At 60.5% G+C, this 93918-nt stretch carries 75 protein-coding genes (1 of these 75 cut by a window edge); 41 read left to right on the top strand and 34 right to left on the bottom strand.

Translation table 11 applies throughout. The annotated features are described in order from the left end of the window. Positions 1-990, top strand: a 990-nt coding sequence (locus ACKVY0_RS10070) for an AccI family restriction endonuclease (RefSeq protein ID WP_409214686.1), incomplete at its 5' end; no start/stop codon positions are given. Here the strand turns inward: ACKVY0_RS10070 and ACKVY0_RS10065 are convergent. The 11 genes from ACKVY0_RS10065 to ACKVY0_RS10015 form a co-directional block, all read right to left on the bottom strand. After that, complete coding sequence (locus ACKVY0_RS10065) at positions 890-2635, bottom strand: class I SAM-dependent DNA methyltransferase (protein WP_409214685.1); 1746 nt, start codon at positions 2633-2635, stop codon at positions 890-892. The genes ACKVY0_RS10070 and ACKVY0_RS10065 overlap by 101 nt on opposite strands. Positions 2636-2711: 76 nt before the next feature. Beyond that, a complete protein-coding gene (locus ACKVY0_RS10060; RefSeq protein WP_409214684.1) occupies positions 2712-3992 on the bottom strand; it encodes a hypothetical protein in 1281 nt (426 codons plus the stop codon). A gap of 144 nt (positions 3993-4136) precedes the next feature. Continuing rightward, the gene (locus tag ACKVY0_RS10055; RefSeq protein ID WP_409214683.1) at positions 4137-5510 is read right to left on the bottom strand and encodes a DUF1552 domain-containing protein; all 1374 of its coding nucleotides are present in this window, start codon (positions 5508-5510) and stop codon (positions 4137-4139) included. Positions 5511-5554: 44 nt separating this feature from the next. Beyond that, positions 5555-6868 (bottom strand): DUF1552 domain-containing protein, encoded by a 1314-nt coding sequence (locus ACKVY0_RS10050; RefSeq protein ID WP_409214682.1) that lies wholly within the window; start codon positions 6866-6868, stop codon positions 5555-5557. Between the two features lie 7 nt (positions 6869-6875). Then, positions 6876-9485 carry a DUF1592 domain-containing protein gene (locus ACKVY0_RS10045; protein ID WP_409214681.1) on the bottom strand — a complete coding sequence of 870 codons (2610 nt, stop codon included), beginning with the start codon at positions 9483-9485 and terminating at the stop codon, positions 6876-6878. Between the two features lie 27 nt (positions 9486-9512). Next, positions 9513-11954: a DUF1592 domain-containing protein gene (locus ACKVY0_RS10040; RefSeq protein ID WP_409214680.1), complete on the bottom strand. Its 2442-nt coding sequence runs from the start codon at positions 11952-11954 to the stop codon at positions 9513-9515. A 206-nt stretch (positions 11955-12160) separates the two neighbouring features. Next, positions 12161-13315, bottom strand: a complete 1155-nt coding sequence (locus ACKVY0_RS10035; RefSeq protein WP_409214679.1) for a mandelate racemase/muconate lactonizing enzyme family protein — start codon at positions 13313-13315, stop codon at positions 12161-12163. Between the two features lie 92 nt (positions 13316-13407). Beyond that, positions 13408-14661 carry an MFS transporter gene (locus ACKVY0_RS10030; protein ID WP_409214678.1) on the bottom strand — a complete coding sequence of 418 codons (1254 nt, stop codon included), beginning with the start codon at positions 14659-14661 and terminating at the stop codon, positions 13408-13410. A 40-nt stretch (positions 14662-14701) separates the two neighbouring features. Then, on the bottom strand, positions 14702-15619 hold the full coding sequence (locus ACKVY0_RS10025; RefSeq protein WP_409214677.1) for a dihydrodipicolinate synthase family protein: 918 nt from the start codon (positions 15617-15619) through the stop codon (positions 14702-14704). A 120-nt stretch (positions 15620-15739) separates the two neighbouring features. Next, complete coding sequence (locus ACKVY0_RS10020) at positions 15740-16069, bottom strand: response regulator transcription factor (protein WP_409214676.1); 330 nt, start codon at positions 16067-16069, stop codon at positions 15740-15742. 50 nt (positions 16070-16119) lie between these two features. Next, positions 16120-17433 (bottom strand): DUF1552 domain-containing protein, encoded by a 1314-nt coding sequence (locus ACKVY0_RS10015; RefSeq protein ID WP_409214675.1) that lies wholly within the window; start codon positions 17431-17433, stop codon positions 16120-16122. A gap of 137 nt (positions 17434-17570) precedes the next feature. Here ACKVY0_RS10015 and tnpA point away from each other — a divergent pair, with 137 nt between their 5' ends. Further along, positions 17571-18017 carry an IS200/IS605 family transposase gene (gene tnpA, locus ACKVY0_RS10010; RefSeq protein ID WP_409214674.1) on the top strand — a complete coding sequence of 149 codons (447 nt, stop codon included), beginning with the start codon at positions 17571-17573 and terminating at the stop codon, positions 18015-18017. Between the two features lie 188 nt (positions 18018-18205). On the opposite strand, the gene ACKVY0_RS10005 is transcribed toward tnpA, so the two are convergent. The 6 genes from ACKVY0_RS10005 to ACKVY0_RS09980 form a co-directional block, all read right to left on the bottom strand. Then, entirely contained in the window at positions 18206-21658 is a 3453-nt protein-coding gene (locus tag ACKVY0_RS10005) for a DUF1592 domain-containing protein (RefSeq protein ID WP_409214673.1), read from the bottom strand. Then, positions 21655-22437, bottom strand: a complete 783-nt coding sequence (locus tag ACKVY0_RS10000; protein ID WP_409214672.1) for a GxxExxY protein — start codon at positions 22435-22437, stop codon at positions 21655-21657. Before ACKVY0_RS10000 ends, ACKVY0_RS10005 begins: the two co-directional genes overlap by 4 nt. 475 nt (positions 22438-22912) lie before the next feature. After that, positions 22913-24295 (bottom strand): DUF1501 domain-containing protein, encoded by a 1383-nt coding sequence (locus ACKVY0_RS09995; protein ID WP_409214671.1) that lies wholly within the window; start codon positions 24293-24295, stop codon positions 22913-22915. Between the two features lie 6 nt (positions 24296-24301). Further along, a complete protein-coding gene (locus ACKVY0_RS09990) occupies positions 24302-27571 on the bottom strand; it encodes a PSD1 and planctomycete cytochrome C domain-containing protein (RefSeq protein WP_409214670.1) in 3270 nt (1089 codons plus the stop codon). Between the two features lie 209 nt (positions 27572-27780). Then, entirely contained in the window at positions 27781-28599 is an 819-nt protein-coding gene (locus ACKVY0_RS09985) for an IclR family transcriptional regulator (protein WP_409214669.1), read from the bottom strand. Positions 28600-28681: 82 nt separating this feature from the next. Further along, positions 28682-30052, bottom strand: a complete 1371-nt coding sequence (locus ACKVY0_RS09980) for an alkaline phosphatase family protein (RefSeq protein ID WP_409214668.1) — start codon at positions 30050-30052, stop codon at positions 28682-28684. A 79-nt stretch (positions 30053-30131) separates the two neighbouring features. On the opposite strand from ACKVY0_RS09980, the gene ACKVY0_RS09975 reads away from it, so the two are divergent. The 4 genes from ACKVY0_RS09975 to ACKVY0_RS09960 all read left to right on the top strand — a co-directional run bounded on the left by ACKVY0_RS09975 (position 30132) and on the right by ACKVY0_RS09960 (position 36157). Next, positions 30132-30890 carry a glycerophosphodiester phosphodiesterase gene (locus tag ACKVY0_RS09975; RefSeq protein ID WP_409214667.1) on the top strand — a complete coding sequence of 253 codons (759 nt, stop codon included), beginning with the start codon at positions 30132-30134 and terminating at the stop codon, positions 30888-30890. Positions 30891-30925: 35 nt separating this feature from the next. Further along, entirely contained in the window at positions 30926-32824 is a 1899-nt protein-coding gene (locus ACKVY0_RS09970; RefSeq protein WP_409214666.1) for an ABC-F family ATP-binding cassette domain-containing protein, read from the top strand. A gap of 229 nt (positions 32825-33053) precedes the next feature. After that, positions 33054-34556: a PDZ domain-containing protein gene (locus tag ACKVY0_RS09965; RefSeq protein WP_409214665.1), complete on the top strand. Its 1503-nt coding sequence runs from the start codon at positions 33054-33056 to the stop codon at positions 34554-34556. Positions 34557-34597: 41 nt separating this feature from the next. Then, a complete protein-coding gene (locus ACKVY0_RS09960) occupies positions 34598-36157 on the top strand; it encodes a PDZ domain-containing protein (RefSeq protein ID WP_409214664.1) in 1560 nt (519 codons plus the stop codon). 12 nt (positions 36158-36169) lie between these two features. Here ACKVY0_RS09960 and ACKVY0_RS09955 read toward each other — a convergent pair whose 3' ends face one another. The 3 genes from ACKVY0_RS09955 to ACKVY0_RS09945 form a co-directional block, all read right to left on the bottom strand. Beyond that, positions 36170-37972 (bottom strand): hypothetical protein, encoded by a 1803-nt coding sequence (locus ACKVY0_RS09955; RefSeq protein ID WP_409214663.1) that lies wholly within the window; start codon positions 37970-37972, stop codon positions 36170-36172. 39 nt (positions 37973-38011) lie between these two features. After that, complete coding sequence (locus ACKVY0_RS09950; RefSeq protein ID WP_409214662.1) at positions 38012-38692, bottom strand: YceH family protein; 681 nt, start codon at positions 38690-38692, stop codon at positions 38012-38014. A gap of 237 nt (positions 38693-38929) precedes the next feature. Further along, positions 38930-39625 (bottom strand): pseudouridine synthase, encoded by a 696-nt coding sequence (locus ACKVY0_RS09945; RefSeq protein WP_409214661.1) that lies wholly within the window; start codon positions 39623-39625, stop codon positions 38930-38932. A gap of 61 nt (positions 39626-39686) precedes the next feature. On the opposite strand from ACKVY0_RS09945, the gene ACKVY0_RS09940 reads away from it, so the two are divergent. Beyond that, on the top strand, positions 39687-40634 hold the full coding sequence (locus ACKVY0_RS09940; RefSeq protein ID WP_409214660.1) for a prenyltransferase/squalene oxidase repeat-containing protein: 948 nt from the start codon (positions 39687-39689) through the stop codon (positions 40632-40634). A gap of 40 nt (positions 40635-40674) precedes the next feature. Then, complete coding sequence (locus ACKVY0_RS09935; protein ID WP_409214659.1) at positions 40675-41406, top strand: AAA family ATPase; 732 nt, start codon at positions 40675-40677, stop codon at positions 41404-41406. Between the two features lie 9 nt (positions 41407-41415). On the opposite strand, the gene ACKVY0_RS09930 is transcribed toward ACKVY0_RS09935, so the two are convergent. Genes ACKVY0_RS09930 through ACKVY0_RS09920 form a run of 3 tightly spaced genes read right to left on the bottom strand, consistent with a single transcriptional unit; the run spans position 41416 to position 46972 of the window. Further along, positions 41416-42867 carry a DUF1501 domain-containing protein gene (locus tag ACKVY0_RS09930; protein ID WP_409214658.1) on the bottom strand — a complete coding sequence of 484 codons (1452 nt, stop codon included), beginning with the start codon at positions 42865-42867 and terminating at the stop codon, positions 41416-41418. Positions 42868-42920: 53 nt separating this feature from the next. Next, entirely contained in the window at positions 42921-43430 is a 510-nt protein-coding gene (locus ACKVY0_RS09925) for an ORF6N domain-containing protein (RefSeq protein WP_409214657.1), read from the bottom strand. A gap of 14 nt (positions 43431-43444) precedes the next feature. Then, a complete protein-coding gene (locus ACKVY0_RS09920) occupies positions 43445-46972 on the bottom strand; it encodes a DUF1553 domain-containing protein (RefSeq protein ID WP_409214656.1) in 3528 nt (1175 codons plus the stop codon). 107 nt (positions 46973-47079) lie between these two features. On the opposite strand from ACKVY0_RS09920, the gene ACKVY0_RS09915 reads away from it, so the two are divergent. From ACKVY0_RS09915 to ACKVY0_RS09870, 10 genes are read left to right on the top strand one after another with little or no spacing between them, the layout of a single operon-like run. After that, positions 47080-48045: an acyl-CoA desaturase gene (locus tag ACKVY0_RS09915; RefSeq protein WP_409214655.1), complete on the top strand. Its 966-nt coding sequence runs from the start codon at positions 47080-47082 to the stop codon at positions 48043-48045. 10 nt (positions 48046-48055) lie between these two features. Then, a complete protein-coding gene (locus ACKVY0_RS09910) occupies positions 48056-49333 on the top strand; it encodes an NAD(P)/FAD-dependent oxidoreductase (RefSeq protein ID WP_409214654.1) in 1278 nt (425 codons plus the stop codon). Next, on the top strand, positions 49333-50130 hold the full coding sequence (locus tag ACKVY0_RS09905) for a DUF1365 domain-containing protein (RefSeq protein WP_409214653.1): 798 nt from the start codon (positions 49333-49335) through the stop codon (positions 50128-50130). The genes ACKVY0_RS09910 and ACKVY0_RS09905 overlap by 1 nt, the downstream gene beginning before the upstream one ends. After that, positions 50127-51407, top strand: coding sequence for a class I SAM-dependent methyltransferase (locus ACKVY0_RS09900; protein WP_409214652.1), 1281 nt, complete (start codon positions 50127-50129; stop codon positions 51405-51407). The genes ACKVY0_RS09905 and ACKVY0_RS09900 overlap by 4 nt, the downstream gene beginning before the upstream one ends. Positions 51408-51412: 5 nt before the next feature. Then, positions 51413-51745, top strand: a complete 333-nt coding sequence (locus tag ACKVY0_RS09895; RefSeq protein WP_409214651.1) for a DUF1475 family protein — start codon at positions 51413-51415, stop codon at positions 51743-51745. Next, positions 51742-52242, top strand: a complete 501-nt coding sequence (locus tag ACKVY0_RS09890) for a DUF2062 domain-containing protein (RefSeq protein WP_409214650.1) — start codon at positions 51742-51744, stop codon at positions 52240-52242. Before ACKVY0_RS09895 ends, ACKVY0_RS09890 begins: the two co-directional genes overlap by 4 nt. After that, positions 52232-53023: a DUF1295 domain-containing protein gene (locus ACKVY0_RS09885; protein ID WP_409214649.1), complete on the top strand. Its 792-nt coding sequence runs from the start codon at positions 52232-52234 to the stop codon at positions 53021-53023. The genes ACKVY0_RS09890 and ACKVY0_RS09885 overlap by 11 nt, the downstream gene beginning before the upstream one ends. A 37-nt stretch (positions 53024-53060) precedes the next feature. Continuing rightward, positions 53061-54098 carry an SAM-dependent methyltransferase gene (locus ACKVY0_RS09880; protein ID WP_409214648.1) on the top strand — a complete coding sequence of 346 codons (1038 nt, stop codon included), beginning with the start codon at positions 53061-53063 and terminating at the stop codon, positions 54096-54098. Then, on the top strand, positions 54095-54844 hold the full coding sequence (locus tag ACKVY0_RS09875; protein WP_409214647.1) for a hypothetical protein: 750 nt from the start codon (positions 54095-54097) through the stop codon (positions 54842-54844). The genes ACKVY0_RS09880 and ACKVY0_RS09875 overlap by 4 nt, the downstream gene beginning before the upstream one ends. 37 nt (positions 54845-54881) lie before the next feature. Further along, positions 54882-55577 (top strand): cupin domain-containing protein, encoded by a 696-nt coding sequence (locus ACKVY0_RS09870; protein ID WP_409214646.1) that lies wholly within the window; start codon positions 54882-54884, stop codon positions 55575-55577. A 22-nt stretch (positions 55578-55599) separates the two neighbouring features. Here ACKVY0_RS09870 and ACKVY0_RS09865 read toward each other — a convergent pair whose 3' ends face one another. Together ACKVY0_RS09865 and ACKVY0_RS09860 are read right to left on the bottom strand one after the other, a co-directional pair. After that, positions 55600-56181, bottom strand: coding sequence for an RNA polymerase sigma factor (locus ACKVY0_RS09865; protein ID WP_409214645.1), 582 nt, complete (start codon positions 56179-56181; stop codon positions 55600-55602). 333 nt (positions 56182-56514) lie between these two features. Then, positions 56515-57180, bottom strand: coding sequence for a Uma2 family endonuclease (locus ACKVY0_RS09860; protein WP_409214644.1), 666 nt, complete (start codon positions 57178-57180; stop codon positions 56515-56517). Positions 57181-57275: 95 nt separating this feature from the next. On the opposite strand from ACKVY0_RS09860, the gene alaS reads away from it, so the two are divergent. From alaS to ACKVY0_RS09845, 3 genes are all read left to right on the top strand, one after another. After that, positions 57276-60047 carry an alanine--tRNA ligase gene (gene alaS, locus ACKVY0_RS09855; RefSeq protein ID WP_409214687.1) on the top strand — a complete coding sequence of 924 codons (2772 nt, stop codon included), beginning with the start codon at positions 57276-57278 and terminating at the stop codon, positions 60045-60047. 188 nt (positions 60048-60235) lie between these two features. After that, a complete protein-coding gene (locus ACKVY0_RS09850; protein WP_409214643.1) occupies positions 60236-60820 on the top strand; it encodes an REP-associated tyrosine transposase in 585 nt (194 codons plus the stop codon). 166 nt (positions 60821-60986) lie between these two features. Beyond that, positions 60987-61562, top strand: coding sequence for a YdeI/OmpD-associated family protein (locus ACKVY0_RS09845; RefSeq protein WP_409214642.1), 576 nt, complete (start codon positions 60987-60989; stop codon positions 61560-61562). Here the strand turns inward: ACKVY0_RS09845 and ACKVY0_RS09840 are convergent. Together ACKVY0_RS09840 and hpt are read right to left on the bottom strand one after the other, a co-directional pair. After that, complete coding sequence (locus ACKVY0_RS09840; protein ID WP_409214641.1) at positions 61559-61804, bottom strand: MoaD/ThiS family protein; 246 nt, start codon at positions 61802-61804, stop codon at positions 61559-61561. The genes ACKVY0_RS09845 and ACKVY0_RS09840 overlap by 4 nt on opposite strands. Next, positions 61801-62358 carry a hypoxanthine phosphoribosyltransferase gene (gene hpt / locus ACKVY0_RS09835; RefSeq protein ID WP_409214640.1) on the bottom strand — a complete coding sequence of 186 codons (558 nt, stop codon included), beginning with the start codon at positions 62356-62358 and terminating at the stop codon, positions 61801-61803. Before hpt ends, ACKVY0_RS09840 begins: the two co-directional genes overlap by 4 nt. 33 nt (positions 62359-62391) lie before the next feature. Here hpt and pdxH point away from each other — a divergent pair, with 33 nt between their 5' ends. The 11 genes from pdxH to murC all read left to right on the top strand — a co-directional run bounded on the left by pdxH (position 62392) and on the right by murC (position 70680). Then, the gene (pdxH, locus tag ACKVY0_RS09830; protein WP_409214639.1) at positions 62392-63045 is read left to right on the top strand and encodes a pyridoxamine 5'-phosphate oxidase; all 654 of its coding nucleotides are present in this window, start codon (positions 62392-62394) and stop codon (positions 63043-63045) included. Positions 63046-63228: 183 nt separating this feature from the next. Continuing rightward, positions 63229-63750: a GbsR/MarR family transcriptional regulator gene (locus ACKVY0_RS09825; protein WP_409214638.1), complete on the top strand. Its 522-nt coding sequence runs from the start codon at positions 63229-63231 to the stop codon at positions 63748-63750. A 63-nt stretch (positions 63751-63813) separates the two neighbouring features. Next, on the top strand, positions 63814-64734 hold the full coding sequence (locus ACKVY0_RS09820) for an acyl-CoA desaturase (protein ID WP_409214637.1): 921 nt from the start codon (positions 63814-63816) through the stop codon (positions 64732-64734). Further along, positions 64731-65528 (top strand): MBOAT family protein, encoded by a 798-nt coding sequence (locus ACKVY0_RS09815; protein WP_409214636.1) that lies wholly within the window; start codon positions 64731-64733, stop codon positions 65526-65528. The genes ACKVY0_RS09820 and ACKVY0_RS09815 overlap by 4 nt, the downstream gene beginning before the upstream one ends. Beyond that, positions 65525-65947 (top strand): hypothetical protein, encoded by a 423-nt coding sequence (locus ACKVY0_RS09810; protein WP_409214635.1) that lies wholly within the window; start codon positions 65525-65527, stop codon positions 65945-65947. Before ACKVY0_RS09815 ends, ACKVY0_RS09810 begins: the two co-directional genes overlap by 4 nt. A 36-nt stretch (positions 65948-65983) precedes the next feature. Further along, positions 65984-66400, top strand: coding sequence for a hypothetical protein (locus tag ACKVY0_RS09805; RefSeq protein ID WP_409214634.1), 417 nt, complete (start codon positions 65984-65986; stop codon positions 66398-66400). Between the two features lie 95 nt (positions 66401-66495). Continuing rightward, positions 66496-66855 (top strand): hypothetical protein, encoded by a 360-nt coding sequence (locus tag ACKVY0_RS09800; protein WP_409214633.1) that lies wholly within the window; start codon positions 66496-66498, stop codon positions 66853-66855. Further along, positions 66852-67295, top strand: a complete 444-nt coding sequence (locus ACKVY0_RS09795; RefSeq protein ID WP_409214632.1) for a thiol-disulfide oxidoreductase DCC family protein — start codon at positions 66852-66854, stop codon at positions 67293-67295. The genes ACKVY0_RS09800 and ACKVY0_RS09795 overlap by 4 nt, the downstream gene beginning before the upstream one ends. 393 nt (positions 67296-67688) lie before the next feature. Then, the gene (locus ACKVY0_RS09790; protein ID WP_409214631.1) at positions 67689-67955 is read left to right on the top strand and encodes a hypothetical protein; all 267 of its coding nucleotides are present in this window, start codon (positions 67689-67691) and stop codon (positions 67953-67955) included. Further along, positions 67952-68353, top strand: coding sequence for an HNH endonuclease (locus ACKVY0_RS09785; protein ID WP_409214630.1), 402 nt, complete (start codon positions 67952-67954; stop codon positions 68351-68353). The genes ACKVY0_RS09790 and ACKVY0_RS09785 overlap by 4 nt, the downstream gene beginning before the upstream one ends. Before the next feature lie 17 nt (positions 68354-68370). Beyond that, positions 68371-70680, top strand: coding sequence for a UDP-N-acetylmuramate--L-alanine ligase (gene murC / locus ACKVY0_RS09780; RefSeq protein WP_409214629.1), 2310 nt, complete (start codon positions 68371-68373; stop codon positions 70678-70680). Positions 70681-70838: 158 nt separating this feature from the next. On the opposite strand, the gene ACKVY0_RS09775 is transcribed toward murC, so the two are convergent. Next, the gene (locus ACKVY0_RS09775) at positions 70839-71540 is read right to left on the bottom strand and encodes a transposase (RefSeq protein WP_409214628.1); all 702 of its coding nucleotides are present in this window, start codon (positions 71538-71540) and stop codon (positions 70839-70841) included. A gap of 224 nt (positions 71541-71764) precedes the next feature. On the opposite strand from ACKVY0_RS09775, the gene ACKVY0_RS09770 reads away from it, so the two are divergent. From ACKVY0_RS09770 to ACKVY0_RS09755, 4 genes are all read left to right on the top strand, one after another. Further along, positions 71765-73681: an O-antigen ligase family protein gene (locus ACKVY0_RS09770; protein ID WP_409214627.1), complete on the top strand. Its 1917-nt coding sequence runs from the start codon at positions 71765-71767 to the stop codon at positions 73679-73681. Between the two features lie 47 nt (positions 73682-73728). Beyond that, positions 73729-74325, top strand: a complete 597-nt coding sequence (leuD, locus tag ACKVY0_RS09765; RefSeq protein WP_409214626.1) for a 3-isopropylmalate dehydratase small subunit — start codon at positions 73729-73731, stop codon at positions 74323-74325. A gap of 27 nt (positions 74326-74352) precedes the next feature. After that, positions 74353-76107, top strand: a complete 1755-nt coding sequence (locus tag ACKVY0_RS09760) for a putative manganese-dependent inorganic diphosphatase (RefSeq protein WP_409214625.1) — start codon at positions 74353-74355, stop codon at positions 76105-76107. A gap of 255 nt (positions 76108-76362) precedes the next feature. Next, entirely contained in the window at positions 76363-76755 is a 393-nt protein-coding gene (locus ACKVY0_RS09755; RefSeq protein WP_409214624.1) for an endonuclease domain-containing protein, read from the top strand. 258 nt (positions 76756-77013) lie between these two features. Here ACKVY0_RS09755 and ACKVY0_RS09750 read toward each other — a convergent pair whose 3' ends face one another. The 4 genes from ACKVY0_RS09750 to ACKVY0_RS09735 form a co-directional block, all read right to left on the bottom strand. After that, on the bottom strand, positions 77014-77685 hold the full coding sequence (locus ACKVY0_RS09750) for an esterase/lipase family protein (protein WP_409214623.1): 672 nt from the start codon (positions 77683-77685) through the stop codon (positions 77014-77016). Between the two features lie 3 nt (positions 77686-77688). Further along, positions 77689-78267, bottom strand: coding sequence for a hypothetical protein (locus tag ACKVY0_RS09745; protein WP_409214622.1), 579 nt, complete (start codon positions 78265-78267; stop codon positions 77689-77691). Between the two features lie 2 nt (positions 78268-78269). Continuing rightward, a complete protein-coding gene (locus ACKVY0_RS09740; protein ID WP_409214621.1) occupies positions 78270-78467 on the bottom strand; it encodes a hypothetical protein in 198 nt (65 codons plus the stop codon). Positions 78468-78830: 363 nt separating this feature from the next. Continuing rightward, positions 78831-83933, bottom strand: coding sequence for a DUF1549 domain-containing protein (locus tag ACKVY0_RS09735; protein WP_409214620.1), 5103 nt, complete (start codon positions 83931-83933; stop codon positions 78831-78833). 162 nt (positions 83934-84095) lie between these two features. On the opposite strand from ACKVY0_RS09735, the gene ACKVY0_RS09730 reads away from it, so the two are divergent. Beyond that, positions 84096-85574 (top strand): Wadjet anti-phage system protein JetA family protein, encoded by a 1479-nt coding sequence (locus ACKVY0_RS09730; protein ID WP_409214619.1) that lies wholly within the window; start codon positions 84096-84098, stop codon positions 85572-85574. Between the two features lie 45 nt (positions 85575-85619). Here the strand turns inward: ACKVY0_RS09730 and mads4 are convergent, their stop codons facing one another. Then, on the bottom strand, positions 85620-86267 hold the full coding sequence (gene mads4, locus ACKVY0_RS09725; RefSeq protein ID WP_409214618.1) for a methylation-associated defense system protein MAD4: 648 nt from the start codon (positions 86265-86267) through the stop codon (positions 85620-85622). Between the two features lie 2 nt (positions 86268-86269). Beyond that, the gene (gene mads3 / locus ACKVY0_RS09720; RefSeq protein ID WP_409214617.1) at positions 86270-87544 is read right to left on the bottom strand and encodes a methylation-associated defense system AAA family ATPase MAD3; all 1275 of its coding nucleotides are present in this window, start codon (positions 87542-87544) and stop codon (positions 86270-86272) included. Positions 87545-87662: 118 nt separating this feature from the next. On the opposite strand from mads3, the gene ACKVY0_RS09715 reads away from it, so the two are divergent. From ACKVY0_RS09715 to ACKVY0_RS09700, 4 genes are all read left to right on the top strand, one after another. After that, positions 87663-88316, top strand: a complete 654-nt coding sequence (locus ACKVY0_RS09715) for a DUF4194 domain-containing protein (protein WP_409214616.1) — start codon at positions 87663-87665, stop codon at positions 88314-88316. Next, a complete protein-coding gene (locus ACKVY0_RS09710; protein ID WP_409214615.1) occupies positions 88313-91651 on the top strand; it encodes an SbcC/MukB-like Walker B domain-containing protein in 3339 nt (1112 codons plus the stop codon). Before ACKVY0_RS09715 ends, ACKVY0_RS09710 begins: the two co-directional genes overlap by 4 nt. 210 nt (positions 91652-91861) lie before the next feature. Further along, positions 91862-93085 (top strand): Wadjet anti-phage system protein JetD domain-containing protein, encoded by a 1224-nt coding sequence (locus ACKVY0_RS09705; protein WP_409214614.1) that lies wholly within the window; start codon positions 91862-91864, stop codon positions 93083-93085. A 33-nt stretch (positions 93086-93118) separates the two neighbouring features. Beyond that, a protein-coding gene (locus ACKVY0_RS09700) for an NYN domain-containing protein (RefSeq protein ID WP_409214613.1) crosses the window boundary here: on the top strand, positions 93119-93918 show its 5' portion. Its footprint extends 16 nt past the window's final position; 800 of the gene's 816 nt are visible here — the first part of the coding sequence; its start codon is at positions 93119-93121; the stop codon falls past the right edge of the window.

Below are 93918 nucleotides of genomic sequence, written 5' to 3'. Positions count from 1 at the left end.
TCGAGCGCATCGAGCGTCGCCACGAGAAACGTCGTCGTGCGGCAGCCAACGCCCTCAAACGCCAACGCAAACGGGAAAAAGTTGCTCCGGCGAAGGCTTCAACCTCCTAACAAAGCAGAACTAACTGGAGTCATCGCGACGCTGGAACGTAAAGGCATCGAAGCACGGCATTTGGAGTTTGGCGGTGAAGGCAAGCTGCCTGCGAAGAAGATCACGGTGCCAACGGATGCGCGTTCGGAGTTCCTGGCGAATCGAGCGATGGGTGATTGGGCGGAGCACAGCCTGTCTCTCGCGCTTCGTCCTGTGTTCTCGGATTTGAAGGTCGTGCAGTATGGCAATACGGACCGAATCGCCGCAGGTCATCCTGACTTCAAGGCAAGGTATCTGGCCGGCATCGAAGAAACACGACGCTTCGGCAAGCGGCCCGACTTGCTGATCTTGCCAAGCCATGTTGTCGCGCCAGACGACATTTCAGAGCTAAGCCATGCCGACAGTGACGCCTTCGTGAATCAAGCTCTTACTTCCATCGAAGTGCGTTCCAGCAAGTTCGAGGCGCTGACCTACATGCGAGTGCGTCAGCAGCAGCGTGAGGCTGGAAACAAGACGGCTCGTGAGACGCCGAGTTTCACCGTGAAGGTGGAAGACCTCATTATCGTGTATCGCTGGTTGGAACGTTACGGCGTGGTGCAGAGCTACTGTCAGGTGTTCTTCGATTCGATCTTCGCCATCAACTTCCTCGACATTTTCTCCATCATCGCCAGCGGCACCGGTTTCACCATCGAGACACCTGCCAAGAGCCAGGAGAAGGCAACGATCATGATCCCGATCACGAGCGGTGCCAAGATCGGCACAGCCACGGAAATGCCTCGATTCGAGGCCGAGCACCGCGTCACTGAGCTGGGACGGCACGACGCTTTCGTGGTGCCGTGCGGCGGAGGTTTTTCGCTGGACGCGGAAGCGGCCCGGCGGGTGCTTCTGCCTGCTGTTTAGGTTCGGCGGCATTGATGACGGGCAAGGCCAGCATCTCTGCAACCATGCGGTCCATGATTCGGCGACGTTCGTCATCTGGCACTGACTCAAGCTCAATCAGGCGGGCGGTGAGCTGCTTTGCCTGCTCCGTCGTTTGCGCGGGTAACGTCGGGCAAGGCATAGCTTCCACATCCTTCGGCTCAAGCTTGTTCAAGCCATCGCCATAGAAGCGGTTTACTTGCGAGAAGGCAATGCGGCCCCATGAGCTGTTCAAGAACAAGGCCACCAACGGCGCGAGGCTGGTCTGGCCGTTACGAGCATACAATCCATGAAAGCAAGTGAGGTTCTTCGCGCCCGAGGTGTTGAGGATAAACTTCACCGTCTCACGAGAAAAGACCGCCACCCACACATCAGCGACGGCACGGTTCTCAGGCTGATACCAAACAGGACGATGGCTTGGCAGATGCCGCTCATGAATCCCCAGCGCCTGACCCGCGCGAAGATAGGATTCGAGTTCGGCCCCATTCGTTCGCGGACTGAGCAGGTAGCAGCGCCGATCCGAGTCCGCCAGTTGGGTCAGCTTGTGACGAGTGAAGACCATGCCATCGGCATCGGTCGCCTTTGTGACGCAAGGCTCGATGTGCTCCTGCGTCAGCCGATGCTCGTGCAGAAGCGATTCGCTAAGGCAGAAGAAGTCGTTGGCTCCCGTCGCGATGCCTCGCCGACACTGAAAGTAATCGCCAATCTTCTGGGTCAGATGATGAACGTCTTTCGATGGCTCGTTCTCCAGCAAGGCGTTCAGCCACTTCTCGCGTGGAACGAAGGTGCGCAGATCGTGAATGGCCCGAGTGGATGCCGTCACTGGTTGTCCAAGCAGCTCGCCAACGAAATCCACAGCCGCTTCAAGCGACGATGCCTTGATCGCCTTTATCGGGCGATTATTCGTGTCGCCCCGGTCCAGAAAAATGATCGAGCTGGTCGTCAACGCATCGGCGAACAAGTTCAACTCCGGTGCAAAGACGATCACACCCGCAGGACGCATCGCGTTGAGCAGTCGCTCTTTGATCTCCTCTCCGAAGTTCGCGTTCATGAACTCCGCTGGGAGCAGCACAGCGGCACGTCCACCGGGAGCTAGGTCGTCCCAAATCTTGAGCAGAAAGATCGCATACAAGTTCGTCAGCCGATCCAGTGGCACACCAAATCGCTCATCAAAGTAGCGCCACTCAGCATCCGAGTATTCAAGCCGCTGCGACTTCACATACGGCGGATTGGCAATGATGCCCGTGAACTGACCCGACTCGGCGAACAGGTAATCCCCAAGAATCAGCTTCGTGCCATGCGGTGCCGTGCGTTTTGCCTGCTGAAACGTGTCCTCATCCCGCTCCACGGCGACCATCTTGACGCCGTCACAAATGTCAGCACAAGCATGGAGCAAGTTTCCCAGCCCCGCCGCCGGATCGAGCACGATTTCCGGCTTGGCGGACATCACCCACCGGGCCATGAGCGATGCTACGGCAGGCGGCGTCGGCACTTGGCCCAATCGCTTCGTCTCCCGCTGCCAGCGTTCGCTCGAAGCCACTTCGCGAGCAGATCCGGCAGCATACTCGACCCGTCCTGGGTCGAGATACAGCGAGAGAAATGTCTGGCCTTCTTCGAGCTTCATCATGAATTAGCTACACGGAGTTAAACTACGAGTCAAGGGGCTGCGCGTTCCCTTGTTCCATGTCGATGCTTGATATAGATCAGTAGTTCGGAAAGATGGCCGGTGTCGGGAAGCGCTCGTCGATGTTGGAGGCGCCGTTGCCGAGATACTCTTCGCGTGGCAGGTGGACATCCGGCCAGCTATTCGGGCGGACTTTGACGATGCGCGTGGGGCGCATGCCTTCGGTGATGAGGTCGGTTTCAAATCGGATCTGGATGCCGCTGCTGCCAAGCGGGGCATTACCGGGCAACTGCGTGACGTCGAGGAGCTTCCCGCGTGCGGCCATCTGCGTGGGACCGGCGGTGCCGCCTTCGGTGTGCTTCAGGGTGTTCTCGACGCCATTCATCAATGCGGCGGTGCCCTTGCTGAACTCGGCGTAGAGCGACGCGTCCATGCCGCCGAAGAGCGTGGCGGTCACGGCGGCGCGGCCGAACTTGCCATACTCGACGGCATCAATCCATGCGGGCATCCAACGGCCTCGGATGAAGGCTTTGTGCAGCTCGGTTTGTTGCATCGCGGCGTTTTGCATCGCGGCGTCGTCCAGCCAGATGTCGGAGATGTGGAAGCGGGTGAACACACCGCCCAGCGTGGGCTTCCAGGTGATGCCGAGTTGGACGGACTGACCGCCGAGAGCCTTTTTCCCTTCGGTGGGCCAGATGCCATCGGCGATCAGGTGCTCGATGCGGAGGCATTTGCGGCCACGCCAGACGCGGGTGGCGGCGTCAAAGGAGAGTGTTTCCTCGCTGGTCTTGCCTTCGGTGCCATTTTTCGATTCGCGGCTGGCGATGAGAGTGCCTTCATGGTTTTTGATCTCCAGTTCCTTGAGCTTCCACACGTGTCCTTCGCGCAGACAGTGGCTGGGCTCGTCTTCGAGGAGGAGCACATGGTTCTCGGCGGGGAAGATGCCGATGCCACGGCGGTGGTTCGCGTCTTTGTCCTTGTTGTTGATCGGCAGCACCGGCACGGCGGAAGTCTTCGGGTCCGGTGGCAAAAAGGCGCGCACGTGCAGCATGGTGCCGAGTGGAATGTCGCGCAGATCCGCCGGTGCGCCGTGATACCGGACCATGCCGTAGGGCAGCATGGCGAAAGGATGCGGATCGTTCATGCGAAACACGCCCATGCCTTCCACACGGATGCTGCCACGGCGGTTGGCGTGATCCACGAAGACGAGTTCACCACGGTAGGCGTGTGCTTTGTCCAACGGCGGGAACTTTCCCGCTTCGGGACGAAAAACATTCTCTTCGGCGTGTGCGGAAGCTACGAGCAATGAAAGTCCCAGGCACAACGCCACGAGCCAGATGGTGCTTTGGTCTCGGGTCATCGGAGTAGTGGAATCATCATTTTCGACAAGAGAATGGGGACAGGGGAATGAATCGAGAGGGGCTGGTAAAAGATGGGGGGTAAAAGATTCAGAAAGCTGTCTTCATCTTTTACCTGAAATCTTTTACCAACTCCTGTCTCCGGGTCAGATCGCGATGACTTTGTTGTTATCGCCAAATTGGCCGGTTTCAACGCCCATGCGCTGGGCCATGAGGAGGAGGAGGTTGCTCATGTGGGCGTCGGAGTTCACGGGGCGGCTGCAGACTTGGTAGTGGGCGGTGGTGAGGGCACCGTCGGGGCCGAAGGTGTAGCCTTGGAAGTCTTTGGCGGATTTGTTGAAGTCGAGGTGCGTGCCGTGCTTCAGGCCGAGGTCGGAGCCGCCGGCGAGCACGAGCGGGAGGTTGGCGTTGCCGTGGCTGTGGCCGTAGGACATGCCGCTGCCGAAGAGAGCCATCGTGGAGCCGAGGAGAGGCTTGCCGCTGAGGTCTTTGGTTTCGGAGAGGCGGGTGATAAAGTAGCCGAACTGCTCGATGGCGAAGGTATCGTAGTTCGTGAGCTTTTCCATGTAGCCCGCGTCGCCGCCGTGATGGCTGAGCTGATGACGCGACTCAGTGATGCCGATTTCGGGGATGGAGATGGCATCGCCTTCGCCGCCGAGGCTGAAGGTGGCCACACGGGTCACATCTGTCTGAAAGGCGAGCACCATGAGGTCATAGACGCTGCGGAAATAATCGCCCGCCTTGGTGGCGGCGATGTCGCGGTTCGTGCGGTTGCGGTCGGCCTCGGAGATGGAGGGCAACGGTGTGTCGAGCCAGGCATCGGCCCGCCGCGTGCGGATCTCGGCTTCGCGGACGGAGGTGAGGTATTGCTCCATGCGTCCTTTGTCCTCGGAGCCCATCTTTTTCTCGAGCTGACGCACTTCGGCGAGGTTCGCATCGAGCACGCTGCCTTTGCGGCGCAAGGCCCGTCGCTGGACCATTTTGCCGCCTTTTGGTTCCTCAAAGAGGGAGGCGAAGATTTCACTGCAGCGACGCATCGCAGGCAACCGCACGCCGTCGGCGGTCCACGCGAGCGAATCCTGCGTGATGGCGACCTCCATTGAGGGGTAACGCGTGTGCAGCGCCGTGATCTCGGCCATCTTTTGGTCCACAGAGATGGTGTTGTGATCTGAAGGCCCGAGCTTGCCGCCGGTGAGCCAGACGCTGATGCAATTGTGATGATGACTGAGTGCTCCCGGATGATGCAGACCGCTGATGGGCGTGATGACATCGCGATGCTTCTCCAGTGGCTTCAATGACCGCGAGAACTGATAGTCTTTGCCCTCCTTGGTGATTTGGTAGTTCAGCGAATGCACGCCATTGGCCAAATAGATGAAAGCGCTGCGCTTCGGCGCTGCCGTGGCGCTTTCTGCGGCCCGCAGTGGCACCATGCACTCGAGCATCGGCAATGAGATGAAGCTGCCGAGTGCCTTGAGGGCGTGGCGGCGATTGAGGAGCCAGGATTGGGTTTGGATGTTCATGAGTGTTCTTGGTTCTTTGTTCTTGGTTTGTGAGTGATCGTCAACTACGCGAGCCCCTCAAGGGGCCCCGTGGCGGTGCTGAATCGCTCAATCTCCACACCGCTTTTTTGCAGCATGGAGGTGTAGAGATTGCAGAGCGGCTGCTGGTTCTGACCCATGAGGGGAATCTTTTTCTCGGGGTTGATCTTCTTCCCATCAGTCGCATTGAGTTCCAGCTTCACTTCATCGAGATAGGGTTGGTTGAAGGCGAGGTGCTGGCCGTGGCGGAAGCCGCCGCCGGCTAGGATGGCAGGCAGGTTGTAGGTCCAGTGGGTGTTTCCATCGCGCAGGTTGCTGGTCATCATGACCATGGTGGAGTCGAGCAGGGTGGTGGCACCTTCTTTGGCGCTCTTCAGCTTCCCAAGCAGGCCGCTAAAGGCCTGGATGAGTTCCACCTCGACTTGGCGGCACGCAGCGAGCTTTTTCGGCTCTTTGCCGTGGTGGGAGAGGTCGTGATGCATGCCGAAGGTCATGAGGCTCACAGCGCGGGTCGAGTCGGTAACCAGTGCGAGGTGGATCATGTCGATCATGAGCTGGAACTTCGCCTTTTGCTGCTGGTTGTCGCCGATGTCTTTGGGCTCGCTGCCGATGGCCTTGGGCTTGGGGCGATTCACCCACTCACGGGCCATCTGGAGCTGGCGTTCCACGTCGCGGACGGATTCAAAGTATTCCTCGACGCGTTGGCGGTCGGCACTGCTGATCTGGCGATTGAGCCTCTTGGCGCGATCACCCACGAAATCGAGCATGCTGCGACCTTCATCAATGCGGCGCATCTCGGCATCCATCTCGGCGGGAGTGGCAGCGAGGAAGAGCTTCTTGAAGACTGCCGAGGGCCGGTCGATGGCGGGAATGGTAACACCATTGGCAGTGACGGAGAGCGAACCGCCTTGCGTGGTCAGGGCGAAGCTCTCGTAGCGGGTCTCCCCGCGAAACTTGGCAGCAAAGGCTTGATCCACCGAGATGGTGTTTTTCAAATTATACGAGTAATCGGGATAAGGCGCGCCAGTGAGCATGACAGCCTCCGCCTTGTGTCCGCCACCGCCAGTGTTGGGATGGCTCAGGCCGCTGATCACCGTGAAGTCATCGCGTAAGGCCGCAAGCTGCGTGAGGTGCGCAGGCAGCGTGTAATCGCGGCCAGTGGTGGTGGGCACGAAGGCCGTGGGATCGAAACCGAAGGGAACGCCGATGCACACCATGCGGCGGGGCGTAGCGGCCGGAGCAGCCGCGAGACGGCCCGCTGGCAGCATGGACTCGAGCATCGGCAAACCAAGGGCGATGCCGGAGTTTCGCAGGAAGAGGCGGCGTGAGATCGGTTTCATACAATGCTTATTTCTGGGTGAAAAGTTCGCTCTGCACGACTTCGTGAATCAGCGTGCGCAGGCCAAAGCCGGACGCCTTGGTTTTTTTCAATATGGCATCGATGACGAGTTCATCGCCAGCCTCCGTGTGCACGCCTGTGGCAAAGGTGGCGAGTTTGCGGACGAAGTTGCGCGCGAGGAGTTCGGGCCGCGTGGCGAGCGCCGCCTTGTAGGCGCGGACATCGGCGACTTCGATCCCGCCGGGCAACTGGCTCCGCGTGTCCACCGTGGCGCCTTTGAGGTATTTGACCTGTCCATAGTGGGCACCGAAGAAGGCCTTCAGATCTTTGAGCTTCTCACCCGTCTCGGTGGTGCGGTAGTAGTCGCGATAGCGCCCGATGGGATCAAAGGCCTCGAGCACGAAACCAGGTGGATCGATCTTCTGATGGCAACCAGCGCAGGTCTTCACCGACTGGTGCTTGGCTAGTTGCTCGCGGACGGTGGTCGCACCCCGCGTGTCGGGCTCGATGGATCCGACATTCGGCGGCGGAGGCGGGGCAGGCGTGCCCACGATCCTCTCTAGCAGCCACACGCCGCGCAGCACGGGCGAAGTGTTCGCGCCATTGGCCGTGACCTTCAGAATACTCGCCTGCGTGAGCAATCCACCGCGCACACTGTCAGCGGGCAAAGTGATGCGCCGCAGGGCAGCGCCTTTTACCGGAGGCAATTCGTAGTGCTCAGCCAGACGTTGATTGAGGTATGCGTAGGGCGCCGAAACAAGCATCGTCGCGCCGAGATCACGCTCCACGAGATTGCGGAAATAGGTGCGTGTTTCCCCGACCAGCGAGTCATGCAGAAACACATCTTGCCGACCGTCTCCGATGCTTTCAAAATACTCGGGAAAAAGATCGCGGTCCGGCGTGGTGGCGTCGATCTCGCGCAGGTTGAGCCATTGAGCGAGAAAGTCAGTAACGAAGGCCTCGAAGCGCGGCGAGGCGATCAAGCGGGCCGCCTCTTTGCGCAGCACTTCGTGTTTGGTCAGCTCACCCTTGTCCGCCAGCTTGCGCAGGCCAACGTCAGGAGCGGAACGCCACAGGAAATAAGAGAGGCGTGCGGCCAGCTCGTGGCTATTCAATTTCGGCCCCTGTTCGACGAGGAAGAGAAATTCCGGTGAGCAAAGCACGGCACGGTGCGCGGCATTGAGCGCGACCTCGAGGCATTCGCCTTTGGCGAGTCGGTCACGAGTCATCGCTTGGTAAAGCTCAACCTCCTCGGCCTTCGCAGGTCGGCGGAACGCGCGGCTGATGAACCGGTTGAGCACTTCACGGATGGCGGGCTCTACTTTGTCCGCCGATAACCGGACGGTGACGGTGTCCTTGAGCTGCCGATAAGCGCGCACAGGACGGAGTATCGAATCCGGCACCCGCGCCGTTTTTGCGACTTCTGCGGCGGGAGCCAGCTCCGTATCGTCGCCATAGAGCAGCTTGTGCCCTGGTGTCGGCCAGCTTTCGATCAGCGGACCCGTGATCTCCAAGGGCTTCACCACGATGGCTGGCCCCACCGTGGCAATGGGCGGATTGGGATTGTTGAGGAAATGCCAGCCTTTGGGCATCTTCTCCTGCTTGTCCGGTGCATAGACGCTGTAACCGGCGTCAATGCGCACCTTGGCCATGCGATAGGGCGCGATGATGAGGGTCTCCCCACGATCGAAGGAACGCGTCAGCTCGACCACGCTCTGCTGGCGATGCTTCGCGTCGAAGTGGCCGAGCAACTCGCGTCGCTTGCCACCCGAAGCGAGCCATACGCTGTAAATGAGATCCCCGCCGCCCGTTGTGCCGAGCGCCTCGGTGGTGATGCGAATGCGAAACGTGCCTGGTGTGTCGCGCGTCACCGCCTCGAACTGCCGCAACGCCACAGGCACCTCGATGTGCGTGTCGAGGAAGAAGTGCAGATCCTCGCCGTGCAGATTGCACTGCAGCCGGTTGTGAGCGTAGGCGGACCAAGGCTTCTCCGCCTCGTGGTCAAAGGCAAACCGATGCGTTTTGGTCTCTGGCTTAGCCTGGCGGACGCTAGCCGCTTCGAGCGCGCGATCCGCCGCTGCCATGTATTGCTGAATGTGGACCGGCGAGATGCTCAGCGCTGCCGTTTGATTGCTAAAACCATCGCGCAGGTCATCCTCGGGCAGGAGATCCCGCAGTGGCGTGTCGATGCCGAGCAGATCTCTGACGGTGTTCTCGTATTCGAGCCGATTGAGACGGCGCACACGCACCCGGCCGGTTTCACCGTGTTTGGCCAGAGCTTCTTTGTGAAAGGCGCTTTTCAGCGCCCCGAGCGCCACGAGGATATCCTCCTCTGCGGGGCGCTCTTTTTTGGGCGGAGGCATCTCGCCGCTTTCCACCCGCGCGAGCACCCGACTCCATGCCGTATGACTCGCCGACTCCGTGAGATTATTGCCCAACAAATCCGCCCTGAAATCGCCTTTCATCGTGGTCTCGTCATGGCAGTCCGCGCAGTGCTTTTCGATGAAGGAAAGCGGCAGCACGGCGCTGATGGCTGAGTTTGCAGAGAGTTCAGCGCGCACCAAAGTTCCTTTGAGCAAAAGGAAGGCGAAAGCGAGATGACGAAATTGAACGCTCATGGAATGAGGATGCCTAGCGGGGTCTTGTCAGCGCTTGCGGATGAGGTCGGAAAGGGTCACAGCGCGGACAATGTCCTTGATCCGGTAATCGCTCTTCTTTGCTTCGGCCTGGATGGCTTTGAGGTCGTCCTGGTCGTCAAAGGCGAGGGCGCGGCGGAGGGCGTAGGTGCAGAGGTGCTCGATGAAGGCTCGGGCGACCTTGTCGCGGTCTTCGAGCAGTAGGCGCTTGAACTCAGTGGCGTCTTTGAAGGCGCGGCCGTCGGGCATCAGGCCGGAGGGATCGATGACGGGGTCGCTGCCGACTCCTGCGGGCACTTTCTCGTGGGTGCGCCATTGGCCAACGGCATCGTAGTTATCCCAGGCGAGGCCCAGTGGGTCGATTTTGGCATGGCAGGCGGCGCAGTTGGCGTCGTTGCGGTGGGCTTCGATCTTTTGGCGCAGAGTTGCTTTGGGGCTCTGCGGCGTTGGGGGCTCAATGGCAGGGACGTTGGCAGGAGGCGGCGGTGGTGTTTTGCCGAGAACGACCTCGCTGAGCCACACGCCGCGATGCACGGGGCGATGGCGCGTGCCGTCGGAAGTGAGGCCGAGCACCGCGCCCATCGTCAGCAGACCGCCGCGACGATCTTCGGGCTTCAACGACACACGCTGGAAGCCGCTCGCCTTCGGCTCCGGCAGTCCGTAGAAATCGCAGAGCCGCGCATTGGCCATGGTCCAGTTGGAATCGATGAAACCATCTAAGGACAGATTCTTCGCGAAGAGTTCGCGGAAATACTCAATGACCTCGGAGCGCATGCTCTCCTCCAGCCAGGCGTCGTAAGTCGGGTAGAGCTTTTTGTCTGGCGGGAACATGCCCACGCGGTGCAGTTGCAACCACTGCCGAGCAAAATCATCAATGAAGCGGCTGGTTTTGCTGTCGGCCAGCATCCGGTCCACTTCTTTCTTGAGGCCATCACCATTCAGCAGGCCGCTTTTGGCCGCGGTGGAGAGGCCGTCGTCGGGCATCGAGCTCCAGAGAAAATACGACAATCGCGAGGCAATTTCCGAATCGGTGAGCCGTTCGCGAGCCACGGGGTCGCCCTCGACGAGGTAGATGAAATGCCTGGAGGTCATCACACCCTGCAAAGCGACACGGTAAGCATCAGCCATCTTCTCGCCCGCCTCGCGCTCGGTGCGGTAGGATTGCAAATACTGCTCCAGCTCTTCTTTTTTCACCGACCGACGCCAGGCGCGATCGGCGAAGCGTTGCAAATGCTCCGCCACCACCTCGGGCGTGGCATCATCCGGCGGCACCAAGCCCACGCGCCGTGATTTTTCCGCCTCCGACACCAGCGGGCCTTCCCATTCGATCCAATCAAGCAGCACCGTGGAGAAAAGGCCGTTCCCCTTGTCATCGAACATCTGCGGCGCGTTTGGATTTAAGAGCAGAGTCTCGCTGCTATGCGTGAAAAGATAAGCACCCCCGCCGAGCGCACCGCGGAAGGCCGCGCCTTGTCTGCGGTCCACCACATCGGTCGCCACCACGCAAAAATCCAGCGCCGCCGGCATTTCGAGAAATACCTCGAACTCATAGACCTGCGGCTTGTCCTCCGGTGCCGTGAGATCAAACTCGATGAGCCCATCCACTGTCTCCTCACCGGTCCGCTTGCCGATGCTCAGGTGCGCCGCCTGACCGCCGATCGGCCGGATGCCGCTGGCCTGAATGCGGACTTTGTAAAGCCCACTGTGCTCCGGCCCCGTCTTGCCAAACCAGCCGGACGAAAGCGCGGTCTGGAGATGACCAGGAAAAAGGAGTTGGCGCAGCGGTCGCTTGATGCCGAATCGATCCAACGCCACCTGCTGGGTCTTCCCGCCGCCGTAACGCATTTCGGCAGCCGTCTTGCGCACCTTTCGTGCCTCACCCGCTGTCGTGGGGAAAGCACGGTCCAGCACCAGCTCCGCCGCGCGATAGTAACGATCCACATGCGACGGCGAAAGCGACAGCTCCGAGCCGATGCGCTCAAATCCATGCCACAGCGTGTCCTCATTCAGCTCCCCCGGCTTAGCAGGGTCATAGCGAACGCCGAGCAGATCATAGACCGTGTTTTGATACTCTTTTCTGCTGAGCCGATAATGCGCCACCGCCGGCCGCGCCGCCATCCGCGCCGCCCGGCCTTCTTTGATGCGTGAATCGAGACTCGTGACAAACGTGGCGATTTCCTCCTGCGTCGGCTTCTTCTCCTTCTTCGGCGGCATCTCGCCCGAGTTCACCTGCTCCATCATCTCCGCCCAATGATGCGTGTCAGCGCCCAGCTTGAAATCTCGCGAGAGTTGGTCGATGCGCACATCTCCCTTTTGCTTCTCCGGCCCGTGGCAGCGAATGCAGTGTTTCTCAAGAAAAGCATCAAAAGGTTCCGCAGCGAAGCCAGCACTGGCAAAGGCAAGGCCAACGGTGAGCGCGGCGACGAATGAGGATCGAAAGCAAAAAGTCATGGTGGGGTCAGATGCATACGCCTTGGAGGCGACATACTTAGCAGCTCGCTTCGCCCGAAAACTGGGGGGCTTCACGCTTTCGCGGGACAGGCTGCTAGCAGGAAGGCAGATGCGGTAAAACCGGCGTCGGACAGATGGTCTTTACGGCTTCAATGACCGGGAGGCACGGAAATGGCGTGGCAAGGAAGTTTCAAGCCCTGCGAGATTCATGTTAGCCCGCTGATGCTGGCAAAGCGCTCATTCCACTCGATGCCGAGGCCTGGGGCTTCAGGGACGTGGTAGTCGGGCCCTTGGCGGAGGAGTGGAGCACGGAGAAAGGTGTTGGCGGTGTCGAGGACGTGCGGATTGAACTCGCACAGGGCACAGTTTTCCGCGGCGGCGGCGAAATGCAGCGCGGCGGCGATTTGCGGACCCATGGCGATGCTCAGATGTGGAATAATCTGGCCCGTGAAGGCCTTGGCGATGCGCAGGGAGCCGGTGATGCCACTGCGACCAAGATCGGGCTGCAGGATCTTGGCAATGCCGAGGAAGGGCTGCAGCTCGTGCAGGGTGCGGTAGCTCTCGCCGAGCGCGATGGGCGTGCGGATGGCGGCGGCGAGTGCGGCGTGGGCTTCGATTTCCTCTGGATAGAGCGGACACTCGAGCCAGCGGGCGTTACGCGCATCGAGGTCGCGGGCCATGCCGACGGCCTTGTCGGGCGGCAGATGCCAGAGGGCATCGACGGCGAAACTCATCGTGCTCGGCAAGGCGTCGGCGATGGCGAGGAGGTCGCTCCAATCGCTCTCGTAGTAGAGCTTCACGAGGCTGATGCCCTCATCGGCATAGCGTGCGGCGAAGGCGGCGCGTTCCTGCGGCGTGCTGCCCGTGGTGCCGCTGAGGTAGGCAGGGATGCGTGACTTCGGGGAATCAGACAGGAGCGCGCACACGGGTTTGCCGGCCATTTTGCCCGCGAGGTCCCACAGGGCGATGTCTATCCCGCTCATGGCGTCGAGCATGAAGCCGCCCGTCTGGCCGCGCACGCGCATCGTGGCATACATGCGTTCCCATAGCTCCGTGATGCGCTCTGGCCTGCCATCGAAGTCTTCTCCCTCCAAAGCCGGACGCAGCAGGTGCGTGACGATGCTGCACGCGACCTCGGGCGCGAGGGGTGCCTGCGCCTCGCCCCAGCCGACGAGGCCGTTTTCCAGCTCGATGCGCACCAGTGCCGTCTCAAAGTCCACCGAGTAGAGCACCGGATACGCCGTGGACCATCGATAACCACCGCTGCCCGCGAGCAAAGTCGGCGAACCCGCCGTGCCTCGCGAACTGGCGATATCGCGCGGAAGCCGGACGGGAATGGCATGGAGAGAGCGGATGCGCATGGGCGGGGCGGGGCTGGGTGGAGAAATGGAGTGGTGGAGTGGTGGAGTATTGAATGAACGGCGTTCCAACACTCCAACACTCCAATACTTCATCACTCCACACTCGCTACCGGATGCCGCACGAAGCGGCGGGTGATGAGATACGAAATGGGATGGAGCAGGCCCATGATGATGAAGATGGCACCATAGCCGAACGCATGCACGACATGGCCGGTCATCCAGATGAAGAGCGTGCCACCCAGGCCGGTGCCGAAGGCGAGCAGGCCGGACACGGAGCCGATGAGCGGTTTGGGGAAAATATCGTTCGTGAGCGTGTTCTGGTTCGTCTTCCACGCCATGTGCGCAAAGGTCACGAGGCAGATCAGCGCGATCGTCATCGAGCGCGAGGGCACATGATGAATGGCGAGCGACACCGGCATAATGAGCGCGCAGGGTAGCATCACGCTCAAACGCGAGGCCAGCACCGGTTTGCCCCGCGCGATGAGTCTGCCGCTCATCCAGCCGCCGAACAGCGCGCCGAAGTCCGCCGCCAGATAGGGGATCCACGCCAGCATGCCCATTTCCAGCATCGTGAAGCCGCGCTGCTCCACGAGATACTTCGGCAGCCAGAAGAGATAAAACCACCACACCGGGTCGGACAGGAAGCGCGAGGCCATCAGCCCCCACATTTCAGAATGACGTGCGAGTTGTCGCCATGACGCTCGATTACCTGGAGCCGATGTCACCACGTCCGTGAGTACCAGGGCGCGTTCCTGCTCCGTGATCCGCGGATGTTGATCCGGCGGGTGATAGACCAGCAGCCATAACACGGCCCAACCCAGTCCCAACGCTCCCGTGATCACAAAGGCTGGCTGCCAGCCGTAGCGTGCATTGACCCACGTGATGAGCGGCGGCGTGAGAATCGCGCCGATCGCCGCGCCGCCCTGGATGATGCCATGCACCAACGCACGTTCCTTGGCAGGATACCACTCGCTCACCACGCGAAAGGCCGCCATGAAGTTGCCGGACTCCCCCAGCCCCAGAAAGAAGCGCAGCAGGCCCAGCGACCACACGCCCACGGCCAGCGCATGCGACATGTTCGCCAACGACCACCACACGACGAAAACAAACAACGCCAGCCTCGCCCCCCAGCGGTCCACGAGGAACCCCGAGCCGACATACATCAGCGTGTAAGCTGCAAGGAAGGCGGTGAGGATGTTCGAGTACTCCACGTCCGAGATGCCCAGCTCCTTCGTCAGCACCGGCGCGAGCACCGACAGCGTCTGACGGTCCACGTAGTTGATGACAGTGGAGAAGAACAACAGCGTGGCGATCCACCAGCGGAGATGCGGAATGCGAGTGGTCATCGTCGTTGACGTGCTGGAGTGACCAGTGATGCAGTGGACCTCATGACTCCACGACTCCATGGCGCCAACATCCCATCTGCTTCAGGAGGTCATCGAGCATCGTGTCCACATCGCGCACGGTGAAGGCATCCATCTCCGGCAGCGGGGCGCGGACATGGGTGGTGTTGCCGAGGCCGCGCCGGGCGAGGACGTGCTTGGTCAGTTTCATGCGATAAAGCGCCTGGGACACGAGCAACGGCAGGCTCAGGCCGTAGAGCCGGCGGGACTCCGCGTGATCTCCACCGGCAAAGGCACGCCACAGCGCGACATGCAGGTCCGTAAGCTCCACCGCAGGCATCGCGCCACAAGCTCCGCGCTCCAGCTCGTCGATGATGTAGCGTGCCCCGCCGCCGCCGAAGACACCCTTCACATGCGGAATGTCCGCGGCACGGATGGCGGTGATGGCTGGTCCTGACGGCAGCGTCTCTTCTTTGACATAGGTGATGGCCGGAATCGCCGTTGCGATCTCGATGATGGCCGCCGCGCCCAGGCTCGCTCCCGTGGGCACCGGTGCATTTTGCAGAATGATTTCCGCGCCAGTCAAGCCGTCGGCGATCTCGGCAAAAAAGGCCCGGTGAGCCGCGAGATCGTTTCCGAGGCCTTGCGGTGCCATGATCATCAAATGCCGGATGCCGTGCCGCATCGCGATGGTGCCCGCCGCGATGACTTCCGCCGCCGTCGCCGCGCTCGCTCCGCCCACCAGAGGCACGCGACCCGCCACCTCCTCCGCGGTCAGCGCCAGCAGCGTCTCACGTTCCGGCAGCGTGAGATGACTGTATTCACTGGCCACGCCGGGAAACACCACGCCATGCGCACCCGCATCCAGCGCAAAGCGGATCACCCGCCGCTGCGCCTCCAGATCAGGCTGGTTCGTGGTCGTGAAAAGCGTGGGGATGACGGGGAAGATGCCGGAGAGCATGAGGAAAGGCCGGGGTTGAGGTGTCGATGAACGTCGGTGTGCATTTGTCGCCAGCCGGACGACTTGCGCAAGAACGCCATCACCTCACGCAGATGTTGATCCACAAAGTCGCCGACTGGCTCACACCAGCCCTTCCTTCAACGCCTTCGCCACCGCGCCGGTGCGCGTGTTCACCTCCAGCTTCTCGTAGATGCGGCGGAGATAGGTATCGACGGTGTGGATGCTCAGCGTGAGCCGGTCGGCGATTTCCTTCTTGATGAGTCCGGTGGTCATGAGCTGGAGGATTTCTTTCTCGCGGTCGCTGAGGCCGTAATCGCTCTGTTTCGGCGCGAATTTGGAAAACATGTCGAGCACGCGTCGGGCGATGCGCGAGGTCATGGGGGAACCGCCAGCCAGCGCAGCGGTGGTGGAGAACAAGGCGAAGATGAGCAGCCAGCGATTCAAACGCACCAAACATTCCTCTGATGAGGTGAACTGCAACCCAGGTGAAGACGTGACGATCAGCCGCGAGAATCAAATCCTGTCAGCGTCCCCGTGCTCGATCCAAACGTGTCCGTCTCCGCGCCGAGGTGCTGGAGCATGGTGACGAAGAGATTGCATAGCGGCTTGTTATGCAGGGTGTCGAAGGCGAGGTGCTGGCCGTGTTTGAATCCCCCGCCCGCGAGGAGGACGGGGAGGTTGGTGCAGTTGTGGACGTTCGCATCGCCGAGGTTGCTGCCGTAGAGGACCATCGTTTGGTCAAGCAGGCGCTTGGAGTCGGCAGTGGGTGTGGCGGCTAGTGCAGTGATGAGATCGCGCAGGTGCCGCATTTGTTGAAGGTCCACCTTTTCGAGCTCGGCGAGCTTCTCTTTAGACTGGCCGTGGTGGCTGAGATTGTGATAGCCGTCGCGGGTGCGGTGCTGTGCATCGATCTCAAAGACGGGCGTGGCGAACCCGTCCACCATGAGGGTGATGATGCGCGTGCTGTCGGACTCGAAGGCCAGGCGGGCCATGTCGAGCATGAGCTGGATCTTGGGGAAGAACTTGGCCTTGTCGGCAATGTCGTTGGGCTCGGCGGACTTGGTTTGCGGTTTGGGTTTTTGTTCCCACTCGCCGGAGATGGCGAGTCGCTGCTCCAGTTCGCGCACGGAGGTCAAATACTGATCGAGACGGCTTTTGTCGTTGTTGCCGAGGTTACGTTGGAAGCTGCTGATGTCATCGCGCACGGCGTCGAGGATGCTGCCGCGATCTTGGAGGCGTTTGAGCGAGGCGGCAGTCTGTTTGGCATCGCCTTGGATGAACATTTTGCGAAACAAGGCCGCTGGGCTGTCTTCGGCGGGCAGCAGCACGCCGTCGCGTGTCCAGGAGAGGCTGCGGTTGGCCTTGTCGATGTTCACGCCGAGGTTCAGCGTGGGAAAGCGCGTCTGCTGTCCCAGTGACTCCGCAGCGAACTGGTCGAGCGAGATGCTGTTGCGGAAGCCGCTGCGTGTGGGATCGCGTGCGGCGGTGAGGAAGCAGTTCTCCGTGCTGTGGCCGCCTGTGACGGCTGGATGCGAGAGACCGCTGAAGATGGTGAAGTCGTTTCGGAATGCCGCGAGTTCCTTCAAATAGGGCGAGAGCGTGTAATCCGTGCCTTTGTCCTTCGGGAAGAAATGCTGGGGTAGCACCCCGAGGTTGTTGGAGATGAGCAGCATGCGCTTTGGTGGCGTCTGTGATGCCGCAGCACGGGAGAAGACCGGTGTCATGCACTCGAGCATCGGAAGTCCGAGCGTGACGCCGATGCCACGGAGGAAACGACGACGCGGAAGGTGGGTGGCGATGGGTGGGGAGTTCATGAAAAGAGATTGGAAGATTGCCTCGATGATGCCGAAGGCATCGTAGCGATTAGCCGGTGGTTGAGCGAAGCGAAACCACCGGATAGAATGGCGAAACACCGCGCATCCCGGAGGGATGCCAGCAACCACGCTTCGCCATGCCATCGACCTTTCTCGCTCTGCATTACCACATCGTGTTCTCCACGAAGGACCGCGTCCCACTGATAGACGCTTCCTGGCGTGAACGGCTTCATGAATACCTCGGCGGCACAGTCGGCGGACTTGGCGGGTTTGTTCAAGGTGTCGGCGGGGTGGCTGACCATGTGCATCTGCTTGTGGGATTGAAAGCCACGCATTGTCTGTCGGATTTCATGAGAGAGCTGAAGAAGGCTTCGTCCGTGTGGGTGCTTGAGGAGATCAAGCTGCGGGAGTTTGCGTGGCAGGAAGGATATGGCGCGTTCACGGTAAGCCCGACAGCACGACCTCAAGTGCAGAAATACATCGCAAACCAAGCGGAGCATCATCGCGTGAAGACGTTTCGTGAGGAGTTGGTGGAGTTTTTGAAGAAGGCGGGCGTGAAATACGAGGATCGGTATCTGGACTGAGGCGCGGTATGGCTGGCATCCCTCCGGGATGCGGGACTTTTCGGCGCGGTGATCCGGTGGTGTCGTCGCTACGCTCCTCAACCACCGGCTAATGGCTTTGATGCCTTCGGCATCGGATCGGAGGTTCCGGGGTATATGGCAGAGCTTCCAGCGAATGACATCTGCGGCTTGAAGCAGTGACAAGGCGATCATTTGTCATTACCTCCATTGAAAATGCGACTTTGCACGAGTGCGTGAATCAGGTCCTTCACACGAAACCCATCCGCTGCGCACGCATCGAGCATCGACTCGATTTCTTCGCGGTCGGCGAAGCCGACGGGCGTGCCGGTGGCGTGGAGGGTGAGGTGTTCGAGGAGGTTTTTGGCGAGTTGGCGAGGGTTGGCGGCGAGGAGGCGTTTGAGTTCGTGGATGTCGTGGAAGGTTTCGCCGGTGGGGAGCTTGCTGGAGGCATCGACGGGCTGGCCGACGAAGTAGGTGTAGGGATGTCCGGCGGGATCGATGCCGGTGATCTTCTCGCCGCGTTCCATGCCGCGATAGCGATCCCGCCATGCGCCCATGACATCGAAGTTCTCCATCGCGAAGCCGACGGGATCAAACTTGGCGTGGCATGCGGCGCAGGTTTTGGATTCGGTATGTTTGGCGAGCAGGGCGCGGATGGTGGTGGCACCACGGATGTCCGGCTCCACGGCGGGCACGCTTTTGGGCGGCGGTGGCGGCGGCTGGCCGAGGAGTTTTTCCATGATCCACACGCCGCGCAACACAGGTGAGGTGGTGGTGCCATTGGCGGTGTGTTTCATCAGCGCGGCTTGCGTGATGAGTCCGCCATACGGGCTGCCCTTTGGCAAAGTCACGCGCTGCATGGCTGAGCCGCTGACGCGGGGCAGATCGTAGTGCGCGGCGAGGCGATCATTCACAAAAGTGAAGTCGGCGGCGATGACGGTGCTCGCGGGAAGGTTCTCGCGAATCATGGCGCGGAGGAAGGACTGCGTCTCGTGGGCCATCGAATCGACGAGGTAGTCGTCTTTGCGATACTCGGGATACAAACGCTCGTCCGGGATGTCGCGGCGCAGTTTGCGCAGGTCGAGCCATTCTTCGGCAAAGGTGCGCACGAACTGCTCGAAGCGCGGATCGGCGATTAGGCGCTCGGTTTGCGCACGCAACAGGGCTTTGTCATGCAAACGGCCCTTTAGCGCGAGTTGGGCCAGTTCGTCATCAGGGCGCGAGTTCCAGAGAAAATGCGAGAGACAGCTCGCGATGGCAAAGTGGGCATCGGGAGCGTCTTTTCGCGGCTCGGTGAGATAAAGGCAGTGTGAGGAGCAAAGCAGCGCCTGATAGCCCGCGAGCATCGCATCGGCAAAAGGGGCTCCAGAGGTGATTTTGGCCTGAATGAGCGTCAAAAAGGGTTGGTGGTCCTTCTCGCTCATCGGACGCAAAGCGGCCATCGCGGCGCATCGGCGGAAGAGCTTTTCAGCATCGGCGGCACTGCCTTTCGCGGCATTCACCTCACCAAACAAGACATGATGCGAGGGCGGCGGCCATTGTGCATCGATGATGGGGCCGGTGACTTCGAGCCACTGGATCGCGACGCCGCGATGGCCCTCCGGCGGCATCGGCGGGTAATCATAGAAGAAGCCGCCATCGGTGCGGATGAAGGGCACGGGTAAGCCGAGCGGACTGTATTCAAAGGTCTCGCCTGCTTTGAGGTGGATCGTCGTTTCGAAATCACGCGCCTCAGGTTGCAAATCCATCCAGCCGCCGGTCTCACGGACATCGCCGGAGACATCGGGGCCGGAAGGCTGCCGCGCACGAAAACTCATCGCCACGGGTTCATGCGCGGGCACGAGGCGGAAGTCACGCACCTGTCGCACGGCTCGTCCGCGAAAACGCACGCGATACGCACCTTTTTGTTTGGCTCGAAAACCAGGCGGATAGCCAAAATACGGCCAAGTGGCGGAACGAAAGAGCGCCATCTCCAAGCTGGGATCGCGGCGCTGCTCAGGCGTCATCGCTTTCAGCTCCGCCGTTGTGATGGGCACCATGCGATAGTCCCGCGCGAAGAACATCGCCTCGCGTTCACCGAAGGTATTCAGACCTGGGAAAAGCTCCGTGCCGGTGAAGCGCTGCGTCACGGGTGCTGCGGGTGGTTTTGGGCCTGCCATCGCCGTGCGCAGAGCGGTCTCGGTGGCTTCGAGATAGGCATCGAGCTGAACATGCGACATATCCAGCAGTGCTGAGACCTTGGTGAAACCATGCGCGTCGCGGTCCTCGGGCAGTTTGTCCCGAATGTCGAGATGGGGCAGCTTCAGCAGCGCACGCAGGTTGTTTTCAAACTCCACACGAGTGAGGCGCCGCACCGGACCGCGACCGTTTTTCGTCGTCTCTTCCTTTGCTGCGGCGAGTAGGCTCGCGCTGAGTTGTGAGACGACGGCTTTGCGTTCCTCCACGCTGACTTTGGACTTCTCCGGCGGCGGCATCTCGCCTTTCTCGATAAGGTCAAACACTCGCGTCCAGCGACCTCGTTTGTCGGCATGACTGAGGTCAAAGGTCAGCGCGGTGATGTCGAAGTCGCCCTTCGCGACGCTGTCGTCATGGCAGTCGATGCAATGCTTGTCGATGAAGCTGTGGATCGGGCTCGCGGAGGCTGATTTTGGAGTGGGTGATTCAAAGATGTGAACATTTGTGATGTGCAGTTCTTCGATGCCGCTTTTTTTGTCGATGGTGCCGTCGATTTGATCCACCAACTGATCTCTCGTGAGCTTCCAAACGACTTTTCCGGCCTTGTCGATCTCCGCGAGCAAATCGCGGCCCTCGTCGGCTTTCTGCATGTGATAATCCCCGCAGGCCATGAGCACGTTGCCATTGGCTAGGCGTGACATGCCAAGCGTGTAGCGGCATTGCAGGCCGAGGTCTTCTTTCGTCCAGCAGCCGAGCTTTTGGCCTGCTGCATCCACATGCAGCAACTGGCATCCCGTCGATGTGGCGACCCACAACGAGCCATCTGCATCCTGCAAGGTGGCGAAGGCTTTCTTCACGGTGGGCGATGGCTTCAGCAGCGGATCGAGCGGAATGGTCTGCAACACACGGCCCGTGCCTGTTTCGACTTTCAGCACCGTTTTGCGACCGTATTGGCCGACCCAGAAGGCGTTCTCGCCGGATACCTCGCGGATCATGCGATAGCGAAAGTGCAACGGGTCATCTTTGAGATCCGGCAGTGGCGTCGCGCTCATCACCTTGCCGCTTTGATCGACGATGCGGATCTGATTCACGCCGCTGTCCATGAGCGCGAACTTCTTGCCGCCTTCGAGCACAGCCACGCTGTTCGCTTCCGCACCTTTGGGGCCTGCGACGGCCTTGTGCTCCATGACGAGCTTCTTCGCCGCATCAAACACCGCCAAGCCGCCACGATGTGCATACGCGATGCCACCGTCCGGTAGTCGAGCCGCATCGTAAATGCCACCGTGGCCGGGATGCTTCAGCACGGAGACGACTTTGCCAGTGCGGTCGATCTCGATGACCTGATTGTCCGCCGCGAGCAGATAGCGCTCTTCGGCATGGAGTTCGCAAGCGGCGAATGCGAGAAGAAGAACTCCCACAGATTCGGGGAGCCACAGATTCTTTTTCTGAAGGACAGGTGGGGTCATAGATGGCGGTTGGCGGGGACTTGGATGATTCGGACATCGACGCAGCGGCGGCCAAAATGGGCTGCAATGCCCCATGGGAGGCCAAGTCTGCGCAAGTTGGATTGGAGCACGGCTCGATCCGCTGTGGAGATGCCGTCGCCAAGTGCGGTGATGGAAACGGGACAGACGTTTTCGACGAGAATGCAACGGAGAGCGGCGCTGCATTGATTCAAAATGGCGACTTCTGGTGACAGGAGAAATGACAAGCTCTCGGCTTGTAACGCGGCCACGAAGATACCCTGCCATGTGGTCTCTCGATAGCCGAGTCCGATGTCGGCATGCATCCGGTTGAGTATTTCGATCAGGTGACGTGCGAGTTCTTGGTGCGGCAGACGTGGTGGAATTGGAACCGTGGGAAAGTCAGCCTCGACGGGATCAAAACGCACACGGACCGGGGCCAGACTCGCTTTGCCAAAGTCCATCAGTAGTCCGACGGGGATTTGCCAAGATTTGAGATAGGCGAAGAGTTGGGTGAAATGCGATGGCGCAAGCTCTCCGCGCAAGGCTTTGAGTTCAGGGATGAGCTTGCCAGGAAACACGAGGTCAGGCTCAAAGGTATCGGCAAGGTAGCCTCGATAGATCAGATCAAAGCGCGGTTTCGAGAGATGCTCGATCCCATCCGCACGAAGTAGGCCGACGAGGTGTTGATGATAGAACTCCTCCACCAATCCAGGCCCCAAGGCGGAATGCGTCTGCATCGCCTTGCCAATGATGAGATGGCTAAATGGGTCTTTAGACATGGTTAGAAGTTGGGTGCGTGTGAGGGATTCCCACAGATTCGGGATTCCGCAGATTGGTCAAAAACAGAAATCTGTGAAGCCCTGAATCTGTGGGAAATCATCAAGCTCACGCCAGGACCACCTCGCCGGTGTTCAGTTGGAGGTGAGGGATTCCCACAGATTCGGGATTCCGCAGATTGATCAGAAACAGAAATCTGTGGAGCCCTGAATCTGTGGGAAATCATTAAGCTCACGCCAGGACCACCTCGCCTGTGTTTAGTTGGAGGTGAGAAACTCCCACAGATTCGGGATTCCGCAGATTGATCAGAAACAGAAATCTGTGGAGCCCTGAACCTGTGGGAAATCATCAAGCTCACGCCAGGACCAACTCGCCGGTGTTCAGTTGGAGGTGAGGGATTCCCACAGATTCGGGATTCCACAGATTGATCAGAAACAGAAATCTGTGGAGCCCTGAATCTGTGGGAAAACTTCAAGCTCACGCCAAGATCTCCTTCACGAGTTTGCCATGCACGTCGGTGAGGCGGAAATCACGGCCGGAGTAGCGGTAGGTGAGGCGCTCGTGGTCGATGCCGAGGAGGTGCAGGACGGTGGCGTGGATGTCGTGAATATCGACGGCTCCTTCGACGGGGAAGTAGCCGAAGTCGTCGAGCTGACCGTGGCTGGTGCCGGGACGCAGACCAGCGCCAGCCATCCAGATGGTGAAGCCCCAGGGATGATGGTCGCGGCCGGGTTTGCTGCCGCCGCCTTCGGTGTTGGGCGTGCGGCCAAACTCGGTGGCGAAGACGACGAGTGTGTCTTCCAGCAGGCCGCGGCCTTTCAAGTCCTTCAACAGCCCGGCGATGGGCCGGTCGATGGCGCGGGCGTTTTGGGCGTGCTTTTCCTTCAAATCGCCGTGTTGGTCCCAGCCGTTGCTGACGATCTCGATGAAGCGAACACCCCGCTCGAGCAACCGCCGGGCGACGAGGCATTGCCGGCCAAACTCATCGGTTTCCTTGCGCTCGGTGCCCACGCCGTAGAGCGCGAGGGTGGCGGCGGTCTCCTTGGTGAGATCGGTCGCCTCGGGCACGGCGTCCTGCATGACGTAGGCTTTTTCGTGGTTGGCGATGGCGGCCTCGATGATCTGATTTTGTGCGGAGGATTTCAGAAAGTCGCGGTCGAGCTGCCCCACCGCCCGCATTTTGTTTTGCTGGAGCGATTTGATCTTCTCCGCCATCACGAGATCCGACAGAGGCCGGGCTGGGTCCTGGAAAAAAGGCGAGCCTTGATGGACCGGCGGCAGGAATCCATTGGTGCGATACATGCGCTTCCGTGAGCCCATGACGACGAAGCCGGGCAGGTTCTGATTTTCCGAACCGAGGCCGTAGTGCGCCCACGAGCCAACGCTGGGGAAGCCCTGCAAAAGCGAGCCTCCGTGCAACATGCCGATGGCGCTCTCGTGGTCGGGCGACGGCCCGTGCACGCCATGGAGAAAGGTGAGATCGTCCACGCAGGAGCCGATGTTTGGAAAGAGATCGCTGACCATCTTTCCGCACTCGCCGTAGCGCTGAAAGGCGAAGGGACTGCCGAGGATGGCATTGGTGGTGCGCCCCGTAATGTCCTCTTTTTTGCCAGCAATCTGCAGCGGCTTCCCGTGATCCTGATTGAGGCGCGGTTTGTGATCAAAGCTGTCGAGATGCGAGAGGCCACCGTCGAGGAAGAACCAGACGACGCGTTTCGCTTTCGGTGCGAGGTGAGGTGTGGTGAGCTGCACTTGCGAGCCGAAGGAGCGGTCTGCCAAGAGCGACTGCAAAGCGAGCCAGCCAAAGCCCGAGGCGCTGGTTTGCAGGAAAGATCGGCGGCTAGGTGGTGAAGGCTGCATGGCGGATCAAGGGATGTAGAGGAACTCTTTGGCGTTGATGAGGACGTGGCAAAGGTCCGCCCAGAGCCGCTGGTCCGAGCCACGTGCGGCGGGTGGGAGAGCGTAGGCCTCGGCCTGGTCGTCAATGAACTCGACGAGCGACTGCACCTCCTGCGCGGAGGGCTGGCGACCAAGCGCCTTGGCAAAGAGATGCTCGATGCGCTGCTCGGTCGAGTATCCTTTGCGGAGCTTCATATCTTTCGCGGCCCAGGCGGTGGCTTGCTCGTGGACCAGAGCGCTGTTCAGCATGAGCAGCGACTGCCCGGGCACGCTGCTGGTCTCACGGTCGCCCTGGGTGCGGGATGGCTCCGGTGCGTCAAACATGAGCATCATGTGATCAAGCGCCTCGCGTCGGATGTATTGGTAAACCCCACGCCTCAGCTTCGGATGGGCCGCCGCAGCGCTCTCGCTCTGGTTCGCTGGCCCGGTGTAGCCAAACATCGTTTGATCCAGCGTGCCGGAGACCGCGAGAATGGAATCGCGCACCGCCTCGGCCCGCAGGCGTTGCACCGGCATGTGCGAGAGGAGTCGATTCGCAGGGTCCACTTGCTGTGCCTTGGCGGAGGCGATGCTTTGCGCCTGGAATGACCGGCTCGTGACGAGATGACGGATCAAGGCTTTCACCGACCAATCGTGCTCGACGAGATAGGTGGCGAGGTAATCGAGCAACTCGGGATGGCTGGGCTTCTCGCCCATGACGCCGAAATTGTCCACGGTGGCCACGAGCCCTTGGCCAAAGACCCAGCGCCACACGCGGTTCGCCATGACGCGGGCGGTGAGCGGATTTTGCGGCGAGGTGAGGTCGTGGGCGAGCTCCAACCGAGCCTGCGATCCCGTGGTGTAACCTTCCGCACCGTGGATGACTTCGAGGAAACGTCGCGGAGCCTTTTCACCTGGCGAATCCGGCGAGCCGCGACGATGCACGGGCGAATCAAAACCTGTCCCCTCCGCCACGATGGCCGAGGCACGCTGGAACCGTGGCACTGCGGATTCGTGCGCTCGATACTGCTCCGCGATCTGTTGCACGTCGCCGGGCAGTTGTTCCAATTGATTGCGCAAAGCACCGTGTTCCAGCAGCCAATTCAGCAACTCCACATCGTCGGCGTTCGCCGCATCGTGGCCCCAGCGATCCAGCGCGGCATCACATTCCTTGCGCCAGTGAGCCGCGAGAGTTTCTGCGTTCCATGGCGCACTCGCAGGCGCGAGGCGAAGGGTCAGTCGCAGGTCATTCTCGGGCACTCCTGGAGTCTGGTGCTCCACGATCTGATCGACACCGAACCACGAGCGACCAGTCGCGTCTTTCACGACCAACTCGTAAGGTTTGTTGCCCTCATCGGAACGGCGGAAATGGGCCGCATCATCCTTGGTCAGGACTTCCAAATACGAGCGACGTCCCTGCCAGCTAGCCTGATGCCCGACCGGCACCGTCACCCAAGTGGGAAAGCGTGAATCAAAGTGCCGCACTTTGTTCGCGTGAGCGATGTTCTCCATCTGCTGGAAGTTGTTTTGAATCAGTCGCACATGCGCCGACGAACCACCCGCGACTCGCAGACTGACGAACTGCGTGCCGAGCGTAAAATCCGCCGAACGTGCGATGGCTCCATGCTTAGGAGTCAACCGATCTGAGATGAGGCCCGGAGACACGAAGCGATCGACCAACTCCTTGCCCTCCGGCATCAGCGTGAAATCGCTGCCGCCGCTCCAGACTGCGCTCGGCTGCACACCCGAAAGGAACCAGCCAGCATCGCTCTCGCGAAAATCCGCCGTGGTCTTGAACTTGTTCCGGTTCCGCTCCTCGCGGGCAGCGGACTCACGCCGCTGCTCGTGGAGCCATGACGCGGCTGCTTTTTCCAAAGGCTGACCCGCAGGCGTTTGGCTGATGCTTGTGAAAAAATGCCCCGGGTCAGCGCGATCCACTTTCTCCCGCAGCAACACGCGGCCCCAAAAGGTCGTCTTGTCTGGCTTGTTGCCAGGCCCGGCTTGCAGCCATGTTTGCAACGCGTCGCTCTGAGTTTGCAGATCCTCCCTCCACAGCGTGAGCAGGCTGCCTTTCATCTGCTGCTTGGCGGATTGCATCGCCGCGACTCCGTTGTCCTTCACCTCCGAGGCATCAATGATCACCTGGCTCTGCCGCGAGCTGGCCAGCGTCCCAAAGAGCGCATAGTAATCCGCCGTGGAGATCGCATCGAATTTGTGATCGTGGCATCGTGCGCAGGAAACGGTGAGGCCCTGAAAAGCCTTCGACAACGTATCGATCTGGTTTTCCACAATCTGCGCCTCCTCCAGCGCCACGTCCGAGGCCGTTGAGGAAACCTCCATCAGTCGCAGGAAGCCCGTGCCGAGCGGTGCCTCATTGATGTGCAAAGCGGCGTTGAGACGCGGCTGAAGCAGGTCGCCCGCCACATGCTCCTGCACGAAACGGTCATACGGCACGTCCGCATTGAAGGCGCGGATCACATAGTCGCGATAACGCCAGGCCTGCGGGATCGGGTAATCGCGCACATAGCCGCCGGTCTCGCCAAAGCGCATCAAGTCCAGCCAATACGCGGCCCAGTGCTCGCCGAACTGCGGGCTCTGGAGAAGGCGGTCGATGAGAGCTTCGGTCGTAGATGGGGAGACAATCGGATGGGGAGACGATGAGAGATTCCCAGCAAAAGACTCCATCTCCTCCTCGGTCGGCGGCAGGCCTACGAGAGCGAACTTCAGCCTGCGCAACAAGGCGGCCGGCGCTGCTGGAGCTGCGGGTTCCAGGCCTTTCTCCTGCATCTTCGCCATGAGAAAGCTGTCCATCGGGTGAGCCGCCAGCTTCGGCACCGCTGGCGTTTTCACCGGCTGCCAGGCCCAGTGAGAACGACGTTTCGTCAATTTGGCTTGCCATTCTTCGGTAGCAGCAGCTTGCGCGCTCGGCGGATTCTCCGACAACCCTGGCATGCCCATGCGCACCCAGCGGGTGAAATCTGCGATCACTCCGTCGGGCAGTTTGTCGGCTCTCTTCGGCATTTTCATTTCCTCTTCCTCATGGCGGATGACTTGCAGCAACAGGCTCTTGTCGGGCGCGCTAGCGTCCACGAGCGCACCATTCTCGCCGCCCTTTTTAAAACCGCCGCGATAGTCCAGCCGCAGGCCGCCCTTGGTCTTCTCAGCACTGTGGCATTCGTAGCAGTGCATCACCAGCACCGGCCGGATGCGCGATTCAAAAAACGCCGCGCCATCCGGCTCCGCTGCGGAGACAGCCACTGAAACAAAGCCAGCTAGCAGCGAACAACGGAGCAAACTCGCAAGCCAGCGACACTGAGCGGAGACGGGTGGATAATGCGAGTTCATTGAGGGATTCCCACAGATTCGGGATTCCGCAGATTGGTCAGAAACAGAAATCTGTGGAGTCCCGAATCTGTGGGAAATCATCAAGCAGGGACCCGGAGCGGACATGGATGGATGATGCGAGTTCATGCTTTGGCTTGTGCGGGGTTGAGTGCGGCCGTGGCCATCGTGCCCGCTTTTTTTACGACCGGTGCGAGCTTGGCGAGCCGCTCCTCCGAAAGCCGCTGGCTCGGTCCCGAGATCCACAGGCTAGCGATGGCGTTTCCATCCGCTCCCAAGATCGGAGCACCGAGACAATGATGTCCCTCCAAGTGCTCGCCCACATCCACGGCCCAGCCTTGCTGCTGCACCTGGTCGAGGCACTTGAGGAAATCTTTGCGGCTCGAGATCGTCTGCGGCTGAAAGCGCTCGAACTTCATACCCGCCATCACTTCGTCCCGCTCCGCCTCCGGCATGAAGGCCAGCATCACCTTGCCCGGACCACTCGTGTGCAGCGGAAACCGCGTGCCACGCTCCACATAAAACTTGATCAAAGCTCGCCCGATCACTCGCTCCAGCACGATGCCCTCATGCCCGCTGATGATGCCGAGATGCGCCGCCTCTCCCGTCTGCTCGCTAAGCCAACGCATCGCAGGCAGGGCAGCCTCCGCCAGCGGCACATCATCCACCACCGGCTGACACAGCGCCAGCATCTGCGCGCCGATATTGAATCGCTTCTCAGCATCCCGCACCACATACCCGTGCCCCACCAGCGACTGCGTGACGCGATACACAAAGTTCACCGACAAGCCGACCTTCGCCGCGATCTCCGAAAGCGTGAGTCCGCCCGAGGCGGCACCAAGACAGCGCAGCACGGCGAGAGCGCGGTCCAGGCTCGGCGTACTAAATCCAGAGTCGCGGACAGGGGCGGCGATTTTTTTGCGTGCTCGAGGAACGGTGGCCATGTGTTTCTATATATGAATGCTGGTGCAGATATAGAAACGCAGAAAATTAGAGAGGCTTGCACGAAGAAGCCCCCGTCCTGAATCACTTCACGGGCACCAGAATCTCTTCCAGCACGCGGCCATCCTGCTGCGGCAGCTTGAGGTCCATGAGCTTCGCGATGGTGGGAGCCACATCGAGATTGGCCATGCGCTCAAGGACGATGCCTTGCTTGATGCCGCGACCGCTGGCGATGAAGATGCCGTCGAGATCGGGGTCGCCGTTGAAGAAGCCGTGCGTGCCGCCGTAGTTCGTGGTGGGCGCGGTCACGGCATCGCCTGCGGCGGCGTTGTTGAAGGCGTGACCGTCCTTGGCGTAGAGCACGAGATCGCCCATGCCTTGGTTTTCCTCGGGCGTCGGCATGCCGAGCGTGTGACCGTCCTTGCCGTCGATGACACGGTCCACGCCTTCGGTCTGCTCGAACATCGCCTTGAGTTTCGGCAGCAGCTCGGCCTTGCGGGCGGGATCGTTCACATAGACGAAGGCCATGCCGCCCTGGGTCATGCAGAAGGCGTCGCATTTGTTAATCGTGGGGCCAAGGGCGGTGGCGAGGCCAGCCTTTTTGAGGACGACGTTCGGATACACATAGGTTGAGACTTTTTTGAAGCCGTGGTCGGTGGCGATGATGAAGGTGGTGCGGTCACGCAGGCCGCTTTCGTCCACCGCTTGGATCAAATCGCCGACGAGCTTGTCCGCGTAAGCCAGCGCGGTGTGGCTGGCCATCGTGCCAGGGCCATAGGTGTGATGCGTGGCGTCGGTGTTGAGCGTGTGAAACATCAGCAGGTTCGGCTTGTGCGTCTTGAAGATGTGAATGGCGGCCTTGGTCCACATGTTGTCGAGAAAAGTCACGCTCTTGCGCTGCGGACCCATCTGCATCCACTCGATGTGCTCCGGCGTGATCGTGCCGGCGGCGATCATTTCCTTCACGACCGGGCTTTCGGCCTCCGGCAGCTCCGCAAAGCTCCAGGTGATGGTGCCAGGACGCGTGACGGCCACCCAGTCGGACTCCGCCGTGGTCAGGCCGTTTTGGTGGGCGATGTCATACAGCGTGGGCACATGCACCAGCTTCGATTTGTCCACCCATGGCTCGATCTTCGCGGGTTTGTTGCCGTCCTGGCGCACCAGCAGGCCATTAAAGAGCACGCCGTGCTTGCGTGGCTCCACGCCGGTGACAAGCGTGGTGTGATTGATCCAGGTGATCGACGGATTGCTCACCGTCATCGCCTTCGTGCTCGCGCCTTCGGCGGCCAGCTTGCGCAGGTTCGGCACTTGCAGCGACGGATCATTCCACATCCAGGCGGGGAAGCCGTCGAGGCTGATCAGGATGACGTGGCGGTCCTTGTTGCCTGACTTTGAACAAGAGGTCAACCCGTGGACAATGACGATGCCGAGAAGAACGAGGGCGCAGAATTTCATTTGGGGCGAAGGGTTACGAGTGCTTGCCTCGTTTGCTTTCTCTCTCATGCAGCGCCTCGTTTTTTTCCTTCTCACCGCCATGTCTGCCGACGCCGTCGAAATCATCGCGCATCGCGGTTTTTCCGCCCGTGCGCCCGAAAACACGCTCGCGGCCTTTGAACTCGGCTGGCAGCATCAAACCGATGCCTGCGAACTGGACGTGTATCTCACCGCCGATGGCAAAACGGCTGTCATTCATGACAAGGACACAAAACGCACCTCCGGTGTGAAGCTGGACGTCGCAAAGTCGAAACAGGCGGAACTAACCGCGCTCGATTCCGGTTCGTGGAAGGGCAAAGAGTGGGCGAAGGAGAAAATTCCGACGCTGGAGCAGGCGCTCGCGACTTTGCCGAAGGGGAAGAAGCGTTTCTTCATCGAAGTGAAGTGTGGCGCGGAGATCGTGCCGGAGCTGAAGCGCATTCTGGAGCCTATGAAAGATCGTGCGGGGCAGTTGGCGATCATCGCTTTCAACCGTGCGGCGGCGGCTGAATCAAAGAAAGCGATGCCGTGGGTGAAAGTTTACCGTCTCGCCGCCGGCAAGACGAAGGACAAGAAGCCCACGAACCTGACCCAGCTCATCGCCGACACGAAGGCTGACAAACTCGACGGCCTCGACCTGGGTAGCACCGATTTTCCATGGGATGAAGCGATGGTGAAGCAAATCCGCGATGCTGGCTTCAGCCTCTACGTCTGGACGGTCAACAAACCGGCCGATGCACAGCGTTTTGCGAAGCTCGGTGTCGATGGCATTACGACGGATGATCCGGTGATGCTGCGCGAAGCTTTGGCAAAGCCTTGATCTCGGACGCATCGTGTGGTCAGTGCGCGCCCCACATGTCACCCATCACTCCTGCCGTCGTTTCCGCCAAAGACCTGCGCCTTCAATTCGGCCTGCAGCAGGTCTTCAATGATGCGACGATGAGCATCCATGAGGGCGAGAAGCTCGGGCTGGTGGGCCGTAACGGCTCGGGCAAGACGAGCCTGATGCGCATCCTCGTTGGCACGGAGAAGCCGGACAGCGGCACGATCTCACGGCGCAACGGCATCATCGTCAGCCACCTCGCGCAGGAGTTCACGCTCGATGATGACGCGAGCGTGATCGACAATGTGCGCGCTGGAGCCTCCGTGCTGCTCGATATGGTCGCACGTTACGAATCCGGCGACTACAAAGGCGATCAGGAGGCCGAGCTGCTGCATCAGATCCAGCTTCACGACGGCTGGGGCGTCGAAACCCGCATCAGCACCGCGATGAATGAACTCGGCGTGCCTGCGCCGGACCGTCTCGTCAAAGGTCTCTCCGGTGGTGAGAAGCGCCGTGTCGCTTTGGCGCGTGCGCTGGTGTCGCAGCCCGATTTGCTGCTGCTTGATGAGCCGACGAACCATCTGGATGCCGAATCCATCGAGTGGCTGGAGGTGTTCCTGCGCGATTTCAGCGGCGCGGTGCTGTTCGTCACGCATGACCGCTACTTCCTCGACCGCGTGGCCACGCGCATCATCGAGATCGACGACAGCCGCATCTACAGCCATCCCGGCAACTACAGCGCGTTCTTGGAGAGCAAGGCCATCCGCGAAGGTGTGGAGGCGAACTCCGAACGCCGCCGTCAGAGTTTCCTGCGGCATGAGCTGGAGTTCGTGCGTGCAGGAGTCAGAGGCCGGGGCACGAAACAGCAGTCCAGGCTGGATGAATTCGACCGCGTCTCCGCCATCGCGGCTCCCGAGGCCGAGCTGGTGATGGATTTGATCATCCCACCGGCCCCGCCGCTGGCGAACACCGTGGTCGATGCCAAAGACATCGGCGCCCACATCAACGACCGCTGGTTGTTCAGCCATCTCGACCTCAGCTTCGAGCCCGCCACCTGCACCGGCATCATTGGCCGCAACGGACTCGGCAAAACCACGCTGCTGCGCATGCTGATGGGCCAGCAGCAGCCGAACGAAGGCAAGGTTGTCATCGGCAAGCGCACCATCTTCAATTACGTCGATCAGCAGCGCCTGCTGCTCAATCCCGAGAACAGCGTCATGGAAGAAGTGGCGGGGCCGATGTCGGAGTTTGTGCAGTTCGGCCCGGAGAAGATGCATGTGCGCACCTATCTGCGGCGCTTCCTGTTCACCGATGATCGTGTGACCATGCGCGTGAAGGAACTCAGCGGCGGCGAGCAAAGCCGCGTGCTGCTGGCGAAAATCCTGCGCCGGGGCGGCAACTTCCTCATTCTCGACGAACCGACGAACGATCTCGATCTCGCCACGATGCGCGTGCTCGAAGAAGCCATCATGGCCTTCAAAGGCTGCGCCCTCGTCGTCAGCCACGATCGCTACTTCCTCGACCGCGTTTGCACGCGCCTCATCGCCTTCGAAGGCCATGGCCGCATCCACGAATGCGCCGGGAACTACAGCTACTACCAGGAAAAACGCGCCGCGCGCGCCGCCGCCGAACTGGCTCACGTCAACGCCGCCGTGAAGAAAGAAAAAGCCGCCGCCGCCAGCGCTCCGAAGACACGCAAGATGTCGCAGAAGGAGCAGCGCGAGCTGGCCGACTGCGAAGCCGCCATCGCCACCCTCGAAAGCGAAATCGCCGCGATGGAGGCCGAGTTGAGCAACCCCGAGCTGTTTGTGAAGCTCGGCTCCGGCACGAATGACTTCATCGCCAAACTCGACGCGAAGAAGCATGAGCTGGAAGGCAAGTTCACGCGTTGGGCCGCGCTGGAGGAGATCCGGGTGACGTGTGCGGGGTGAGTTTTGGGTCTGCGGATCGGCATTGAAGGCCAACGGCCTGTTGTCATGCAGCCCAGGCTTGTGCGCCCGCCTGCATCGCTGTGCGAAGCACTGCGGGCAGGAGGCGCTACCCTGGGTCTCGTGACAAATACCGCTTCGCGGATGGGCGCTCCGTCCGGCATTATTTTATCACTGTGCTTGTGTTTCTTGCAACAGGCCGCGTATGTTTGTGGCTTCGACCGTCACCTGCATGAACATCCGACCGCTTCTGCCTCTCCTCGTCCTCGCACTGCTTCCTTCAGTCGCCAGCGCCCAACCCGCGCCGGCACCGCCGCCGGCGAATCAGGCCATCGACGTTGCCTCTGGGGCTTGGGAAGGCATCGTGAACATTGATGTGTCGGTGTTGGTCCCTGATTATCGCGAACCGTGGAATGCGGGGCAGCCCAGCGGTGGCAGCGGCACGGGGTTTCTGATCGGCAAGAATCGCTTTTTGACGAATGCGCACGTCGTCAGCAATGCCACGCGCATTTTGATCCGCACCACGAACGATCCTGAGCCGCATCCGGCAAAGATCATCCACATCGCGCATGATTGTGACCTGGCGATCATTGAGGCGGAGGACGGCAAGCACTTTGAAAAGCTTAAGCCGCTCGACTTCGGCGGCATCCCGCAGCTCAACACGGAAGTGATCGCGATTGGCTATCCCATCGGCGGGGATCGCATCTCGGTGACCCGCGGCGTCGTCTCGCGCATCGATTTCCGGCCTTACAGCCACACCAGCGTCGATTCGCATCTCGCGATCCAGGTCGATGCGGCGATTAATCCCGGCAACTCCGGCGGTCCGGTGTTGCAGGAAGGCAAAGTCGTCGGCGTGGCCTTCCAAGGGTTCAGCGGTCGCGTGGCGCAGAATGTGGGCTACATGATTCCGATACCGGTGATCAAACGCTTCCTCAAGGATGTCGAAGATGGCCGCTACGATCACTATGTGGATCTCGCCGCGAGCGATTTCCCCATCGAAAACCCAGCGCAGGCCAAGGCGCTCGGCACCAACGGCGACGGCGTGGGCGTGATGGTGGCCGATGTCGAGCCTGCGGGCAGCGTGGGTGAGCTGTTGAAGATTGGCGATGTCATTTTGAGCATTGATGACAACCCCGTGATGAACAACGGACTCGTCCGTTTCGAAGGCGAGCTGATGGACATGAATGAGATCGTCGAACGCAAGTTCGCCGGCGACACGATCAAGCTGAACTACATGCGCGACGGCAAGAAACTGGAGGCCACGGTGACATTGAAACGCTTCGATCCGTATGTCCGTCTCGGCGCGCAGTACAATCAGCGTCCGCGTTACATCGTGCATGCCGGACTCGTGTTTCAGCCACTGGACCGCAACCTGATGGACGCGCACCAGATGCGTGACGACACCGTGAACTACGTCTTCGACAACTTCCTCACCGACAAGCTCTACGTCGAGCGCCCCGAACCTGTCGTGCTCACCAGCGTGTTGCCGGATGAGGTAAACACTTGGCTGAGTCCGTATGCACACAGCATCGTCGATGAAATCAATGGCGTGAAGATCAAGTCGCTCAAAGACGTGAAGACGGCGCTGGAGAAGAAGGACAAGCCGTTCATCGAAATCCGCCTGCTGGAGAAAAATCGACCGCTGGTGCTGAAGCGCGAACTCACCGAGGCCGCGCATGCGCGCATCATGCAGACCTACAACATCCTGGGAGACTCCTATCTCGGCGATGAATAGCCGCATGAGCATTCCTTGAAACCTTTCGCCTCGACGACCCCATGAAATTCATTCCGTTTTCTCTCCTCGTTCTTAGCGCGGCTGCATTGCAAGCGCAGACTTCCACGCCCGAGCCCGCACCTGCGGCACCCAAAAAGAAACGTGCGCCGGTCGTGCTCGAAAGTGGCTCCCCCGCGCAAACCGTTGTGCAAAACAGCTCGCTGGTGAAGGTGAACGCCACCTCGCAGTCGTACAACCTGCATCTGCCATGGCAGAAGGAGTCGCCTTCGGGCCGCCGTGGCCTTGGCGTGGTGCTGGCGAGCAACCGCGTGCTCGTCACCGGCCAGATGGCGGCGGATGCGACTTACATTGAGCTGGAGCTGCCGGAGAGCGGCCAGAAAATTCCCGCCAAGGTCGTCGCCGTCGATTATGAGGCGAATCTCGCGCTGCTGGAGTCGCCGGCTTCGGACAAGCAGAAGGCATTCTTTGCCGGACTCAAGCCGATGGCGGTCGATGCCAGCGGCCGCATCGGTGATGCGGTTTCCATTCTGCAAACCGGCCGCGTGGGCGAACTGATCGAAAGCCCGCTGCGCATCGGCAAGGTGCTCACCCGCCGCTACAACGTCGAAGGCTCCGGCTTCCTCGTGTATGAAGCGAACGGCATCATCCGCAGCGAGGCGAACAGCTTCACGCTCCCGGTGGTGAAGGGCAGCAAACTCGCCGGTCTGCTGCTGAGCTATGACTCGAAAAATCAGGTCACCACCATTCTGCCGGCACCCATTATTGAGCACTTCCTCACAGACGTGGCCGACGGCAAGTACGAAGGCTTCCCCGGCCTCGGCATGGAACTGCAGGCCACGCAGGACGAGCAGTTCCGCGACTACCTCGGCCTCAAGCCTAATGCCCCCGGTGTTCTCATCACCACCGTCATGAAGGGCGGCAGCGCGGAAAAAGCTGGCATGAAAAAGGGCGACATCCTTGTCGCCATCAACGGCTTCACCATCGACTCGCGTGGCGACTACAAAGATCCGCAGTTCGGTGCCCTCAGCTCCAGCCATCTCGTGCGCGGACGTGCATATGTCGGCGACAAGGTCGAGATCAAAGTCATTCGCGACGGCAAGGATGTTACGCTCAACGGCCAGCTTGCACGTCGCAACCCCGCTGACTATCTCGTGCTGCCGTACCAGTTCGACAAAGGCCCGCGTTACGTTCTCATGGGCGGACTGCTGTTCCAGGAGCTGTCACGCCCGTATCTCGATGCGTTTGGCGAAGAGCAGCGCGGCGGTGCCATCCTGCGTCTCACCCGCATCGCCACCCATCCCGACAAATATGAAGAAGAAGGCCGCAAGAAGCTGGTCTTCCTCAGCATGGTGCTGCCAACGCCGAGTGCGCAGGGCTACGACAAACTGGGCGGCCAGGTGGTCAACAAAGTGAACGGGAAAGCGATCAATGATCTCAATGATCTGGCCGAAGCCTTCAAGAGCGCCAAGGACACCTGGCACGTCATCGAACTCGGTGAGTTCCCGCACATCCTCTATCTCGACACCTTCAGCGCGGAGCGCGACAACCTGCGCCTGCTCGACGGCGCGTACCGCATAGGCAGCCTGAAGCGGCTGGAGTAGCATGCCAGTGGGCTACTTCAGCAGTGGCGCCAGTGCTTTGCCCTCTTTTTCATCCAGACTCTTGTTTTCGAGCGCCGCAGCCAGCGCGGCGCGAGCTTCATCGTTTTTCCCGCACAACGCGTGGAAGAGGATGCGGTTTTTGGCCAGCAATTCGCGGTCGCTCTTGCTCAGAGCACCGATCTGCTCCTGGAGCAGCGGTGCCATCTTGTCGAAGAGCGCCGCGGCCTTCTTCTGCGCGGACTTGGACTGGCTTTCGCGCAGCCAGGTGGCCGCGCGCTGGTTGAGGAGCAGCACGTCATCCGGCTTTTCCTTCAGACAAGCGTCGAGATAGCGGTGCGCGGCGGGCCAGTCATGCAGGCTGGCAGACGCAGCCGCGCACATGCGGCGAGTGTCGAAATTCGGCAGCATGGCGAGCTGAATTTGCAGAATGGCGCTGCTGGCGGCCAGATCCGGCTCCGGCTTCATCATGCACATGGCCAGCAGGGTGCCGTGAGCGCGGAAACGTAAAGGATCGAGACGAATGGCACGCAGCAGCAAGTCCAGGTGCTGCGGCGGGCGGCCCGCCATCATCCGCGTGAATTCCGCCGCCACCACCGCCTCGGCGGCGCGGGCGGCGGGGACGCTGTCGTCCGCGGCCGCGCGTGCCACGAGGGCGGCGAGCGTTTGCTCCAGCAGTTCCTGCCGCTCCGGCGCGGCCTGCTGACCCGCCATCATCAGCCGGGAGACCTCACCGAGCATCGTGATGATGAAAATCGTCCCCATGGCCTCAGGATCATCCCGTGTCAGCGCTAGCGCCGTGCGCAGCCGCCGCGTGTCCTCAAACGTCGTGGCGAGCCACGGCAGGAGCAGCGCGCTCTGCCGCGCTTGAAACACCTCGTAGCGGTCCTCCGGCCCACGTTTGGCCGCCAGGGCGATCTTGTCGGCCTGGCGGCGCAGACCGGCCAGCAGGCTGAGTGTTTTGAGATAAACCGTCAAATCTCCACGCTGTTCCGCCAGCGCGAGCAGCGGCTCCGCCTCGCGCCGCAGCTCGTCCTGCAGTTTCTCAAACGCCAGCCGCTCGTCCTCCGCCAGCGGCCGGTCAAACAGCGCCCGCTCCACGTCCTCCGGCTCCGGTTCCGCCAGCGCGATGTCACGCCGCAACACTGCGGCGGCGAAGGCCAGCTCCACGCGGTGGTCCAGCAACGTGTGCGCTGCCAGCGGCTGCCGCGCATCCAGCCGCAGCGCGGTTTGTAGCGCCGCTAGTTTGTCAGCGCCCCAGTCCAGCGCCAAGGCCAGCAGCGCGTGCGCCGCTGCATTTTTCGGCTCGCGCGCGATGAGCGCCCGCGCCGCGCCCAGCGCCCTCTCACCGCAAATTTTCTTCTGGTCCGTCCATTTTAAATACCTCGCAGCCTCCTGCATCTCCAGCCAGCGCCACACTTCCCCGGCATCTCTCGCGGTAGCGGCCTCGAGCTCACGGTAGCGCTGCATGCAACCGGCGGTGCTGGTGTCGGAAACCGGGCCGCGAATGCCATCGTTGGTGCATTTGGCGAACAGGACATCCGCATTCATCAGGTGCATCGCCTTGGCGAGACGCCGCCCACGGTCGCCCTCGTCCGGCTGCGGTGGCGTCGTCAGCGCCAGGGCCTCGGACACGCGTTCCACCAGGCCGTCGGCCTCGGCGTGTGTACCCTTGAATTTTTCCTCGATCTTCGGCGCAGTTTCGCGGATCAGCGCATGAATGTCCGCCGGCTTCAGCGGAAACATCTCTTCTGCCGTCTGCGCCAGGCACAACGTCCCGCCGCACAGCAGCCACGCACATGAAAAGAATTGCCTCATGCCGCGATCATGTGCATTCGCGTTCGTTTTGGCAATGCCTCACTTCACCGCGCCGATCAGCGTCTGCAATCGTGATACCTGCGCCTTCAGCAGCGTGATTTCCGCCTCCATCTTTGCCCGCCAGTCGGCTTCAGATGATTCTTCGACTGGAGAAGCAGGTGCGCTGAGCGTTGCCGCAGTGGCACCCGCCACTTCACCACTGAGCAGATGCATAAACTGCGCCACCCGCTGCCCTGGCCCTGCCGGAATGCACTGCACGAGCGGGCCCTCGTTGTAGCCGATCAATTCGGCCAGCGTGCTCTCCACACTCGCCATGTCCGGGAAGGCTTGCAGCCGTTCCGTGCGCTGCCGCAGCTCACCACCGGTCTGTGGGCCACGCAGCAGCAGCATGCAGAGCAGCGCCAAGTGCGGACGTTCCAAGCCGGGCAGTTTCCCCTTCAGATTGTGCCGATACTTCTGCGCACGACCGCCCACAATGGTCACTTCAAACACATAGCCGTGCGATTTCATGGACTCCAACGCGCGCAGCACCGTGCGCTCGTCGTAGCGCACGATGGGATCACGGTTTGTCGTCTGATTGCACGCGGTCACCAGCGCATTCAGCGTCATCGGGTAGTAATCTGGCAGCGTGATCTCCTTTTCGACCAGGCAGCCCAAGATGCGCGCCTCCTCGGCGCTGAGCGTGAACAGGATGGCGGGGGTGGCGGATTCGGCGGACATGCGTGGCCTGATGATGCCGTGCTTCCAAGGCCGGTGCAACCTTCTCTGCATAGAGCACCGGAGCCCTGCATCGAACTCCCCGCCCATGAAAATGAAACTACAGCAGTCGCCGTTTGTTCCCGCACATCGTGTGACGTCTATGCCTCCCCCGCGTCTATGGGCCGTTCTGCCAGCACCATCGATGGGCAGGCCAGGGTGAGAAACAGCAGCAGCGGTTTCATGGCTGCGTGGACACACTCACCGTGGTTCTTGTTCCAACGAAATCATCCGCCACTCGCCCTCCGCGAGATCAACGAGTTCATACGGGCCAAAGCGTTCGCGATGCAGCTTCTCCACCTGCCAGCCCTGGCTGGCAAACATGCGCCGCACCTGATGGTAGCGGCCTTCAGTGATCGTGAGACGGGCCGTTCTGGCGGAAACAATCTCCAGCTTGGCCGGCAGACACGGTTTGTCTTCACTGCGCAGCATCAGATCGCCCTTGGCAAAGATGTCGATGAGGCCGGGATCGAGATCATGATCGACTTTGGCCACATAGACCTTCTCCACATCCGATTTCGGCGAGGTGTAGCGATGCACCAGGCTGCCGAGGTCCGTGACGAGCAGCAGGCCGCTGGTGTCTTTGTCGAGACGGCCGACGCTGGTCACGGCGGGATTGCGATCGAGCCAGTGCGATGGCAGCAGCTCGTAAATCGTCTGGCCTTCGTCTGCGCTGTGCGTGCAGGCATAACCCACCGGCTTGTGCAGCATGGCGAGCAGCCCTTCCGGTGCTTCAAGCGGCTGGTCATCGACCGTGATGAGCGCTGAATCGACGCGTTGATCCGACCGCTTCACCACCACGCCACCCAACTTCACGCGGCCTTCTTTGACGAACGCCATCGCCTCACGACGTGAGCAGTAGCCGAGGGAGGAAAGCAGTTGGTCGAGGCGGCGCATGGCATGCAGTGCCATCGGCGCTGCAAAGCGCAAGCGAGTCAGGACGTTTATGTCAGCGATCATGAAAACACGCCTCCTCCTGTGCCTGCTGGCAGCCTTCACGGCGGTCAGAGCCGAGGATGTGGCCTTGGAGGTCGTGAAACGCAGCCTGCCGTTCGTAAAAGAGAAGGGGCTGGCGTGGATTGAGGGCCGCCAGTGCGCGAGCTGTCATCAGATTCCTTCCATGCTCTGGAGCCTGAACCTCGCCGCACGTCATGGTCTGGAGGTGAATCGGAGCGAAAACGCGGAACGCAGCACTTGGGCCGCAGACTGGCGGCATTGGAATCAAAGCGGTGCCAAGGATGGTGTGGAAAAGGTCTCCGCCGGCAACATCGACACGATGGTGTTCTTGCTACTGGGCCGCGATGCCACTGCGGATGCGAGTCAGACCTGGATCGCGGGTTTTCGCGAGCAATTGCTCAAGAATCAGCAACCCGACGGCTCCTGGAAGCCCGGCGGCCAGCTTCCGCTGGCGAAACGACCCGTGCGCGAGATGAGCGAGGTCACGACGATGTGGACGCTGCTCGCACTGAAATCGTCTGCGGCCGAGGCGCTGCCACCCGAGGTGCAGAAACGTGCCGAGGCATTCCTCGCCACCGCGCAGCCGGGCAAGAGCACCGAATGGCATGCGGTGCGGCTTCTACTGCAACTGGACGAAGCCTCTCACCGCGATGAGTTGCTCAAACTCCAGCATCCTGATGGCAGTTGGGGCTGGCTGGTGAGCGATCCGGGCGATGCGCTCGGCACCGGCTTCGCCATGTATGCGCTGGCACGCAGCAGTGTGCCCTCTACGCATGAGGCGATGCGGCGTGCCGTCAGCTTTTTAAAGACGACGCAAAAGCCCGACGGCTCCTGGGCCGTGCCAAGCACGCGTGCTCGTGACAAAAACAAAGTCATCGCCACCTCCACCTACTGGGGCACGGCATGGGCGACGATTGGCCTGCTGGAGACTCTCGCAGCAGCGAAGTAGTGTTTGCGGCACTAGCCGGCTGCGCCATGCTCGTGGCGTCATGCCATCCACGATCTGCATCATCGGCGGCTGCAACGGTGCCGGGAAATCCACCCTGGCACGTGAGCTACTGCCGCGCATGGGCATTGAGCGCTTCCTGAACGCGGATTTGATCGCGAAGGGCCTCTCGCCGGTGAATCCATCGCTGGCGGCCTTTTCCGCAGGGCGGCGGTTAATTGAGGAAGCGCGTAGTTTGATCGCGGCGGGCACGAGTTTCGCCATCGAATCGACTTTGAGCGGCAAAACATATGTGAAGATGCTGCGGGAGGCGAAGGAGCGCGGCTACCGCTTTGTGCTGCACTATGTGATGATCGACTCCGCCTCGCAGGCGGTGGAGCGCGTGAGGCTGCGCGTGATGACGGGCGGCCACCATGTGCCGGAGGACGATGTGCGGCGGCGCTTTGAGCGCAGCGTGCGGCACTTTTTGCACGACTACCTGCCGCTTGCGGATGAATGGGGCTTGTGGGAGAATGCCGTGCCGCCAGCGGTCAAGATTGCCGACGAAACAACGCACACGATTCAACGAATCCACGATATGATCACGTCCACCAAGCTCCAGGAAGTGCCGCAGACGCCGAACACCGCGATGTCGGAGATGGTGCTCGAAGCCAGCCGCGTGGCGACGGCGAAGATGCTCGACCTTTATGCGCGCATGGGCATCAAGGTAACGCCGCAGATGACACTGGCACCGGATTCGCCAGAACCGGCGTTCAAGCCCTTCGGGCTGTGGTGAGCGGCGGCATCACGCCAGCAAATCCTTCACCACATGGCCGTGGATGTCGGTGAGACGATAATCGCGGCCTTGGAAGCGATACGTTAAGCGTTCGTGGTCGAAACCAAGCAGGTGCATCACCGTGGCCTGGAAGTCGTGCACATGAACTTTGTTCTCGGCGACGCTGAAACCCAGCTCGTCCGTGCTGCCGTAGTCGAATCCGGCCTTCACGCCGCCACCGGCCATAAAGAGCGTGTAGCAGTCCGGGTAGTGATCGCGGCCCAGCACCTTGCTCGCCGCCGTGCGGCCTTCGCGGAAGGGCGTGCGGCCAAATTCGCCGCCCCAGATCACTAGCGTGTCCTCCAGCAGGCCGCGTTGCTTGAGATCTTTGATGAGAGCGGCCACCGGCTTGTCGGTGGCGGCCATTTTCTTCGTGAGGCCGTCCTCGATGCCGTTGTCGGGACCGGTGCCGTGGAAATCCCAGCCCCAGTCGAACAGATTCACGAAACGCACGCCTTTTTCGATCAAGCGTCGCGCGAGCAGGCAGTTGTTGGCGAAACTGGCCTCGCCGGGCTTCGCGCCGTAGGCTTCGATGACGTGCTGTGGCTCCTTGGAGATGTCCATGACCTCGGGCACGCTCGTTTGCATGCGGAAGGCCAGCTCATACTGCGCGATGCGCGTGACCGTCTCAGGATGGCCAAACTCCGCGACCTGCTGCTGATTGAGCGCCTGCAAAGTATCGAGCGTCTTGCGGCGCAGATCGCGACTCATGCCCGCCGGATCACTCACGAACAACACGGGATCGCCCTTGCTGCGGCACTGCACACCTTGATACACGCTCGGGATAAAGCCGCTGCCCCAACAGCCCTGACCACCGCTCGGCTGCGTGCCGCTGGAGATGAGGCTGACGAAACCGGGCAGATCCTGATTTTCCGTGCCGAGGCCATAGGTGGCCCACGAACCCATCGACGGCCGTCCCTGCCGCGCATGACCGGTGAACAGCATCAACTCCGCTGGCGCATGATTGAACTGATCCGTGTTCATCGAGCGGATCATGCACATCTCATCCGCGATGGTGTGGAAGTTCGGGCACGCGTCGCTCATCCACAGGCCGCCCTTGCCATGCCGTGCGAAGGTGCGCGGCGTCCCCATCAGCTTCGGCACGCCGGTCGTGAAAGCGAAACGCCGACCCTTGAGGATCGAGTCCGGGCAGTCCTGCCCGCTGCGCTTCACCAGCTCCGGCTTGTAATCAAACAAATCGAGATGCGGCGGCGCACCTGACATGTGCAGGTAGATCACGCGCTTCGCCTTCGCCGCGTGATGCCCATGCTTCGGGATCATCGGATTCGCTGACTGCGGCATGGCCGCCGATTCCTGCTGCATCGCATGCATCGCGATGGCACCGAGGCTGAACTGGCCGGTCGCACCGATAAATTGGCGGCGCGTGGTGAGTTGGAGTTGATCGTGGAGGATGGGGTTCATGGGGAAGTGAGGCTTATGATATCACAGATTGTGATACCAAGTTTGGCGGGTGTTCAGGGGTGAAATCCGATTTGTTTGTGGGGCGTTGGCGGCGGCGGAGCCAGAAGGGGCATCAGCTTCTTGTAGATATCGCGAAGCGAAGCGTCGTGGATTAGCAGCGTGTTGTCGATCTCGGCCAAACGCTTGAGGATCATGGCATTCGCGGCGATTTGCTCGCGGATTTCAATGAACGCACGGATGACATAAACGCTCATGGAGATGGCCCGGTCACTGTTGAGCACCGAAGCGGCCATGAGGGCACCGTGTTCGGTAAAAACCCAGGGGAGCTTGCGCTTGCCCCCATGCCCCAAACTTGAAGTCACAAATTGTGACTTCAAGATGAGCCACTCTTCGCCACTGAGCTGAAATGCAAAACCCTCCGGAAACCGCCTCAGATTACGTTTGATCGCCTGATTGAAGACCTTGGTTTCAACTCCATACAGCGCGGCCAAATCAGAATCCAACACCACACGCTGGCCGCGCACGATGTGGATGGAGACGGGGATGGATTTCGGGGCTGCCATGGTTTCAGGTTAAATCACCTCCGCATCAAAAACTCATCCAAATTCATCACCACATTCGCCACGGCGGTCCAGGCGGCGAGTTCGGCGACATCCGCGCTTTTCTCCACGGGCCCGAGCGGCTCGGTGGCCATCTTCAAGGCGGCAGTAGCGTCTTTTTGATACACCGAAAGGGTCTCGGCATGCAGTTGGGTCAATGCGGTCACCTCATGCGCCGTCGGCTCGCGGCTGAGGCAGAGTTTGAAGAGGTGGGAGAGGCGTTCAGCCGTCGTCTTCGCTTCGCGAACGAGACGGCGGGCCATGGCTTGATGCGTTTCGATGAAGACGGGGTCGTTCAACGTCACGAATGCCTGCAACGGCGTGTTCGTGCGACCTCGGCGGATCATGCAGACCTCGCGATTGCCAGCGTCGAAGGTAGTGAAGCTGGCGTAGGGGCTGTTGCGCCGCACTTCGGTGTAGAGGCTACGGCGGTGCTTGTCGTCGCCTTCGCTGACGGTCCAGTCATTGCTGCGGCCAAAGGCGGTGCTGAGGCCGATGCTCGGGGTTACGGGACGCACGGGCACTCCATACATCTTTTCCGAAAGCAGACCGCTCACGGCGAGCGCTTGATCACGCAGCAGCTCGCCGGTAGCACGGAAGCGCGGGCCGCGGGCGAGGAGGCGGTTGTCGGGGTCGAGTTCGGTCAATAAGTGCTCAGTGCTCAGTGCCGAGTGCTCAGTTTTGTTCTTCGGTGCCACCGCAGCGCCACTGAGCACTGAGGACTGAGCACTGAGCACTTGAACCTTGCGATTGGCACTGCTCTGCCGATAAGCCTGACTCGTGAGCATGAGCTTGAGCATGTGCTTGATGTCCCAACCGCTGTCCATGAGTTCGGCGGCGAGCCAGTCGAGCAATTCGGGGTGAAACGGCAGATCGCCCTGGCTGCCGAATTCCTCGCTGCTGCGCACGATGCCGGTGCCGAAGATGCTTTCCCACAAACGGTTCACCGTCACGCGGGCGGTGAGCGGGTTGTCGCGGCTGACGAGCCATTGCGCCATGGTGAGGCGATTGCGCGGGGCGTTAGCTGGCAGCGGATTGAAAACAGCGGGCGTAGCCTCGCTGACTTCGGCATCAAGGGCCTGCCAGTTGCCGCGAAGCTGGATTTTCGTCACACGGCGCTGTTTGGCGTCGAGATCACGCATGATCGGCACCGTCACCGGTTTAATAGCGGCGAGTTCTTTGTTCGCAGCGGCGAGACGTGCGCGCTCGGCGGCGGATTCTTTGGCGACGTTGCGCACATAGTAATCGGTGACGGCCTTTTGCTGCTCCGGCGTGCGTTTGGCCTGCGCGAGCGCGGCGATGATGTTCTGCGGCACCTTCGTGACCTGCTGCACGCGGGCATCACCAGTGAAACCGAGGCGGAAGCTGCCGAGCGTGTGCTGCTTGTGCTCGCTGTTTTGTGCGATGGTCACACGCAGCGTCGATCCCGGCGGCACCACGACGGGCGATGGCGCGAGCAGCGTGAGCGTGTGCGGCTTGTCGGTGGCTCCACCGACGCCCCAGCCTTGGTTGGCCTTGTCCTTCGGCTTCAACACCGACGCAGCGGTAAATCCAGCCTGCTCATAGTCCGCAATCGCGGTGGTGAAGCTCACGGGCACCGGTCCAGCGACGGCGAAGATCTGGTCTTTGTCCGGTCCGGGTGTGCTTTCGCTCTTCCACACGATCTGGCGTTTGTCATCGAGCAGCACGACATGGAAGCCATCGAGACGCTTGCCCACGTTGCCGTCGGTGCGGTTCCAGACGACGACGCGATCAATCGGCTGCGCAGTTTTGAGATCGACTTCCCACCACGGATCGTTGTCGGTGCCGGCCGTGTGCGCGACGCTGAGCTTGGCGTAAATGCCATCCGTGTTGCCGTCGATGGCGCGTTTCGCCACAGCATCGGTGTACTGGCTGCTCTGCTTCGCCACGCCCTTCGGCGCGATGTTTTCCGCAGCGCTGAACACCTGCACTTCGGCAAGCTGGAGCGTCTTCTTCTCGCCGGGCAGCTCGATGCGGACAAAGCGGGCGCTCGGCGCGGCCTTGGCGGCGGGCGGCACGACTTCGGCTTTGAGATCGGTGATGACGAAGTTGCCGAAACCGGCGGCGGGGATCGTTTCGAGACGCAGGGCGCTGAGTTTGTCGGCCGTGGCGGGGACTTCGACGGTGTAAGTGTCTTTGTCGCTGTTCTTTGGAATCGTCACGGCGCCGTCAGCAGCAATGGCGGCGGTTTGTTTCGTCTGCGTGGTCACTTGGACCGGCTTCGGCGTCTGCCAGCCAAGATCGCGGGCAAATCCGGCGTCCCAGGTCGCAAGTCCGGCGAGCCATGCGGCCTCGGGCTTTGTGAATTTCTTCTCCAGTGCAGCGAGTTCGATCTTCAGGCGCTCGCGCTGCTGTTTCAGCTCTGGCGTGTCGAAGCTGTGCAGCGGCACTTCGTCTTTCTTGTCGGAGTCGGCACTCTGATTGAGGAAGGCGTAGAACTGGAAGTATTCGTTGATCGTGATGGGATCAAACTTGTGCGTGTGGCATTGCGCGCAGGCCATCGTGGTGCCCATCCAGACGGCGAAGGTCGTGTTCACGCGGTCGATGACGGCGGCGTTGCGGAATTCCTCGTCATCGGTGCCGCCTTCGTTTTGCGTCATCGTGTTGCGATGAAACGCGGTGGCGATGAGTTGGTCGTCGGTGGGATTGGGCAGCAGGTCACCGGCGTTTTGCTCGATGGTGAACTGATCGAACGGCATGTTCGAGTTCAACGCGCGGATGACCCAGTCGCGGTAGGCCCAGATCTCACGCGGCTGGTCGCTGGGATAGCCGGAACTGTCGGCGTAGCGGGCGAGATCGAGCCACTGGCGGGCCCAGTGCTCGCCGTAGCTTTGCTTGGAGAGATAATGATCGACCAAAGAGGGGTAAGTGCTCAGTGCGGAGTGCTCAGTGCTCAGTTTGGGGAGGAAGCGTTGGAGTTCTTCGAGCGTCGGGGGCAGGCCGGTGAGATCGAGGGCGACGCGGCGGATGAGCGTGGCGGCATCGGCTTCGGGAGAAAATTTGAGTCCTTCTTTGGCGAGACGTTGCGCTAGAAAAGCATCCACGGGGTTCACCTTGCCCGACTGAGCACTAAGCACTGAGAACTGAGCACTTGGCACCGCCGGCCTCACCACCTTCTCATAGCTCCAGTGCTTCCCCCACTTCGCTCCTTGCTTGATCCACTCTTTCAATAAAGCGACCTGCGCGGCGGAGATCGTCTTGTGCTGCTTCGGCGGCGGCATGACCTCGTCAGGATCCTGGCTCACGATGCGCTCAATCAAGGCGCTCTTGTCGGGGTTTCCGGGCACGACGGCGGTGACGCCGTCGTTGCTCTTCTTGGAACTCGTTTCGTCATCCAGCCGCAGACCGGCCTCGCGCTTTTTTTCATCGGGACCGTGACAGAAGAAGCAGTTCTCCGAGAGGATCGGGCGGATCTGCTTGGAGAAGTCAATGGGCTCCGCGAGCGCGGAGGAAACCAGGGCAAATAGGATGAGGGGGCGGATCACAATGAATGGAACGCTCCTCAAGGGCCAATTTTGACTGCTGATGGAATTTTTGAATCCAGATCAAAGGGACAAACGCAGTAGTCCGCGTGAATGAACCCAAGACTCCATTGACCCCTCAAAATTCAAGCCTGCTGCGGCAGTTTTGGCTGCTGTTGCAGCAGTGGGTGGACTCGGATTATCATCCAGAAGGCGCTGAGGCGGTGCGCGCCCAGGAGGACCGGGTGGACTGGAAACGCTGCGTGCCTTTCATTGTGCTGCATTTCGGCTGCTTCGCCGTGCTCTGGGTCGGGGTGAGCTGGGTGGCGGTGGTCGCGGCGGCACTGCTGTATGCAGTGCGGATGTTTGCCATCACGGCCTTCTATCATCGCTACCTTTCGCATCGGAGTTACCGCACCTCGCGCCTGGTGCAGTTTCTGTTTGCCGTGCTGGGGAACTCCTCCTGCCAGCGGGGGCCGTTGTGGTGGGCCTCGGTGCATCGACATCATCACCAGCACTCGGACGAAGAGGTGGACGCGCATTCGCCGAGCGTGCATGGCTTTTGGTGGTCGCACATCGGCTGGATCACCAGCACAAAGAATTTTCCCACGGACTACAGCCGTGTGCGTGACCTGCAAAAATTCCCCGAACTGGTCTTCCTCAACCGCCACGATCAAATCGTCCCCGTGGTTTATGGAGTGCTGCTCTGGCTCTTCGGCTGGCTGCTGGAGCGATATGCGCCCGGCCTCGGCACCAATGGCGCGCAGATGTTTGTCTGGGGTTTCTTCATCAGCACCGTGGTGCTCCTGCACGCGACGTTCTGCATCAACTCGCTGGCGCATGTCTTCGGCTCGAAGCGCTTTAAAACGGCCGATGACAGCCGCAACAACCTGCTGCTCGCCCTGCTGACACTCGGTGAAGGCTGGCACAACAATCACCACCGCTATGCTTCCGCCGCACGGCAGGGATTCTTCTGGTGGGAAATCGATGTATCTTATTACCTGCTGAAGATGCTGTCCTGGACCGGTCTGATCTGGGATCTCCGCAAGGTGCCACAAAGCGTCTATGACGAGGCGCGTGCTTTGAAACAATCCTAGCCGCGCCTGCATGAACCGCCCACGTCTTGCCATCATTGGAACCGGAGTCGCAGGGCTCGGCTGCGCGCACTTCCTGCATCAGCGATTTGACCTCACGATCTTCGAGCAGAACGATTACGCCGGCGGCCACACGAACACGGTCAATGTCACGGAAGCGGGACGCGAGCTGCCGGTCGATACCGGTTTCATGGTCTTCAATCATGTGACCTACCCGCTGCTCACACGTCTCTTCAAGGAGTTGGACGTGGAGACGAAGGCCACGTCGATGTCCTTCAGCGTGTCGCATCTCGAGAGCGGCATCGAATACAATGGTACCTCACTCGGTCATCTCTTCGGGCAGCGACGCAATTTGCTGAGGCCGCGCTTCTGGAAGTTCCTGGCGCGCATCAATCGTTTCAATGCGGAAGCTGTCGCGGCGCTCGACGAGCCACGCTTTGAGCGCATGACCTTGGGCGAATACGTCATCGCCCGCGATTACGGGGAGGATTTCCTCAATCTCTACATCGTCCCGATGTCTTCCGCCGTCTGGTCCACACCGCCGGAGCTCATGCTGTCCTTTCCAGCGCTCACGCTGATCCGTTTCTGGCACAACCACGGCTTCCTCGGCCTGCACACGCAGCATCCGTGGCGCACGGTGACGAATGGCGCGAAGTCGTATGTGAAAAAACTCACCGCTCCCTTCAAGGACCGCATTCGACTCGGTTCGCCGGTGGTTCGTGTCGAACGCAGGGACGAAGGTGTGAAGGTGTTCCCGCGCGAAGGCGAGGCAGCAACTTTCGACAAGGTGATCTTCGCCAGTCATGCCGACCAGACCTTGCGCATGATCGCCAATCCCACGGATCTGGAGCGTGCGCTGCTCGGTTGTTTCCACTACCAGCCGAACATGGCCACGCTGCACACAGATGAGAGCTTCATGCCGAAAACGAAGCGCTGCTGGGCCTCATGGAACTACCGCATCAGGCCCACAGCCGGCGGCGGCATCGAGCCGAGCACGCATTACTGGATGAACAGTCTGCAAGGCGTCTCCGACACGACGAACTACTTTGTCTCCATCAACGCCGCCGATGAAATCGCCGAGGACAAGGTGATCAAACGCATCGCCTACGAGCATCCGCTCTTCGACATGGCCGCCATTGATGCGCAGAAGCGTCTTCCCGATCTGAACCGCCTCTCGACCGATCAAACGACTTACTTCTGCGGCAGCTACTTCCGCAACGGCTTCCATGAAGACGCCTTCGGCTCCGCAGTGGCCTTGTGCCGCGATCTGCTTGGAAAGGAGCCGTGGTGATGCCTGAATCGTCCCACATCTACGAATGCACGGTGATGCACCAGCGCCTGCGGCCAAAGCGGCACGGTTTTTCGTATCGTGTGTTCTATCTGTGGCTCGATCTCGATGACATCGCGTCACTCGACGCCGATCTGGCCTTGTTCAGCCGGAACCGCTTCAATCTGTTTTCCTTCAATGACCGCGACCATCTCGGCAGTGAGCACAGCGATGTGAAAGCCGGGGTGCTTCAAGTCTTCTCGCAACACGCTGTGGACATCTCGCGCATCGCTTCGATCAAGATGCTCGCCTTCCCGCGTGTGCTTGGCTACGTCTTCAATCCCGTCACATTTTTTTACGCTTACGCGGTTGATGGATCGCCAGTCTGCGCTCTGGCGCAGGTCACGAACACGTTCGGTGAACAAAAATTATACCTGATGCCCGAAGCGGGCACAGACGGCTTCACGCTCGTCACGCCGAAGTTGTTCTACGTCTCGCCATTTTCGGCGCTGGATCTCCAGTTCGACTTCCACCTGCGTCTGCCAGGAGAAAAACTTCACATCACCGTCAATGATGCTGATGCGGAGGGCCAAGTTCTCGTCACAGCGCTTACCGGAACGCGACGTTCGCTCACGGATGCCGCCTTGCTCGCCTGCGCGGTGAAATATCCGCTGCTGACGCTGCGGGTGATTTTTCTCATTCATTGGCATGCCTTCCTGCTCTGGTTCAAGCGCGTGCCGTGGTTCAGCAAAAGCGCGAACCGCGAGCTTCAGCAAGACGTGCTGCGTCCACATCACTCCATCGCTTCCGCCAAATCATGAACTCGACCCTCACCTTCGACCACAGCCCCGCCGATTCACAGGCCGTAGCCGCGAAAGCCGGCTTCTATGAATGGCTCGTGCTGCAAAGCTTCAAGCCCTTCGTGCATGGCGGCATGAAGATGACTTATCCCGATGGTCGTGTGCGTGTCTTCGGCGCGCCGGGAGCGGAGATCACGGCGGAAATGCGCATCCTCAGCATGGATTTTTTCAAACGTAGTGCGCTGTTCGGCAACGTCGGCTTTGGCGAGGCCTATGTGGATGGCGACTGGGAAACGGACAGCATCGCGGATGTCATCGCGTGGTTCATTCTCAACCTCTCGAAGACACAGGGCTCCAAATCCTCCTCGGGCAAAGTGGCGTTCGTGAATCTGCTGAACTTCGTCAATCGCGTGCAGCATCTGCTGCGGCCTAACAGTGTGACCACCAGCCGGCGCAACATCGCGGAGCACTACGATCTCGGGAATGACTTCTACTCGCTCTGGCTGGACGAGACGATGACCTACTCGGCCGCACGCTTCGAATATGCAGGACAGCCGCTGGCTGAAGCGCAGAGTTCCAAATACGAAGCGCTCTGTCAGAAGCTCCAGCTCAAACCGGGCGATCATGTGCTCGAAATTGGTTGCGGCTGGGGCGGATTCTCCTGCCACGCGGCCAAGCATCATGGCGTGCGCGTCACCGCCGTCACCATTTCGCAGGAGCAGCACAAGTTTGCCACCGAGCGTGTGGCGCGTGAAGGTTTGTCTGACCGGATCGAGATTCGCCTTCAAGATTATCGCCACATCACGGGCCAGTTCGACAAGATCGCCTCCATCGAGATGCTGGAGGCCGTCGGTGACAAGTTCCTGGAGACGTACTTTGCGAAATGCGCTGAAGTCTTGAAACCCAAAGGTCTGCTGGCCTTCCAGATGATCACGGTAGCTGACTGCCAGCACAAAGACCTGCGCCAAGGCGTGGACTGGATTCAGAAGCACATCTTCCCCGGCTCGCTGCTGCTCAGCATCGGCCGGGTGAACGAAGCGATCAATCGCACGAGCGATCTCTTCATGCACGGCCTGGAGGATCTTGGCGCGTCGTATGCCAAAACGCTGCGCCTGTGGTTCGAGCGCTTCAACGCGAAACTGGCGGAGGTGAAGGCGCAGGGCTTTGACGAACGCTTCGTCCGCAAATGGAACTTCTATCTGCAATACTGTGAAGCCGCCTTTGCCATGCGGAACATCAGCGTCGTGCAGGCGGTGTACACCAGGCCGAACAACATCAAGCTGCACCAAGCCTTCTAAATCTCATGATCTGGTTGCTGCGTTGCTTTTTTATCGTCGTTCTGGTGTCGATGCTCGGCGTCACGAGTTGGGCGTCGATGCAGTGTGCGTTGTGGGACACGCCGCGTGCGGTGGCGACGCATCCGTGGTTCATCGCGACGTTGTTCGACACCTACTGGGCCTTTTTGACCTTCTATTGCTGGGTCGCTTACAAGGAGCGTTCCTGGATCGCAAAGTTCGCGTGGCTTATCGCCATCCTGCTGCTCGGCAACATTGCGATGGCGGTTTACATGCTTATTCAACTCTTCCGCGTGCCCGCGAATGCACGCATCGAGGACATCCTGCTGCGCCAAGCATGAGCGAGACCGTCCGGCGTGAATCTTTGTGGCGGCGCTGGGTGGTGAACCCGGTGATCGCCCAGCTCACGCAAGGCATCGCGCCCGGCAAAATCGCGCAGGCCATCGCCTTCGGTGTCACGATTGGTGTGTTTCCGCTGCTCGGCACGCCGACGCTGCTGTCTCTCGCCATCGGCATTCCCATGAAACTCAACCAGCCGGTGCTGCAGGTGTTTCGAGAGCTAAGTTACCCGCTTCAACTCGCCACCGTGCTGCTTTTCATGCGCGGAGGCGAATCCTTGTTTGGCGCGGAGCATGTGCCGCTTTCCATTCCCATGCTCATGGAGCGCTTCTTCGCAAACCCGGGCCAGTTCCTGGCCGATTTCGGCATGATCGGCCTCTATGCCGTGGTGGTGTGGCTTCTCATCGCGCCGTTGCTGCTTGGCACGATCTATTTCATCAGCCGTCCGATCATCGAACATCTCTCCCAACGTCTCAACCGCTCACGTCATGCCACCTGACTTTTGGTTCTTGCTCGGCGTCGGCACGCTCATCGCGTTCGTGCTGTTTGCGCTCACCTGGCTGTTCAGCTTGAAGCTGGACAACTTCAGCTTCGTCGATGTGACGTGGTCCAATGCGCTGGCGTTCCTAGCTCCCGTTTATGCCTGGCTGGGAGGTGGATTCACGCAGCGCAAAGTCATCGCGGTGACGATGGCGCTGCTGTGGAGCCTGCGGCTGGGCACTTATCTGTTCTTCCGCGTCAAACGGCATCATCCGCACGAGGACGTGCGCTACGAGGTGCTGAGGCAGAACTGGAAAGCCCGGCTCGCCCGCAACTTCTTCTTTTTCTTCCAGGCGCAGGCCGTGCTCATTGTGCTGCTGTCCGTTCCTGTGCTGCTCGCGTGCTTGAATCCCGCGCCACAGCTCGGAATCATCGAGTGGATCGGTTTCGCGGTGTGGCTCGTCGGCATCGGCGGCGAGGCGCTGAGCGATGCGCAGATGCAGCGTTTCAAAGCGGACCCAGCCAGCAAGGGCAAGGTCTGCCAAGTCGGTCTCTGGCGCTATTCCCGGCATCCGAACTACTTCTTCGAGTCTGTCGTGTGGTGGGGCTTCTGGCTCTTTGCCTGTGGCTCACCGTGGGGCTGGGTCACGCTTTATGCGCCTGCGTCGATTCTCTACTTCCTGCTGCGCGTCACCGGCATTCCGCTCACGGAAGAGTGCGCGGTGAAGTCGAAAGGCGACGCCTACCGCGAGTATCAGCGCACCACGAGCGCCTTTGTGCCGTGGTTGCCGAAAAGCTGAATCCAACTGCGCCGCCCGGTCGAATCACTCCCCGAAAATGAGCACCATCAACGCCATCCTCGCCAAGAACATCCTTCCCGATGCCATGATCCGCATCGGCATCCGCCAGCGGCTGGCCGAGACGTTGCGGGAGCACAAGCTGCCCACCGTCGCTGCCCAGCGCTTCGCCTTGATGCGCTACGTGCAGGATTTGAAGCTGATGCCCGTCGCCATCGCGACGGATGAAGCCAACGAGCAGCACTACGAGGTGCCCACACGCTTCTACCAGCTCGTGCTGGGGAAGCATTTAAAGTACAGCAGCGGCTTCTGGGCTGACGAAAAGACCACCTTCGATGAATCCGAGGCCGCGATGCTCGATCTGACCTGCGAACGTGCCGAATTGCAGGACGGGCAGCGCATTCTCGAACTCGGCTGCGGCTGGGGCTCGCTCTCGCTGTGGATGGCGGCACGATACCCGAACGCACAGATCACCAGCGTCTCGAATTCGCGCACGCAGAAGCAGTTCATCGACGCCGAAGCGGTCAAACGCGGTCTGAAGAACCTCACTGTCATCACGGCGAACATGATTCACTTCGAGGGAGTGGGAGCCGGTGTTTTCGACCGCTGCGTTTCGGTGGAGATGTTTGAGCACATGAAGAACTACCAGGAGCTGCTGCGCCGTGTGAGCACTTGGCTGAAGCCGCAGGGCAAGCTCTTCGTGCACATCTTCACGCATCGCGAATACGCCTACCACTACGAGGTGCGCAGCGATGACGACTGGATGGCGAAGTACTTCTTCACTGGCGGCCAGATGCCCAGCGACGACCTGCTGCTCTACTTCCAGGACGATTTGAAGATCGAGGACCACTGGTGCGTCAGCGGCCAGCATTACTCGCGCACCAGCGAGGCGTGGCTGGCGAACATGGACGCGCACAAGGCCGAAATTTTGCCGCTGTTTGCCGAAACCTACGGCGCAGATCAAGTCACCAAGTGGTGGGTGTGGTGGCGGCTGTTCTTCCTTGCCTGTGCCGAACTGTGGGGCTATCGCGGCGGTGAGGAGTGGATCGTTTCGCACTATCGCTTCGTGAAGCCATGAAACCCCTCTTGTTCATCGCACTCATCTTCGCCGCCTTCGGCCATGCGTTCGGCAACTTCACCGAGCTGGTGGAGCAGGGCGATGCGTATGACGTGAAGTATCAGCCGGACGCGGCGCTTCAATATTATCTGCCTGCTGAGCAGCTCGATCCGAACAACGCGGCGCTGCTGGTGAAGATCGCGCGTCAGTATGTTTTCCGCATGAATGATCTGCCATCGAAGGAGCAGAAGCTCGCCTCGGGTCGCACGGCACTGGCCTATGCGGAGCGCGCTGTGAAGGCTGCGCCGAAGGAATGTGACCCGCATCTTTCTGTGGCGATCTGCTGGGGCAAACTCACGCCGTTCATGGGCAACCGGGAGAACGTGGAGGCCTCAAGCAAGATCAAGATGGCCGCGGAGACTGCGGTGAAATTGAACCCGCGCAACGACTACGCCTGGCACCTGCTCGGACGCTGGCATCAAGAGCTGGCGGACATTGGCGGGGTCACTCGTGCGCTGGCTTACGTTGCCTACGGCGGTCTGCCCGCCGCATCGAATGACGCGGCGATCAGGTGTTTTGAGAAGGCCATCGCGCTGCGGCCTGACAGGCTCATTCATCACATCGAACTCGGCCGCACCTGCGCCGCAATGGGGCGCAAGGACGAGGCGCTGAAACATTTGCAGCGAGGTCTTGCCATGCCGAACACCGAGAAAGACGACCCCGAGACGAAACTGCGTGGAAAGGCCGCGTTGAAGAAGCTTGACTGATGGATCGCAACGCCAGTCTTTCCATCCCCATCAGACAATGAGCCAAGAAACAACATCGACATCCGAAGACATCCTCGATGATCTGGCTCTCCGGCACGCGCTTGGGACTCTCGAGGGCACGGAGCGCGCGGAGTTTGAGACGTGCATGAACTGTCCGCACAGTCGCGCCGGAAAACTGGCGACGGCGTACACCGAGCTTGTCGGCGCCGTGACCCTCGCGGCTTTGCCTGCGGGCGAACCGCCTCCGCCCGAGGTGAAGGAGCGTGTCGTGGCGAGCATTCGCACACGCGAGGCCGCGAAGGCTGCCACACACGCTGTGCCGCCGCACGTCACCGCCCTGCTCATGGCGGGCGATGATCTGCCGTGGATGTCCACTCCTTACCGGGGCGTGCGCATTCGCGAGCTGTCCACCGATTCACCGGACTACTCCATCATCATGCTCTCATGCGATCCAGGCGCGATCTTTCCGCCGCACCATCACGCAGGCTCGGAAGATGTTTACATCATGTCCGGCGAGGCCGTCATGGACGGACGCGTGCTGCGTGCCGGGGACTTCTTGCACGCGAATGCCGGCTCGCATCATCCTGACATGATGATCTCACAATCCGGCTGTCAGGCAATGATCATCACCTCAAGCAAGAACTACTCGCCGCGCGCTGCGCGTGCTTACAGCGTGGCTCATCGCGTGGTCAGCCGCATCGGACGTGCGCTCGGAGTCGGGGCAGGGAAGTGAGAATGGCAAAAGATTGAGCCATTCATGAGGCACCGCGACTCATCGCCTCGCGCAGCCGCAACAGTCCGCGGCGGATGCTGGTTTTCACCGTGCCCAGCGGCAGACCGAGCGCTTCTGCAATGCCGTGATGCGTGATCCCTTTCAGAAAGGCCAGCTCGATGTGCTTGCGCTGCTCGTCCGGCAGGGAAAGCAGCGCCCTGCGCACGAGAGACGCGCGGTCTTGTTCATCGGCGGCGATGTCTGCGCTCGGACCGGAGTCGCCGGACCACAAGTCGGATTCATCGGTGGCTTGCTCGGCCTGCCGCGCCCGACGGCCACGCGCACGCAGGCGGTCGATGGCTTTGTTGCGGAAGATCATCACCGCCCAGGAGAATGCTTTGCCTTTCGTGGCATCGTAGTTCGACGATTTGTCCCAGAGATTGATGAATCCATCCTGCAGCACGTCCTCGGCCTCGTGCGTGTCACCGAGCATTTGGCGCATCAGATTGAAGAGCGGCGCGGCAAAGCGATCATACAGCTCTGAGAACGCGCGCTCGTCTCTGCCGGCCACCTTTTGAAGGAGGACCTCGTCGGTTTCGCTATTGGTCTCGGCATCTGAATCCATGAAAGTGCGGATACACGGCCACAACCTGCAACATATCACAAGCGGCAGTTCCCAGACAGCTACGACAAGCGGGAGCAAAAGAGTCGGCGCAAGCATGGGGATTGGTGCGTTATCCATCGCTGGTCGGCCTCGCGTTTCTTTTCATCCGGGCCGTGGCAGAAATAGCAGTTCTCCGACAAAATCGGGCGGATTTCCTTGGAGAAGCTGATCGGGCGTGCCGAAGGCTCCGCGAAGGCGGTCACGGTGAGGGCGAAAAAGAGCGAGGGGCGGATCACGTAGCTTCATGCATTCGCCGCCGCCTATTTTTGGCTCGTGGCGGCATTCTCCATCGCACTAGCGGCGTTTGCTGGAGCGCTTGGTGGCGAGCAGCAGCTTCAGGCAGTCGCTGACTTTAGGCAGCTTGGCCGGATTCAGCCATTCGCGTTTCACCCAGAAGCCAGGGATGCTGGTGGAGTCGATGCGCTCGGATTTTTCGGCGAATTCCTCCAGCATGTCGCCGCTGCGGCGGAAGAAATGGTGGTCGAGCTTCTGCGGATCGAGAATCCAGTATTCCTGCACGTCATGCAGCTCGTAGGCGGCGAATTTTCGCCCGGTATCGTTCTTCGCCGTGGCGGGTGACAGCGCCTCCACCACAAAGGTGGGTGCAAACGGCGCATGCGTCTCCGGCAGCCGTGCCGCCTGCGATTTCGTGAAATAGGCGAGGTCGGGCAGGAAGGTCTCGCGGATGCTGAGGCGCACCGCCACGGTTTCGCGGTGGAGTTCGCCAAGGTCTTCTTCCTCGATGTAGTTCCTGAGCAAGCAGTCGAGGAAGTTGATCAGTCGGGCGTGATTAAGACTTACTGGCGAGTGCATGGTGATTTCTCCATTGATGAGATCAGCGTGGACTCCGGGCTCGAGCCAATCAAGAAAAGCCTCGGCGGTAATCATCTTCGCGGCAGGCGACCGCCCAGCGCGGGGGCGTGCGAGGCGTGGCTTCGGGCGTTCGAGGATCGCTGGCATGACGTGATTCTAGGCCACCTCCGCAGCGCCCGCAACGCACGCCTTTACCTTTCCTGAACACCCGCTACCATCCGCGCTCCCTTTCCCCAGCCATGATGACCAGCGCCCAGATCCGCCAATCCTTCCTCGACTTCTTCAAATCGAAGGACCACACCATCGTCCCCAGTGACAACGTCGGCTACACCAGCCGCGATGGCGCGCGTATCTTCACCAATGCCGGCATGAACCAGTTCGTGCCCATCTTCCTCGGCGAGCGCAGCGCGGATGTGGATACCTGGCCCGGTGTGCTGCACAAAGGCCTGCCCACTCGTGCTGCCGACACCCAGAAGTGCATCCGCGCCGGCGGCAAGCACAACGACCTCGAAGACGTGGGCCTCGATACCTATCACCACACGTTGTTCGAGATGCTGGGCAATTGGAGCTTCGGCGACTACTTCAAGAAGGAAGCCATCTCCTGGGCCTGGGAACTCATCATCGAAAAATGGAAGTTCCCGCCCACCCGCGTCTTCGCCACCATCTATCAACCCGGTACCGGTGATCCCGCTGATCGCGACCAGGAAGCCTACGATCTTTGGGCCGAGAAGTTCCGCAGCATCGGCCTCGATCCCGACATCCACATCGTCAACGGCAACAAGAAGGACAACTTCTGGATGATGGGCGACACCGGCCCCTGCGGCCCCTGCACCGAGATCCACATCGACCTCACGCCCGGCGCACCGAACCTCGACGAAGACCGCCAGCGCGCTGGTGCTCTGCTCGTCAACGGCAGCGACGCCAGTTGCATCGAGATCTGGAACAACGTCTTCATCCAATACAACGCCAACCCCGACGGCAGCTTCGTCCCGCTGCCCGCGCAGCACGTCGACACCGGCATGGGCTTCGAGCGCGTGTGCTCCATCATCCAGGGCACGAAGAACTTCACCGACTTCGAGAATGCCAAGATCAGCAACTACGACACCGATGTCTTCAAGCCCATCTTCGATGAGCTGACGAAGATGTGCGGCAAGCACTACCAGAGCACGCTGCCCAAGGCCAACGCCCAAGGCCACGTCGTGCCCGTGACCGAGCAGGAGAAGATCGACGTCGCCTTCCGCGTCATCGCCGACCACCTGCGCACGCTCAGCTTCGCCATCGCCGACGGCATCCAGCCCGGTAACTCCGACCGCAACTACACCCTCCGCCGCATCCTCCGCCGTGCCGTGAAGTATGGCCGCACGCTCGAGTTCAAAGAGCCCTTCTTCTACAAGCTCGTCGATGTCCTCGCCCAGCACATGGGCGATGTGTTCCCCGAACTGCGCACCAAGAAGGAGCAGGTCAAAGCCGTGCTGAAGCTGGAGGAGGAGGCGTTCAATCGGACGCTGGATAAGGGTGTCGCGCTCTTCGAAGCCGAGGTCTCCAATAGGTCCCATACGTCGGATAGGTCCTATAAGTTGAGTGGCGAATTCGCGTTTCAACTCTACGACACCTTCGGCTTCCCGCTCGACCTCACCGAACTCATGGCCCGTGAACGCGGCCTCACCGTGGACACCGCAGGTTTCGAGACGCTGATGGAAGAGCAGAAGCAGCGCGCTCGCGAGGCTGGCAAGAAGAACAAGCAAGTCGTCTCTGTCAGCGAGATCGAAACCAAGGCACCGACCCAGTTCATCGGCTACGACACACTCGAAGCCGATGTGCGCGTGCTCGAAGTCGTCTCGATGAAGGACAAGAATGCCGTCGTCCTCGATGTCTCCACCTGCTACGCCGAGATGGGCGGCCAGGTCGGCGATGCGGGTCAGCTCATCCTCGGCGCGAACACCTTCCCGATCAGCGCCACCACCAAGGTCGGCAACACCTGGCTGCACTTCCTCGAAGGCGAAGAAACTCCCGCCGTCGATGCCACCGTGAAGCTCGTCGTTGATGCCCCGCGTCGTCACGCCATCGAGCGTCATCACACCGTCACGCACATTTTGCACTGGGCGCTGCATGAAGTCGTCAGCAAGGACGCCACGCAGAAAGGCTCCAGCGTCACGCCGGACAAACTCACCTTCGACTTCAACAGCGCCGCGCTCACCCCGCAGCAACTCAGCGACATTGAGCGCCTCGTGAACGAGCGCATCGTCGCCAATGACCCAGTTTCGTGGAGCGAAGTGCCCTACGTCGAAGCCAAGGCCAACAACGGCATCATGGCCCTCTTTGGCGAGAAGTATGGCGACCTCGTCCGCGTCGTGCAAATCGGCGGTCAGCGTCACAAGCTCGATGGTTGGAGCATGGAACTCTGCGGCGGCACCCACACGCGCGGCACCGGTGAAATCGGCCTCTTCCGCCTCGTCGGCGAAAGCGCCGTCGCCGCTGGCGTGCGCCGTATCGAAGCCATCGCCGGCCTCGAAGCCTATAACGCCGCCCGTGCGGATGCCGATTTGATCAAGCTGCTCTGCGGCAAGGTCAGCGCGCAAGGCGCGCACGACATCGAGAAGAAACTCGAAGCCTTGCTCGCTCAGCAGAAAGAACTGGAGAGGAACCTCAAAGCCGCACAACAACGCGAAGCCTCGGGCAAAGCCAAGGAACTCCTCTCCACCGCCGAAAACAACACCATCATCGCCAACCTCGGTGACGTGGATGCCGACTACGCCGTGGCCGTGAGCGATGCCTTGAAAGGCAGCTTCAACGGCATCGTCGTCCTCGCCACCACCGGCGGCGGCAACGTCGCGCTGATCGCCAGCGTCTCCAAGGATCACCAAGCCAAGGTCCAAGCCGGGAAGATCATCCAAACCATCGCCCCCATCGTCGGCGGAAAAGGCGGCGGGAAGCCTGACTTCGCGAGAGGCGGCGGCAAGGACGTGAGCAAGGTTGATGCAGCTCTCGCGGAAGCGCGGAAGATGCTCGCATGACGGAGCGCGAGTATGTCGAAGACTACTCGCCTCTTTTTGCACCTAGCGTGACCGATCCGCCACGCCACATTCGAGTCGTCGTTTTTTCGGCCTTCGCACGCGGCAGGAGAGTCAGGCGAGTAGAATACTCGCGCTCCATCGCTCAACGCGCTTGACCAGTGGGTTTGCTTTTTGGTATTCGGAGTGCCATGGCGATCTCCAACAAGCACTCGGGCTGGTCAGATCGGGGCTACTTGCCGCACTATGACAAGCCGGGTCTGGTGCAGGCGGTGACTTTCCGTCTCGCGGATTCGTTGCCAAAGGAGAAGCGCTCCGAGTGGGAGCACCTGCTCCAAATCACGGATGACGGTGAACGCATCCGTCAGATCGAGGATTACCTCGATCGTGGCGCAGGCTCTTGCGTCCTGCGTCAGCCTAAATGCGCTGAGATCGTGCAAAACGCGCTGCTGCACTTCGATGCCGAGCGTTATCGCCTTTTCGCGTGGTGCGTAATGCCCAATCACGTCCATGTCTTGTTTGAAACGTTCGGCGGCCATCCCATTGGCAAGGTGATTCACTCGTGGAAGACTTTCACCGCTCGCGAGATCAACAAACTCAACGGCCAATTCGGCCAGCTTTGGCAGGACGACTTCTTCGACACCTTCATGCGCGATGACGAACACCAAGCCGCCGAAGTGACCTACATCGAACGCAATCCTGTGAACGCTGGCTTGGTTTCCAAAACGACCGAATGGCCTTGGTCGAGCGCCACACGGAGCGCGAGTATGGCGTAGCCTACTCGCCACATGAAATGCCCAGCGCGGACGAGTGCCACGCATCATGCTGATGGAGATAGACGTGCGCTTCTTGGACTTCGGACGTGACAGGAAAGTGAGGCGAGTAGAATACTCGCGCTCCCGCTCCATGGATTGCTCCCGCCCCAAATCTCACGACCCTGATATGTGGCTCGATCTCGCGCCGGAGGCCTCACGGGGGATGGCGGAGCAGTTTCGCACTTGGATTCACCGCTGGGAACCGGATCTGACGGAGTCGATCAAATGGAACATCCTGTGCTTCAGCGGGCGCAAGCTGGTGTGCGGCCTGAGCGCGTGCAAAAAGCACCTCGGCATCACCTTTTTTCGCGGCACGGAGCTGCGGGACATCACCAAGCTCTTCAACCGAGGCGAGGGCAACACGAGCATCCTGTCCTTCCAAGTCAGATCGCTGAAGGAATTCGATGCGAAGGCATTTCAGCGGCTGCTGCACGCGGCGGTGGCGTTGGATGCCGATGGAACGGTGAAACCACCGCCACCGAAGCAGCGTGAGCAGTGGCCGATGCCGGTGGTGCTGGCGAAAGCCCTCAAGAAGAACAAGGCGGCAGCAGGAGGCTTCGCGGCTTTCAAACCGACGTATCAGCGCGAGTACCTTGTGTGGATCAGCACGGCGAAACAGCCGGAAACGCTGGCGAAGCGGCTGGAGGAAACGTTGCGTGCTCTGGCAGCGGGCAAGAAGTGGGCGCAGCGTAAGGAAGCTTAGCCGCCCTGCACCGGCGGCATGATCGCGACTTCGCCTCCATCATGGAGCACCGCGTCGCGCTTCACGTAGGTTTGATCGAGGGCGAGGAGCAGGCTGTTTTGCCAGTCTCGCAGCTTGGGCCAGCGGGATTCGATCTGAGTGAGAAGATCGGCCATCGTGCTGCCTGCGGGGAGTTCGAGCACGATTTCATCGCTGCCGGTGATGTCGCGCAGGACGGAGAAGAAGAGCACGCGCAGCTTCATGACGGCTTGTTCGGGTTCAAGATGCCGATGCAGGGCAGATTGCGGAAGCGGCCCATGTAATCCATGCCGTAGCCGACGACGAACTCGTCGTCGATCTCGAAGCCGGCGTCATCGAGCGGCACATCGCGCAAGCGTTGGCGGCGTTTGCTGAGCAGGACGCAGGTGCGTAGCGAAGCGGGCTGCTGCGCAAGGATGCGTTCGGAGATCACGCTGAGCGTGAGGCCGGTGTCGAGGATGTCATCGAGCAGCAGCACGTCTTGACCGCGCAGATCGACGCCTGCTGGCCAGTTCACTTTCACTTCGCCGGTCGTGGCAGTGCCGCCCTGGTAGCTGCTGGCGCTGAGCGTGTGCATGCGCACAGGGATCTCGAGCTGGCGCAGCAGATCGGCGACGAAGAACAACGCGCCGTCCATCAAAGCCACAACCGTCACGACTTTGCCTGCTAGCTCTACATTCAAACGAGCGGCCATCGCCTGCACGCGGGTGTGAATTTCCTCCGGTGAAAGCAGGATGCGTTCAAGATCGTGGATGACTCCGGTGACAGATGAGGACATGACAAAAGGGCGGTGCGCGCTTTCCTAGTGCCGATGAGCGACACTGACAAACCGAACTTGCCTGACTTGCGCGTGAGCTACGACCTCGGCGAACTGGATGAACACAGCGCCCCGGCTGATCCGGTGGCATTGTTCACGCTTTGGATCAATGACGCTCTCGCGCACAAGCTGCCGGAGCCGAATGCGATGAGCCTGGCCACGAACGGTCTCGACGGCACGCCGACTGTACGCACCGTGCTGCTCAAAGGCATCGACGAGCGCGGTTTCCACTTCTACACGAACTACGAGAGCCGAAAGGGCAAGGAGATCGCCGCCAATGCGCGTGCCGCCGCCTGCTTCCTGTGGACGGATCGGCATCATCAGGTCTGCGTGAAGGGAGCGATTTCGAAGCTGGATCATGCCGATGCAGAGAAATATTTCGCCAGTCGGCCCTACGGACATCAAATCGGCGCCTGGGTGTCGGATCAAAGCGTCGTGATCCCCGGCCGCGAGTGGCTGGAGCAGCGCGATGCCGAGTTGAAGGCGAAGTATCCCGAAGGCCAGGTGCCCTGCCCGCCGCACTGGGGTGGTTACACGCTGCTGCCGGATGAAATCGAGTTCTGGCAGGGGCGCGTGAGCCGTCTGCATGATCGCATCCGCTATCGCAAAGAGGGCGGCGTGTGGGTGAAGGTGCGGTTGAGCCCGTAGGATGGGTGTGGCGACAGCCCGCCCGTCATTTGGGCCGTCGTTGGTGCTGCGGAATCCCAGAGTCGGGCGGGCTATCGCCACACCCAACCCACGATCCGTGTCGGACCGGGTTAGTGGAAGACCAAGCCATGAGAAATCCGAATCCCAGCTTGCCTTTCGGTGTTTTCAGTTTTTAATGAAAACGTGAGCAAGGAACTACCACCCTGGGAAAAGGCACGCGAGGAATTCGTGGCCCAGTGGGGCTCACTCGGCACGCAGTGGGGCATCAACCGCACGATGGCCCAGATTCATGCCCTGTTGATGACCGCCCCGCAGCCCATGAGCACGGATGAGGTCATGGAGAAGCTCCAGATCAGCCGTGGCAACGCGCACACCAACCTCAAGGATCTCGTCAGTTGGAACCTCGTGCGCATCATCACCCACAAAGGCGACCGCAAGGAGTATTTCGAAGCAGAGAAGGACGTCTGGAAGATTTTCATCACCATCTCGAAGGAGCGGAAGCGCCGCGAGATCGAGCCCGCCATCCACCTGCTGCGCGATTGTGCCGCCCAGACGAAAGACGAACCCGCCGGCCCAGGGCGTGACTTCCATCAGCAGATGAAGGAACTCGACGAATTCCTCAGCTTCGGCATCAAAGTCGCCGACACCGTGATCACCATGAAGCACGCCTCCGCCCTCCAGTGGGCCATGCGCCTCCTCGGCTGATCTTTTCATGCCTATATGTTTCAGTAAATACTGAAAATTCAGAGCGAACAACCACCAAACTTCATGAACGCTGCCCCACTCGAAGTCCGCCGCATGCACCCAGCCTCGTCACTGACGAACCCTGTGGAAGGCACTGTCTTCTGGAGTCCGGTGAAGTCGCTGTGGTTCACGTCCCACCTGCTCATCGCCATCATCGGTGGCTGGCTGACTCTCAGCACAGGTGCCGTGCTGCTCTCGTGTGTCTTCACGGTGCTCACGCTGTGCCTCGGGCACACCGTTGGACTGCATCGCTTACTGATTCACCGCAGCTTCGCCTGCCCGCACTGGTTGGAATACTTGCTGGCGCATCTCGGCACCGTCGTAGGCATGGGCGGGCCGTTTCAGATGCTCTACCTCCACGACATTCGCGACTGGGCGCAGCGTCACGCGATATGCCATCCTTTCTTCACCGATCAGAGGCCAATGTGGCGTGACGCGCTGTGGCAGCTTCACTTCGAAATCCGCCTCAACCATCCGCCGCAGTTCGGGATCGAGCGCGAAGTCGCTGAAGACCGCTTCTATCGTCTGCTGCAACGCACCTGGATGCTCCAGCAGCTTCCGTATGCCGTGCTGTTCTATCTGCTTGGCGGCATCGCCTGGGTGGTGTGGGGCATCTCGGTGCGCATCGTCGTCTCGCTCATCGGCCACTGGCTGATCGGATATTTCGCGCACAATCACGGTGAGCGTGACTGGCATCTCGAAGGTCATGCGGTGCAGGGCTACAACCTCCCGCACCTCGGTTTGATCACGATGGGCGAGTGCTGGCACAACAATCATCACGCCTTCCCTGACTCCGCGCGGCTGGGCCACACTCACACACAGCACGATCCCGGCTGGTGGACGCTGCGTGTGCTGAACTTCTGCGGCCTGATCACCCATCTCAAGCTGCCCAGCGATCAGCCCACACGTCCAGAACTCCTTCCCCTCAAACCCAAGACGCCATGAAAGAAGCTGCACTCCAATGTCCCGCATGGCTGGTAATGTGGTTGCTGGCTGCATGCCTCTACTTCGTTCTCAAAGCGCTGACGTTGATGAAGGCCAAGACTTCTGCGCCCGCTTCAGAAATCACAGTCTGGCTGTTGTTTTGCCCAACGCTCAACCTCACAGGATTTCTTCGCAAAAGTGTGGCACCTCAAGGTGATGCACATCGTCTCGCCTTCGTTGGCTTGATAAACTTCATCTTCGGCGCAGCGCTTCTGTGGGTCGCAGTTCCATGCTTGGTTCAGACGCCCATGATGGCGGCCTGGGTCGGCATGGTGGGTCTCGTGTTCATGTTGCACTTCGGCTGCTTTCATCTCGTCACAGCGTTTTGGATGTTCATGGGCCACGCCACCGAGCCGCTTATGAAAAATCCCATGGTCGCCGGGTCATTAGCCGAGTTCTGGGCACGCAGGTGGAACACTGCCTTCCGTGATGCGCTGCACCTGCTCGTCTTCCGGCCGGTGGCAGCACGCTGGAACGCGAAAGGAGCGCACTGGCTGGTCTTTCTGACCTCCGGCCTGCTGCATGAGGCCGTCATCTCGCTGCCCGCAGGCGCAGGCTGGGGTGGACCGACGGCTTACTTCCTTCTGCAAGCGCTCGGCATTGAACTGAGCCGTCGTCTTCGCCTGCGGCAGGGCGTCATCTGCCGGTTGTGGACCCTCGCTTTCCTCCTCGCACCTTTGGGGCTGCTGTTTCACCCGCCCTTCATTCATCAGGTGATACTGCCCTTTTTGAAAACCATCGGAGCCATGCCATGAACCTCGAAACCCTGCTCATTCTCGCCGGAGTCGGACACTTCGGCATCCTCATCGCCAGTTTCATGGTGCCAAAGGCGCTCAACTGGAAAGCCAACCTCGCTCCTCTGCCGCCGTTCCTGCGCACGTTGTTCTGGGTCTATGGCGCATTCATTGTGCTGACCATTGCGGGCTTCGGCACGCTCACCCTGCTGCATGCGCAGGCGATGGCAGCGGGCGAGCCGGTCGCCGGGTCACTGGCAGCGTTCATCGCCGTCTTTTGGTCAGCGCGGCTCTTCGTGCAGTTTTTCATCTTTGAGGCGGATGCCTTTCTCACCAGCACCGCCCGCAAGATTGGCTACCACACGCTGACCCTCGCCTTCACCGCCCAGGTCGTGGTCTATGCACTCGCGGCGGTCGCACCCTGCTTCTGCCATGACTGAAAACTGATTCACCCTCAACCCAAACCACACAACACTATGAACGAAACCATCATCACCTATACCCTCTACCTCGTGCTCGCCGTTACCCTGACCATCTGGGTGGCGCGAACACTCCATAAAAACGGGCGCATCTTCCTCGTCGATTGCTTCCACGGGAACACCGAACTCGCCGACAGCGTCAATCACCTGCTGCTCGTCGGCTTCTACCTCATGAACATCGGCTTCGTGTCGCTGTATCTCAAAACGGCGGATGAAATCACCGGCGCACGCGGCGTCTTCGAGGCGCTCAGCGGCAAAATCGGCGTCGTACTGCTGGTGCTCGGCGGCATGCACTTCTTCAACCTCTACGTCTTCACCAAGATGCGCCGCCGCGCCACGCTGGCGAACCTGCCACCGCCGATTCCGGCGATGCATCGCGTTAGCAAAGCCCACGACATCCTCGACACGCTGTGAAAACCTTCTTTCGCAAATTGAGGCTGTCATCCCTTGCGATGTTGTGCGGCTGGGTCGCGTGCAACATCGCCTGGTGGCTCGGAGCGATTCCCAGCATGGACGCCACGGCGGTTCAACATGCCGATCTCCGTCTGACCTTACTCTTCGCCGTCATGGTCGCGATCTACACCGCCATCGTGATTTTGGCAGCTTGGCTGGTGATCTTCTTGCCAGTCGATCTTTGCATCAGCGAAGATTCCAGACTACGCAGACCGAAAACAGCGGCGCTATGCGGCTTTCTGGCCGCCTTTGCCATTGTCGCAGCCGTGTTTGGTTATGTCGCCAGGTTTGATGGTTTCTGGCCAACCTTGGACAAAAGCGCCCTGCCCTACGCGCTCGGCACCTGCGCCACTGGTTGCATCGCTGCCTACGTCCGTGCTCGCATGGACACTTCATCTCAACAATCACCGTCATGAACACCCTCACCATCTTCTACGATGCCCACTGCGGCCTCTGCTCGCGCTTCCGGCGCTGGATGCTCGATCAGGCTGCTTACGTCCACCTCGATTTCATGCCCTACGACTCCGAGCAGGCACGGAATCGTTGCCCTGATCTTCCGAACCTTCGCGCTGATCAGGAAATCGTCGTCATGGGCGATGACGGCTCGCTCTGGCAGGGCGCTGGAGCCTGGGTGACGTGCCTGTGGGCCTTGCGCGAGTATCGCGAGTGGTCGCTGCGGCTCGCCAGCCCCGGCATGCAGCAGATCGCCCGCCGCGTGGTGCATTGGATCTCCAGCAACCGCATCAGCCTTTCGCATCTGCTGCGCTTGCGCAGCGATGATGCGCTGCGCGCGGAAATCAACGAAGCGGTCTGCGATGATGGAACATGTGCGAGGCCGACACGAAACGCGGCTTGAGTCTCCACCAGGTTTTTAAGCCCAACGGGCTTGCGTCATGCAGCCCAGGGTTCGCAGAACCCTGGGGCACGATGGTAGTGAAATCTTTGGCTACAGATTATTGAGTATAGGCGCTGTGCTGGGCATCTCTCCTTGGCTCCAGCCACGGTGCGCTGTCAGCCATCGACTCCCGTCACTTTCTTGCTACTGAACCGCCAGCCGTCGCAAGCTGCCGTGGCTTGAGTACGGCTTTGGCCTTTCGTGCAGGGCGGTTTGTTCAGACCCGCAGCGACAGAATCGCGCCCACGCACTACTCCTTCCGCAGCAAGCAGCAGGGCAATCTCGACAGGCTGAAGCAGAAGCTCGCCGGCAGGACCTGATTGCGAAAATCTTCTGGCCCACTAGAGTGACTCCATGAAATCCAGCCTCGGCCTCGTTGAGAACTTGTTCAGCAAAGTCAGCGGCTGCTTCAACGAGCAGTCGGCGGAGGCTCTGGTGGCTCTGCGGGCCGACGACAAAACCACCGCAATGAGCGAAGAGATCGCCGATAAATCGCGCGAGGGGCTGCTCAATGCCGAAGAGCAAAGGCAGTACCAAGAATTCGCCCAGGCGGTCAGCTTTGTGTCAGTCCTGCAGGCCAAAGCGCGTGTTTATCTGCGCGAACTTCGGCACAGCGCATGAACAAGACCATCCGCCAGATGGTCTGGGAGCGGGCGCTGGGTCGTTGTGAGTATTGTCTTTTGCAGCAAACTCACGAGCCCCTCGGTCCTCTCCAGATCAAGCGCATTGTCGCCAGGCAGCATCAGGGCGACGATGATCTGGTGAATCTAGCCCTGGCCTGCCTGCTGTGTAACAGTCACAAGGGAACGAACCTGACCGGGCTGGACCCGGATTCCGGCAACATCACCAGGCTGTTCCCCCCGCGGCAGAATTCCTGGCAGGACCACTTCCGGCGTGACGGTGCCTTCATCATTGGAGGCACGGCCATCGGGGGCACGACGGTCTGGCTGCTGCAAATGAATTATGTCGAGAGACTTGAACTCAGGCATTTTCTTCTGGAGAAAGGGGAGGAACTCTAAAGTCTCTCCACGCTCCCATGACCCACGCCGTCCTCAGCCTCCTCAAAGAAAGCCGCCACCCTATGCGCATCGACCTCATCGGGGTCGCAGGTTCGGGCATGAGCGGGCTGGCGCTGTTGCTGCTCGGACTCGGACACAAGGTCAGTGGCTCGGACAAGGCGACGACTCTGGAAACGGAGCGCTTGCAAAAGCTCGGATTGCAGTTCTTCCACGGCCACACGGAGAAAGAGGTCGAGGAGTGTGACATGGTGATCTACTCCAGCGCCATCAAACCGGGCAACGTGGCCTATGAGGCGGCCTACAAGCAGGGGATTCCGCTCATTCGTCGTGCGGAGGCTCTTGCAGCGGTGATGGCGAACAAGAAGGGCGTCGTCGTCTGCGGCACGCATGGCAAAACGACGACCTCTGCGCTCACGGCGCATGTGCTGCGTCAAGGCGGGCTCAAACCGAGCCACTACGTCGGCGCGGAGATTCCGATTCTTGGCTCGAACGCGCATTGGGATGCCGAAGGCGAGCTGTTTGTGGCCGAGGGCGATGAAAGCGATGGCACACTGGTCAATTTCCATCCTGAGCATGCCATTGTGCTGAACATCGAACCCGAGCATCTCGACTTTTACGACGGAATTGAGGCCATCAAGACCGTGTTTCGTCAGTTGCTCAGCCAGACGCCGGGGCATTGGGTCTATTGCGCGGAAGATCCCGTCGCTACTGAGGTGTGCGCTGGATCCAACGGCGTGAGCTATGGCTGGGACCGTGATCACGATTTCTCGGCGCACATCCTTTCGATGAAGCCGGATCACACCGAGTTCGACGTGTATCAACGCGGCATGCTGCTCGGCACCGCCACGCTCGGCATTCCGGGCAGGCACAACGTCAGCAACGCGCTCGCCGCCATCGCGCTCGCCACTCGTTGTGGCGTCACGTTTGAGGCCATCCAGCATGCGTTGCGAACTTTTCGTGGCGCGAAGCGTCGGTTTGAAATCCGCCATAGCGGTGAGCATTTCACGGTGGTGGATGACTACGGCCATCATCCGAGTGAAATCGCCGCCACGCTCGCCACGGCGAAGGGTTTGCAGGCGAAACGCATCGTCTGCCTGTTCCAGCCGCATCGCTACAGCCGCACGCAACTGCTCAAAAAGGAGTTCGGCGCGAGTTTTGATGCGGTGGACGAGCTGTTCATCACCGATGTTTATCCCGCGAGCGAGAAACCGCTCCCCGGCGTCAGCGGCGAAACGATCCTCGAAGAGGTGAAGCTGCAAAACGACCACACCAAGACCGCCAGCACGCCCACGATGCCCATCGCCCGCGACAAAGTCGGCAATGCGCTGCGTCCGGGCGATCTGCTCATCACGCTCGGCGCTGGCAACGTCCATGAAGTCGGTCGCTGCATCGCGCGAGACTTGCCCGTGCTCGAAAAGCTCTGTGGCATCCTCAATGCGAACGGCGGCGGTGTGGCTCGGCTCTACGAGCCGATGAACCGCCACACGACGTGGCTCATCGGCGGGCCGGCGCAGTATTGGATCGAGCCATGCAACGAAACGGCCTTCGCTGAAGTCGTGCGTCACTTGCGCTCGGCCTCGATCCCGATTCGCGTGATTGGCCGCGGTTCCAATCTGCTCGTCAAAGACGGTGGCATTCGCGGTGCGGTGATTCATCCGGCCAAGGGAGATTTCGAATCTGTCACGGTGAGTGGCGGCTTGATCACCGCTGGAGCCGGTGCGCGGCTCAAAAAGATCGCCAGCACGGCCCGCAATGCCGGTCTCGGCGGTTTCGAGTGGATGGAAGGCATCCCCGGCAATCTCGGCGGTGCCATTCGCATGAACGCGGGCGCGATGGGCACGGAAACCTTCGATCAAATCGTCAGCGTGCGCTTCATCGACACCGACGGCGTCATCAAAGAGAAGCCGCTCGCCGAAATCACGCATCACTACCGCAGCGTGCCTGAGTTCGAGGAGCGCTACATCGTTTCCGCCGTGCTGAAGGGCTCACCCGCCCCGCAAGCCGAGATTGACGCCAAACTTGCCGCCTCGCACCACAAACGCCGCACCACCCAGCCCGTCGGCGCCAGCGCCGGTTGCACCTTCAAGAACCCCGAAGTCTGCGGCGCGGGCAAACTCATCGACGACCTCGGCCTCAAAGGTCGCAGTGTCGGCAAAATGATCGTTTCTGATGTGCATGGCAATTTCATCGTCAACCAAGGCGGCGCGACGGCGCGCGAGGTGCTCGACTTGGTGGCCCAGATCAAAGAAACCGCGATGCATGAACGCGGCGTGGCCTTGGAGATGGAAGTGAAGGTCATCGGCGAGGACCAGCCGCTGGCGCTGTAGGCCGGATGTGTTCGGCGAATGGAGCTGCGATGCTCAAAACGTTTTCTTCGCCGAACTATCCGGCTGGTTTGGGGGCGTACGATCACCGCACGAGCCGGATAGTTTGGCGAAGATCATGGCAGAAGATTTTCATGCCGTATGCGCCAAACACATCCGGCCTACGTTCCCGCATTCGCCTCGACGATTTTTGGATGCATCCAGACTGTTGCATCGGCTGGCTTCAGTCCCGCCTTCGCCGGATTCATCGCGATGTAGCGTACCACGCGCCGATAGTGCTCGGCATCGCGGACGACACGGTCAAAGCTCTCCTCCTGCCAGAAAGAACCTGAGCGCCCGAGCCTGCGATGAATACGGTCGGAGCTGTGACGTTTCCACGAGCGCGTCAGGCTCTCTAGCGCATGCTGGCCGAGCGGGCGGCACAGCACATGGACATGATTCGGCATGATGGCATAGGCCAGCATCTCGCAGCGGGTGCCTTCAAAGTGGTGCAGTGCCGCCACGATCACCTCTCGATGTTCTGGCTGCCGCAGCAGGCATTCACCACGACCTTCATCCAGCACGAGTTCGAGCTTTCGAAGCTGCGTTTGCTGGAAGTCCTGCCAGGCCGCCCATTCTTCGGCTCTTAGCGTGCCCACGGCCAACCGCTTTGCCCAAACTTTCGCCGCAGCCTTCATTTCTGCCCAAATCTCTGGTGGCACCGAGTCGCGAAGCCGGAACGTGGTGAAGTAGCAGCATCCCAGCACGCGCCAGTGCGGCATGTGGCGCTCGTAGGCATCGAAGTCATGCGTGAGCGGACTGTCGGGTTTGAAGCCTTTGAATTCGCTTGGCAGCGGAATGTTTTCTGGAACGAGCCAGAGCATGGTGTCGTAGGCCGGATGTGTTCGGCGCAATGAACACCGCAAGCGAAAAGAGCACCCTTCGCCGAACTATCCGGCTGATTTGGAGAATGTGCGGTCACGCGGACACTCCAGAGCCGGATAGTTTGGCGAAGGCCGTTGCAGAAGTTGCGATATGATGCCCGCCAAACACATCCGGCCTACGGGACGCTTGCGCTTTCATGTGTCTGCGGTGAGCTTTCCGCTCGATGCAGAAATTCGCCCTCATCCTCTTCCTCCTTGGCCTGTTCGTGACCGGTTTGCTCGGCACGGAGACGCGGCTGCTGTTTTTCTGGCCGGGATGCGCGTTGATCGGGCTGGCAGGTTTGATCGCGGTACTGCGGTGGAAGCTGCGGGTGAGTTTTCAGCCAAGCGATTGGTGCTTGCTCACCGTGCTGGGTTTGGCGGGTTACGTGGGCTGGCGGGCATGGGTTTCGCCAGTGGAAATTTATGCGCGTGAGGATGGCGCCATCCTGCTAGCCTGTTTTGTGGCCTACCTGATGACGGTGACGGCGGTGAGTCAGCCGAAATGGCGGTTGGGTGTGGTGTGCGTGCTGCTGGTGCTGGTGGCGGGAAATTTGACGGCGGGTTGGCTGAATTTCAAAGGGCGCTGGGATTTTCACCTCGTGCCGGGCTTTGTGCGTTCCTTCGCACCGGGTCGCATCGGCGGCTTTTTCAACAACCCGAACCACCTCGCGGCTTTCCTGTCGTTTGCCGTGTTTCTCTCGACGGGGGTGATGCTGTTTGCGCGGATTCACATCGCGTCGCGGTTGCTGCTGGGGTTTGGCATTCTGTCGATGCTCGCAGGAACGGCGTTGACGCTGAGCCGGGCGGCGATGGCCGGATTTTTTGCCGGAGGCAGCGTGTTTGTGCTGCTGACGCTGTGGACCGTGTGGCGCACGAAGCGCCCGCTGTTCAAGTGGCTGCTGCTCGGCGGTGGTGTGATCGTGGCGCTCACCGGAGCAGTGCTGTACAAGGTGAACGAGGAATCGATGCTCACGCGGCAGCTCACCACGCCCCTGGGCGAGGACATGCGCACGCACATCTGGCGTGCGGCGCTGGCGCAGCATGCTGATTCGCCGTGGATCGGTGTGGGTTCGCGCATGTTTTACGAAGGTGGCATCACGCATCGTGATCCGACCGCCTCGGCGCAGACCGGTGATGCGCTCTTTGCACACAATGAATACCTGCAAACGCTGGCCGACTACGGCTGGGCCGGGCTGGTGTTGATCATCTGCGTGGTGATCGTGCATTTGCTCAATGGCGTGCGCTTCCTGCGCTGGTTCGCGACGGAGAAGTTTCCTGCGACCGGACTGCTCGGCAGCAACACCCTGGCGCTCACGCTCGGTGGCATCGCAGCTCTGGTGGCCACGCTGGTGCATGCAGTGTTTGAATTTCACGGCCACATCCCGATCACCGCCGTCATCGGGGCGATCATTCTCGGCTTGCTGGCGAATCCCGGCATCGACAGCGAGATCTTCAAGCCCCGCCGCATCTGGGGGCTGCGCTTTCTCATGAAAATCGCGATGCTGGCCGCATCGGCCGCGATGATCGGTGGTGCGGCGATCTTTGGCACAGCGGACGGCTATGCGGCGGTCGCCATGGTGCAGCACAAACATGGGGAAACGCAGGCGGCGCTGGCGAATCAAGCCCGCGCGGTCGAACTGGACCCGCGCAACGCGGTTCTCGCCTACCAGCATGGCCTGGCGCTGATGGAGTCCATCAAACCGGGCATGTCCAAGGAGCAATACCGCCGTGTTGTTGACGACTCAGTCACGGCACTGACGAGTGCCACCAAGTTGAATCCGCACCATTACCTCTCCCAGCTCGCGCTGGCGGATGCGCTGGATGCTGCCGGCAAGAACGACGCGGCGCTGCAGGCCATCCAGCGGGCGCTGACGCTGGCACCGCTGTATGAGGAGCCGCGCATGGCTTTGGGCATGCATTACCATCGCTTGCGCAAGTTCGAGGCGGCCGAATTCGCCTATCTCTGGGCCGGACAGGCCAAAGCGTTAAACCGCGAAGGCACCCTCAACTGGCTGGAGAGCTACCGCCAGCTACTGAGTGACACCGCCCTCCTGGCGGAACGGGAACGGACGGCCCTAAACGCCCGGCAAGGCCGTTGAGATGTGCATTTGCCCTTCCGCTGAATCCCGCTAGTATCGCCGCCCTCATGGCTCTCGCAAAAATCACCCAAGTGGCCGGCCGCGGCGTTTACGTGCCCGGTTCGGACATCGACACCGACCGCATCATCCCCGCACGCTTCATGAAGTGCGTGACCTTTGACGGCCTCGGCGAATTCGCCTTCTATGACGTGCGGTTCGACAAGGACGGCAAATCCACGGGCCACCCGCTCGACGATCCGCGTTTCAAAGGCGCGAACATCCTGCTGTCCGGCACGAATTTCGGCTGCGGCAGCTCGCGTGAGCATGCCCCGCAGGCGCTGTATCGCTTCGGCATCCGGGCGGTGATCGCCGAGAGCTTCGCGGAGATCTTTTTCGGCAACTGCACCACGCTCGGCATCCCGTGTGCTGTAGCCTCGGGCTCCGACATCCGTGTCCTCGCCGCCGAGATCGAGCGCAACCCGCAACTCGAAGTCACCATCGATGTCGCTGCTGGAAAAGTGTTCTTTGAAGACCAGGAGTTTGCCATCACGCTGCCCTCGACCGCCCATGAGGCGCTCACCACGGGCAAGTGGGACCCGATCGCCGAGCTTCTGGAGAACAAGGACGCTGTGCATGCGCGCATCACCGCGCTGGGCTTCGCCTGAGCCTGTATCACATCATCCAACGGACGCATGGCCGCCTCTGACACCGCCAAGACAGCAGGTTCGCCGTCGATGATTCGGATCTCGTCGGGTTCGCGCCAGTTGGCCTCGCCGGACACGGTTCACGTCATCGGCCATCGTAATCCCGACACGGACGCGATTTGCTCCGCCATCGGCTATGCGGCGTTTTTGCGCGATGTGCGCGGCATGAAGGCCGAGGCGGCGTGCTGCGGTGAGCTGAGCGTGCGCACGAACTGGGTGCTGCACACCGCCGGCGTCGCCGCACCAAAGCTGCTGCTCGATGTGCGGCCCACCGCCGCCACCATCTGCCGCCGCGATGTCTTCACCGCCAGCCCGCACCAGACCTTCCTCTCCGTCTATCGGATGATGATGGACCACAACTTCCGCAGCATTCCCATCGTCGATGAAGAAGGTCGCCTGCTCGGCATGCCGGCGATCCAGGAACTGGCGCAGCTTTTCCTGCCTGCTCGAACGAATGAGAAAACCGTCGCCGCGAACCGTGAGGTGCGCACCAGCCTGCTGAACATCGTCAATGCGCTCGATGGCATCATCGGTGGCATGGCTCCCGATTTGGAGACCATTCTTGATCTCGTGCTCGTTGTTGCCGCCTCCAGCGTGGAGACCACGCGCAAACGTGCGCAGCAGTTCCCGGTGAACCGCCTCGTGGTGGTCACGGGCGATCGGCCAGAGGTTCACGAATTGGCCGTCGAAATGGGCGTGCGCTGCCTCATCATCACCGGGAAGTTCAAAGCCGCTTCCACCATCCTCACGCAAGCTGCGGAGAAAGGTGTCGCCATCATCTACTCCCCGTATGACACCGCCAGCACCTCGCAGCTCCTGCGTTTTTCGCGTCCCATCGGCGAGGCGCTGACACATGAGTTCTTGTCCTTCGGTTCCCGCACTCCGCTACGCGAGATCGTCCCGGCGGCACAGCATTCACCCCAGCCGCTGTTCGCCGTCGTCGATGAGGAAACCCACGCGCTCCTCGGTGTCTTCTCGAAGTCGGACCTCATCGACCTGCCGCGCATGAAGCTCGTGCTCGTTGATCACAACGAGTTTGCGCAGGCCGTCGCCGGTGCTGACGAGGCGGAAATCATCGAGGTCATCGACCACCACCGTCTCAGCGGCAATCTGCGCACCAAGGAGCCGATTCGCTTCATCAATGAGCCGGTCGGCAGCACCTCGACCATTGTCGGCATCATGTACCGCATGCAAAAAGCCGCGCCTGACAAAGGCACGGCCATCTGTCTTTGCGCCGGCATCATTTCCGACACGCTGCACCTCACCAGCCCCACGACGACAGACATCGACAAAGAAATCCTCGCATGGCTCGCCGGCATCGGCGGCATCGACAGCGCCCAGTTTGTGAAGGACTTCTTCGCCGCCGGCTCCATGCTGCGCGAGCAGACGCCCGATCGCGCCCTCGAAAGCGACCGCAAGGTCTTTGAGGAAAACGGCTGGCACATCAGCATCTCCCAGATCGAAGAACTCGGTCTCGACGAGTTTTGGAAACGCGAAACCGAGCTGCAAGGTGCGCTGCAATCGCTGCTCGCGAAACACAGCCTTCACTTCGCCTGTTTGATGGTCACTGACATCACGCGTCATCACAGCGTGCTGCTCGTGGCCGGCGATCAACGCGTCATCAACGCCATCGACTACCCGCAGGCGAAAGAGCACGTCTATGACATGCCCGGCGTGGTGAGCCGGAAGAAACAGCTCTTCCCGTATATGAGCCACGTCGTCACGAAGCTGGAGGCGCCGTGAGGTGACGGTGGCGAGAGTTTGGGATGCCCCTCACCCGACCTCTCCCCGAAGATTGCCAACAAGCAATTCCTGCGCTTGGCGGGGAGAGGGGGAACGCTTTCTGCCTCCGACTCGACTTCGTGACAGCTCGACGCTCATCTCCCTCTCCCCGCCATCGATAGCGTTGCTCCAAGATCAACTTCGGGGAGAGGGCCGGGGTGAGGGGCCGCAAAAAGCCTGCTTGACGCTCTCCTTCACTTTTGATGTGATCCCTCCATGCTCACCCGCTTGGAAGAACTCCACCACGAGATCACCGGTGAGCGTCTCAATCTCATCGAGTTTGCCCGCAAGCTCCGGCAAGACGCCACCGACCCCGAAGCCCTCATGTGGGGCTGTTTGCGGGACCGGCGTGTGAACCAACGCAAATTTCGTCGTCAGCACCCGATCAAGCCGTACGTCCTGGATTTCTACTGCGCTGATCTCCGGTTGGCCATCGAGCTGGATGGTGGGCAGCACAACAGCGTGGAGGGAAAACTGCACGACAAAGCGAGAGCGGCGTTTCTTCGATCACAGGGCATCAAAACGCTGCGATTCACGAACGACGAAGTGATGCGGCATACGGACAGCGTGATGAATGTGATCTGGAAACGCACTCGTCGAGAGAGATAGATGCATGGCGCACCGAAACTGCGCGATTGCAGAAAACGCTGAGGGCCGCCCCTCACCCAGCCTCTCCCCGAAGTACGTCGGCATGCATTTCATGCGCCCGGCGGGGAGAGGAGGACGCTTTTTCGCTCCGACTCAACGTCACAACAGCCCAACGCCAATCTCCCTCTCCCCGCCACAGATGGTGTTGCTCCAAGATCGACTTCGGGGAGAGGGCTGGGGTGAGGGGGCATTACAAGCGCTCTCAACGCTGGGATGGATTTACTTCTCCGCAAAACTCCCCGTTTTCAAAAACCGATGGACCGCCCTGAACACCGTCGGTTGCAGGATGATGGTGGCGTGATTGGCCGGCAGTAGCGTGAAGTCAGCTTCGCCTTCGGCATGCGCGCCTGAGATGGTGACGACACCATCGGATTCGTCACCGAGAAGACGACGAAAGACCGGCAGCGTGTCCTTACTGCCCATGATAATGCCCGTTTCTGGCGGCAGCGGCCCGAGGCTGTTCGGCGTGCTGTCTGCGTTCGTGCCGAGTTCGGCTGAAACCGGTCCCAACAGCCAGCGCACCCATCGCCACTGACTCAACTCGTCGATGATCTCGCTGCCCCGGTTTGGCGGAGCAAGCAACACGGCACGTCCGAGTGGAAACGCTGCATCACGCTGCGCTGCCCAGGCACGAAACACAATGCCACCGAGCGAATGCGTGACGAAATGCACGCGTGATCCAGCATCGAGTTCAAGTTGGGCCAGCTTCGGTCCGATATGTTTCTCCACCGCATCCGCAATCGAAACGCGATGCGACGGATAGCCGATGCTCGTCACGCGATAACCGCAAAACTTCAACCACATGCCCACCATCCACATGCTGCGACGCGTGCGACCGAGTCCGTGGATGAGGACGACGGTGTCGGTGGGTGGGGATGCTGTGGTTGTCATGATTCAATACAGCTTCAGGAAGTCCTGAATCGACTCATCGGGATGGCAGAGGATCACATCAAAGGGGAGCAGGTTGCCGTCCTTGATGTAGCAATTGCGCGGCAGGGCGTCGATGGCGAGGACGTTGAAGGCGTAGTTGAAGAAGATGAGATGGCCAGAATCATCAGGGATGTGGGTCCAGCCAGCGGCGGTGAAGAAGGACTCGATCTCGCGCTGCGTGGCTGGTTCGCCGTGGTACTGCGGCTGGCTGATGGAGAGCGAGATGCGTCCATCGGACCATTCGACGACCGAGGTGAGGCACACATCGTCCTCAAACACTTCGTTCGCCGCCATCCAGCGCTCCAAGTATTCCAGCGGCGTCGCATGGATGAATTCGAGCTGCAGCTTGAAGGCCGGAATCGCTGGATCATCGCGGAGATTGGCCCTAGGTGACGCGATCACGGCAGGGATGAGGCCGAATTTGGGTGGGACCGTTGTTTTGCCGACTCGCTGTCGAAACGAGTCGAATTCAACGAGATGCTCGGTGCCAAAGTGCAGTCCTGGATCACTGGCTTGGAGAGCCGGCCAGTCAAAATCGACCACCTTCAGGATTCCAAGTTCATCAGCGAGAGCACGCGCTTGTTGGGCTTCGTTCTTGGCACGGTCGGCGCGGTCATGCCCAGTGCTTTCGCCGTCGTGGCCGCAAAGGTCGCGTAATCGGTGGTGGAAGGCTTCAAGCGAATGGCCTTCGGCGCTGTGGCCGAGATCGGGCGGGCTTGAGACAGTTTTTTTTCGGGGTTCACCTTGGCTGGAGGCTACGATGCCGAGCGCAGGGAGTCAATCATGGCGATTGGCGGCAGCTTCGGCGCGGCAGCGTCTTGGAGTGCGCCGGACCTCCGGCGCTTTCGAGCGTTCCTTGGTACGCGAAAAGCTCCAGAGGACTGGAGCAGTCCAAGACGCTGCCGCGAGATTCGTCAGTCACAGGCGGCCCTAGCTACTTGGCAGATTCCTCCGTCGTAACTCTCTTCTGCATCGTGCTTGGTAAGCGGTGCTCTGCGGCGATTGCACTATGTCCACAAGTACCCATGCCGATGCAGGCCAGTGACTTGAGGAAGAAAGCACGTCTCATGCCCGAAGACAGGCCAGTTGCGGCGCAACTGGGCAACTCAATGATTAAACAAGAACGCCGGTGAGTTGATCAAGGCCCAGGCCAAGTCCTGCGCAGCCGTCAGGCGCTTGTTGCCGAGCTGCGTCTGGCTGAGAGCGGAGTCGCGGCGGAGTTGGATGAGTTTGGGATCGAGCACGATAGGCTTTTGAGAGTCGGCGTGCTTGGTTTCGAGGACGATGAGCTGAGGATCAATCGCCAGCGGCTTCTTGGCGGTGGCGAGGAGTTTCTTCTGCGTCTGGTAGTCTTTGAACTGGTTGAGGAAGTGCTGGGTCAACGCGGTCTTCTGTTCGGCGGTGCGTTTGGCGGCGGGGGTGCGCAGGGCATCAGCAACGAGCTTGGCGGTGCCGAAGCGGATGGCGGGGCTGCTGGTGACCCATAGGCGGAAGCGGCCGGGGTTGTATTTGCCACCTTGGAAGTTGGAGGTCATCTGGATGGTGAACTGCGCACCGCCTTCGTGGGCGATGGGCTTGTCGAACTCGAAGGTGGCTTCGTGACGGAAGCCGCTTTGCGGACTGACGGCCCAGCCTTTGTCGCGATTGCCTTTTTTGAGGGTGAAGGCGATGTCGAAGTCCTTCTGCTGGAAATCAGCCTGCGGATTCTTGAGCGTCTGCTCGGCACCGCCGCGTTTGCTGCGCTTGGCATCGATCGGATCGGTGCGCACGGTGAGTTCACCGAGAACGAAGTTGCCATCGGGGGCGAGGCCGGGGCCGTTGCTGGGCAGGCGGTCGTCGGGGAGCATTTCGAGCTTGATGGCGGTGATGTTTTCGAGCGTGGATTTGCCGAGGAGGAGGTAGTTGCCCGCGGTTTCTTTGCCGGCGGGCAGCGGAGTGGCGAGGAGTGAGCCATCGGGCAGCACTTCAAGTTTTTCGACGCCGCTGGCGCGCTGCACCTTGAGGTCGAGCGGCTGCCATTCGGTGGTGAGATCGACGTAGCCTTCCCAGGTGGGCTGATTGGCGGCGGCGGTGTCATAAACGACCTTCACGCTGGCTTCGGCCTTCGTGATGGCGGTTTTGCGTGCGGCTTCCTGCTGGGCGATCGCGGGGGCCATTTTCACCTTGTAGGCTTCGAGTTCTTTCTTTGCGGCGTCGATGGCGGCGAGGCGTGCGGCCTCGGCTTTGTCGATCAGAGGCTTCTGATCGGCTTCCTTGGCCTGCCAGACGGCAGCGAGCTGTTTGTTTTCGGCATCAAGGCCCGCGCTGTTGGCGATGGCGGCATCGATTTCTTTGTCGGTGGCGTGACGATTGATGACGCGGACGAAGATGGCATCGACGAGCTTGCGGTCGTCTTTGATCTCGGCGGTGAGTCTGGCCAAAGCGTTGCCAGCATCGCTGATGGCATCGCCAACGGTCGGGCCGCTCATGAGGGCCATGACGGGGCCGAGATTGACCTCGTTGTTGCGTTCGCACTCGCACACGCTTTCACGCGCAGGGCGGCCGAAGTTGGTGAGGAAGCCATCTTGCAGTTTGATCTGCGCATCGGCCAAAGCGGCGGCGCGGGTGCCTTTGGGCACGCCGGGGATGTTGGGCATGCTGCCGGTCACGGCAAAGACTGAGTCAAACAACACTTCAGCGGGCAAGCGGCGGGCTTTGGCGTGGCTGTAGTTGGTTTTGTCGTCTTCGTTCCATTTGTTGGTGCTCAGCGCGAGATTGTAGGTGCGGCTGTTGGCGATGATTTTCATCAGGTGGCGCACATTGAAGCCGCTTTGGACGAATTCGTTGGTGAGGTATTGCAGCAGCTCAGGATTGCTGGGTGGATTGCCAGCGCGGATGTCATCGAGCGGCTCGATGACGCCGGTGCCGGTGAGGTAACCCCACACGCGGTTGGCGTAGCTCATGGCGAAGTAATCGTTGTCCGCGCTGGTCATCCAAGTGGCAAATTGATCGCGACGCGTGGTGGCGGTTTTGCTGACGAGTTCGGCATCGAACGGCACCTTGGGTGCCACGGGCTTGTTGGTGCGCAGGTGCATCACATCGCCGTCTTTTTTGTCGCTGATGATTTCATACAGCGGTTTCGCGCCTTCGACAGCGGTGCCGCCGATGGTGGCTCCTTTGGCCTGTGGATCACCTTTGAGATCGACTTGGGCAAAGTAGGACGCGGTTTCATAATACTGATCCATCGTCCATTTCTCGAAGGGATGGTCGTGGCACTTGTTGCAGTTGAAGCGAGTGGCCAAAAACAGGTGCGTGGTGTTTTCGGAGAGTTCTTCCGGGCTGCGCACGGTTTTGAAATACGAGGCGGCTGGATTGTCTTTGTTGGAGCCGGTGGCGGTGATGATGCGATACGCAAAGCGGTCATACGGCGTGTTGTCGGCGACTTGTTGCTTGATCCAAGCACGCAAACCAGTGGCGCCTTCGCCACCGAGGAATTTGGAGTTCACTTGCAGCATGTCGGCCCATTTGTTGGCCCAATGTTCGACGAAGTCAGGATTACCGATGAGCTTATCGATGACATCGCTGCGCTTGGTGCGCACGTCGCGTTTGTCGGCGAGGAATGCGACGACTTCTTCGGGCTTCGGCGGCAGGCCGGTGAGATCGAGATGGATGCGGCGGAGGAAATCTTCATCACTGCACACGCCGCTCGGCTCGATCTTCATGCGCTGCCACTTTTGGGAGACGAGTTCGTCGATCTTGTTCCACTTCTCCGGCTCCTTCCAGGCGAAGCCACTGCGGTCGCCCATGACGGTGATGGTGGTGGCGGCATAGCTGCCTTCAAAGCGGGCGAGGATCGGTGCTTCACCGCGACGCAGGCTGGTCATGAGGCCTTTTTTGTCGGCTTCGATGACATCGCCGTTGCCGCTGTCGAGGAAGGCCTCGGCGGTGACGTCTCTGACATAACCATCGGCATAGCGGGCGATGACGCGGAGTTGCTGACGCTCACCGACTTTTTCGATGACGGGATTTTTTGGCGACAGCTCGATGCTGGTGACGCGCGGGGTTTTCATGTCCAGCTTCGCGCCCTGGCTGATCCAGGCCTTGAGCGTTTCATAGTAAAGCTCTCCCGGCACGCTAAGTTGGCCCCCCTCATGCGGCACGCTGCCGCTGGCTTTCAGCAGCATCAGCGAATGCTCTGGCGATGCGACATTCGCGCGACGGCTGGCGAGTTCATCCGCAAAAGCGAGCACGTCATAAACGGGGTCATAACCACGCAGCGAGAGCTTAAAGCCTGCCTTGCCATCCTTCGCGCCATGGCAGGTGCCGGCATTGCAACCGAGCTTGGACATGATGGGCATCACATCGCGCACGTAGTCGGGCTTCAGCGCGGCATTCATGCCTGCGACGGTGACTGGCACCGTGGCGGATTTACCAAGGAAGGCGATCTTCACGCTGGTGGCACCGTCTTTGTCAGGACGCACGAGACCGCGCGTGCTGATGTCGATCACGCCCTCATTCGCGGCGGTGATTTTGGCCATGCGGGTGATGTCGGCGCGTGTGCCATCGCTCATGCGTGCGGTGACGAGAAGCTGCGCGTATTCAGCAGGCTTGCCGATCTTGATGGTGGTCGGTTCGACATCAATGGAGGCCACGGTGGGGCCAGCGTGCAGGGTTTCGACTTTGTCGTCCTTTTTCACTTCCACGCGCACCGCGTCGTCAGCGATCACATCACTTGCCGCGAGGATTTTTTCCTTCACCAGCGGCACGGAGACGAATTCTTTGGCGACCTTGCCCGTAGCGGCATCGATGAGGCGGATTTGGCCGTCTTGACCCGCTGCGGCGACGGTTTTGCCATCGGGACTGAAGGTCACGCTAAAGATGCCGCAAGGGATCGCGGTGGTGCTGAGCTGCTGCACGCCTTTGGTCACCCAATCATCGAGTTCCTTGCCTTTGCCGCTCACGGTTTCGACGAGCTTCTTCACCTCGGGTGGCATCGTGCTGTCGTAATCGCTGCTGTAAATATTCACCGCGCCTGCTCCTTCAAACGAAGCCCCAGCTGCGATGCGTTTGCCATCCGGTGCGAAATCCACGCCAAAGATGCGGCCCTGCATGACGGGGAATTTGCGAATGAGGTTCGCGTTGTCACCAATGACGCGCTTCGTGATGCGCTCCATGCGGTAGATCGCCGGAATGCCATCTGTGCCGCCGATGAGGATCTCATCGCGCAAAGGATGCCGCGCCAGCACCTGCACGCCGCCTTTGAGTGCCCCAGGTGTGATGGAGGTGACGTTATCGACGAAGCGCATCGTGGCGACCTCGGTGAGCTTCACGCTCATGTCGCGGCCGCAAGAGACGACGTGCTTGCCATCCACGCCCCACACGGTGTCGAGCACCCAATCGCTATGACCGCCCATGAATAGCGTTTCTTTGCCTGTGGCGGCTTCAATCGCGCGCACGGCATTGTCACCGCAACCAAACGCGAGGAATTTGCCATCGGGCGACCAACTTGCGCCATAGAGCGTGTCGAAGGTCAGCGACTTTGAGAGTTCGAGCTTCTTCGCCGCCACGTCCCAGATCTGGATTTCACCCATACGCGCCGGACTGCCGCCCGTGACCGCGATTTTCTTCCCATCCGGCGACCAGGCGAGCTTTTGAATGCGCTCCGCGAGTCCAACGAGACGAGTAACGATGCCGCTGCCATCCGCCTTGTGCACCAACACCTCATGATAACCCGCCACCGCGATCTGCGTGCCATCCGGCGAGTATTCCAGCGACGTCACCGCTGGAGCGGTCACATAAACCGGCGGATGTGCCATGTCATACTGCGCTTTGGCAGAAGCGGGCGTGTCATCCTTCGCACCTTCATTGATCCAGCGCTCGATCAGCGCGATCTGCGACGCATGCAGCGGGTCCGCCTTCTGTGGCATCTCCACCTTGCCCTTTTCGTCCGGTTTGATGAGCTTGAGCATGTTCGACTCCGCCGCCTTGCCCGGAACGATCGCGTGTCCTTCCTCGCCGCCTTTGAGCAGCGTCACGAAGTCCGTCATGATGTAGTCGCCCTTCTTCTTCGCCGGCTGATGACAGCCATTGCACTGCGCCTGGAAGATCGGGCGGATGTGCTTATAAAACGACACCGGCTTATTCGGATCGATGCCTTCATCCTTCTTCGGCGGCGCAGCATGCACCGCAGCAGAGAGGAATAAGGCAGGAAAAAGGAGACGTGTCTTCATGAGCATAACGAGGGTTTGAGGGGCCGAAAAAACGGCCTTAGAGGCGGAAACCTTGCGTCAGGAGGTTGTGAGGGCGGAATCGTCCATGCGCGGAGCGGGGATGGGCGAGAAAGCTCTGAAAACTTGCCCCCGCCAACCAACTCCGCATCATGCGCGGCTCTGATGCCCACCGAAACCCTCAGCACCCGACTCAGCCGCAGTGTCTCGGCGGATTTTTTCCGGCCGTTGGCGCGGCCTTCGGCACCGGTGTATGTGGATTGCGCGGATCGCTTGATTGACGAAGCGGGTGAGGCGGGCAGGCTCTCGCAGCGGGAGACGATTGAGATCATCAAAGAAGTCATCGCGCGGCATCCGCTGTCGCTGCTGGCGGAGGATGAGGGCGCGGCGCTGCGGGATGCGCGGCAGCGTGCGGGGCAGTTTTTTAATCGCCTCATTGCCGCTGGTTGGTTGGAGGATCAGACGCTGGGGCTGCATGAGCGCTGGGCGGTGATCACGCCGGGGCTACGCCCGCTCATGCGCATGCTGCGTGATCTCGCAGAAGATCGCGTGGCGGAGCTCAAAACCTTCGCGGACACGCTGCGCGGTCTTTGCCAGACGCTGGAGGAGCGTGGCGTGCTCGATCCGCAGATCCAGCAGCCAGATCAGCTCCGCTCGACCATCACCGACCTCACGCAGCGTCTGGAGCGAGCAATCGAGCAATTGCATGCGGTCGAAAAAATCGTCACCGGCTTTGAGCAGCGCCAAAGGCAGACCACCACGGCCGCGGACACGCTGAACCTGCTCTACGAGGAGTTCGGCCAAGGGCAGCACATGGTCTGCTACGATGCGCTGCGCCGCGGCGGGCTGCTCACCCGCATCGAAAACGCCCGCAGCGCCGTCTCCGAGTGCCACGACGATCCGCTCATGCGCGAGCGTCTCGCTACCGGCCTGCGGGAGCACTACGGCTACGACGATGGCGACGCCTACGACCACGCGGTGACGATGCTCACACGCCTGGAGCGCGATCTCGGCGGCCTGAAACGCCGCGCAGAGGCCATTGATCTGCGCATGGCGGCCTTCAACCGCCTCAGCCAGCAGCGTTATCGCTACCAGACCGAGCTGCGCGGTCGCCGGCCGGAAATCGTCAAAGCCTACTGCGATGCGATCAACGCCGCGCACGCCAGCGGTCGCTTCTCCGAGTTTGCCGGCCAGCCTGCGGACTTCGCGCCGCGCTGTGTCGAGACGCGCTTCTTTTACGGCACCGAGTCGCTCTACAAACCACGTAGCGTGAAATCGCCGGTCGATCTGCGTTTCAGCGAAACCGGTGCTTCCAAACAAAGCGAAGATGAGGTGCTCGCCGCATGGAAGGAGCGCCAGCGCCTCGCTCTCACACCGCAACGTGCCGCACGACTCGTGGCAAAGCTTTTGCCCGTCAAAGGCCGCACGACGAGCACCGAGGACATCACGCTCGAAACCAAGGACGACCTGCTCGATCTCCTCGCCGCCGTCGCCTACGAGCACGCGCCCGCTTTGGCCGGCAAACGCATCCGCTGGAGCGTGGACGGCCTCCGCCGTCGTAACGGCCTCGAACCGCACATCCTGGAGCACGACGAGATCGCCGGGCACCGCGTGGAGCGATTTGCGATCACGCGGGAGGGGTGAGCAGACTTTGATGGAACATCACCGCTAAATAAATTTAACGCAGCCTCAATGGCACTCCGTCTTAGGCTCCGCAAACCATTGCCGAAGGATTGCGCAGAGCTTCAAGAATGTCCTGTCTTTGCATCGTCTCAAACTAACGCGACTGGCAAGTTCGGAAAAAATCGCCGATGAGATTTGTACTCTTTTTTCACGTAGCGCCGCTCTCATTGCCTCTTTTGGACGTTTGGGCTTTCCATCAGGTGAGAACTCGAACGCTTTCCCGACAAGCCAGTGTCGCAAAGAACCCAGAGACTCCCCGTCCCATCCGAGTGCCGCATCCACTTCAGGTGAATCGCTCCAAACCCACTGCTCCACCTCCGGCGCGATGACCAGACATTTTGCAGTGTCCGCATTCCAGCCCGTTGCAACGAGCCGAGCCTCCAATTCGGCTTCGATTTTATCCGTTGGGGTGGATTCCCAACCGCAGCCCTCGAGATCTAGAACAAGAAGGACAAAAGCGTGGGTGCGCTGTTTCAGGCGGGCCAATTCAACCCCTGTTTGTACGATGCCAGCATCGTGTTGAGGATGGGATTCGACATCGAACGAAAGCTTTCGTATTCCGAGTGATGATGATCTGTTGAGAAGACCGAGCATCGTCTGTTGCTGGTCCTTGTCAGCTGTGAGGACAAAAAGATCGCGCTTCATATGTTTCATGCCTATCCAAGAATACCGGCGGCAAACACTAGGCCTAGATCAAGAGTGCCTCGCTTCCAGTCGAGCAATGCCGGATGGCAATCTCCAGTGGTCGTGTCTGTCGCTCCACTGGCGCTTTTGGCGAAGCAAAGGATATCGCGAGGATTAAGCAAACTTAGTGCAATCGGTGAATGCGTAGCCATGAGTGTCTGCGCACCATAAATCGAGCTGAGCGACTGAAAAACTGGTTCCATCGCTTTTGGGTGGACGCCGTTTTCGGGCTCCTCGATAAGGAGTAATCCATCCTGTTCAGGGAGATAAGCAGGCAAGGTCAGAGCCAGCAGTCGCAATGTTCCGTCGGATACCATCCACGATGGAACCTCAATTCCTGTGTCATACTTGATCATGAGGTATCGATGCTTGTCCTCCGCTCGCTCAATGGTGCGTATGTCTGCTATGTCTGCGATAGCAGTTTTAATATGGGAGAGCCAGCGCGCAAAGGAGACGGGTGTGGAGATGCGGAGATTCTCCACTGCCCAGGGCAGGTTTCCACCATCAGTGCTGTATTGATGCGCTTGGTTTGGCGGACTTGGTTTTCGAATCTTCTCGCTGTTAAGAACAAATGACTGTACTCCGTCGAGCAGCATTTCTCGGAACCAAGAGCTGACAGGGAAATTCTCTCCAGCACCGGGGAGATTTGCGAGTGCCGATCTAGATTTGCCAACTGGAAAGACAAAACTACGTGTCTTCTCCTTCTCGAAATAATAGACGTCATTGCCGTCGGCCTTCTTGATAATGATTGGCTTGCGCCCCTTTCGGCTACTTTCGGGAGTCAGAAGCGATGAGCTTGACTGCACCGCCGATGGGAACACGATCTCACCTTGAGTCAGTCCTTGCACTTTCTTCTCAGGCGAGACAAACCACAAAAGTTCTCCCTGAACTCCCACAGGTCCCGTTCCAGCTTCGAGGCCGACTTCAATCTCATACCTAACTCGGTCATATGCCTTACAATCGTCCGACAACTGTTCGTGAAGCTTTTCCGGGATTGGAGACTCGATGGCAAACTGGAAACTAGTTCCCTCTCTGTTCCATGTCAGGTCGGCAAAGTTTGCTGAACGCTTGCGCGAGGCCTCCTCTACGTCACCACGAAACGACATCAAATCGCTCAGATAGTTGATCACATCCAGGAAAGTGCTCTTTCCACTTCCATTAGGCCCGACCAGAGCTTGGAATGAACGTAGCCGTTGATCAATGGAGCGCAGGCTCCGGTAGTTCTGAGTTTGGATGCGGCTGATCATGAATTATACAAATATGGCGAGAGTTTCGCTTCCGCCAGCGCATTTAGCCGGAGTGTGGCGCGTGAAAATGAGCCACACTGGTTGATCACAGTGCAACTGCATCCATCATCTCGCCCCAATGACTTCCACCACCTCCGATCCGCTCTGGCCACGCTCCTTTTGGAGTGAGGTGCCGGATTCGGATCGCGCGGCGCTGCGCGAGGTGCTGGCGGAGTTGCTGGGGCGCGGGGTGTTGCTCGGCGATGAGGGCGGCGGACGGGAGCTGTATCTGCTGGCCCGCGATCACTACCGCACGCATGTGGAGGACTACCTTGCGCCGTTGGCGCTGGAGTTGATCGTCGATGAGGAGCGCTCGCTGTTGCAGGCGAGGCCGCGCACGGAGTCGTGCCTGCTGCTGGGGCGTTTTGACAAGGACGAGACGCTCGTGCTGCTGGCGCTGTGGCGGCTTTACGATGATGAAATCAGCACCGGTAGCCAGGAGGCGGTCATCGTGACCGTGGACCAGCTCTGGGCCGCGCTGAAGGTGTACTTCGACAAGATCAGCACGCCGGAAAAATCGCAGATCGAGGCCTGCCTGGCCCGCATCCGCCGTCATCGCCTCATCCGCACACTGAGGCCCGAGGGCATGACGCAGGCGGGCGAGATGCAGATCGAGATTTTGCCCTCTTTGGCCCGTGTGATCCCGTTTGATGACATCGCCGCGTGGCAGCAGCGCGTGGAGCTGTATCAGCCGGTCAAAGACAGCACGGAAGACGCGGAGGTGCCCGCATGAGCCAGTCGCGCATCACCCTGAGCCGCATCCTGGCAGTCAATTGGTACGGCTATCGCCAGATCATCGACGTCTCCGGTCTCTCACTCATCACCGGTGCCAATGGCAGCGGCAAAAGCGCCCTACTGGACCTCATTCAGTTCGTCATGCTGGGCGAGCAGCAGAGCAAGTTCAACAAAGCCGCCGCCGGTGCGGGCAGCGGTCGCAGCCTGCGTGGCTACTGTCTTTGCGACACCAACACGACAGGCCGCGACGGTGCGGAGCGCTACCTGCGGCCCAGCAGCGTCACGCTCGCCGCGTTGGAATTCACCTGGCCTACGCAGCCCGGCGAAGAAGAGCCACGCCGCGAGACCTGGGGCGCACGCATCGAGTATGAAGGCCCCACGGCGAAGCCTTCGACAATCTGGTTTCGCACTGGACGCCGCCTCGCGTGGCAGGATTTCCTCAACAGCGACGCCGGACCGCAGGCGATGCAATTCCTGCCCGAGGACGAGTTCCGCACCCGCGTGAAGCGCGAGCTCGACGGCGATGTCTGGGACCGCCAGCAGACCTACCGTGATGAGATGGCGCTGCGTAGCCACCTCGGCTTTGACGCCGAGCAGATGGCGAAGACCCTGCCCCGCGCCATGGCCTTCGAGCCGGAAAGCAATTTTGAAAAGTTCGTGCGCGAGTTCCTTCTCGAGCCCGGCATGCCGGATGTGAAAGCCGTGAAAGCCAGCGTCGATGCGCATCGTCGCGCCCAGGAGCGGCTGGAGAAAATGTATGATCAGCTCGAGCGCCTGAAACGCATCTCCGCGCATCATCAGGACTGGATCAATTCAAAGCGCGAATCTGCTCTCTACACCCACCTCAGCGATGCCTTGAAGCACGAGGAAGCGCTGGAGAATCTCCAGCGCAGCCGTGCTGAGCTGGACGAGAAACAAGCGGACTATGAGGACAATCGCAAAACGCATGAGCAGACCCTCGAAGAGCGTGACCGCCTGCGCCGTTCGGTGGAGGCCGCCCGCGCTGCCCTCGGCGACAAAGCCGTGCGCATGGAGGAAAACGACCGCCGCCGCCGCGAACTGTCCAAGGAGATCACCCGTCTCGAAGCCGCCGCAACGAGCCTGCACGAGCAGATCCGCTCCCATTTGCGCCACTGGCAGGACTGGACGCTTCACGCCGCCCGTCTGGGCCTGCAAGACATCGCCGATGCCTCTGCCGCCATCTCCGGCATGCAGAGCAAAGACGAGAGCACAGCTCTCGCTGCCGCACGCGACTCCTCCCATGCCTTCATCAAGCTGCGCGACGAAGCGATGGAACAACTGCGTCCCGTCGAAGCTCGTCTGGCCGAACACGAGATGCGCAAGTCAGCGCTGCACAAAGACCTCTCGCAACTCCGTGAGGGCCAGGCCTCCCCTTCGCCCCTGCTCAACGCATTGCTGTCTCGCGGCCAGAAAGCCGTCGCACTGGGCCGCGTCGTGGAAGTAAAACCCACGGCCGAAAAATGGTGGCCGCTGCTGGAGAGCGTCCTCGGCATGAACCGCCGCGCCGTCATTCCCGAAGACTTCCGCGCCGCCTGGGATCAGGCGCAACAGACACCCAGCCCAAACGAACTTCTCATCCATCCCGAGGAAGCCGCCAACACCACCGCTAAGGTCGAGAAAGGCTCCCTGCGCGAGATGCTGGAGACACAGCACCCAGTGGCGGGCAAGGTGCTCGATCACCTGCTCGGTGGCATCGTCGCCGTGAACAAAGCCTCGCAGCTCGACAAACACGAGCGTGCCCTGTCACTCGATGGCTGGCTCAAAGATCCGCCGCGTCGCGTGCGCCTCACGCCTGAAAAAGAACTCACTCTCGGCGAGGAAGGCCTGCGCCGTCTCCGCGATGTGCGTGAGAACGAGCTGCGCGAAACTGATGCCGTCATTGAAGAAGTGCGCCAGGATCGCGATGACCTCCGCGCTTTCGTCAATCGTGGCATGGAATGGCGTCTCGACCGCTTCACCGTACCGGACGGCGCGGATGAAGTGCCTCTGCTGCCCAAATTCTGCAAAGAACTCGGCGAACTCCAAGCCACCTGGGATCTGCTGGCCACACCCGACAACGTGAAGGCCATGGAAAACCTCCGCGTGGAAAACGCCTCGCTGGAAGGCATCCACGAGCGCATCGGCAGCCTCAAAAGCGCCATCACCGCCTTCGAACTCGCCAAGGCCAGGCTCGAAGAATCCATCAGCGAAGACATCTTCCAGGAGGAGCAGACCCGTATCGCCCGTCAGGCCTCGCGCACCCTTGTGCGTGGCTCATCTGACGATGAAATCGTGGCGCGCATCAATGCCGAACGCCAGAAATCCACCTCCTGGCGCAAATCCATCGAGATGGCCGCCGCACTGGCCATCCAGCTCGACACGCATGCCCAGGAAGCCCGCCGCCTGCGCGATGTACAGCGCCAAGAACTTGTCACCGTCCATGCCGATCTCAGCGATGCCCTCGATGCTGACGCCGAGGACAACGAAGCCTTCGACCAGCGCCGCGAAGACCTCGAAACCCACGAACTGGAACGCTACAAGACTGCCGCTCTCGAAGCCAAGCGCGAATGGGAAGACCGCCTGCAGCATCAGGTCCTCGATGTGCTCCGCGAAAAACTCAGCGAAGCCGACCGCACCAAGCGCGAGCTGAACCGCGCCATGGATCACGAGATCGGCGGCTGGCGCTACCAGCTCACCAGCCGTGCCGACAAAGCCCACACCGCCATCTGGACGCTCGTCGAAAAAGGTCTGCCCAGCGGCTCCGAAATGGAGCTCTTCAACGCCGCCGGTCGTGAAGACATCGAACGCGCGAAGAACGAACTCATGGCCGCCATCGACGCCGCCGACAATCCTGAAGACAAGCGCCACCAGCGCGCGCTCGACTACCGCTACTACCATCACTGGGACATCGAAGCCAAGCCCGCCGGTCGTGGCGATGCCGCCGCCATCAGCTTGAACAAGAGCGCCAAGAAACAAAGCGGTGGCGAAAACCAGGCCCCCTTCTTCGTCGCCACACTCGCCGCCTTCCGCCGCGTGTATGACCTCGGCCGTCGCGACGATCCGCAAAATCTCGGCCTCGTCGTCATGGATGAAGCCTTCAGCAAGCTCAGCGGCGACCGCATTGATGATTGCCTCGCCATGGCCCGAAACTTCGGCCTGCAGCTCATCATGGCCTTCCCCGAAGACCGCCTGCCCACCATGTTCCAGCACGCCGACACCGTCGTTCAGTGCCGTGTCGAACGTACCTACGATCCGGACACCGAGCAGATTCAAAACATCGAAAACTGGGTGGTGCGAGTGGAGGGCTCACGGCTCGCGGAATTGATGGAGTAGCCGAACGTCGCGCCAGTGTCCTGGAGTGCGGCGGCAAAGATGCGAGGGCGAAGCCTCGCATCGGCGACACCGCTGTCGAGCGCACGAAGAACGTCGTCAGGCCAGAGCGCACCGTCTGGCAGACGAAAGCGGTGTCGCGCCAAGGCTTGCCACCGCACTCCAGGACGCTTCGCGCTCTTGTCCACGAATCACTTCTCGCCACGATGCCACATGCGCTGGCTTCAAACGCTGCATGAAAAATGGCTAAACTCGCGGAAACGCCGGGTGACACCTGCCATGCGCTCACGGCCCTTGGATTGGGAGGACCTGCTGGACGCGGCTGACTTGAAGACGGCAGAGGAACGCCAAGCCGCTGTGCGAGAAGCGGAAAAGATCCCACAGCTCAAACTCCATCGTTTGAAGGGCCGGCCTCACATCGTCCTGAAGATCGAAGTCCCGCTCGAATTCGAAACCTGGCTTCATGCCCAGTTTGGCTCGCAAACCGGCGCGGAAGCTCAACAAGCCGCTTTGGCCGTGGTGGAGCGTTATACGGCCAAAACGCATCCGCTGCTTCCCGAGGCCTGGAACGCTCTTTTGAGCCGTTTGAAGGCCGAGTTTGCTCTTCTGCATGCCGTGGAGCCGTTTCGATGGCGGGAGGCAAATCGCGTCGAAGAGCTCTTGAAGCTGCTGCTGGACCTCACCGCCCGCGAATGGCCCGAAGGCACGTTGATTCGCGATGCGAGCACGCAAATCGGTCAGCGCTCCAAATACCTCGAAGAGAAGCAGGCCTTCATCGAGCGTGCTCTGGAGCTGCTTTTCGGCCGCGAGACGCCGCTGGAGGCGCTGGGCATCCAGACTAGCAACAGCGTGCTGCACTACTGCGGCCCGCTGATGCTACATTTCGCGGATCATACGAAGCCGCTCGACCTACGCTTCGAGTCCACGCTCTCCGTCGCCGAGTTGGAGCGCGCCACACACATCACGACAACGGCAGAGCGCCTTCTCACCGTCGAGAATCGCAAGACGACCTTTCTTCAACTCGCCCGCGCGGATGCACAACGCACTACACTAATCGTTGCCACATCCTTCCCGACGCAAGCCGTGCGGCTTATGCTGCAAAAGCTGCCACAGGGCTTTCCACACCATCACTTCGGCGACACGGACCCAAGCGGCTGGGACATCCTGCGCAAGCTGCGCGAGGTTTCCGATCGCGGAGTGCATTCGTTTGAGATGACTTGGCGTCCGAAATCAGATGCCGCACCTCTTACGCAACGCGATCAGCAGATTCTCACGCGATTGCTCACCGATCCACGGATGGCGGATTGTCGTGAAGAACTTATAGCGTTGGGCGAAGCAGGCACCAAAGGTGATTTCGAGCAGGAGTCGCTGGGAAGGCCGACTCTGGATGGTTGGCCGTTTTATGAAACGAATGGAGACGTCGAGAACGTCGGTTGACCCGGACACTGCAAGAGCGGACGATTCGTCACCATGGCCTCTCCTACCGACCGCACGCACACGATCGCAGTTTTCTGCGACTTTGAAAACCTGGCCATCGGGGTGCGGGATGCGAAGTATGACAAGTTCGACATGAACAAGGTGCTGGATCGTCTGCTGCTGAAGGGCAGCATCGTGGTGAAGAAGGCCTACTGCGACTGGGACCGCTACAAGAGCTTCAAGGCGTCGATTCATGAGGCATCGTTTGAGCTGATCGAGATCCCGCATGTGCGGCAGTCGGGCAAGAACTCGGCGGACATCCGCATGGTCGTGGACGCGCTCGATCTGTGCTACACGAAGCCGCATATGGACACCTTTGCCATCGTGAGCGGCGATTCGGATTTTTCGCCGCTGGTGAGCAAGCTGCGTGAGAACAACAAGACCGTCATCGGCGTGGGCGTGAAGCAGTCCACCAGCGGGTTGTTCATCGACAACTGCGACGAATTCATCTTCTACGACGATCTGGTGCGCGAGGAGGAGAAGACGCAGACGCGACTGGCACGTGCCAAACCGGCTCCGTCGGCGGCCAAACCGGCCACGCAGGAGCGGAAACCCGGCGGCGATCCCGAGAAGGCGATTCAGCTCGTGGTGGAGACGGTGGAGGCGATGCTGGGCCGCAGTGGCAGCGATACAGTATGGGCCGGGCCGGTGAAACAGGCGATCCGCCGCCGTCAGCCGCAGTTTGATGAGCGCTTTTACGGCTTCAGCACTTTCAGCGCGTTGCTGGAGGCCGCAGCCGAGCGCAACCTGATGAAGTTGGAGAAGAACGAGAACGGTTACCGCATCAAGGTGTC

The sequence above is a fragment of the Prosthecobacter sp. genome, from assembly GCF_046154365.1.
Classification (GTDB): domain Bacteria; phylum Verrucomicrobiota; class Verrucomicrobiia; order Verrucomicrobiales; family Verrucomicrobiaceae; genus Prosthecobacter.
This window is presented reverse-complemented; position numbering and strand designations above follow the sequence as displayed.

Coding starts and splice junctions, on each gene's coding strand:
- ACKVY0_RS09900 (WP_409214652.1), top strand. CDS start 50,127: ATGAACTCGACCCTCACCTTCGACCACAGCCCCGCCGATTCACAGGCC.
- ACKVY0_RS09910 (WP_409214654.1), top strand. CDS start 48,056: ATGAACCGCCCACGTCTTGCCATCATTGGAACCGGAGTCGCAGGGCTC.
- ACKVY0_RS10005 (WP_409214673.1), bottom strand. CDS start 21,658: ATGACCCCACCTGTCCTTCAGAAAAAGAATCTGTGGCTCCCCGAATCT.
- ACKVY0_RS09790 (WP_409214631.1), top strand. CDS start 67,689: ATGAAATCCAGCCTCGGCCTCGTTGAGAACTTGTTCAGCAAAGTCAGC.
- ACKVY0_RS09940 (WP_409214660.1), top strand. CDS start 39,687: ATGAAAACACGCCTCCTCCTGTGCCTGCTGGCAGCCTTCACGGCGGTC.
- ACKVY0_RS09705 (WP_409214614.1), top strand. CDS start 91,862: ATGCGCTGGCTTCAAACGCTGCATGAAAAATGGCTAAACTCGCGGAAA.
- murC (WP_409214629.1), top strand. CDS start 68,371: ATGACCCACGCCGTCCTCAGCCTCCTCAAAGAAAGCCGCCACCCTATG.
- ACKVY0_RS09760 (WP_409214625.1), top strand. CDS start 74,353: ATGGCCGCCTCTGACACCGCCAAGACAGCAGGTTCGCCGTCGATGATT.
- ACKVY0_RS09875 (WP_409214647.1), top strand. CDS start 54,095: ATGAAACCCCTCTTGTTCATCGCACTCATCTTCGCCGCCTTCGGCCAT.
- ACKVY0_RS09880 (WP_409214648.1), top strand. CDS start 53,061: ATGAGCACCATCAACGCCATCCTCGCCAAGAACATCCTTCCCGATGCC.
- ACKVY0_RS09980 (WP_409214668.1), bottom strand. CDS start 30,052: ATGAAATTCTGCGCCCTCGTTCTTCTCGGCATCGTCATTGTCCACGGG.
- ACKVY0_RS10030 (WP_409214678.1), bottom strand. CDS start 14,661: ATGACCACTCGCATTCCGCATCTCCGCTGGTGGATCGCCACGCTGTTG.
- ACKVY0_RS09945 (WP_409214661.1), bottom strand. CDS start 39,625: ATGCGCCGCCTCGACCAACTGCTTTCCTCCCTCGGCTACTGCTCACGT.
- tnpA (WP_409214674.1), top strand. CDS start 17,571: ATGCCATCGACCTTTCTCGCTCTGCATTACCACATCGTGTTCTCCACG.
- leuD (WP_409214626.1), top strand. CDS start 73,729: ATGGCTCTCGCAAAAATCACCCAAGTGGCCGGCCGCGGCGTTTACGTG.
- ACKVY0_RS09895 (WP_409214651.1), top strand. CDS start 51,413: ATGATCTGGTTGCTGCGTTGCTTTTTTATCGTCGTTCTGGTGTCGATG.
- ACKVY0_RS10065 (WP_409214685.1), bottom strand. CDS start 2,635: ATGATGAAGCTCGAAGAAGGCCAGACATTTCTCTCGCTGTATCTCGAC.
- ACKVY0_RS09995 (WP_409214671.1), bottom strand. CDS start 24,295: ATGCAGCCTTCACCACCTAGCCGCCGATCTTTCCTGCAAACCAGCGCC.
- ACKVY0_RS09710 (WP_409214615.1), top strand. CDS start 88,313: ATGAGCCAGTCGCGCATCACCCTGAGCCGCATCCTGGCAGTCAATTGG.
- ACKVY0_RS10045 (WP_409214681.1), bottom strand. CDS start 9,485: ATGAGCGTTCAATTTCGTCATCTCGCTTTCGCCTTCCTTTTGCTCAAA.
- ACKVY0_RS09810 (WP_409214635.1), top strand. CDS start 65,525: ATGAACCTCGAAACCCTGCTCATTCTCGCCGGAGTCGGACACTTCGGC.
- mads4 (WP_409214618.1), bottom strand. CDS start 86,267: ATGAAACATATGAAGCGCGATCTTTTTGTCCTCACAGCTGACAAGGAC.
- ACKVY0_RS09985 (WP_409214669.1), bottom strand. CDS start 28,599: ATGGCCACCGTTCCTCGAGCACGCAAAAAAATCGCCGCCCCTGTCCGC.
- ACKVY0_RS09950 (WP_409214662.1), bottom strand. CDS start 38,692: ATGTCCGCCGAATCCGCCACCCCCGCCATCCTGTTCACGCTCAGCGCC.
- ACKVY0_RS10035 (WP_409214679.1), bottom strand. CDS start 13,315: ATGCGCATCCGCTCTCTCCATGCCATTCCCGTCCGGCTTCCGCGCGAT.
- ACKVY0_RS10060 (WP_409214684.1), bottom strand. CDS start 3,992: ATGACCCGAGACCAAAGCACCATCTGGCTCGTGGCGTTGTGCCTGGGA.
- ACKVY0_RS09750 (WP_409214623.1), bottom strand. CDS start 77,685: ATGACAACCACAGCATCCCCACCCACCGACACCGTCGTCCTCATCCAC.
- ACKVY0_RS09925 (WP_409214657.1), bottom strand. CDS start 43,430: ATGGCAGCCCCGAAATCCATCCCCGTCTCCATCCACATCGTGCGCGGC.
- ACKVY0_RS09755 (WP_409214624.1), top strand. CDS start 76,363: ATGCTCACCCGCTTGGAAGAACTCCACCACGAGATCACCGGTGAGCGT.
- ACKVY0_RS09800 (WP_409214633.1), top strand. CDS start 66,496: ATGGACGCCACGGCGGTTCAACATGCCGATCTCCGTCTGACCTTACTC.
- ACKVY0_RS10015 (WP_409214675.1), bottom strand. CDS start 17,433: ATGAACTCCCCACCCATCGCCACCCACCTTCCGCGTCGTCGTTTCCTC.
- ACKVY0_RS09820 (WP_409214637.1), top strand. CDS start 63,814: ATGAACGCTGCCCCACTCGAAGTCCGCCGCATGCACCCAGCCTCGTCA.
- ACKVY0_RS09770 (WP_409214627.1), top strand. CDS start 71,765: ATGCAGAAATTCGCCCTCATCCTCTTCCTCCTTGGCCTGTTCGTGACC.
- ACKVY0_RS09805 (WP_409214634.1), top strand. CDS start 65,984: ATGAACGAAACCATCATCACCTATACCCTCTACCTCGTGCTCGCCGTT.
- ACKVY0_RS09785 (WP_409214630.1), top strand. CDS start 67,952: ATGAACAAGACCATCCGCCAGATGGTCTGGGAGCGGGCGCTGGGTCGT.
- ACKVY0_RS09960 (WP_409214664.1), top strand. CDS start 34,598: ATGAAATTCATTCCGTTTTCTCTCCTCGTTCTTAGCGCGGCTGCATTG.
- ACKVY0_RS10055 (WP_409214683.1), bottom strand. CDS start 5,510: ATGAACATCCAAACCCAATCCTGGCTCCTCAATCGCCGCCACGCCCTC.
- ACKVY0_RS09815 (WP_409214636.1), top strand. CDS start 64,731: ATGAAAGAAGCTGCACTCCAATGTCCCGCATGGCTGGTAATGTGGTTG.
- ACKVY0_RS09860 (WP_409214644.1), bottom strand. CDS start 57,180: ATGCCAGCGATCCTCGAACGCCCGAAGCCACGCCTCGCACGCCCCCGC.
- ACKVY0_RS10040 (WP_409214680.1), bottom strand. CDS start 11,954: ATGACTTTTTGCTTTCGATCCTCATTCGTCGCCGCGCTCACCGTTGGC.
- ACKVY0_RS09850 (WP_409214643.1), top strand. CDS start 60,236: ATGGCGATCTCCAACAAGCACTCGGGCTGGTCAGATCGGGGCTACTTG.
- pdxH (WP_409214639.1), top strand. CDS start 62,392: ATGAGCGACACTGACAAACCGAACTTGCCTGACTTGCGCGTGAGCTAC.
- ACKVY0_RS09885 (WP_409214649.1), top strand. CDS start 52,232: ATGCCACCTGACTTTTGGTTCTTGCTCGGCGTCGGCACGCTCATCGCG.
- ACKVY0_RS09795 (WP_409214632.1), top strand. CDS start 66,852: ATGAACACCCTCACCATCTTCTACGATGCCCACTGCGGCCTCTGCTCG.
- ACKVY0_RS10000 (WP_409214672.1), bottom strand. CDS start 22,437: ATGTCTAAAGACCCATTTAGCCATCTCATCATTGGCAAGGCGATGCAG.
- alaS (WP_409214687.1), top strand. CDS start 57,276: ATGACCAGCGCCCAGATCCGCCAATCCTTCCTCGACTTCTTCAAATCG.
- hpt (WP_409214640.1), bottom strand. CDS start 62,358: ATGTCCTCATCTGTCACCGGAGTCATCCACGATCTTGAACGCATCCTG.
- ACKVY0_RS09975 (WP_409214667.1), top strand. CDS start 30,132: ATGTCTGCCGACGCCGTCGAAATCATCGCGCATCGCGGTTTTTCCGCC.
- ACKVY0_RS09965 (WP_409214665.1), top strand. CDS start 33,054: ATGAACATCCGACCGCTTCTGCCTCTCCTCGTCCTCGCACTGCTTCCT.
- ACKVY0_RS09935 (WP_409214659.1), top strand. CDS start 40,675: ATGCCATCCACGATCTGCATCATCGGCGGCTGCAACGGTGCCGGGAAA.
- mads3 (WP_409214617.1), bottom strand. CDS start 87,544: ATGATCAGCCGCATCCAAACTCAGAACTACCGGAGCCTGCGCTCCATT.
- ACKVY0_RS09715 (WP_409214616.1), top strand. CDS start 87,663: ATGACTTCCACCACCTCCGATCCGCTCTGGCCACGCTCCTTTTGGAGT.
- ACKVY0_RS09870 (WP_409214646.1), top strand. CDS start 54,882: ATGAGCCAAGAAACAACATCGACATCCGAAGACATCCTCGATGATCTG.
- ACKVY0_RS09845 (WP_409214642.1), top strand. CDS start 60,987: ATGTGGCTCGATCTCGCGCCGGAGGCCTCACGGGGGATGGCGGAGCAG.
- ACKVY0_RS09890 (WP_409214650.1), top strand. CDS start 51,742: ATGAGCGAGACCGTCCGGCGTGAATCTTTGTGGCGGCGCTGGGTGGTG.
- ACKVY0_RS09730 (WP_409214619.1), top strand. CDS start 84,096: ATGCCCACCGAAACCCTCAGCACCCGACTCAGCCGCAGTGTCTCGGCG.
- ACKVY0_RS10050 (WP_409214682.1), bottom strand. CDS start 6,868: ATGAAACCGATCTCACGCCGCCTCTTCCTGCGAAACTCCGGCATCGCC.
- ACKVY0_RS09930 (WP_409214658.1), bottom strand. CDS start 42,867: ATGAACCCCATCCTCCACGATCAACTCCAACTCACCACGCGCCGCCAA.
- ACKVY0_RS09735 (WP_409214620.1), bottom strand. CDS start 83,933: ATGAAGACACGTCTCCTTTTTCCTGCCTTATTCCTCTCTGCTGCGGTG.
- ACKVY0_RS09955 (WP_409214663.1), bottom strand. CDS start 37,972: ATGAGGCAATTCTTTTCATGTGCGTGGCTGCTGTGCGGCGGGACGTTG.
- ACKVY0_RS09775 (WP_409214628.1), bottom strand. CDS start 71,540: ATGCTCTGGCTCGTTCCAGAAAACATTCCGCTGCCAAGCGAATTCAAA.
- ACKVY0_RS10025 (WP_409214677.1), bottom strand. CDS start 15,619: ATGCTCTCCGGCATCTTCCCCGTCATCCCCACGCTTTTCACGACCACG.
- ACKVY0_RS09840 (WP_409214641.1), bottom strand. CDS start 61,804: ATGAAGCTGCGCGTGCTCTTCTTCTCCGTCCTGCGCGACATCACCGGC.
- ACKVY0_RS09905 (WP_409214653.1), top strand. CDS start 49,333: ATGCCTGAATCGTCCCACATCTACGAATGCACGGTGATGCACCAGCGC.
- ACKVY0_RS09970 (WP_409214666.1), top strand. CDS start 30,926: ATGTCACCCATCACTCCTGCCGTCGTTTCCGCCAAAGACCTGCGCCTT.
- ACKVY0_RS09865 (WP_409214645.1), bottom strand. CDS start 56,181: ATGGATTCAGATGCCGAGACCAATAGCGAAACCGACGAGGTCCTCCTT.